The organism is Psychrobacter sp. ANT206, assembly GCF_056880555.1.
This window is the reverse complement of record NZ_CP096271.1, coordinates 2,191,517-2,306,859: the sequence shown is the minus strand read 5'-3', so window position 1 is coordinate 2,306,859 and position 115,343 is coordinate 2,191,517. Positions and strand designations below refer to the sequence as shown.

Genomic DNA, 115,343 nt, shown 5'->3' with positions numbered 1-115,343 from the left:
GCTCTTCTTCCGCTAGACCATAGTCATACTGATGGACACCTAGATAGTCATCGATGTTTTTGTCATCGACCACGACCAGCTGACGTTCTGCTTTTTTCGGAGCGCGGGCGCCATGCGTTTCAACCGAACCGCGAACCACTTTACGGCAGATTTTATTCACTTCACGCTCAAGGTTACGTACACCGGCTTCACGTGTATAGCTACGCACGATGCTATGCAATGCCGCTTCTACAATCTCAATCTCGCCTTCTTTGAGACCATTATTTTTAATGGCTTTTGGCACTAGATACTTCTGCGCGATATTCACTTTTTCTGCTTCGGTATAACCCGGTAGGCGAATAACCTCCATACGGTCAAGTAGCGCGGCTGGAATATCCATACTGTTAGCGGTACAGATAAACATCACTTGTGATAAATCTAAGTCCATATCTAAATAATGGTCATTGAAAGTATCATTCTGTGATGGGTCTAGCACTTCAAGTAATGCTGATGCTGGATCACCGCGGAAATCATGCGCCATCTTATCGATTTCATCCAATAAGAATAGCGGGTTTTTGACTTCTACCTTTGCCAGTGACTGCACGATTTTACCTGGCATTGCACCGATATAAGTACGGCGATGACCACGAATCTCCGCTTCATCACGTACGCCGCCAAGCGCCATACGCACAAACTTACGACCGGTTGCACGAGCAATTGATTCGCCCAATGAAGTTTTACCAACACCCGGAGGACCGACTAAGCAAAGAATCGGACCGCGCAGTTTTTTCACTCGAGACTGTACAGCGAGATACTCTAAGATGCGATCTTTGACATCTTGTAAGCCATAATGGTCTTCGTCTAGGACAGTTTTAGCTTTATCTAAATTGATAGAAACTTTAGTCGTCGCATTCCACGGCGTGTCCAAAATCCATTCAATATAGGTACGCACTACTGAAGATTCGCTCGAAGCCGGTGGCATCATTTTGAGCTTTTTCATCTCTTGCTCGGCTTTTTTGCGCACATCTTCTGGCAAGTCAGCTTCATCAAGACGTTGTTCAAGCTCAGCCACGTCATCTTCACCATCGAACGCACCGTCATTCATATCTGACAGCTCGTTTTTAATGGCTTTCATCTTCTCGTTTAAGAAGTATTCGCGCTGATTGTCTTCCATTTGCTGACGGACAGCTTCTTGGATATCTTGTTCGATATTTTGCTCAGCACTTTGCTTGACCAAATATTCAGTCAAAGTGTTGATATGGGTTTTGATATCATTTTGCTCTAAAAATGACTGTTTGATATCAAGATCCATCGACACACGAGTTGAGATAAAGTAGACCAACTCAAGCAAATCATCGATACGTTTTGCAACGCGCGTTAGCTCACGCGCATTACGTAGACGTGCATCGGCATAGCTTTCAAACAGCGAGGTTAAAGCTTGAATCGTGTTTTTCTGCTGGCTTTCATCCATGCTGACATCAAGGTCTGCACGCTCAAAGCTTGCCATCAATAAATCATCATGACTCTCTATCGAATCAACACGAGCGCGATATTGACCTTCGATCAATACTTTGATGCAATTCTCATCGCTATCATGTGGCATGGTGCTGACGATACGACATACTGTGCCGTATTGATATAAGTTATCGTGATCAATGTCTTCGGTGAGCGAGTCTTTTTGAGCAACGACCAAAACCTTATTGCCGTACTCAGCTTGCGCCAATTCAACTGCTTTGACTGAAGGCTCACGACCGACAAACAAGGCAATTTGCATATGCGGATAAACAACGACATCGCGCAGTGCCAATAATGGCAGATAATCTTCAACAGCATCTTCTTTACTGTCTTTCGCAGTGTCATCTTCTTGAGCAGCGTCAGACGCTGACTTGTTTTCTACTGCGTTATCAGAAGAGGTTTCTAGCTCGTTCTGTTGCTCGTTTTCTAGTTCACGTTGCTGCTTGTTGTCATCAGCAACGTTAGGTGATACGTCGACATCGATGTCGATATTGTCTTTATCAATTTTATGTTCACTCATATATTCTTCCTCGTTCACCAGACTTGTAAAGTCAAGTTAGTGGTTCATGTTTAGATAAATGGTGCTGCTATATAAAATTGCAAGGCTCTGTTATCAACAGTTGAGAGAATATTGTGCCTTTATCTACTTTTTCTCTTCAGGCTATTTGGTTTTGCGCGTGGGTTTTAGTCATAAAATCAGGTAAAATAGCGCGCGTCTTAATCGCTCCGTTCAAATAGCAACTGTGTGGATTAAAGTGCTAGGGTTAAATAAATAGGTCAGCAATGTTGTCAATGGCAGGCTAAAAAATATAGGGTAAAGGGCGAGAATATGACCATTAATGCGGTACTACTGGCAGTTGTCATCATGCTAGGATTGTCACTAGCGCGAGTGCACGTCGTGCTCAGTTTGTTAATCGGTGCGCTGGCAGGTGGACTCATCGCTGGTCTCGGTATGACTGATACCTTGAACGCCTTTCAAGAAGGGATTAAAAACGGCGCACAAATCGCGCTGTCTTATGCGCTGTTAGGTGCGTTTGCAGTAGCAATTGCGCATTCCGGCTTGCCACAATCTTTGGCAGGGGCAGTGATTAAGCGCATTGATGCAGGCGGCACCAGTGGCATGATTAAATACATGCTGTTTGCAGGCCTTGTCACTATGAGCTGCTTTAGTCAAAACTTAATCCCCATTCATATTGCCTTTATTCCCTTGCTTGTGCCGCCATTATTATTGGCATTTAACCGCATGCATATTGATAGACGCCTGATTGCTTGTTTGATTACCTTTGGACTTGTCACGACTTATATGTTTATTCCTTATGGCTTTGGTGATATTTATCTCAATCAAATCATGCTCAAAAACGTTGGTGAAGCCGGTATTGATATCAGTAATATCTCGGTGACCAAAGCCATGGCGATTCCTGCTTTGGGTATGTTCGTGGGCTTACTGATTGCTGTATTTATCAGCTATCGTAAACCGCGTCAGTATCAGCAGCTAGCAATTGATAAAGCTGCGCATGATGAAGTGTTAGAAAGCGACGAGTTAAGCAAAACTGCGGCTACTGCACAAACACAAAGTAAAATGAAGACGCTAGTGGCGATTGCAGCGATTGTCACTGCTTTTGTCGTGCAGCTATATACTGATTCGTTATTGCTAGGTTCGATGTTTGGTTTTGGCGTCTTTATGGCGACAGGCGTCGTCAAATGGCGTGATGCCGATACGGTCTTTAATGACGGTATCAAGCTGATGGCGATGATTGGCTTTATTATGATTACGGCGCAAGGGTTTGCGGAAGTCATGAAAGCGACTGAGCAGATACAGCCATTAGTTGATGGAGCGGCATCGTTGTTTGCTGGTAACAAAGCGATGGCCGCATTTATTATGTTACTCATTGGTTTGATTGTGACCATGGGTATTGGCTCATCCTTTTCGACCATTCCAATTTTGGCAGCGATTTATGTCCCACTTTGTATTTCGCTTGGGTTTTCGCCATTGGCAACAGTAGCTATTATTGGAACGGCTGGTGCGCTTGGTGATGCCGGTTCTCCAGCGTCAGATTCAACATTGGGTCCCACCTCTGGTCTAAATGTTGATGGACAGCATGACCATATCAAAGACAGCGTGGTGCCAACCTTTATCCATTACAATATTCCGTTATTGATCTTTGGTTGGATTGCAGCGATGGTGTTGTAGGTGATTTGGTCAGCCCTTTAACTCAATCCAAGTACCCAACAAAAAAGACGCTTATCGGTAAGCGTCTTTTTTTTGCATTAGTTATAGGACTGTTAGAATAATTAAATTAGACGGTTATCTTAAGTACCGATATCTTGCTTTATACTTTCTATATTTTTGCGCAACAGGTACACGAAAAACAGCGTAATGAAGGGGTCATAAACACGATCTAGTCTCAAATCGCCATTGATGTATTCAACAATAGCCAACGCAAACAAAGACAGCAGAATAAAAGAAAAGCATTGAGATATAGGAACCAAAAAACGCAGAAAAGATGTGCTGCTAGAGGGCTTTATATGACGTATTTCAATATGGGTGCTAAGCGCGAAGGTATAAAATGCTGCAAGCGCTAGCAAAAAGGTTCTTAGTTCAGCAAAATCAAAGCCGTTGTAATCATAAATATAAGCCGCAGGCGTGGCCAAGAGTAATAGCACGAACAGATAAAAACAAACTTGTAGCGAAGCGGGCGACATAAACTCTTTTTTTACTTTGTCCACGATCAACGACCTATACTGTAATGATAATTATTTGCGATAAGTATAGTTTATAGGCCATGTAGAAACAATAGTTTGGCAATAAAAAGCAAGCGTCGATCAAATCAAACCACTCTATAACCGCGTTTCTTCAAATTGTGCTCTATCAGTTATATATGTGTTATTCATCGAAATCTTTTATCTCACCATTCAAGCTACTCAAAAACGCATCGCTTTGCGCGAGCAACTCATTTAAGCGTTCTTCATTGACCAGCCGTGTCATCTCATCAGAGCTAAACGGTTGCTCTTGACTGTAGTAGCGTTGCTCTCTAGTGTCCTCATTGCCTAATGTTTGCAAATACTCATCCACATGTTCAGCGCTAGAGTCTTTTTCAAACTGTTTATCGTCTTTCATTAAAACCACCTTATGCCGTTTGGCGTAATCAAGCCATCTAATGGCACATCCCACGGTTGACGGGCTAATTGTTCAACCACTTGAAAGTCATAACACCAGCCAATTTTTAATGGCTTTTTAGCGCCCGACCGATAGCTTTTGCCAAGCGTCGTATCATAGAACCCACCACCCATGCCCATACGGTTGCCGTTTAGGTCGACCGCCACCAGTGGGCAGATAATGACATCCAATTCGCGCGCCCAAAGTAGTCGACGATGATGGTTTTGCCTCATGCCCAAACGATGAATGCGAGTCGGTACGTTGACGAATTTAGAATGGTAAATTGGTACAAAACGTAATCGTTTGTCATTAGTGCCATCGCTAGTACGACCGAGCGAGCCGACGACTGGTAAATAAGGTAAATAGCCTAAGCGTTGACACCAATCAAGTAGTAGCTGGGTAGGTAGCTCGCCAAAGCCATCGTAATATAAGCCAATACGTGCGTTTTTTGGTAAGCGCTGTTGTAGTTTGCTCAAATGCAAGCTCGCTGCTTGCCCCATATTCCTACGCGCACTGCCAGTTAGTTGGCGTCGCTGGCGAGTAAAGTGTCGTCTGGGCGGGTTGCTAACGGCTGATTCCTCTGACGCTGCGTTTTTTGGTTCAGGATGCATATCTATACTATCCGCTAGTTTGTGAGTTTGATGATGACAGCTGCTTTTAGACGTTAGCAATGGCTATTTGTCAATATTCAACGGGTCGTAGTCATGCTATCATAACGCCACTTTACATCGTATTCTCCTTTATGTGCAGCAGCTGTTGCACTTTTTATCGTTCAGTTATTTAACAACAAACCAGTAAAGAGGGTAGTTATGTCGACACAGAATCAGGCAACTCGTACCGAAAAAGACACTATGGGCAATGTAGAAGTCCCAGCTGACGCTTATTGGGGTGCACAAACCCAACGTAGCCGCGAAAACTTTAAAATCGGTGGCGAGACCTTGCCGCGTCCGATGATTGAAGCGATGGCACTGGTCAAAAAAGCCGCTGCGATTACCAATGCGAGCCTTGAGCGTATCGAAGATGATAAGCGCGATTTAATCGTACAAGCTGCTGATGAAGTCATCAATGGTGGTCTAACCGACCAGTTTCCGCTAGTCGTTTGGCAGACCGGTTCTGGTACGCAGTCAAACATGAATATGAATGAAGTGCTTGCCAATCGCGCCAACGAAATCGCAGGGAACGCACGCGGCAGCTATACGCCGATTCACCCAAATGACCATGTAAATCATGCTCAATCTACCAACGACAGCTTCCCAACGGCGATTCGTGTTGCCGCTGCTCGTGAAATCAACGGTTTATTGATTCCAGCAGTAAAAGCCCTGCGTGATACGCTAGATGCTAAAGCAAAAGAATTCGATAGCATCGTGAAAATCGGTCGTACGCATTTACAAGACGCCACGCCTTTGACATTAGGTCAAGAGTTTAGCGGCTATGTTAGCCAACTTGATCATTCATTGGTACGTATTGATAATGCGCTACAAGGCTTGTATGAATTGCCATTAGGTGGTACGGCGGTTGGTACTGGTCTAAACGCCCATCCTGATTATGCGGTAAAATCAGCTGAGCAATTGGCGACATTGTCTGGTCTTCCATTTGTGACGTCACCGAATAAATTTGAAGCACTAGCTGCTCGTGATGCTGAAGTATTTGCTTCTGGCGCACTAAAAACGCTAGCAGGTAGCTTGAATAAAATCGCTAACGACGTACGTTGGTTGGCATCAGGTCCTCGTTGTGGTCTTGGCGAGTTGACGATTCCTGAAAATGAGCCAGGATCTTCTATCATGCCGGGCAAAGTCAACCCAACCCAGTCAGAAGCGATGACCATGGTAGTTGCGCAAGTCATGGGTAACGATGTCACTATCAGCATGGCAGGCGCGTCAGGTAACTTTGAGCTAAACGTTTATAAGCCAGTTATCGCGTTTAACTTATTGCAATCTATCAAACTGCTTGGCGATGCGTGCAACAGTTTCAACGAAAACTGTGCTGTTGGTATCCAGCCAGTAAAAGACAAAATCGATGACTTCTTGCATAACTCATTGATGCTAGTCACTGCATTGAACCGTCATGTTGGTTATGAGAATGCCGCGAAAATCGCTAAGACAGCTTATAAAGAAAATAAAACTTTGAAGCAAGTTGCGGTTGAGCTAGAACTGCTAACTGAAGCGCAGTTTGATGAGTGGGTTATTCCTGCTGATATGGTAAATCCTAAGTAAGCAGTAGACCAAATAATGACCTGCTACGGTGTCACACTTGCTTAATGTACGATAGGTACCATTTGTACTGCTAGTAGCATCATATTTGTTCCACTGAAAATTTAGAATAAAAGAAGACCTTATCACTTCTTATAGGAGAATGTGGCAAGGTCTTTTTTTGGTTTATATTTTTAAAGCTAGATCTACATCTTATATAGTGAATGTGATCTCAAAGATTGCTTATAGACTACTATAACTATTATCATATACATGCAGAATTTTGGAAAAAAAGACAATAACCTAAATCGGAGTAAACAATGATTACCCATGTACCTGATATGACTTTTAAAACTCGTGTTCGTGATGACTCTATTGGAGGAGACAACCCGTTCACATGGTATGATCTAACCACAGATGAGTTATTTGCCAATAAAAAAGTGGTTGTGTTTTCTCTACCAGGTGCGTTTACGCCAACTTGTTCGACCAGCCATCTCCCTCGTTATGAAGCGCTTTATAATGAGTTTAAGGCATTAGGCATAGATGAAATAGTTTGCATTTCTGTCAATGATGCGTTCGTCATGTACCAATGGGGTCTGAATCAAAACCGTGAAAACGTTTTCTTACTTCCTGATGGTAATGGTGAGTTCACTCGTAAAATGGGGATGCTTGTTGATAAGAGTAATGTTGGCTTTGGTATGCGCTCATGGCGTTATTCGATGGTTGTCGACAATAAAGAAGTTAAAAAAGTGTTTAAAGAAGCTGATTTTGGCGACAACTGTCCAATAGACCCATTTGAAGTATCAGATGCAGACACTATGTTAGCGTATTTAAAAAGTAATGCTTAGATTCTATTGAGAAGTTAGAAATAAAAAAGACCTTGTCACGTTATGTGGCAAGGTCTTTTTTTTACTATTTTAAAATTGCCTTAGAGATGATAAAAACCTAATTTTATATTTTCTAGTATTTTTATGAGTGAGAAAAATATGTTGGAATACTTATAAGAGAGTTTCCGCTTGCATCTGTTGCAGTATATTAAAGTTTTTAAATTATGAGGGTGGTAATATTATTGTATTAGAGTTTACTTTTACAAGTTATGAGGAAGATTGAATGGAAAGTGCATGGCTTGGTTTAGCGGGGGTACTAATTGGCGTTTTACTTGGAGAGTATTTCCACAGGAATAAACGGATTGAAATTTACTCTCAAAAAGTGTTCGATAAACGATTATCCGTGCATGAAGAGCTATATACAAGATTTGTTGAAGGTGGTGAAATAGTTTCAGAAGTAATGACAAACACAGCTTTGAACGAATTAGAAAGGAAATCTTTAGTTAGCTCAGTAATACATTCTCTTTGCACATTTATGGATGCAAATAGTTTCTATCTGAATGAGGTTATTATAGTTCAGGTCGCAACTGCGTATATGGGAGCTGAAAATGTGTTGAACTACGATGATGAGCTAAGTATCGCAACAGCAAAAGAAAATATTTATAAATCTTCCAAAGCCACAAAGGAAATAATACTTCAAGAGTCGGGAGTTACTGAAGTATTTAAACATTTCTCGACAGTGTCAAAATCTAAGCCTGATTCTGCTGTAATTAGATATTTCAGAAGCATCAAAAAATTAAGAGGATGATAGTTTAATGTTGGGTATGTTCAAGATTTTTTTATTTAATATGAAAAAGTAATATACCTCATATACTAAGGTGCCTCTCATGTGTTGATTTAAAGAGATACTCGTTTTATCGGTGCCCTAAGCACATCCTACATTTAAAGCTATTAAATAAAAAAGACCTTGTCACATAATGCGACAAGGTCTTTTTTAATAATAATCTAAGCTCAACTAGAACTTATATAGCAAACCAAGCGTCGTCGTAGCATCAGTACGCGAATCAACCATTGGACTGTCATATTGCTCATTTGGCAGATAACTTAAGCTTTGATTGGCAAAGCCCGCCCAGCGTTTACTGAAATCATAGTTGGCACTAACATTAATATAAGGATTCAAGCTTGAGTTGGCGGTATAAGCAGCGACGCCTGTTCTAGTTGACTCTGTATCACTTACCCCATAATAGTATTCATTGTAGTCGGCATCATTGTACTCAAATCCAACGCTTGGATAGACCGTTAGCTTGTTTTTGCTAATTTTACCAATATAGCTTAAGCGGGCAGTATTACCGCCGCTACGATCTAAGATATCTGTTGCGTATTGGGCACGAAAGCCACCAACCGGCGTCAGACGCGTATAGCTTAAGCCTGCAGCAGCAGAGGCTTTACGCTCATCAAGTCCTTTTAGTGCGCCAGTAGCATCATCAGGATCAAATGAATTGCCAGCAAGCTGAGCATAAGCAGCTAGCTGATTGCTGCCGTCATTGATAAGGTATACACCCGCTTGAGCACCGCGTGCGTAGATTTTATTATTGTCATAGAATGCGCCTGGCAATACTTTTATCTCGGTGCTTTCTTCCAAATCATAAGCAGATTTGACTGCCATGACGTTGACGCCGACGCTTAACTCAGCATCAGGATCTTTCGGTAGGTTTTTATTGAAGAGTGCTGCATTAGATAGGCTAGCTGCGCCAAGCATGGCAGTAGCTGTCAACGTGCTAAGCAAAGCACGCTTAAAAGTAGGGGATAGCGATGATGATGTAGACATGATTTGCTCTCATAAGTGGGTGAAACAAAGGGATAAAAATAGTAAAACTCGTAAGGATTTTTTACGTTATAGTCGATTCATCTTAAAAACGATACAGTGCTATTGGCTATAAATTTTTTGCAGCCTCTGTCACGCCTGCGAACAGCAAGCAAGAAAAAATTATAGCCAATAGCACTTTATTACAATCGTATCGCTTTTATTTTGAACTGACTATAGAATCCGTTAAATATAAAAGAGATATAGTCTAAACAGTACTTTGCTCAATGGCATTGAGCACTTCTATTAATTGCTGATGGATATCTTGCCACCACCACATAAAGCCAATGCTAATAAATAACATCACAATCCACGGCAGCAATTGCCAAATAAGCGCAGGTTTAATGGCTGCGCTTTTTTCATTCAGGGTTTCGTTAAGAGTAGGGCGAATAGGATTGGTAGGGTTAACAGTTACGTTTGAGTTTACACCACTATTATTATCTACATGACTCTCATTATGCAAACTGGCGTTATTTAAATGAGTGTTATTTAAGTGTGTATCATTATCAAAGTCAGTGTCGCTATTCACTGGCGTATTAATATAAGTGGTGTGATATTCGTTTTGTTGCTCACTTTGATAATGGGGTAAATAATCATTCTCGTAAGTGGCAATATTCTGTATGACAGCTACCATACGTTGACGATAGGCAATCGCAAAAGGCAGTGCAATGATAAGACCGGTAATCGCACCGCCAATGTGACCAGCATTGTCGATACCCGGCACCGCAAAACCATAGACTAAGTTGATGCCCATAATAAATATCAGGCTTTTAAGATTCAGCACCATACCGTTGACTGATATCTTAAACAGCGCGGCGATTAATAACGCTGCGCCAATACCCATGATACCGCCCGATGCGCCTGCAGATAATCCGGCTTGTCCTGTCCCATCCACAATACCTTGCCATGTGACGTAATTATTTAATAAGTTGCCACCGATTGCTGCCAGTAAAAATAGCGCCAAAAACTTCGCGGAGCCAAACATCGGCTCGGCAATTTGCCCAAAAAAGTACATGGCAAAACCATTAAACAATAAATGCATCAGCCCAATATGCAAAAACGCACTGCTCACCAAGCGCCATGGCTCATTATCCATGGTAAAAGGTAGGGCGTTGGCACCCCATTTTATCAGCGCTTCAGTTGAGGGATTATTGGCATCGACACCCGTTAATACCTGCATGATAAATAGCCCGATAAAGCTGACTAATAACAGGGTAGTGACGGGTGCTGTCTTTAATAATTGTTGAATGGTCATAACATTTAATTATCAATAAAAAATTATAAGTAGAGTATAAAGGGTATGGATAGTATAAAGAAAGCGACCAATAAGTCTAAGTAGCTATATCGTCTACGCTTACCAGCGCATCGGTGCTACGTATGGCAAGGCAGTTTTGAGATGCTCGTAGGTACCTTTGACTAAGATATCATCGCGCACTTCATTGATATCGGTATGACCGCAAAACGCCATGCTGATATCACATTCGTTATAAATCAGCTCAAGCGCTCGGCGGACACCATCTTCGCCATAAGCGCCAAGACCATAAAGAAAAGCGCGACCAATCATCGTGCCATTGGCTCCTAATGCCATCGCTTTGAGTACATCTTGCCCAGAACGAATACCGCTATCGAGCCAAACTTCAATCTGACTGTCTTCGGCACGCACGGCTTGTACAATATCGGCTAGAGATGAAATGGAAGAGGGCGCACCATCTAACTGTCGTCCACCATGATTGGAGACCACTAGCGCATCGGCACCGCTACGAGCTGCCAGTACAGCGTCTTCTGGCTCCATGATGCCTTTGATAATCAGCTTGCCACCCCACATATCTTTAATACGAGCGACATCATCCCAGCTCAGTGCCGGATCGAACTGCTCAGCTGTCCATGCGGATAGCGATGAGATATCCTCGACGTTTTTAGCGTGACCAACGATATTGCCAAAGGTGCGACGCTTGGTACCCAGCATATTCATACACCATTCTGGCTTGGTCATCAGATTTAAGATATTGGCAAGCGTCGGCTTTGGCGGCGCAGATAGACCATTTTTGATGTCTTTATGACGTTGACCGAGTACTTGTAAGTCGGCGGTCAGGATGAGCGCTGAGCAATTGGCCTCTTTTGCACGGCGAATCAAATTGGCGATAAAGTCCATATCACGCATCATATATAGCTGAAACCAAAATGGCTGGCTGGTATGGGTGGCGACATCTTCGATAGAGCAAATACTCATGGTCGATAGGGAAAACGGTACGCCAAACTTTTCTGCTGCCTGTGCCGCGAGGATTTCTCCGTCTGCCCACATCATGCCAGTAAAGCCTGTTGGCGCAATCGCAACCGGCATTTTTACTGACGTGCCCAGCATTTCGGTGGCAAGCGAGCGTCCTTCCATATTAACCAATACCCGCTGACGCAGTTTGATACGATCAAAGTCAGTTTCATTATTGCGATAGGTGGTCTCGGTCCATGAGCCTGAGTCGACATAATCATAAAACATGCGAGGTACTTTGCGCTCAGCAACCCGTCGTAGGTCTTCAATTTCAGTAATTTTGCTCAAATTTTTCATAAGGTCTTCCTTGTTGCTTATTTGGTAACCGTTTATTAATTATGATGCTGCGGTCATTCATTTTTTGTCGTTAATTATTAGATAATATTATCTTAACCATGACATAAAACTGACGCTATCATAGTTAGTATAATAGCGTCAGTTCAAGTGCTGATTGTGGATTCACATATTTGCTAGTACAGCTAACTCATGTTAAGCAACGGTTTTTTTACTCGTCATTGCCATGATGCCAAAAAATGCGATTGGCCAAATGACAGCCAATATCCACCACCACATTTGACCGAAAATAATACCCATACCGATCAATCCTGCCTGAATCACATAGTATGTCATTGCGACTAAGGTTTTGCGAATAACATAGCCTTCTTTATCCATCAGACCAACCACCGCGCAAGCAGCAACGACGTTATGTACCGCAATCATATTACCCGCTGCGCCACCGACCGCTTGCAGTGCTACTACTTGTGCAGCAAGATTGACATCTAAGCCAATTTGACTAGCGGTTGACCACTGAAAGTAAGCGAACATCATATTACTGACGGTATTTGAGCCTGCAATGAACGCACCCAGCGCGCCAATCCACGGAGACACGAGTGGCCATGCATTTTGAAAGGCACCAGCGGCACTCTCAGCCAGTAAGATGGGCATAGCGGGTAGCGAATTTGCGACTTCAGCAGCTGACCCGGAGTTGATGAATACTTGTACCATCGGTACCGAAAACAGCAAGGCTGGTGCGGCGGCTACCATGGTTTTTGCAGAACTACTCCAACTACGTTTGACGGCTTGTCCGTTCATTTTGAACAACAAGATAGAGATTAAGGCAACAATAATTAGAATGATACCTGGAGAATAGGCAAGTTGGATTTTACTAGAAATAGTTGTACCAAAAAGATTGGTAAATTGTATAGTGGTCAAATCTCCAGTCAAAAACGCCTTCAGCGGTGCAATGACTCGAGTGATGATTAGTAGACCAATAACGATGAGATAAGGAGAAAATGCCCGAACCAAAGAAAATCTTGGTGCAATAGAATCATCAAACTTTTCTTCAGGTAACGAGCCGAGCCAGTCTTTATCCCATTTAGCGCGGGGCGCAAAATCAAAAATCTCTTTAGGCATCAAGAAGCCGCGCTTTGCTGCAGGAAGCACAATCATAAGACCGATAAAACCGCCGACCAATGATGGGAACTCAGGACCTAGGTATCTAGCCACTAAATAATAAGGAACGGTAAAGCAGAGACCAGCAAAAATTGCAAAAGGCCATACTTTGAGCCCTTCAACGAAGGAGCGATTTTTACCAAAGAACCGAGTCAAAAATCCACTCAAAAGCAACGGAATTAGAAAACCCACCAGCGCATGTATCAGACCGATGTTACCCGCAATTTGTAATAGATAGTTTTCAGTTGAGAGTGGCGCAATCGCTTGCGTTATATCTGGCTTATCATTGATACCAGTCCAAACGCCAAGTAATACTGGCGTACCAACGGCACCAAATGATACGGGCGTCGACTGAATAATTAACATAGCCATAACTGATGCCATCGCTGGGAAACCTAAAGCGAGCAACAACGGTGCACCGATAGCAGATGGCGTACCAAATCCTGATGAGCCTTCTATCAGCGAGCCGAATAACCACGCCACAATGATAACTTGAACGCGTCTATCGGGCGAGATATCCATAAAGCCTTTACGAATAGCGACAATAGCGCCCCCTTCCTTCAAAGTATTCAGCAATAAAATAGCCGCAAATACAATAAATAAAAGCGTGAGTGCGACGATGATGCCGTTTACAGTCGCGGCTGCGACTTGGGCGCCACTGGCTTGCCAAACGAACAACGCTAATAGCGCGGTTACTAAATAGGCAACGCCCATAGAAATCTTGGCAGGAAGCCGCAACATTACAAGCAAAACGAGTACTACCAGAATAGGCGCTAAGGCCAAAAAAGTGTACATAATAAACCGTCCTTGGTATATGTAGTTGAAGTCATCTTTGAAATATCATTGAAGGATATTTCTTTTTTGTTTATCAGTATTAAGCCAAAAGAAGCCCGTAGTTTTTTGGTGCTGCGGGCGTCATTCAAATGGCAGTAGAGAACTTATTTCAAAAATTAGCTGAGACCTTGTATTCTTTATTAATGTAGTTAAGAGCTGATTATGATTGTCCTTTACAATCCGCTTAACTCATTATAGTTGGTTTTATTGTGGGTCTAACAATTCGATCCAATGCTTGACTGGGACGGACGCATGGCTGCCTAAATGCAATTGGCATCCGATATTGGCTGTCACAATCTGATCTGGGTTATCGATGGTAAGATCATTGATTTTATTGGTGAGTAGTTGCTGGCTAAGCTTAGGCTGAAGGAGCGAGTAAGTACCAGCAGAGCCGCAGCATAAATGTCCGTTTTGGGTTTTAGAGAGCTCAATCCCAGCGCGTTGCAATATCTGCTCAACATGACCGCCTAACTGCTGAGCGTGCTGTAGCGAGCATGGGCAGTGGACAGCGGTCTTACGATTCGTCTGTTTTACTACCAACTTCTCTAAGTCCTCTTTGATCAAAATTTCACTCAGGTCTCGGGTCAGTGCACTGATACGCTTGGCTTTAGCTGCATAAGCGTCGTCATGTTTGAGTTTTTCGCCGTACTCCTTGACCATCGAGCCGCAGCCTGAAGCGCTGATAACAATGGCTTCAGCCCCAGCCTCAATATATGGCCACCACGCATCGATATTGCGCCGCATAAACGCAAGCCCTTCTTCATGAGCAGGTATGTGATAGCTCACAGCGCCGCAACATCCGGCATCTGGCGCAGCAATCAAGCTGATGCCTAGTTTATCAAGTACTCGGGCGGCGGCATTGTTGGTATTGGGGGTGGCAGAAGGTTGGGCGCAGCCCTCTAGCACCAGCATTTGACGCGAGTGTTGCTGTGAGGGTCGCGGGCGGGTGATTTGCTTAACAGGGACTTGGGCTTTTAAGTCGCGAGGCAAAAAGGAGCGAAACAGTTGTCCGAGTCTTAAGAGAAACCCAAATCGGTGCGGATAGGGCAACACCTTTCTGATAAGCCAGCGTTTAAGACTTTGATCGGCAGGTCGCGACAGCTGTTCTTCCATAATATCGCGGCCGATTTCAGCCAAGCGGCCATATTTTACCCCAGAGGGGCAAGTGGTTTCGCAGCTACGACAAGTCAAACAGCGGTCTAAATGAAGTTGGGATTTTTCGCTAACCTCACCAGTTTCAAGCATTTGTTTTAGTAAATAAATACGACCGCGAGGACCGTCACGCTCATCGCCAAGCTCTTGATACGTGGGACACGTGGCATTACAAAATCCACAGTGAACGCAAGTGCGCAAAATATCGTCGGCTTCTTGAATATCTGGGTGATCCAGATATTTTATATTGATTTGAGTTCGCATTACGACTTCCTTGTCATCGAGCTAATTTACATCCAGCTGTATAAACGATTGGGATTGAAAACACCATTCGGATCAAAGGCGTGTTTGAGGCGTTGGTGGAGCTTTTGGAGCGCCTCAGACTGAGTATGAAAGACCTCCTGACTCCTGTCACCACCGCGATAAAGGCTGACCTGACCACCTGCAGCCTCAGCGAGCGCTTCTAATTTGTCCACGGTAAAGTCGCCACGAAGCCAGCGCTGTGATCCTCCCCAATCAATCAGCCAATCTTCCTCTGGTAGCATATGCGCCGCGCTACTTTTTACAGAAAACCGCCACAATGAGGACGCGTCTAAGAAATAATCCAATTGCTGCTCACGAAGCATTGACCAAAACGCATCTGTATCCTCTAATATTGCGCCTTGCCACTGGTTGACAGTGCTGTCTACCGCACTTCGCGCGCCGGCCAAGCGCAAATACAAATGATTGTCAAACCAACAAGCCCCTGTCAAGGGTTTGGATTTTCCTGAGAGACGGTTCATGGTCTCAATAGCCTTTGCAGCGTCCATTTCCTGCTTAATAGTCACAGTGGCAGCAGGCTTAGGCATGACTTTTAGACTGACTTCAGTGATGATACCCAGAGTGCCCATCGCGCCTGCTTGCATCCGTGAGACATCATAACCGGCGACGTTTTTCATTACCTGACCGCCGAAGCGCAGTTCTTCTGCATGCCCATTAATCAGGCGAATGCCTAAGACATGGTCTCTTATTGAGCCGCTCCAAGGTCTTGCTGGGCCTGATAAGTGGCAAGCCAATGTACCGCCCAAGGTTGCTTGTCCGTCAAATGTCGGTGGCTCAAATGCTAAGCACTGATTGTGTTCTGCTAAGGCGCTATTAATCTCAGTAATTGAGGTTCCAGCACGAGCAGTCAGCACCAATTCGATCGGCTCATAACTGAGAATACCTTTGTGCTCGCTAAGGCTGATGGGGTCGCCTATTGGCTCACGTCCCATAAACTGCTTACTGCCCCCGCCCATGATTTGTAGGGCTGTGCCGTCATGGCTGGCTTGCATTACTCGCGCAATCAGCTCTTGACTGATGTCTGTCATGCCAGATCTCCTTGCTGTGGTTGAGAGTCATGGTTGTGTTGCGTTCTGTCAAGGGTACGGTACTCTTGACAGCGCTTGAGCACTGGAATGCCCTTACCTGGATTTAGCGTACCGATTGGGTCAAAGGCGTGCTTGATTGCATGAAATTGTGTCAGCTCTTGATCGTTAAACTGAATCGTCATTTGGCGGATTTTTTCGACGCCAACCCCATGCTCACCAGTTATGCAGCCGCCTACCTTGACGCAAAGCTCTAAAATACGGCTGCCGAACTCTTCAGTGCGCTCAAGCTCTCCTGGGACATTGGCATCAAATAAGATAAGCGGGTGCAAATTGCCGTCCCCAGCATGAAACACGTTGGCGACGCGCAGACCGTATTCATCTGAGAGTTTTTGCATTTCGGTTAGAACATGGGCAAGTTGGCTACGCGGAATAGTGCCATCCATGCAGTAGTAGTCAGGGGATATTCGTCCGACAGCGGGGAATGCAGATTTTCGACCTTTCCACAATAAGGCACGCTCCGCCTCACTTTGTGAGACACGTGTTGTGGTTGCGCCAAGATCGATAAACAGCTGCTCAACCTCTGCAATCTGTTCTTGAACTTCCGCCTCGCTGCCATCTAACTCACACAGCAGCAAAGCTTGGGCGTCAATTGGATAGCCTGCATGAGCAAACGCTTCGGCGGCTATGATGGCAGGGCTATCCATCATCTCAAGTCCGGCTGGAATAATACCTTTGGCAATCACGCCGCCGACCGCATCCCCTGCGGTCTGAACATTATCAAAAGCGGCCATAATGACCTGAGCCTTTTCAGGGCTAGGTAGCAGCTTGACCGTCACTTCAGTAATCACCCCAAGTAGACCCTCAGAGCCAGTAATCAAAGCCATCAAATCAAAGCCGTTGCTATCAAGACCTTCACTACCAATGGTAATGAGATCCCCCTCGACTGTGACCATCTCAACTTTTAATAAGTTATGAGTGGTCAGACCATATTTGAGACAATGGACGCCGCCTGAGTTTTCGGCGACGTTGCCACCGATGGAGCAGGCAATCTGTGAGGAGGGGTCTGGGCCATAATACAAGCCATATTGTCTAGCCGCCTCACTAATAGCAAGGTTACGGACACCTGGCTGCAAACGTGCGCTACGGGCAAGTGGATCAATATCAAGGATATGTTTAAATCGTGACAACACCAATAAGACGCCATCAGGGTTGGGCATTGCGCCTGCACACAAACCCGTACCGGCACCGCGCGCAACCACAGGGATTTGATAGCGATAACAGATTCGCATGACCTCACAAACTTGCTCAACGGTTTGTGGGAGCACCGTAATGAGTGGCATATCGCAATATACCGATAAGCCATCACACTCAAAAGGCTTTTGAGTCTCCTCATCATTGATCACGTACTGAGGCTCAATAAAATCGCGAAATAGCTCTACTAAAGCAGCTTTATCAGGTCTTTGGCTCTGATTCATGGTGGCATTCCTTTGCTCACTAAATTGTCGACACTCACTGCATTATTATACAGATGACCTTAAGCTTATAATAAAAAGGGAAAGATTAGCTATCAATATATTGGTTAAAACTGAATAAAATGATATGTAATGTTTTGAATTAGTAAGAATTAAGCTTGTTTGCGGCTGTATTGAATAAGCGAGCAGGGGCTGTCAGGGTTACAATAAACGCTGTAAATCCAGTACTGAAAATGGATAATCTAAGCGTTTTGTCGGTGTCAAGATGACGGGAATAGTCGTCGCAAAGGCCATCATAAGCGGCTCAGAGAAATCGGCAATATCGACAGGCTCGTAAGTAACGCGTTGCACCACTTGTAGCTGTGTTATCAGCTGTGCAGCAATATCACATAAATGACAACCTGAGGTGCCGAGTAGCCACCATTTGGTTATATTTTCAGGAGAACCAAGCTCAGGTTTTTCTTCAATCATATGAGCACGCAATGTGCTTATATTATTATTCTCGTACATAGCTACTCTCTTATATTAATCCTAAAGGCAAAGCTTACAAATCCAACGTTCATTTTTGCTGATTTTTCACGTGTACTCATATGACATGATAAAGAAGTGGGGTAAATAATGACAGCGATTGTGAGATTAGGTAAGATGAGCTGCTATTTATAATTGCTGACCTATATTGCTAGGCTAAGCGCTCCTTACTTCCTCTAACTATCTTATCAATCACTTGGACAACACGCATGACAAGTTTTGGCAAATTTATCAAACGACTCTTATTGGCATTGATGGTGTTGGTCGTCGCATTCCATGTGTTGGTTGCAGGGCTGCTGTTAATTTGGAAAACGCAGCCGATTAATAACAGCATGTTTATGCTCACCCATCGCATTACGGGCGGTGATGTTAGCCAAACTTGGGTTGAATATGACGCGATTGCCAAATCTGCGAAGCAAGCTGCGATTGTCAGTGAGGATTCAACGTTTAGCCAGCATAACGGCTTTGATATGAAAGGCATTAAGGCGGCACAGAAAAAGAATGAAGCGACTGGCAAGATGTCGGCAGGCGGCTCAACCATCACTCAGCAATTGGCTAAAAATCTGTTTTTGACTTCGCATCGCTCTTATACGCGTAAAGCTGAAGAGGCTGTTCTCACCATAATGATTGAGACATTGTGGGATAAGCAGCGGATTTTGACCGCGTATTTGAATGTAGCAGAGTTTGGCAATGGTATTTATGGTGTTGAAGCGGCAGCGCAGTATTATTTTGATAAATCAGCTGCTAATCTCAATCGTGATCAGTCAGCCTTATTGATTGCCATGCTGACCAATCCAAAATACTATGAAAGTCATCAAAGCGACAAACGCCTGCGTAATAAACAACGTATCATCAAAAAACGTATGAAAAATGCTGTATTGCCACAGTCTGCTTAAATGTAGCTAGAATTAACGGTAACAATAGAATAATAATTAAAAAGTATAGTATAAAAGTGCTGATAGGATAAGATTGATATAAAAATGATAGCAGTTTGATAACAGTCATAGGAGTGGAGCGTGGTAGAGATGGATAATAAGCACAGTAATAGTGATAAGACCGCTGATGTTATTGAGACATATATTGATGCGAATAATGATGTCAATATAGAGAGTGACACAGATAAAGTAGACGGTGCCATTAATACCAGCAATCCTCCTACCGATGAAAGCCTTATTAATCCGTATGGTAACCAGGCTTTAACCGAGATTGATTGGCAACGCTCGGAAGATGGCAATTATTCACCCAGCAGCTATATCAATCGTGACTTGTCTTTATTGCAGTTTCATCTGCGGGTCTTAGCACAAGCGGCAGATCCCCACCATCCTTTGCTTGAGCGTTTATTCTTTTTAATGATTTTTTCATCCAATATCGATGAGTTTTTTGAGATTCGCGTTGCTGGTATCATGCAAAAGCTCAATCTGGGAGATGTGTCGACCAGTGTACATGGTATGCGTCCTAGTGAAATTCTTAATGAAATATCAGCGGTGACTCATGATGCCATCGCTGAGCAATACCGTATTTTAAATGAAGATATCTTGCCAGCACTGGCGCTTGAGGATATTCGTTATTTAAAGCGTGATGAGTTGAATTCCGAGCAATCCGCATGGATGAAGCGCTATTTTACTGAGCAAGTATCGCCGGTATTAACACCTATTAGCATTGATCCTGCGCATCCATTCCCGCGCTTGGTGAATAAAAGCTTGAACTTTATTGCGACTTTAGAGGGCAAAGACGCCTTTGGTCGCGATATCAATTTGGCTATCGTACCTGCGCCGCGTAGCTTGCCGCGCGTGATTCGTCTGCCTGATGAATTGACTGGTGGCAAAGAGCATCATGTGATGCTATCAGCGATTATCCATGAGCATATCGGTGAGCTATTCCCTGGTATGAATGTCACCGGCTGTCATCAGTTTAGACTGACGCGTAATGCGGATTTGGACTTGGCAGATGATGTTGATGACATTGCCAAAGCCTTAGAAGGTGAGCTTGAAAACCGCCGCTTTGGTGATAAAGTGCGGCTTGAAGTCACTACTGAATGCCCAACGCCAATTAGTGATTATTTGCTTAATGAGTTTGAGCTGCATGACAACCAATTATACCGCGTCAATGGACCTGTCAACTTAACGCGGCTGCTTTTCGACTTCAATATTCCAGCCTTGCGTTATCAGCCCTTTACGCATGTGATACCAAAACCGTTTCGCCGCGAAGTCGACAAGCTTGATAAAGCAACCAGTATGTTTGCTGCCATGCGTAAAGGCGATGTATTGGCGCATCATCCGTTCCATGCGTTTTCGCCGATTATTAATTTACTTTGGCAAGCTGCCAGTGATCCAAAAGTATTAGCGATTAAGCAAACGCTTTATCGTTCAGGTACCAATTCAGAAATTGTCAAAGCGCTAGCCGCAGCAGCACGTAATGGTAAAGAAGTGACAGCAGTCATTGAGTTACGCGCGCGTTTTGATGAAGCGTCTAATATTGCTGTTGCCAACTATTTACAAGAGGCAGGGGCAGTAGTGGTCTACGGTATTGTTGGCTACAAAACCCACGCTAAACTTATGCTCATCGTGCGCCGCGAAGAGGGGAAAATGCGCCGTTATGTGCATTTAGGCACGGGTAATTATCACGCAGCAAATGCTAAAGTCTATACCGATTATGGATTATTCAGCGCGGATCCTGATATCTCAGAAGACGTCCACAAGATATTCCAAGAGCTGACCGGCATGGGTAAACCTGCTAATCTCAAAAAGCTATTGCATGCACCATTTACCTTGCATGATAAATTGATGAGTTTTATCGATGATGAGATTACTCATGCCAAGGCGGGCAAGCGCGCTCATATTATTGTTAAAGTAAACGCCTTAACCGAACGTCGTTTGATTGATAAACTATATGATGCGTCACAAGCAGGGGTCAAAATTGAACTGATTTTGCGCTCCATATGCTGTCTGCGTCCGCAAGTGAAGGGTCTGTCTGAGAATATCACCGTACGTTCTGTTATCGGTCGTTTTTTGGAGCATACTCGCATCTATTACTTCTATAATGATAGTAATGAGCGCTTGTACTGTGGCAGCGCCGATTGGATGGATCGTAATTTGTTCCACCGTGTAGAGGTAGCGTTTCCGATTGAAGATAAAAAATTGTCTAAACAAATTTATCAAGATGGACTATTGAGTTACCTCCAAGACAATAAGCAAGCGTGGATACTCAGCGGTGACGGTAACTGGCAACGAACCAAGCCAGCGGCGGATGAAGCGCCTCACATTGCTCAAGAGCATTTATTAAAGGTGATTAATCGTGTTGGCGAGCCGGTATAACTGTCTTGTTTATTAGCGGTTATTAAGTTGGTTAATCTCATTTAGTATTTTTAATGTTATCCAATTTTTTCAACAAATATAACAGCCAAGCATAGGGATTACTCTGTGCTTGGTTTTTTTTGCCTACCAATCCTGCTTTCTGGTTACAAACTGTCTGGTAAGCTCACACTTATTCACATATTTATACGGCAGTACACTGGTGAGCGTATCAAATTTATTCTTATAATTAGATAGATAGATATAAAAATTCACCCTTATGACGTATCTCAATAAGAAAACAGGATTTCACCATGAGTCACACCAACAATAATAGCTCAGATATCAAAAAAGCCGCTGAGGAATCAGACAGCCAGCAGATTGAGAAAAATTTAGAAAATGGCAAGCCAGTTGATGCACCAGAATTATTAACAGAAGAAGAGCAAACTTCTTTTATCAACGATGATTTACGTACAGACAAATAGTTAGCAAAAAATTATTGAACTCCATACTACTAAAGCGAGGGAAATGCCATGTCACATGATAGTCAGTCAGACAATATTCAAACTAACAACATGCACCCAAATAATGAAAAGCCCGTATCCGTCAACGATCCAGCGAAGCTGCATCCAGATAATCCATCGGACAGTTATGAAGGTCGTAAGCACGAACCCGAAATTGATGGACCTCAGCAGGAGTCGCAGGAGACGGATGAGATATACGCTGACCCACGCAAAGAAGAAAATCTGCCTCCAGGTGGAAAAAATGTTGGCGATCTAAACGCCTATGATTTATCGCAAAAAGGCAATGAATAGTTTTTCATCGTCATGACTATCTAAACTCACATACAAATGATTATTGTCAGATGTCAGATGATAAAGAAATAACAAGAAAGATAAATTAAAAATAAGGATATTACGATGGAAACGAAAGATCCGGCATTAACCAAAACGCTTCTCAACAGTAATGATGGTCATATCGAAAATACGCCTGCGCGCACGGTCGACACCAGCGCAGCTCATGATAATACGGAAAAAAGCACCGAGACATTTCAAGAAACAGTCATTGGCACTAGATATGCGAGCGATGATATCCAGCATGGTGACCATACACATGAAGACATTCATCATCATAGTCATAACGTGATGTCTACCGATGATAGTATTGAAAATCATACCACTATCAATAAAGGAACAGATACGTTCCAAGAGAGTGTGGTAGGCTCAGAACATGTTAATGATGGCGATAATGCTGCCCGTCAGCCAGACCGCCGCGATCAAGAGGGCAATGCTTTTGATGATGGTATCAATGAACATACCACTATTGATCAAGGGGCTAAGAGCGAAGGCATAAACGATTTAAATCGCTATGCAAATATTGATAATGCTCAAACCCGTGTGTTAAATCCAGATGAAAAAGATATTTAAAACATTCAGTCAATTCAGATAACTTGAAAAAGGTGCTGCAAGTAATCACGTATGATATGTCGCTTGTAGCACCTTCTTTTGTTTTATTGATAACATAGTCGATTCAGTTTAAAAAGAACACCGTACTGCTGGGATAAATTTTACGAAGCCTCTGGAGTGCGAAGCGCACAGCAAGCGAGAGACATTTATCCCAGCATAATGCTATTCTGAGCGTAATTCTTTTATATTGAACTCACTATAGATTTAATAAATTAGAGAGCAATAGGATCGCCGCTATGAAAGCGCAGCTCAGTATCTGGAGTTGATATCAGCTCTGCTTCTACTTCTTTAAAGAATGCCACACGCTCATCGATACTGTCATCAGACAATGACTGCGCCAGTGCCAAATAATCCTCAAAATGACGGCTTTCTGATTTTAATAAATAACGATAGTATTTTGCCAAACGCTCATCATTGATAACCTCAGAAAGTGCCGCAAAACGCTCACAAGAACGTGCTTCGATAAATGCACCAATAATCAGCACATCTACCATTGCAGCGGGTTCATAAGTGCGCTTGTGTTTTAGCATCCCTTTGGCATAGTGTCCAGCACTTAGATATTTCCATGCTTGCCCGCGCTCATTCATAATGCCGAGCACTTGCTCATAGTGCAGCATTTCCTCACGTATCAATTGTGCCAATTTACGCTGTAAATCATAAGAGAACCCATAGCGAAAGATGAGATTCATCGCGGTACCGGCGGCCTTTTTTTCACAATTGGCATGGTCTTGAATAATCAGCGGTAAGTTATTAACAGCGGCGTTGACCCAAGCTTGTGAGGTTCGTGCGCCCAAGAAATCAAAAATAGGCGATAAATCTACCTTTAGTGGCGTGCTGAGTTGGGTGATAGAAATGATATCAACGCTATCATTACTACTGCTATTTTCAGAATCTATTACAGATTGACTCCCTACTGTAGTTGAAGGCTCAGATTGCAAATTAGAAGTAGTTTTAGGTATGGATGTATTTTCTTGGTTTATGGTCATGGTTTGCTTAGACTTTATCGATGAGTGGATGAATAAAATAATGAAAAAAAGTAGATATATACGCGCTATATGTATTTAAATTCTTCAGACTACTTTGATATGATAGATAACCATTATGCATAAATTAATATCGTAATGATTACTTACAGTTTATACTTGTGAGTAACTCAGGAGGATAGGATAGCAAGATAATCGCTGCTAACGTATATGGTATATAAACTATCATTTATCTACAGCATAAGCATTTATTTACTAAATGGGGTTTCCTTGTTTATTGCCTTATTTGGTAGTAGGATAATATTTTGCTTTTAACGTATTTTGTCTTACTATTGCTTGTCAGCTGATAGCAGGTAGCCAATAGTATATCAACTATCAATCGCGTCTCAAAATCTAAGGTTTATAGCCTATCTTTATGTAAAACCTATCTAGATAATACAATGTTAAATACCGCTCAAATAATGACAGCCGATGTAACGCAGCAGTAAATTTACTTGGCTTGTCGCTTATTTATTACTTTGCAACCCTGCTTTATGCGCCCTTTTGCATGGCTGTGTACATGGACGAGGTATGTTTTAGCAGCCCAGTATCAACAAATCTAACAAACAGATAAGGATAACAGTATGAGCCAGTCTTCTAATGCCAATCGTGTTCAAAAAGGCATTCTTGCCATTGATCAGCAGCTGTTCGATTTTATCGAAAATGAAGTGCTGCCGAAAGTCGGTATTGATTCAGATGGTTACTGGTCAGGTTTCGAAAAGGTCATCAAAGAGTTTACGCCACGTAATAAAGCACTGCTTGCAACGCGTGCTAAGATTCAAGGACAGATTGACCAATGGCACCTGCAACATCCTACCAAAAATGGCAATATTGATTATCCAGCGTACAAAGCATTTTTACAAGAAATTGGCTACCTATTACCAGAAGGCGAAGCGTTCAGTGTCAGCACAGAAAACGTCGATGATGAGATTGCCCGCATTGCAGGACCTCAGCTGGTAGTACCAGTACGTAATGCTCGCTATGCGTTGAACGCCAATAATGCGCGTTGGGGCAGCTTATATGATGCTTTATATGGCACCAATGTTATCAGTGATGAAAATGGTCAAGAAGCAAAAGGTGGCTACAATCCAACACGTGGCGCAGCCGTCGTCGCTTATGCCAAAAAATTCCTAGATGAAAACTTTGCCTTAGCATCAGGCTCCTATAGCGATGTAACAGGTTTTAGAGTCGTTGATGGTAAGCTTGAAATTGCGCAAGGCGATAGCAGCGCGCAACTAAAAGATGCCGGACAGTTTGCAGGTTTTGTAGGCGACGCTGATAGTCCTAGCGCTGTATTATTAAAGAACAATAACTTGCATGCTGAGATTCAAATTGATGGCAATCATCCCATTGGCAAAGATGATCCTGCACATATTAAAGACGTGTTATTAGAGTCGGCGCTGACTGCGATTCAAGATTGTGAAGACTCCATCGCTGCTGTTGATGCAGAAGAGAAGGTTGAAGCGTATCGCAATTGGTTTGGCTTGATGAATGGCGATTTGCAAGAAACCTTTGAGAAAGGCGGCAAGACCCGTACGCGTAAACAGAATCCTGATCGCGAATATACTACGCCAGAGGGTGATACGCTGACCTTGCCAGGTCGCTCGCTTTTATTGCTACGTAACGTCGGACATCTCATGCAAAATCCATCGATTTTGGTAGATTTAGGCAATGGTCAAGAAGAAGTTTTCGAAGGTTTAATGGATGGTCTGATTACGCCTTTATTATCATTGAATGATTTAAAAGGTAAAACCGAGCTATCAAACTCACGTAAAGGTTCAATGTATATTGTGAAACCAAAAATGCATGGTCCTGATGAGGTGAAGATGGCAAATGACTTGTTTAACGCCTCAGAAGACCTACTGGGCTTAGAGCGTTATACGATAAAGATCGGCATTATGGATGAAGAACGCCGTATGACGGTCAACTTAAAAGAAGCCATTCGCCAAGCAAAAGAGCGTGTTATTTTCATCAATACTGGCTTCTTAGATCGCACAGGTGATGAGATGCATACCAGTATGAATGCAGGTCCATTTGTCCGCAAAGGCGATATGAAGTCGCAAACGTGGCTGCCTGCTTATGAGCAATGGAACGTCGATATCGGTCTTGAAGTAGGCTTACAAGGTCACGCGCAGATTGGTAAAGGCATGTGGGCAAAACCTGATGAAATGCAAGAGATGATGGACACCAAAATTGCCCATCCACAGGCAGGTGCTAATACGGCGTGGGTGCCATCTCCAACGGGTGCTACCTTACACAGCATGCACTATCATAAAGTCAATGTTGCTGAGGTTCAAGACAGCCTGAAATCACGTGCGCGCGCTAGCGTAGATGATATCTTAACCATTCCATTGGCAAAAAACACCAATTGGACTGAAGAAGAAAAACAGCAAGAGATTGATAATAATGCTCAAGGTATCCTAGGCTATGTCGTACGTTGGGTAAACCAAGGCGTTGGTTGCTCTAAAGTACCTGACATCAATGACGTCGGCTTGATGGAAGATCGTGCGACATTGCGTATCTCAAGTCAGCATATTGCCAATTGGTTACACCATAATGTTGTCAGCGAGCAGCAAGTGATGGACGCTATGAAACGTATGGCTAAAATCGTCGATGAGCAAAACGCTGGTGATGCTGATTATCAACCAATGGCGACTGACTTGGACAACTCCTATGCTTTCAAAGCCGCTTGTGATTTGGTGTTTAAAGGTCGCGAGCAGCCAAGTGGTTATACTGAGCCATTATTGCATCAAGCACGTCTAGATCTAAAAGCCAGTGTTGGCTGCTAAAAGTTAAAACAAGACTGAATTTAGCAATAAGTACCCTTTAAGCGAGGTCAGTGACTGCCAATAAAAGAGGTAAGTACCTGTCAAGTTTTCACACTGCTAATTGCCAAAATTTTTAGCGTTTCTGATTTCCTTTGTAATTCTCACCCTTATTCGTTTTAAACGAGTAGGGGTGTTTTTTGTCAAAATTTTCTTTAAGGTAAAACCTTATACAGAGGGTGGGTTTGAAAGTTTTTCCCAACTAAAGCTTCAAAAAAATGTTGCAAATTATGTCAAAGTTGTTATGCTTGTAGCTGAAGTATGAGTTTGGTAACGGATGTTACGCAACAGAGCGATAAAGACCAAAGTTTACATGGCAGTTACTTTTTTAATCCCAGTTATGTAAGTCATGGTTTTTTTCATCTTACGGTAATAGAACTTCGCCACACTTGTTTCTGACTAATCTCGGTAGCCAGTTACACATTATATCTTTGAGGATTTGTGACGATACCATTTGGGCAACGGCTAATAATAGCTCGCTCATTACTAAAATTGTAAAGTGGAGATACCCCCATGAAAAAACTACTTTTAGCTACAGCAATCGCTGCCCTATCTGTATCTGCAGCCAATGCAGCACCAACTGTTTATGGTAAAGCTTTCGTTGCTATGGACTATGTTAATGCTGAATTTGATGGCCCTGCTGGCAACATGTATGATGAAGATACAGTAGAGATCAACTCTCATGCTTCACGTTTAGGCTTTAAAGGTTCTGAAGCTATGACTGCTAACACTGATGTTATCTATCAGTTAGAGTATGGCACAAAGATTGATGGTGATAAAAATGGTTTTACTAACCGTGATACATTCCTTGGTGTAAACAACAAACAATTCGGTGAGTTCCGTGTTGGTAAAAACCAATCAACGCTTGCTCGTATTGATAACGTCGTTGTTAACCAAGGTTACTTTGATAACTTAGGTACTACTCAAAATGAGAATGAAGTTATTGATGCATTAAACATGGCTGATAGTAACCGTATCGCAAGTTCAATCATCTGGACTGCACCTAAGTATAACGGTCTACCATTACAGTTATCTGCTATGTATAGCTCTGATGACGTAAATGGTAACAACAATGCTGGCTTTGGCGTAGCAATGTTGTTTGATCAAGGTACTGGCTTCACTGCTGGTGTTGCTTATGACAAAGATCAAAACATCGCAGGTGATATCATCCGTGGTACTGCTACTGTAGATCTAGGTAAATATATCGCAGCTCCAGTAACTTTGGGTGCACTATATCAAGTAGCTGATTACGACTATGGTAATTCTAAAGAGAAAGGTTTGGTTGTAAGTGGTGAGATGGCTCTAGCTAACTTTGCTCGTCCAGCGTCTATCTATACTCAGTACAATAAAACTGACAATCTAGATGGTTGGAATAATTCTGATTCTGATCAGATCGTTGTTGGTGGCAAATACATGTATAAAGACAACATCATTGCTCATGCCTATGCTGGTATGAACAAAGCTGATAATGTTCGAGCTTATGATTTATCTGGTCCTAACACTACGGACATCGGCGATGCAGAAGTATTTGTTATCGGTACTGGTCTAGAATACAAATTCTAATCTAACCATTAGAATCTGAATAAAAAACTCATCCTTCGGGGTGAGTTTTTTTGTTATGAATTTTTTAACGCTGTAGTGAGTTATAATAGACATGTGCTAAAAATGAAGAGTTTCAAATAGTTTGTGCTTTTGCCCTATATTTTATGGCGTATTTTTAGTAAAATCCTTCTTTACCAATTACCGACAGAGTACTATGACCAAGTTTATATTTGTGACCGGTGGGGTAGTGTCCTCACTAGGAAAAGGTATTACCGCAGCTTCCCTTGCTGCTGTCTTAGAAGCACGTGGCGTAAACGTGACCATGACCAAAATGGATCCGTATATCAACGTTGATCCAGGCACGATGAGCCCGTTTCAGCATGGTGAGGTATTCGTGACCGAAGATGGTGCCGAGACAGATTTGGACTTGGGCTATTATGAGCGTTTTTTACGCCATTCAAAGATGAGCAAAAGTAACAACTTCACCAGTGGTCGCATCTATCAAAATGTCTTAAATAAAGAGCGCCGTGGAGAATATTTAGGCGGTACGGTGCAGGTGATTCCGCATATTACGGATGAGATTAAGAGTAAAATTCTTGCCAGTGGCGAAGGCTATGATGTCGCTATCATCGAGATTGGCGGTACCGTAGGTGACATCGAGTCGTTACCTTTTATGGAAGCAGTACGTCAAATGCAAGTCGAGCTTGGTCGCAATCGTGCCATGCTGATGCATCTCACACTGGTGCCTTATATCGCCAGTGCAGGTGAAACTAAGACTAAACCAACTCAGCATTCAGTCAAAGAGCTGCGTTCTATCGGTTTGCAGCCTGATATCTTGATTTGCCGCTCTGATCATCATATCTCACAAGACAATCGTCGCAAGATTGCACTATTTACCAACGTTGAAGAGCGTGCGGTCATTATGTGTGAAGATGCGCAAAGTATTTATCAGATTCCACGTACCTTACATGAACAAGATCTCGATGATTTAATCTGTGAGCGTTTTGGTCTTGATTTACCAGAAGCAGATTTGAGCGATTGGGATAAGGTTGTCGAAGCGCAGCTGAATCCTGAGTCGACGGTAACAGTAGCCATGGTTGGTAAATATGTTGAATTACCAGATGCCTATAAATCAATCAATGAAGCATTGTTACATGCCGGTATTACTCATAAAGCCGACGTCAAGATTGATTATATCGATGCTGAGCGTTTAGAAGACAATGACAGCTTACTAGCGCAACTGCATAATGCTGATGCCATCTTGGTGCCAGGCGGCTTTGGTGAGCGCGGTACTATGGGTAAGATCAAAGCCATTACCTATGCTCGCGAAAACAACGTACCTTATTTAGGTATCTGTTTAGGTATGCAGCTGGCAGTGATTGAATATGCGCGTAACGTGCTACATATCGATGCCAACTCTTCTGAATTTGATCGTAAAACAGCTGAGCCTATTATTGGCTTGATTACAGAGTGGTTAGATGAGCGCGGCGAATTGCAGATTCGTAGTGATGATTCAGACCTTGGTGGTACGATGCGTTTAGGCGCGCAGCAAGCTGAGCTGGTCGCTGGTAGTAAGCTTGCACAAATCTACGGTGCTAACAATATAACTGAGCGTCATCGCCATCGCTATGAGATGAATAACCGCTATATCGAGCCATTAGAGCAAGCAGGAATGACGGTATCAGGTTATTCTGCTAAGCAGCACCTAGTTGAGTCAGTTGAACTTGCTGATCATCCATGGTTTGTTGCGGTACAGTTCCATCCAGAATTTACCAGCTCGCCACGCGGTGGTCATCCATTGTTCAATAGCTTTGTAAAAGCGGCGAAGAATTATAGTGAAGCGAAATAATCGTTAAGTTATAAGTGCTTTTGATATAAAAAGACTGATCTTCGGATTGGTCTTTTTTTTGGCTGATTTTTTGGCAGTGGTTTGCATGCTAATTTTTCTAATGGTTTGCCGCTAATTACGCTTATAGCCTTTTTTTAATTGACCTATCGGTTACAATAAGAGATAACAATAAAGAGGATACCTACTCGATGGAAAACCTACTAACCGCGCAGTCGCATATTCAGCTTAATACACCTGATAATAAAAACATCAGTATCGGTAATGATCAGCCATTTGTCTTATTCGGTGGCATGAATGTTTTAGAGTCTAAAGAGATGGCATTTGAGATCGCTGAACAGTATGTCGATATTTGCCAGCGTTTGGATATCGGCTATGTGTTTAAAGCCAGCTTTGATAAGGCCAATCGCTCAAGTCTGACCTCGTATCGTGGTCCGGGGCTAGAGAAAGGTATCGATTGGCTTGGGCAAATCAAAGAAAAATTTCAAGTACCGATTATTACGGATGTCCACGAACCTTATCAAGCGGCACCAGTTGCTGAAGTAGCTGATATTATCCAGTTGCCTGCGTTTTTATCCCGTCAAACAGATTTGGTGCATGCGATGGCGAAGACGGATGCGATTATTAATATCAAAAAAGCGCAGTTTTTAGCCCCGCATGAGATGCGTCATATCGTCAATAAATGTCTCGAAGGCGGTAACGATAAGCTTATCCTGTGTGAGCGCGGTAGTGCCTTTGGTTATAATAACCTAGTGGTTGATATGTTGGGTTTTGATACCATGAAGCAGATGGAGATACCAGTGTTCTTTGATGTGACGCATAGTTTGCAGCAGCCAGGCGGCCGTAGTGATAGTGCAGGTGGTCGCCGTGAGCAGATCACCACGCTGGCACGTGCTGGCATGGCAACAGGGATTGCAGGATTGTTTTTAGAGGCGCATCCAAATCCAGAAGTGGCAAAATGTGATGGTCCTTGTGCGCTACGTATGAGCCAATTAGAGCCGTTCTTACGCCAGCTTAAACAGCTTGATGACTTGGTCAAAGGCTTTGAGACCTTGGATACTCATTAATATCATAAGTAATGTGAGGATAAGACAGTGGCAATTAAAGTGGCACAAGTAAGCATTGAAAACATCAATGATTCAGAAGGTTTAGATAGCATCATGACCGCTTTGAAGAATATAACGGGCGTCACCGCTATTGAGTTAGATGCTAACAGTCATATGGCATTGGTGCATTATGAGGATACCAAAACCAGTATCCATGCCTTTACCGCTGCGATTAGTATGGTCGATTATGTCACTCAGCCATTTCCTATCGATGCCCCGCAAAATCCACGTTATCATGATTAGATTTATAAAAGTATAACCAAACTGACTTGTGGTCAACGCCAATAGCTCTTATGCTGGTCTTGGCTATTTTAATAAAGTCTTATACCATTAAAGTATACAAACCATTTATTCACAGATAAAAATAAGGAGCCTCTCATGGCAAACCAAACCCGTATCATTAAAATTGACGGCATGACTTGTGGTGGCTGTGTGGCAAGTGTCCATAACGCCACTGCTGATATCGATGGTTTAGATGACATCAGTATCGAGCTTGCAGACAATCAAGCGACAGTCACCTTTGATGATAGCAAAACCAGTGCAGAGACGATTGCTGCTGCTATTGATGACGCAGGCTTTGATGCCACTGTTACCAACGCTTAATTTTATGCTTTGTTATAAACAAACCAGCTATTGTGGCTGGTTTTTTAATGGTTAAAAACTATGGCTATCAGAGTAGTGTTCTCAGCTCTCTTATTTCTGCAACATGTCCTTTTAATCTGAAATAATTGGTCGGCTGAAATAGTTGAATTGGCGCTAATCATGACCATTTAATATATAGGTTGATACACTAAGATGACTACTATTTAGATGCTCTGAAAAACAATATGATATTAATATTTAGAATGTACTGCTTGTTTGATTTGGATTTTTATTCCTCCACTGATAGATTTTTATAGCTCATACAAATTTATAAACGCCATAACGAGTTTTATTTATGAATGATTCTACCCGTACCAATACCCATAATTCTTATGATGTGGAGACTGATATTCAGTCTAATACCTCGCTTACGCCGCAGCGTGCGCACTTGCAGCTGGCGATAGAGGGTATGACGTGTCAGGCCTGTGCATCACGGATTGAAAAGGTTTTGAATAAAAAGCCATCAGTCTATGAGGTCAGCGTGAACTTCGCAGGCGAGACCGCCAATGTGGATTATGATCCGACACAGACGACGGCAGAGCAGGTGACGGAATGGGTCAACAAAACGGGGTTTGTCGCCAATTTACAGGCGGCTGATAGCTTGTTTGCTCAAAAAGATGAGGATGCGAGCACTCAGTATCCATGGCGTTTGATTGGACTATGGGTCTGTTTGGTACCGTTTTTAGTTGGTATGGCTGGCATGCTTTTTGGTCAGAGTATGGCGTGGATGCCGCCAGTTTGGATGCAATTTATATTAGCGACGATTGTACAGTTTGGATTTGCTTTACCATTTTATAAAAGTGCTTGGGCGTCTATTAGAGGCGGTCTTGCCAATATGGACGTATTGGTCGTTATCGGTACGGTAACCATTTGGGCGTATTCAACGTATCTGTGGCTGACCCATGGTGATGGTAGCTTAAATAGTCTGTTGCAAAGTGGGCATACTGGTGGTCATGGTGCGAGTGGCAGTCCTGCGGTGTATTTTGAAGCAGGCGTGATGGTCATTGCTTTTGTGCGCACGGGTAAATACCTTGAAGAGCGCACGAAAAAGCATAGTCTGAATAGTATTGATTTACTATTATCGCTGACACCAGACGAAGTTGAGCAACAGCAGCTAAACGGTGAGTTTAAAAATATCGCTCTCAAAGAGGTACAAGTAGGTGACATTCTACGTGCCAAACAAGGTAGCCGCGTTGCAACCGATGGTACGGTCATCGATGGTGCTGGCTGGTGTGTCGAAAGTCATTTAACCGGTGAGTCAGTACCGCTTAAGAAAGAAGTAGGCGATGGATTATTAGCGGGTGCCTTGGTCGAAAACGGTAGCTTGTTATACCGCGTCAATGCCAAGGGTAGTGATACAAAGCTTGGTGATATGGTACAAGCATTAAGCGATGCCCAAGGCTCAAAAGCCAATTTGGCACGCCTTGCTGATAGAGTCACTGCGGTCTTTGTGCCCGTTGTGGTAGTGATTGCACTGGTTACCTTTGGTGTGACGTGGTGGCTGACCGGTATGCTCGATACTGCTTTGATGCATGCGGTATCAGTTTTGGTCATTGCTTGTCCCTGTGCGCTTGGTTTGGCGACACCAGCCGCAATCATGGCAGGTATGGGCGTGGCTGCGCGTCACGGTGTTTGGTTTAAAGATGCGCAAAGCCTAGAAGCGGCAGGCAATATCGACACGGTGGTACTTGATAAGACGGGTACTTTGACCATTGGCAAACCGACCATCGTCGATGAAGTTATGGTCGATAAATCAATAGCGGTTGATGATGTACTACAGATTGCCGCAAGTATTGAAGTACATGCCAGTCATCCGCTTGCAACTGCTTTGGTCAATGCAGCGACAGCACGTGGTTTATCCTTATTCGATGTGTCTGATATCAGCGTTATCAAAGGCGCAGGTATACAGGCAAATATTGAAGGTTTAGGTGTGGTAAAGGTTGGCACAGCAGAGTTTGCCAATCTTGTATTGCCTAAATTGATGCCAAAGGTATGGCAAATTGCTAGTACTGTTGCGATTAGTATTAACGATGAAGCACTAGGCGCATTTGCATTAGCGGATGACTTAAAATCAGATACACCGCAGGCGATTACTGCGCTACAAGATGCGGGTATTAATGTCATTTTGATGAGCGGTGATAAACAATCTGTCGTCGATCACGTTGCCGGACAGCTTGGTATCGAAAAAGCGTATGGCAAGATGAGTCCACGTGACAAGGCCAGCCAAATTGCTCTATTGCAAACAGAGGGTCATAAAGTCGCTATGGCAGGAGATGGGGTCAATGATGCACCAGCGATGGCAACGGCCGATGCCAGCTTTGCCATGTTTGAAGGCACAGATGTCGCCCAACATAGTGCCTCTGCGCGCTTGATGGGTGAGTCACTGATGCATATCGACGCAGCGCAAAAAATTGCGAATGCCACGCTGCGTAATATCAAACAAAATCTGTTTTTTGCCTTTATCTATAATTGTCTTGGTATTCCGCTCGCTGCTTTTGGCTTTTTGAATCCTATGATTGCCGCTGCCGCTATGGCACTTAGCTCAATTTCTGTATTAATGAATGCGCTGCGTTTAACGCGCTTTAAGACAAAGGTTGAGCTGAATAATACTGTATCAGACTCCCACACTAAAGCAGATCGTCTAACAAAAGCGTAAGAGTTATATGACGTTTGATATCATAGGTACTGAGATAAATTGATAGTGACTCATTTGACTATTGATTGGCGATTTTATGACCGTCCGTTGCTTTAAGATAAGGGAAGTTTGGCAAAATTTATGCTATGATACCAAGCACTATAGCTAATGGTTAAGGGATGAAATAAATCTTTGATTACGTTTAAAATGAGCCGATTGTATTAGTCACTAAAGCTTTTTTTGCGCATTACTATACGATATTCTGCTTTATCTTTTTTGTATTCTAGTTGCCGTTATTTATCTCATAAACTTGGCATGACCAAAGGAATTAACAGACATTATGTACGCTGAAGAAACCAACAACGTCACCGCAATTAAAGACATTCGCGCTCGTGAGATTTTAGACTCGCGTGGTAACCCAACGATTGAAGCTGATGTGATTTTAGCTGATGGTACTATTGGCCGTGCTGCTGCTCCAAGCGGCGCATCGACTGGCTCACGTGAGGCGCTTGAGCTACGTGATGGCGATCAAAGCCGCTATATGGGTAAAGGTGTCAAAAAGGCGGTAGCTAACGTTAATAGCCAAATCCGCAGTGCTTTGATGGACAAAGATGTTACTGCTCAGCAAGCCATTGATGATGCAATGATTGCGCTAGACGGTACAGAAAATAAAGACAATCTTGGTGCCAATGCCATACTTGCGGTTTCACTTGCGGTTGCTAAAGCGGCTGCTAAGTCACAGAGTCTGCCATTACATCAGTATATCGCTGATCTGCGCAACCAGACGTCGCTTACGATGCCTGTACCGATGATGAATATCATTAATGGTGGCGAGCACGCGGACAATACCGTCGATATTCAAGAGTTTATGATTGAGCCGGTTGGTTTTAGCAGCTTCTCAGAAGCATTACGTGCTGGTACCGAAATTTTTCATAGCTTAAAGTCTGTTTTAAAGTCGCAAGGCTTGAATACTGCTGTTGGTGATGAAGGCGGCTTTGCGCCAAATCTTCGCAGCAACGAAGAAGCTATTACAGTTATCATGCAAGCGATTGAGCAAGTAGGCTACACAGCTGGTAAAGATATTCACTTAGCTTTAGATTGTGCTGCTACTGAGTTCTATAAAGATGGCAAATACGTCTTGGCAGGCGAGGGCAACAAATCCTTTGATAGCCAAGGCTTCTCAGATTATTTAGTGGGTCTTGCGCGTCAATATCCTATTATCTCTATCGAAGATGGTCTTGATGAGTCAGATTGGGATGGCTGGAAATACCTAACTGAGCAAATCGGTGATAAGGTACAGTTGGTCGGTGATGATTTGTTTGTCACCAACCCTGCTATCTTGCAAGAAGGGATTGATAAGAAAATTGCCAATGCGATTTTGATTAAGTTTAATCAAATCGGCACCTTATCAGAAACGCTAGATGCGATTTATCTGGCGAAGAAAAACGGTTATGCGACGGTTATTTCGCATCGTTCAGGCGAAACGGAAGACAGCACCATTGCTGATTTAGCGGTAGGTACTGCGGCTGGTCAAATAAAAACTGGCTCATTATGCCGCTCAGATCGCGTTGCAAAATACAATCAACTACTACGTATTGAGCAGCAAGTACGTGCAAGCTATCGTGGTCGCGAAGAGTTTATCGGATTACGTGGTTAATAAGCCAAAATTGTCGCTTACGCTGGGCGATATATAAATATATCGCTCAGCAATTTTATATTCTCTTTATATCGTTTGGCGTTATTATATTATGAAATACTTTAGCCAATTTATACTACTTGCGTTAGCCGTTGCCGTGCTGTCAGGACTGCAATATCAGTATTGGCTGGGTGAAAATGGTCGCGTCGAGCACAATAAGCTTCTGACTGAAGTGGATGAGCAGCAGCGCTTAAATGACAACCAAGTCTCAGCAAATAACTTACTGCGTACCGATGTCAATGATCTAAAGACTGGTCTCGAAGCGGTAGAGGAGCATGCTCGTTTGGATTTGGGTTTGATTAAGCCAAATGAGACTTTTGTACAAGTATCAACCGCGCCTACTACTCATAGTCGTTATTGATTCATAGTCGTTATTGATTTTGACGTACAGTCGGTATTGATTCTAAAGTCGTTGCAATGAGCTATTATTGATAATAATAGTTTTTTTTCATTTTTATACCTCTTAATTCCCATTTTTCTCTTATCCTATTTTCATGGAATCAACCCATGAGTACTGCCTTATGAATACCACTCCTAATATCCATGCCATGATCGTTGCTGCTGGACGCGGTAGTCGCTTTGGCGCGTCTATTGCTAAACAATATACCTTACTGCAAGGTCAAACCTTATTACAGCACAGTGTGGCACGTCTGGCTGAGAGTAATTATATTGATCAATGTCTATTGGTTGTGGCTCAAGATGATAGCACTGCCCAGACACTGAGCTTTGCGCTTCCTATCTATTATGCTATTGGCGGTACTGAACGTTGGCAATCGGTGCAGGCAGGAGTCGAGGCAATGATTAATGCGGGCGCAGATGAGTCGGATTTGGTTGTGATCCATGATGCAGCTCGTCCTGCCGTACCAAGTCATGATATTGATGCCGTCATTCAAGCAGCGATGCTAGAGCCTTATGGTGCTATTTTAGCGACACCGGTTGCTGATACCCTAAAACAGTCTTACATAGCATCTAACACACTATCAACGCCAGCATATGAAGCTCCACTATCTCTTCAGCAACTGAATACTCAGCCGGAGCTTGCTAATAGTCAGAGTGGTTATGACACGCTTCATACTTATGCTCAAAAAACCATTGATCGCAGCCATATGTGGCAGGCACAAACACCGCAAGTATTTAGGCTTGGACAATTGCAACAAGTCTTGAACTATGTCACTGAGCATAATCTGGCTATTACCGACGAAGCCAGTGCTTTTGAGCATTTAGAACTGCCAATTCGATTGGTAACAGGCAGTCGTCAAAACATCAAACTGACTTATCCTGATGATATTATTTTACTGACAGCCATTCTCAAGGCTCAATTCACCTCTAGCTCATAAAATTCTTATCACACTCTGATTTCTGTATTTTTTAACTTTATAAATTTTATATAGCTTTTTTATTCTGTCATAAAAATATCGAATATTCATTGTATCTATCTCTGTAAGGCTTATCTTGCAAGCTCTATAGCTAGTATTAAATTTGAGACATGAAATTATATTCATAGATTTTTATTATTTATATTTACTAAATAGCCGTTTATTTTTCCTATAATATTTTTTATAGCTGTAGATATTTTTTATATGAATATTACCTAAATATTGTTCAATATTAACAACTTGTTATTTGCCATAAACATATATTGCTTTGATCACTAAAACAGCCTATGATGTAACCAACTTAATACAATTAATATAAATATTTATAAAATCAATAATATACCAAGCCGATTTGTGTTTAGAAACGTCTTGCTTCTATGTTTTTTTCTAAAAATGAGTATGGTTGTCTTAGCTACATTTACCTAATTATAGGGAGAAGCTGATTGTCACCAACGATTGATTCTACAAACCCAGTAATGCCAGATCTATGCCAGCTTGTATATCTGAGCCACATTACGTCTACTGGTCTATCCAACTCTAGTACGCTTAACGATATCGCAGAAGTCGCAAATAAGCTGAATAAAATTGATGATATTACGGGTATTCTTTGCTACGGCAATGGTTACTTTTTTCAATATGTCGAAGGTACTGAGCAAGCACTGACCAACCTTAAAAATCGCTTGTTAATAGATGATCGCCACAAAGATTTAAAAATATTAGATTTTTCAGCGATTGATGAACGCCGCTTTGAAGGATGGTCATTACGCTCTATTACGCTTGAGCGCTGGATGGTTAATGAGCCTAAGCTAAAAGCCTTTATGCCTTTTAGACCTGATAGCTGGAAGTCAAACGAATGGCAGCAGTTTTTAGATATTCTGCAAGGCTATTATGAAGCGCAGGAAGTGACTGGTGATACTGATTCTCAGCCGATAAAATACAGCACGCTAGGGTTAACATTAGGCAAAGTAGTAGGGCAACACCAAGCATTTTTCTTGATCCAAACCATATTGGGTGGATTGATTGTGTTAGCGCTATTGTGGCTGATTTTATCCGATAAGATTTTCTAAATATCTATATATGTATTCATGAAGTCAGCATAAATTGCTGGCTTTTTTTGTTTTTACAATCAGGTATTAAGTGGTTGTTAGGCTGCACGAACAAGGCGTAATAGATATATTTTATGCTGAAAAGCAGAAACTAATCCACATAAAAAAACCCTATCACAGTATGTTGTGATAGGGTTTTAGTGGTACGCTTATTAGTCTTATCTAACGCTTAACAAGCGTATTTGCTAATAAGTGACGCCAAATAGTGGCGTCCCCAGGGGGATTCGAACCCCCGTTACCGCCGTGAAAGGGCGGTGTCCTAGGCCTCTAGACGATGGGGACTAGTACAACGCTTCAGCTGCTTTCACCTTTATGCTGAAGTGGTGCGTATTTTAATGGGGTCTGCGTTTGCTGTCAAGCCTTTTTCTACGTCTTTTTAAAATTAAATATCTTTTTTTAAGCGCGCGACGTGGATGCAGGTCATTACGCTTCAAATGATATCGAATCCATAACGAAGTACAAGTACTGATCGTTAGTGCAAGCAGCATATAACCGATGATCGTCGCCCATAATTTAAACTGTGGTTCCATCATAAAGTCCCTCATAATAAGCTTTAATCGTCTATAACAGACGCTAAAAGCACAATAGGCAACTTAAACCATCTATAGATCTAATCATCACTTGAGCAAGATGTACGCAAATGATTAAATCGTCCTATTAAATTGTAAGGTTAAAGTTAGCAGACCTTACAAATAGCACTATTATGGGTAGCGAGCAACACGTACTCTGTAATAACTGATTTATTTGCTATTATCAGTCGCAGTTTCTGTGATTTCAGGCTCGCTGTGCATGGCATTAGCGAGCATAGGATAATTATTTAAGATATAACAAAACAGCTCAGCGGTTTTTTGCGTGTCATAGAGTGCAGAATGAGCGTCGTTACCATCAAAATCAAGTCCTGCGGCTTTACAGGCGCGTGCTAGCACCGTTTGACCAAAGGCAAGTGCTGATAAAGTCACCGTATCAAAGACTGAGAAGTTATGGAAAGGATTGTGGCTCTTATTATTGGTACGCAATACCGCGGCATTTAAAAATGCCAAATCAAAATGTGCATTATGCCCGATTAACACACATTGACGACAGTCTTCAGTACGGCGTACTTCTTTTAAACCTTTAAAAATACGACGTAGCGCCGTTTTTTCGTCTTCAGCAATGGCTTTACGTAGTGGATTGTTGGGGTCAATGCCGGTAAAGGCGAGGGCACTTGGCTCAAGATTTGCCCCTTCAAAAGGTTCGATATGAGCATTAAATGCCTCACCAGGATAAAAAACACCCTGCTCATTCAGTAGGACAGGAATACAGGCAATCTCTAACAAGGCATCAGTTTGCGCGTTAAATCCTGCCGTTTCAACATCCACTACTACTGGTAGGAATTTCCGAAAACGTTCTTTTAGTTTCATAGGTGCTAGCGTTTCTGTGGTCGAATCTATAGGAATGGCTACATCTATCTTGGGTAAAGCGGTATCTTTTTTAATGGTCATATCAGGTTAAATCGCTTTTATCAGTCGGGCTATTGTGTTTAATAAAAAAATAAACTTCCTATGACACTCATACTATTTTTCAATGGACAGATAGCATTGATATCATAGGATAAAATACAGATAATTTTACTTTATAAAAAAGGGTTTTAATTAAAAAGTATCAAAATTATCCTTTGATCGACCAAGGTAATGTCTCGCCTGCCATCAGTGGAGTCAATGAGCTACCATCAAAGTAAGGATAATTTGCTGGTATTTGCATCGGCGTATTGATAATTGTAATAGTGCTCTCGTTAACGGGTAAACCGTAAAATTGTGCACCAAAACGACTGGTGAACCCTTCTAATCTGTCAATTTTACCAACACTATCAAACGCTGTGGCATATAAAGGTAGTGCAGTCGCCGCGCTATAGCAGCCAGCACAGCCACAAGCCGCTTCTTTTTTATCGGTTGCATGAGGCGCAGAATCAGTACCTAAAAAGAATTTTGGGTTGCCGCTGGTAGCGACATCAAGCAATACTTTCTGATGGCTTTCACGCTTTAAGATAGGCAAGCAATAGAAATGCGGCTTAATACCGCCAAGCAATAGGTGATTGCGGTTAAACATTAAATGCTGCGGCGTAATAGTGGCAGCAATTTGATTGCCTTGTGACAAGACAAAATCAGCCGCATCACTGGTGGTGATATGCTCCATCACAATTTTCATGGTTGGGAACTTTGCGATGATTTGTACCATCACTTCATCCAAAAAGCGCTTTTCACGATCAAAAATATCGACGTGGTCGTGAGTGACTTCGCCATGTAGCAGTAGGGGTAGATTATATTTTTCAAGCGCTTCAAATACATCAACACAGGCATTGATATTGGTAACGCCATCAGCAGAGTTGGTGGTAGCACCAGCAGGATAGAGCTTGACCGCTTGTACGATGCCAGACTTTGCCGCCAGCTCAATATCTTGTGCGGTGGTATGATCGGTGAGATACAAGGTCATGCGCGGGTCAAATGATGCTTTACGCTCAGCGCTCAGATTGCTGGTTTCTAGATGTTGCATAATACGCGCGCGATATGCTTGCGCGTCGTCGACGTTTTTGACTGGTGGTACAAGGTTTGGCATACAGATAACGCGATTAAAGCTCTCTGCCGCATGAGGGACTGTGGTTGCTAGCGCCTTATCGTCACGCAAATGAATGTGCCAATCATCGGGTTGTAGGATGGTCAATTCTCTAATTGAATCAGTCATAGTATCGTCGCGCTCTATATCGTCATATCTGGGAGTAAAAGGGAGTCTTGCTGTGCGGCTATCATAACAGATTTGCTTACCTGACTAAATATGTGGCTGAATATCTATACATAATATCTCTACAGAAATGGTAGGTAATTTATTCATCTGTAGAAGTAAGATGCCATGTTCACTCTATTATTGGCGAGAAAATTATTGCTTTAGTGGCAACTAAACTTGGGCAAAAACCTCATGCCTAACGGCAGTGCCACTTTTGCCAATGGTAAATATGATGTACACTGAGCGAGCAATCTATCTTCCTCGTGATATAGTCGATTTACCTATCATTAAATTCCTCATACTAGGAGTGTTTCATGGCTCAGCTTGATCCAAAAACTATTAATAAAATCGTATTGGCATATTCAGGGGGTCTTGACACCTCAATCATCGCTCGATGGCTACAAGAAACCTATGATGCAGAAGTGATTACTTTCACTGCGGATATTGGTCAAGGTGAAGAAGTTGAGCCTGCGCGTGCCAAAGCTGAAGCCATGGGTATCAAACATATCCATATTGAAGACTTGCGCGAAGAATTTGCTCGTGATTACGTGTTCCCAATGTTCCGTGCCAATGCCATCTACGAAGGGGAGTATCTGCTTGGTACTTCTATCGCGCGTCCACTCATCGCTAAGCGTTTGGTTGAAATCGCTAAAGAGCATAACGCTGATGCGATCAGCCATGGTGCAACCGGTAAAGGTAATGACCAAGTACGCTTTGAGCTTGGTGCCGTCGCTTTATCTCCAGATGTCGTGACTATTGCGCCTTGGCGTGAGTGGGATTTATCGAGCCGTGAAAGCTTGATGGAATATGCTAAAGAGCATAATATTGCCATCGACTATGCGGGCAATAAGAAAAAATCCCCATACTCAATGGACGCCAACTTATTACATATCTCTTATGAAGGCGGCATTTTAGAAGATCCGTATGCTGAAGCAGAAGATGACATGTGGCGCTGGTCAGTAAGCCCAGAAGAAGCACCAGATGAAGCCCAATATCTGGAATTAGAGTATGAAAAAGGCGACATCGTTGCCATCGATGGTGAAGTGCTTAAGCCATATGAAGTAATGATTAAGCTTAATGAGATTGGCGGTAAGCACGGTATCGGACGTTTGGATATCGTTGAAAATCGTTACGTCGGTATGAAGTCGCGCGGCTGCTACGAGACGCCAGCGGGTACCATTATGTTAAAAGCGCATCGCGGTATTGAGTCATTGACACTTGACCGTGAAGCGGCCCATCTAAAAGATGAGCTGATGCCACGTTATGCTAAGACTATCTACAATGGCTATTGGTTCAGCCCTGAGCGTATGATGCTACAGGCGCTGATTGATAAGTCACAAGAATATGTGAATGGTACGGTACGTGTCAAATTATACAAAGGTGCTGTGAGCGTGGTTGGTCGTAAATCAGATGATTCGTTATTTGATGAAAAAATTGCGACTTTTGAAGATGATGCGGGCGCCTATGATCAAAAAGATGCAGAAGGTTTTATTCGTCTGAATGGTCTACGTTTGGCAATTGAAGCCAGCCGTGGTCGTGATTTGTCAAAATAAGTATTTTTGACTAAAGGCTTTTTTTAAATCATTTTGTTAAATGACCGATCAAAAAAGAGGTGCTATATAAATAGCGCCTCTTTTTTATTATCAATATTTTTTATTGGCGATATTTCTTATCAAACTATTTTTAAATGTATTTGGATTTTACTTTGCTTTTGATTTCGTATTCTCATTAGATATATCGTCATCAGCGATATCATCGTCTACCATAACGATAGCCACATCTTGCTGTTTCCGCTCTTCCGTTTCAGAGTCTTGCGCTAACACTTCATTGGTAGCAAGTACGACGCCGTTGGCTTTTTGCGTTTGATACTTGATGGTTGCCAATATTCCAAGCCCACCAATCACGAGAATAATCAGCAGAATGACGGGATTCTTCCATAGGGGGACTGATGCCTCGTATTCAATCGGCTTTTCGCTAAGTGTGCTTGGTGTATTATCATTGTTGCTATTACTGCTCAGCAATCCTGAGCTAACCAACGGCGGCTTTGGTGGGTTGATAGGTTCAGAAGTAATGCGTAATCGATTACGCTGCAAATATATCTCTGATATTTTAGCCAGTTGTACTAGCCAGCGTTGATGTGGCAAGCCAATAGCCGTCATCGGTGCAAACATCAATAAGTCATTGTATTTACCTTGTTGAATGTTTTCAGCTGAGCGTCCAATGGCTTTTAAGTAGTTGCCAGTTGCCAGTTGCATGTCTTTTACTGGCTCAAATTGTTCGGGTATGAATGCTGTCAGCTCATACCAGTAAGGATCAAAAGCTGGCGGGTTATCTGTCAATTGCTCAGTGATTAATAAGTAACGCTCGTCGCTAGCTACTGACTCTATTTTTACCGCTTCTACTGCTGACAATATAGTTTGCACCTCATCGCTATCATCAGCTGATTCGTTAACAGCTAAATTTGAGACAGGGGTAGCAAAACGCGCTTTGGACAAAAATTGTGGCTGTAAGGCGAACCATTTATTCACCTCATCATGATCAAGTTGGCTATACTCAACCAAAATAGCAATCTCACGTAGCACAATGACGCATAGGGTAGTAAGCAAGATTTGTACTTGTGGCGCCTTCGCGTCAATCTGTGCTGCAATATACTCACTGGCTTTGCTCACCCGTGCATTATCATGGAATATCGCATCGGCGGCATCATGGCGATGGTATAACGTTGTATTTAGAGTGGCAAAATTCATAGAATTGTACTGGCGCATTTCTTTGACGGCACTGCGACCAAATAGCTTTTTGCTTAGAGCTTGTCCTTGATGGCGCTGCTGATAAGCGAGAAGGGCGCTGATAATCGCCTGCAAGCTGGCATCCATTGCCAAACGCGCTTGCGGCAATGACAGCGCTGCTGCATCTGCTAATAATGACACCAATGGCTTGGTATCTTGATATAGAAAATCATACATCGACACCCGTGTCGGTGAAATAGTCGTCATAATCTGCTAGCATCAAAAAGTGTGCCCCTATATTACGGTGTCAAATGTCTTGATACAATCCCTTGACAATAGAAAGACTCACTCATTTTTATGCTGCTATGGTGAGTTCAATATAAAAAAGTTACGTTCAGAATAGCATTATGCTGGGATAAATTTCTCTCGCTTGCTGTGCGCTTCGCACTCCAGAGGCTTCGCAAAATTTATTCAAACAGTACTATATTCTTTTTAAATTGAATCGACTATAACAGCCATCATCGAAATAACTGCCGGGAAATTGCTATGACAGATAACGAAAATCTTACGACCCAGATAGTGATTAGCATTGCTCAGCAAACTTTGACCGTTTATAGGCGGCAAAAAGTTATTGCTGAATATCCTATATCAACAGCCAAAAATGGGATAGGCAGTCAACAAGACAGTGGTTGTACACCACTTGGTCAGCATATCATTGCAGAAAAAATAGGCGGCAATGCGCCAAGTCATACGGTATTTATTGGACGTATAGCGACGGGAGAAATATATAATGCTGAGCTTGGGGCATTGAACCCTAAACGTGATTGGATACTAAGCCGCATTCTTTGGCTAAGTGGTGTTGAGGAAGGCTTTAATAAAGGCAGTAATAGTCAAGGTGGCTGCGATACTTATCAGCGTTATATCTATATTCATGGAACACCTGACAGTGAGCCGATGAGCGTACCACTCTCACATGGCTGTATACGTATGCGCAATCAAGATATTATCGAATTGTTTGAGCAGGTTGAGGAAAGGACACCAGTGACTATTATTGCCCAATAAAAGTAGTATTAAGTAGCTGTAGTAGTAATGTATGGATTATAAATTGAGTCGACGATATAAAAAAGACAACCCTTATTCAGTGAGCTGTCTTTTTCTCTAATATTGATAAACATAAAATGACAATATACTCAATTACCAAAATACAGAGCAATCATAAAATTTATCCAAATGTTTTTCTGTGGCTTTTTCTATTGGTATCGAAGCAGCATTCAACCAGCCTGCCGCATATAAAGCAGCAGAGTCAGATCTGGCTTTACTTTGATAGTACTGCTGATAGTCAATCATATCGAGCTGTTGACCCAGTGCTTTCTGTGCTTTTACGGCACGTTTTAGCCAACGCTTGGTTTTCTTTTTGCTATACAAAGGTGCTACTAATTCGCTGATAGAACATAGGTTTTTTAGATGAGCATGTAGGTTATACAATGCTTTTATGATGGATTCTTTCTCTAACTCACTATCTGAATCATCATAGCTGTCCTCTAAATATTGCTCAGCTTCAAGTAATTTTTCATAGTATTTAATAAGTACTTTTTCAAGCTTATTGATAGCCAGCTTATCTGCTTGAGGCTCAAGGCTAGGGTCGCTCATAGTAAAGGCGATGAGCTCAAGCAACATGATCTGGAAGTCGTTAGCACTGATTGCAGTCATTGGTGTAATTTTGATAGCATCAATATCCGCTGTCCAATCAACGATAGGTGCACCGTGCTGTTGTAACATTGGTTCAATATGAGTACTAAGATGAGCAAGCTTACGATAATCAGCGAGTAAAGTAGCAGTTTGCTGCAATATGGCTGACCAATCCGGATTGATCTCATCTGAGAAGCTATCAAATGCTTGTAGTACAGTGTGCAAGCGCTCTATACCGATAGATAGCTGTAAAATGTGATCATTGTCTTTACTGCCTGCCACGATGGCGCTGCTATTTGGGAGTATGTGCAATAAGCAGTTATGCACGACAGCGCGTAAAAAAGCAGGCATAGTGATTTTTTTATTGATACTAAGGGTGCTCAAGTCAGCAGCAGTGGCTGAGCTATAATTTTGTCCCTTAATAAGCAAGCCGCCACGCTCTGCTTTGGTCACGGTAGAGAGACACAGTTTATGACGTTGACACCATGTTTTAGCTGTCGTAAATAAAAAATCTAACTCACCGGATATGAGCTCAAATTCAACTTCTTGAATGGCGTCTCTTTGAGTATCATCAGTACCATGGATAATTTCTCCATAGTCGTAAGCCATCTCAATACTGTTAACGACTTCATCGCTCGTATCTTCTATCAATAAGCGGGTAGTACGCTCTACATCAGTCACATATAAACGGGTCAGTTTTTTAGCCAGTTTTTTGAGCTTAAAATCTGTCAATGCTGGGGCAATAAGGCTATCTTTATAAATCGTTAAATCAGGCATCAGCGCGTTATTTTCGAGCATGGCTTGTACCTGCTCATTATCTAAGGTGGCATTGTGCTCTAAACGCGCTGCGATACCATCGCCACCCGCTTTGATAGTCTGCACCCAAGCATTACCCTCCTGACGAATACGCAGGCCAATACCAGCCTGTGCAAGCTGCTGGTCAGGGGTGTCATAATAATTCGCAGCCAGTTGTGTTACTTGTGATGATTTGACTTTCGCTTGGCGCATAAGCCCTTTTAATCGCGACTCTGGTACCAAGAATTTCAGCTCTATTTCTTGCATGATGGCTCCTGATTGTTTTAATAAATTTATATTATTACCATCGTATGAAAGCTATCAGTGAATAACAAGTAAAACTTTCGTTCTGGTTGGCTAAATCGAGCCAAATAATTATTGAGTAAATGAACATCAGTTAATTAAAACAGTGACTGAATAGCTCTGTTATTTGAGTAGATATCATTATTTATAGCCCACAAAAAAACCGCCCTACCATGTAGGACGGCTTTTCTCAAAACTTTTACTTATAAAATGTACTTATAAGTGGTTAGACATTAGAACTGGTTCATCGTGTTCTTGCCGCCGCCAGCTTTAAGGGCGTTTTCACCAGAGAAGATCTCTTTATGATCATCACCAAGGTCAGAACCCGCCATTGCTTGGTGTTTAACACAAGCGATGCCTTCACGAATTTCTTTACGTTGTACGCCAGCTGCATAAGCAAGCATACCATCTTCACCGAAGTAGCCTTTAGCAAGTTCATGTACGCTAAGAGCTGTGGTGTGATAAGTAGGTAGCGTGATTAAGTGATGGAATACACCTGCTTCACGTGCTGCATCGCGTTGGAAGTTTCTAGCCGCTTCGTCAGCTGCTGTATCAAGCTCAGTACCATCGTAATCAGCACTCATCAAGTCAGCTTTATTATAGGCAGATAGGTCTTTACCTTCTTCTTCCCACTGAGCGATGATTTGTTTACGGAAGTTCAGCGTCCAGTTGAATGATGGGCTGTTGTTGTATACAAGCTTGGCTTTTGGCTGTTGCTCTTTAATACGGTCAACCATCATTTTGATGTGTGCGACGTCTGGAGTCGGTGTTTCGATCCATAGTAGATCAGCGCCGTTTTCTAGAGCAGTTACACAGTCAAGGACCACGCGATCGATGTTCGTGTCTTCACGGAACTGATAGAGACCGTTAGGCAAACGAACTGGACGTACTAATTTGCCGTTATGCTTAAGTAAGCTGTCATTCTCTTTGGCGTTTTCTAGCGTGACTTCTTCCATCTCGATAAAATCGATGTACTGAGAAGCAAGATCACCTGGCTCATTTGATACTGGGATTTTTTGCGTTAGTGACGCGCCTTCAGAGTCAGTACGAGCAACGATAACACCGTCTTCAACACCAAGCTCTAAGAATGCATAACGAATAGCATTGATTTTTGAAATGAAGTCTTCATGCGGTACAGTTACTTTACCAGCCTGATGACCACATTGCTTAGCATCAGATACTTGGTTTTCAACCTGAATGGCACAAGCACCCGCTTCAATCATTTGCTTAGTTAGCAAGTAAGTCGCTTCTTCGTTACCGAAACCTGCATCGATATCAGCAATGATTGGCACAACATGCGAATCAAAGTTTTCGATTTTTTCTAGAATGGCTGAGGTATCTTGACCAGCTTCTTCAGCAGCGTTTAGCTCACGGAAATAATCGTTCAATACTTTTGCATCTGCTTGACGCAAGAAAGTGTAGATCTCTGCAATCAGCTTAGGTACAGACGTTTTTTCGTGCATAGATTGGTCAGGCAAAGGACCAAACTCAGAACGTAGAGCTGCTACCATCCAACCAGATAGGTAGATGTAAGTTTTAGATGTTGTGCCAAAATATTTTTTCTTCGCATACATGGTTTGCTGTGCAACAAAACCATGCCATGCACCTAGAGACTGGGTGTATTGAGACGTGTCATTGTCATACTCTTCCATGTCTTGACGCATAATTTTTGCGGTGTACTTAGCAATATCTAAACCTGTTTTGAAGCGGTTTTGTGCCATCATACGTGCCGCATCAGTTTCGCTGATGTTCTGCCAGTTACCGTGTTTCTGTTTTAGTTCACGTACTAAATCGATCGCTGATTTATATGCAGTTGACATCTATAGTCTCCTTGGTGGTGAATAAATAAGTAAATTAAAATAATTTTGGTCTATATAGAAAGATGCTGGCAGAAGTAAAAATTTGAAATATAAGCTTCTTCCGTGAGCAGTCTCTACTAAACTATAAGAAAATGGTGATAAAAGCAATTAAAACCTGTCTCTTTGGTCAGCTTTTATTTTTAAGTCTCTTTTATGAACAATTATTTCAGAGTTAATTGGTTGTTTTATAAGTATGTTTTGCTACTGAAGTAACTATTGCCTTAAAGCGTATAAGATATTTGTCCAAGCCTGAAAAATAAGCACAAAAAACTAAGTTTCTATAAGATGCTGTTATAAATTTTATGTCCGTATTTCAGCATGAAAATACGATAAAATGCACTTAGTTACTCATTCATTGAAATATGTATTAACAGTCTAATGTTGAATAGTCCCTAATGAGCGCTTGCTAGCCACTATAGCTAGGTTACCTTGATTTATCTAGTTTATGATTATTATCTTGGGTATTTCGTTTAATTATAGTATATATAAAACAATGGCTTGTGGTGGGTAGATTCAGTTATAATAAGCATATTCCAAAATAATTAACATAAAAATATCCTTATATCATGCTGTTAGGGATGAATTGTAATAAATGATAGGATAGAAAATATCACGTTTATGATGATATTTATTCTAAGATAAAGAGACACATATATGAATTTGCAGCGGGTTGATTTAAATTTATTGGTACATTTGGATGTGTTGTTGCGAGAAAAAAACGTAACGCGCGCCGCTGAGCAGCTAGGCATTACTCAACCGGCGATGAGTAATATTTTGCGCCGCTTGCGTAAGTTATTTAACGACCCTTTATTGGTGCGTTCATCAGAAGGGATGACACCGACCGAGCGCGCCCTTGAATTACAGCCTCGTATCCGTGAGATACTTGCCGATTTGACACAAGTGTTAGAGCCACGTACCGAGTTTCGTCCTTATAGCACCTCACGCGTTTTTCGGATTATGACATCAGATTATGCTGAGGCGACCTTGGTACCAAAATTGGTGAAAGCGCTACGCTCAGAGGCACCAAATGTCATTTTAGATTTCTTAACGCCATCGGATGTGTCTTATCGTGATATGGAGCAGGGGCGTGTAGATTTGGCAATCAACCGCTTTAACGAGATCCCGCAAAGCTTCCATCAAGTGTTGGTATGGCGTGATACCTTTAGCTGCCTATTATCTTCTGAAAGTCCTTATGCTCATCGCTTTAATCTTAAGAATTATCTTAAAGCGCAGCACGTTTGGGTCTCTAAAACGGGTATGGGAGTGGGCTTCGGTGTCAATCCAGAAAAATCAGGTGGCTTAGGTTCTATCGATCAAGCTTTACAACGTTTAGGTCAAAAGCGCCAAATCAGCGTTTTTACCCGTCACTATCAAATGCCTGCTATGCTGGCAGCAAACAAAGATTTGATTGCAACCTTGCCGACTCGTGTCGCAAAAATGCAGGCCAATAACGACAGCATTATTATGGAAGAGCCGCCTTTTTTTATACCAGAATTTGAGCTAACGATGGCGTGGTCGCCGTTATTGCAGCATCATCCGGCGCATCGCTGGTTACGTCAGCTGATTATGCACGTAGCACGTCAAATCGTTAATGATGAAGAAAATCCACCACAAGAAATCCCTGTGATCAATCACTTGTTTTAGGTTGTTTATTGTACAACTGTATATGGTCTTATAAAGCTCAATTATGTATCAAACCAGCCATCGTGCTGGTTTTTTATTTGTCTAAAGGTGTCAAAACTCTCTGCATGAGAGGCCCTATACAGGATTTAGGTTTGCTTAATAACACCGTCACATTCTTAACATCTTACGCACAATTCTTTATAACTTGTAAACCTACTCACCAAGCACTTTGTTATGATAGTCAAACATTAAGAAAAATGATGAATAAAATCTCTATTGTTAAGTTGTTCTATAAAGTTTAGCTGTTAGCAATAGGTTGTTTTATAGACTAAAGACATTCTAATAAATAAGGATAATAATCATGGCAGATATTACTACTGTAAACCCAGCAACAGGCGAAGACATTAAAGAATATAATTATATGAGTAATGATGAGGTCAACAACATTGTTGAAGCCTCGCACCAAGCGTTTCTAGAATGGCGTAAAACTAGCCATGAAGAGCGTGCGAAGGTTATTAACTCTATTGGCGAGACCTTGATGAGGTACAAAGAGGAGCTGTCCCGTCTTATGACTGAGGAGCGCGGTAAACTATATAGTCAGAGTCTACAAGAAATTGATCTGTGTAAAGCGATTTGTGATTATACGGCAGAGAAAGGTGTGGCAGCACTTGCTGATGATGAACGTGATATCGAAGGTCTCAAAAAAGGTATTGTCACTTATCAACCCATTGGCGTTATCTACGGTATGCAGCCTTGGAACTTTCCAGCTTATCAAGTGTTCCGTTATACCATCGCCAATTTGATGGCAGGTAACAGTATTTTGCTTAAGCACGCAGCAAATGTGACTGGTTCTGGCTTATTAATTGAAAAAATCTTCCATGAGTCTGACTTACCGAACGATTTGTTCCGTACGATTCTCATTGATCATGATCAGTCAGAAAAGTTAATTGGTAATGATAAAGTACGCGGCGTGACGCTTACTGGTAGTGATGGTGCAGGTAGCATCGTCGGTCAGCAAGCAGCAAAAGCAATCAAAAAAGCAGTCTTAGAGTTGGGTTCAAATGATGCATTTATCGTTTTAGAAGATGCTGACTTAGAGCTTGCCGTACAAACCTGTACGCTAGCGCGTCTTATAAATAATGGCGAAACTTGTGTTGCTGCAAAACGCTTTATCGTTGTTGATAGCTTGTATGACGAGTTCCGTAAGCGCATCGTTGAAGAGTTTGCAAGCAAAAAAGCTGGCGATCCTATGGATGACAGCTCTGATCTTGGTCCATTAGCGCGTAAAGATCTGCAAGAAAAATTGCATGCGCAAGTAGAGGAAAGCGTAAGCAAAGGCGCTACTATCTCTGTTGGTGGTAAATTGCCAGAGGGTAAAGGGAGCTTTTATCCAGCGACTATCTTGGAAAATGTCGAAAAAGGTCAACCAGCTTATGATGATGAGCTGTTTGGTCCAGTAGCATCACTAATACGTGCTAAAGATCAAGACGATGCGTTACGTATTGCTAACGACAGCCGTTATGGCTTAGGTGGCGCTATCTTCTCTAAAGATGAAGACAAAGCTATTCGTCTAGCCAATGAGCAGTTTGATACAGGTATGGTCTATATCAATGGTTATGGCCTTGCAAATCCGGCATTACCCTTTGGTGGCGTGAAAAACTCGGGTCATGGTCGCGAGCATGGTGGTTTCGGTATCAAAGAGTTCGTGAATATCAAAGGTGTACATGTTCATAACAGCTAAGACTGTATACAGCTTTTAAAGCTATAACGCTTTAAGTATTAAGTAGCGAAAAGCCCAGTCATTCATAAATTGAGTGACTGGGCTTTTTTTGGTCGATAGTTTGAAATGAGTGCTATCTTTCTGTGCTTGTTGCTATTGCTTTAACTGTTTAAATATAGCTTCAAAGGTAGCGTCGGCATACAGGTGTGTTTCTGATTTAATAATCGCTCGTTGTTCAACGACAATACACCTTTGGCTAATAACAAAATTGTCCAAGGTAACAGCTGATGCTCAAGCTTTTGCACGCGCGTTTGCAAACTGTCAGCAGTATCTTTTTGATGCACTTCTAGCCAGGCTTGGGTCAAAACAGCACCTGCATCGAGCTCAGCGGTAACGACATGAATGCTACAGCCGTGCTGACGCTCACCTGATTGAATGACACGCTGATGAGTATCCAAACCTTTATAAGCAGGCAAGAGTGCAGGATGCAGATTAATCATTGGTGCTGGCGTGTTATCAATAAATCCAGCACTTAAAACACGCATAAAACCAGCTAACAAAATCAGGTCAGGTTGCCATGTGGTTAGTTGGGCGCTGGCATGACTCTCAAAAGTTTTGATTCCCATGCGTTTGCCACTAGCAACGTGAGATAAGACTGCCACTGGAATGTCAGCATCTTTTGCCCGTGTGATGGCATAAGCGTCTTCACGGTTACTAATAACACCGACAATCTCAATTGGTAGCGCACCAGCTTGCATGGCATCAATCAATACTTGTAAGTTGCTACCGCTACCAGATACCAGAATAGCAATGCGTAATGGCTTGTTGGCATGACTGGTATTATTGGCTAGCATTAACGGTACACCACTGCATCCGCTTCACGCTTGACCATTTCACCTAATTTCCATGCTTTTTCGCCAGCATCATTCAAGGTTTGGATAGCAGCATCTGCTTTATCTTTGGGTACGACGATGACAAACCCAACGCCGCAGTTAAAGGTACGATACATCTCGCTTTGCTCGATATTACCTTGGGTTTGTAACCAAGTGAACAGCTCTGAGAACTGCCAGCTATTCGTATCGATGCTAGCGGCTAGCGTTTCAGGTAATACACGTGGCAGGTTATCGGTTAAGCCGCCGCCAGTGATATGTGACATCGCATGTAGGGATGAGCTACCAAGTGTATCTTGCAATGCTTTGATCGCTTTAACATAAATACGTGTCGGTGCCATTAAGGCATCTTGGATAGACTGACCATCTAGCTGCTCATTGCTACTAGTCACATCCACACCGCTGACTTCAATGACTTTACGTACCAATGAGTAGCCATTAGAATGCGCGCCACTTGAAGCAAGAGCAATTAATACATCGCCTTCTGCAACGTTTTCGCCAGTGATGACTTCCGCTTCTTCAACCACACCGACGCAGAATCCCGCTAGGTCATAATCGTCGTCCTGATACATGCCTGGCATCTCAGCCGTTTCGCCGCCGATAAGCGCGCAATTTGATAATTTACAACCTTCACCTATACCCGTAACAACAGTAGCTGCAACATCGACGTCAAGCTTACCAGTTGCATAATAGTCTAAGAAAAACAAAGGCTCAGCACCGCAAACCAATAAGTCGTTGACACACATAGCGACCAAGTCGATACCGATGGTGTCATGGCGGTTTAGTTGTAATGCCAGTTTAAGCTTGGTGCCGACACCGTCAGTACCCGAAACTAATAACGGTGAGGTGTAACCAGTCGGAATGCGACAAAGCGCCCCAAAGCCGCCAAGTCCGCCCACCACTTCAGGACGTGAGGTGGCTTTTGCCACGGATTTAATACGTTGCACCAACGCATCGCCAGCATCAATATCAACGCCAGCATCTTTGTAGCTTAAAGAAGGCTTGTTACTCATGGTCATCTCACAAATTTTATAGGGAATGAAGGTCAGTCAGTAAAAACGCGTGTCGGTCATATGAATTTTGCAGATTGTGCGCGCATTATACCCAAAAATCACCCTTACTCGCAAAACAACTTGCTTTTATTTGACCTAAATTTGCTTGATATCTATCTAATATTTCAGAAAAACGGCAATAAAGATGACATGAAAATTAAGAAACAAAAAATGACGGCTTTTTTATAGGACTCTGCGATAATAGAAGGCTAAAATTATGGTCAATAACTGTTTGCTATTGGAATGTTGTCGTTCAATAAGATCTATCATCAACTTTAAATCAAATCACTCTTTTAAATAAGCCCATTCGTAGGACTAGCCTTCATGACAAACCAATCAATAGACCCCTTTTTTCGACGCCTATTTATCGTCGTTGCTATTGTTGTGGCTATGGTTTTATTGTATTTAATGATGCCGGTCATTGTGCCGTTTGTATTTGCTTTTGTATTGGCTTATTTGTTTAATCCATTGGTTAAACGCTTATCAAAATATATCAAACGTTGGATTGCCATTATTATTGTGTATTCGACGATTACGTTGAGTATGGTGCTACTACTCTGGTGGTTGATACCGACATTGTGGCATCAGCTGCAAGCAGCATGGGATTATCTGCCACAGCTTTTAACTTGGTATAATGAAGTCGTCCGTGAATGGTTTGCTAGTAATAGCCGTATTCGTCTACCAGAGCTTGAGTCTAAGGGCTTCTCTGAGACCTTGGTTGAATACATGCAAACCAATTATAAATTTGAAGATGCCGGTACCATGATGAGTCAAATACTGGCGTCTAGCATGAACTTTATCAATAATGCTGGGCTGATTGTACTGGTGCCGATTTTGACCTTTTATTTCTTATTTAATTGGGATCAACGCTTACATACATGGAAAATGGCGATACCTGCGCCATACTGTAAAAAAGTGATTCAAATTGCGCAAGAGTGTGACCGTGCGTTGATGGCTTTTATTAAAGGTCAGCTATTGGTGATGGTATTACTAGGTGCTATTTATGCCGTGCAATTGCAGCTTATCGGGCTTGAGCTTGGGCTGATTATTGGTATGGTTGCAGGTATTGCTAGCTTTGTACCTTATTTGGGCTTTGGGATTGGCTTCGTTGCCGCGATTATCGCCTGTCTGTTCCAGTTTGGCCTAGATTGGACGTATTTATCCTTGATTGCTGGCGCATTCTTGATTGGACAAGCTGCCGAAGGCTATATCTTGCAACCGCTACTATTGGGCGACAAAATTGGTCTATCGCCATTATGGGTAATATTTTCGGTACTGGCAGGTGCAAGTTTGCTCGGTTTCGTTGGTATGCTGATTGCGCTGCCAGTGTCTGCTGTCTTGAACGTGTTATTCCGTCACTTTTATACTCATTATCAAACGACTGACTTTTATAAAGGTCGTAAGCAGTTGGCATTGTTTGAAAAAAAATAATGTTGTTGTATGTATAGCTGCCATGAAGTTCTCGATGTAACAGGGCATATCATAGTCGTTTGCCTGCGTGATAAAACAGGATTGATTGGGTGTTATGGGTAAAAGACTTGTCAGTCATTTTGCAAATATGTTATATATAGGCGCAGTAGTAACGGTATTGACCTTTACTAGGTTGGCTTTGGTTAAAATGAATTTTACCAAAGTCAGTTTATAAGTATATTAGTCGTTTAGCCTTTTTATTGATTGTGCTACGCAAACCGAGTTGATGATTCATGGCAGAAGCACAGCTAAGTCTCAATCTGGACATAAAGCATGATGCAAGTCTCAGCGACTTCGCCGGTCCGGGTTGGATGTCTATTATCGATGCAGTACGGCAGCTCCATGTCGGCCTGATAGGTCAGCTGTACCTATTTGGCAGTCCTGCTACTGGCAAATCGCACTTATTATCCGCTATTTGTGAGTCGTTTATTGAGATGGACAAGTCAGCGATTTGTCTGTCGTTAAACGAGTTGATTCATACCGATGTCAATGTATTATCATCGCTAGAAAATTTCTCTTTGATTGCGATCGATGATTTGGAAGTCATTGAACAAAACAGTCAATGGCAAGAAGCTTTATTTCATCTGATCAATCGTAGCCGCGAAGGGCAGCGCCAACTTTTATTTGCCGCTAATAAGCCTGCATCCGAGCTGCCGTTTCAATTGAGAGATTTGCTCACCCGTTTGGCACAAGCGCCCTCATTCAAAGTACCGACAGGACATGATTTTGCAGACCGCGAAGCATTATTACAGTCGATATTGCGCAGACGTGGTTGGCAGTTTGATGAACGTATTACCAATTATCTGCTCACTGAAGGACCGCATCGTATTGGTGCAATGATGGAGGTGCTCAATTACATTCAACCCATGTTCTCCAACTTGGGTCGTAGTAATATATCAAAAGCGGTCATTGCTGACGCGCTGCGTACGATTGATGAGCAGACGCTTGCTGCTGAACTTGCTGATATCGCACAGGAGTCGCAAGTAGACAATGATGCCGCTGATCAAGACCATCATACTCAGCATACGATGCCACTTGATTTTTAGCAGTCAGAACACAAATTTTCTATCCGAAATGCTCTTTACTACTATTGGAAAACTTATGAAATCAAATGCGTCTTTGCTAAAAAAACTGTCTATCAGCGCTGTGTTTATTAGCGCAGCTTCTGTGTCTATGCTGTCTCAAGCGGCAGTTACTTTAGTGGTCGATGATCATATCAAAGTGACGGCAATTAATGGTCAAGAGCTGACACAGAGTCTTCTTCAGCCATTGACCAAGTCATTTACCTTGCAGCCAGGTAAGCATGTGATTACCGCTAAATATGATCGTCTTTATGATCTGCGCCGTGATGAGCATGATTATTTGCGTTCAGGTAACGTCAGTGTGGCCGCTGAATTGGCAGACAATCAGACCTACCGCTTAACCATGCCAAATCAGCCAGAAGACTATGCAGCTGCCAAGAAGTATGCTGAGCGTCCAACGCTTGCGATACAAAGTAATAACATCATCATTGCCAGTCAAGAAAGTGTCGGTGGCAATAGCAATAGCTTATTCTCAGGTCTTGGTAAAGCATTAGGTGGCGTATTCGGTGGTAGCGGTGATGCTGAGCTACAAAACCAACGTGCGATAGCTGCACTCGATCAGCCATCCGTGAGTACTAACAAGTCAGTAACTACAGGTGCTACTGTGACGCAAACGACAAGTGTCAACGCATCTACCAGTTCACTTGATCAGTTTATGCAAATTTGGCTACAAGCCACACCTGCTGAGCGTGAAAAAATGCGTCAATGGATGCAAAAGTAAGCTTTGAGATAAAAAAGTAAAAAGATTGCACATAAAAAAAGCACCTATATTAGGTGCTTTTTTTATATCTTAGATTTTGTGACTATTCAGCTTTTAGCCCAAAAAAGCATTATACATCCATATTAATTTTTCTTGCTCTTGTACATAAGCATCAACAAGATCGGCTGAACCCTGATCTTCTGCTTCTGCTGCTAGAGTCGATACTTGACGTTGTTCTTCAATGAGCTCTTGTAAACCTGTCACAACGCCTTTAACACAAGTAGTGCCGTCTTTAACGTTCTTATCTTCTTGAATGCTGGTATGCTCAGCAAAATCGCTATAAGCATGTAACGGTGTGCCGCCTAGGGTCAAAATACGTTCAGCGATTTCATCGATTTGGATTTGCAGCGCGGTATATAGCTCTTCAAACTTTGGATGTAAAGTGAAGAAATGCTCACCTTTGACGTTCCAATGATAACCACGAACATTGATATAAAACATATGATAGCTAGATAGCAGACCATTTAACTTGCTGATGACTTCGCTCATATCTGCTTTTTCTAGACCGATCTGGTTAGTGTCGTTATTATTGTTACTCATTATATTATCCTTTTCATTGAGTGTAGGGTTCAAACATCAAGTTATTAAACCTTTAAACTTAAGCAATTTATAGCGAGCGATTATTAAACTAAAGCCTAAATAACCGCTTACTACGCGTTACTCAACCTTTGATGCTTGCTATTGTAGCAAGCATGCAAAAATAAGTTAAATTAATCAAATTAAAATTTGTAATATATTTTATAAAACAACTAAATCCTTGGTCTAACAGAAAGCAATAAGCCTATTTAGCAGGTATCTGTAAGCTTTCAGAGTTCAGACCTTTTACTGCGACTACTTCTAATAAATGCTGGCGTACTGTATCGATAGGGAATTTTTGAGCTTGCAAGCGTTTAGGAATAATCTGACTGCCTTGCTGACCTTTCATCTCAAACATCATAAAGATATAGTCGTCGGTCTCATCCCAGCTCTTCACAGCGCTCCAAGGAATCACCGCTTGTTGGGTGCTGCCTGCACGCATCTGCATACCGCGCATCTGATTGCTACTAAACATATCTGACTGATTGACCGGCACTGCCATTACCAGACCATGCTTCTGTACACCTAGTTTCATTTGGCGCATCTCATCAGGCATTTCTTGCTCAGCGACTTGCTTTTCAAACTCTCTTTTCACATACCATTTAAAACCAAGCGTACGAACCAGTAGGTAAATAACAACGGCTGCTAGCATCAGCCAAAAAATAATGGTCGAATAACCGGTCAAAAAAACCAGCCCAGCAACGGCTAAAACTACAGCGACTGCCATGATAATCCATTCTTTAAGCTTGATACTCAACAGACCAAATGACGGGCTGGCACTAGAAAATAGCTCATACTGTGCTTGGTGGAATTCTGCCTCGGTTAGGTTTAAGGCAACAGGTTGCAGCGTGTAGGGGTACAGAGCCATAAAGGTTTCTCAAAGACTTATAGTGAAAACGTTAAATTAAAAGCGCCAAACGTCGACAACAAGGTAATATTTGGCTGGAAATAGAATAAAGATATACGCTTATCTTACCGAAAATCGCCCTTAAATGAAACATATAAGCCACTCTGTTCGCTAATAGACACCATATTTAAGCCATTAGTAAAGGTAAGTCACATTTATAGAGAGCTTGCGACCTTAAGTTATATTATTAGCACGTTAATACGAATAACTATTTCCTATGTAAAGATTAAGAGAATAGAAGTTCAAAACTCAGTCAAGAGATGAGCAAAAAACTGCCAAAACATGGTCAAAACAGCCGCAGCTTGGTATTATAGCGGCTACCACCTAATTTTAAGCAAAATCAGGCTATAGAGCTCAGATTTTCATTATTTTCACACCTTTTATCCACTTTTAGCGCGACAGGCACCTACTATGATAGACCCAAAACTCTTACGCGGCGATTTGACAGATTTACAGCAGCAATTGGCCACCCGTGGTTATACGCTTGATATAGCGTTCTGGCAAAATATTGAGAACGAACGTAAATCGCTACAAGTAAAGACCGAAGAGTTGCAGTCGCGCCGTAATACAGGCGCAAAACAAGTTGGAGCGCTCAAAAAATCTGGCGAAGATGCTAGTGAGTTGCTTGCTGAGATGCAAAGTGTCAGTGGTGAGATTAAGACAGCTGAAGACGAGCTACGTACCTTACAAGAGCGCATTAGCCAAGCGGCAATGCAAATTCCAAATATCCCAGCAGCAGATGTGCCAGTTGGTACATCAGAAGACGATAACGTCGAAGTACGCAAATGGGGCACACCGCGTGAGTTTGATTTTGAGATTAAAGATCATACGCATATTGGTGAGACACTTGGTATGCTCGATTTTGAAGCAGCAACCAAGCTTACAGGAAGTCGCTTTAATGTCTTAAAAGGACAATTAGCGCAGATGCATCGTGCGTTGATTCAATTCATGCTCAATACCCATACGATGAAGTATGGCTATACTGAAACCTATGTACCGTATATTGTTAATTCTGAAAGCTTAAAGGGCACGGGTCAGCTGCCAAAGTTTGAAGATGATTTGTTTAAGCTAGGCAATCATACGAATAATGATGACATGGATTTTTATCTGATTCCAACTGCAGAAGTACCGATGACCAACTTGGTACGTGGTGAGCGCTTGGACATCAAAGAGCTGCCATTAAAGTTCACCGCTCATACGCCGTGTTTCCGTAGTGAAGCCGGCTCGCATGGTCGCGATACCCGTGGTCTGATCCGTCAGCATCAGTTTGAAAAAGTCGAGATGGTTAATATCGCCACAGCTGAGCAGTCAGATGAGTTGCTTGAAGCGATGACTGGACAAGCAGAATTTATTTTACAGCAGCTTAATTTGCCATATCGTACTGTCAAATTGTGCACTGGTGATATGGGTTTTGCCGCGCAAAAAACTTATGATATCGAAGTCTGGTTACCAAGCCAAGATACCTATCGTGAAATCTCAAGCTGCTCAAACTGCGGCGATTTCCAAGCACGCCGTATGGGTACACGTGTTAAGGATGGCAAACAAACCAGTCTTGCACATACTTTAAACGGTTCGGGTTTGGCAGTCGGTCGTACATTATTGGCAGTGATGGAAAATTATCAAAATGCTGATGGTAGTATTACGATTCCAGAAGTATTGCGTCCGTTTATGGGCGGTGCTGACACCATTTTATTATAGTTTTTTGATATGTGGGTTTTTGACATATAGTTATTTGATGAGTGATGCAATTAGTGAGTTGGTATTCAGGCTCGCCGATTGTGTTTTATTGCAGTAAGTATCGGTCAAATTGATAAAACTGATACAAATTATTATTAAATACGAACGGTTCTGTCAGCGCATTTTTGCGCTAGATAGAGTGCAAATATGTTAATATTACCCCTGTATTTACAGATTATTCGTTAAGGGCGCCCATTGCGTCCTTATTTTATGACCCTCTGAGTAAACTCTCCTCTTATCCTCCATACTTCTACCCGAATATTAGGACACTCTATGCCAGCTCCAATTAGCGAACGTAAATTAGCCAATGCCATCCGCGTACTGTCATTCGACGCGGTTCAAAAAGCCAATTCTGGGCACCCGGGTGCACCAATGGGCATGGCTGATATTGCCGAAGTTTTGTGGCGCAAGTTTTTAAAGCATAATCCTGCTGACCCAAGCTGGCACAACCGTGATCGTTTTGTCTTATCAAACGGTCATGGCTCGATGCTGATCTATTCGTTGCTACATTTATCAGGCTATGACGTTAGCGTTGATGACCTAAAAGGTTTCCGTCAATTACATTCGAAAACGCCGGGTCATCCAGAGCTTGGCTATACGCCAGGTGTTGAAACCACCACTGGTCCATTAGGGCAAGGTATTGCCAATGCGGTTGGTTTTGCAATTGCAGAAAAAACGTTGGCAGCGCAATTTAATCGTGATGGTCATAATATTGTCGATCATCATACTTATGCCTTCTTAGGCGATGGTTGTTTGATGGAAGGCATCAGTCATGAAGTCTGCTCATTGGCTGGCACGTTAGAGCTTGGCAAATTGGTATTTTTCTATGATGACAATGGCATCTCAATTGATGGTGATGTCGACGGCTGGTTCACTGATGATACGCAAGCGCGCTTTGAATCTTATGGCTGGCAAGTTATCAAGGTCGATGGTCATGATACCGATGAGATTACGCAAGCGACTGAGCAAGCGATTAAAGAGACGACTAAGCCAAGCTTAATCATTTGCAAAACGACTATTGGCGCTGGTAGCCCAAACAAACAAGGCTTAGCAGCCAGTCATGGTGCGCCACTTGGCGATGATGAAATCGTTTTAACCCGTGATGCATTATCTTGGACGCATGCGCCGTTTGAGCTAGATGATGAAATCTATCAAGCGTGGGATGGTAAAGCGAAAGGCGACGTCTTACAGAAAAACTGGAACGCGAACTTTGACGCTTATAAGAAGGCTTATCCAGAGTTAGCAACTGAGTTACTTCGTCGTTTAGAGGGTGAATTACCAGCTGATTTTGAGCAAAAAGCGCAAGAGTATATCCAGCAAACTCAAGAGCAGGGCGGTGATGTTGCCAGTCGTAAAGCCAGCCAAAATGCCATAAATACCTTACAGCCATTATTACCAGAATTGCTTGGCGGTTCAGCAGATCTTGCAGGCTCAAACCTCACGCTATTTAAAGACGCCAAAGGTATCCAAGACGACGACGCTGGCAACTATATCTATTATGGCGTGCGCGAATTTGGTATGACGGCGATTGCTAACGGCATCGCGTTACATGGTGGCTTTGTTCCTTATGTTGCCACCTTCCTGATGTTCATGGAATACGCACGTAATGCGGTACGTATGGGCGCGCTCATGAAGCAGCGTGTGATCCATGTCTATACCCATGACTCAATCGGTCTGGGTGAAGATGGTCCAACGCATCAGCCAGTTGAGCAATTAACCAGCTTGCGTACCACGCCAAATCTACGTACATGGCGTCCTTGTGATGCGACCGAATCAGCAAGCGCTTGGGTTGAGGCAATTAAATCAGAAAATAATCCATCTGCCTTGATTTTCAGCCGTCAAAGCTTGCCACATCAAGCACGTGATGCTGAGCAAGTTGCTAATATCACCAAAGGTGGTTATGTACTTGCAAAAGAGCAAGGCGAGCTACAAGCGATTATCATCGCAACTGGCTCAGAAGTCGGTCTTGCTATGCAAGCTTACGCGACCTTGAGCGAAAATGGCGTCGGTGTACGTGTGGTCTCTATGCCATGTGCAGAAATCTTCGTCGAGCAAGATACTAGCTATCGTGAAGCGGTATTGCCAGCCAATATCCGTGCCCGCGTCGCTGTAGAAGCGGCACATGTCGATTACTGGTATAAGTTCGTTGGTTTAGACGGTAAAGTGATTGGCATGACGACTTATGGTGAATCAGCGCCTGCTGATGAGCTATACAAAGAGTTTGGTATTACTACTGAAGCCGTGGTTGATGCGGTGAATAGCTTGGTGTAAGTATTTAAAACTGCTCAAACAAAAAAGAGTTGCTAGGATTTCTAGCAACTCTTTTTTTTATGTTCTTTTAAGTCTTTCAGAGCTTAATTAGCAGCAATCAGTTTCCCTGATATCTCAAGTGGGATGATATTGCTAATCACTTTTGGAAAAGCAGTAACCCCGTAGTTGTAACGATCTACCAAGCCCGTCGCGCGAAATTTTAAGGTAGGTCTAGAGGTGATAGGATCATTCTCTACATCTGATAACGTTACTCTCACCGTCAAAGGTTTGGTTTGACCCAACACTGTAAAGTCGCCGGTCACATTGGCTTCCTTAGCATTTATCATGCTGACTTTTTTAGAAACAAAAGTCATCGTCGGATATTGTTTCGTATTCAGCAATTCTTTTCGGCGCAAAAATGAATCTCTCAAGCTACGATCAGTATCGATACTATTGGTAAAAACGGTAAAATTAATGGTCGTGCTTGCAGGTTTATTGACGTCATAATTGATGGCTCCATTGACCTTATTGAACCTGCCGTCAGTCGTGGCTTTACCCAAATACTTGACCTCGAACTCGACATTGGTCTTTGGGACGTCTAGTTTCCATTTTTGCGGAACGGTCGCCGCCAATCCCATGACTGGTAATGATAATAGTAGGCAGCTGCTGAGTGTGATTTTCAGCAAAGAGGTGACAGGTGTGGTCATATGTCTGATCCAAAGAGAAATAGGAGGTATATCAGTAGTTAAAATAATTTAATTTAAGTGGTTCTATAGTAATTAATCCGTGCTCTATTCTTTTTAAAATCAATCGACTATAGTAAGGCGATATCCTACTACAATTAAGCGATTTCAATGTACTATTAAAGTTATAAGCGCTTGAGGCGTGTTAGGTAAATGGTTTAAGACAGACAGCATACTATTTTAATTATAAGTATTTTTATCTTTTTTATTGGAAGACGATTATGTCCCTCATGTCCAGCTTCAAAGGTGTCTTAGGCGAAACAGTCATTAATGTTGCCATGTGGTTAAAGCTAGAAAAAGACCTTTATCACCGTTTAAATAATATCACTTTGCCATTAGCCAATGGTGGTAGTACCCAAATTGACCATGTCATTGTCTCTAAATACGGCATCTTTGTCATCGAAACCAAAAACTATAAAGGCTGGATATTTGGTAATGAGGCGCAAAGACAGTGGACGCAAGTCATTATGGGTCGCAAGTATAAATTCCAAAACCCATTACGTCAGAATTATTTGCATATTAAAACGCTCGCGGATTTATTAGCATTAGATATGAGCTACTTTCATTCGATGATTGCGTTCATCGGTGAATGTGAGCTAAAAACTCGCGATGAGTTACCGGAGCACGTATTGACGAGTGGGATGGTGTCTTATATTAAAAGAAAGCAGGATGAGATACTTACTGAAGACGAGGTCACATCCATCGTTGCTCAGATTGAAAGCAATAGATTTAGTAAGTCGTGGCGCACCAATCAAGCCCATAAAGCGTACTTAAAGGATAGGCATAGCAATCCAAGCAAGTCGTCTAGCAATAACTCGAATGGTAAGTCAGTTGCTACAACTATTGATAAGTCTACATCTGAACCGATAGTAAAAGAAACGGCTAAACGAGCCAGGCTGAAAAGCAGAGAAGTGCATCGATGGTCTGGTCAAACTGAGATTGAATCTAGCGATTTACCAATTGATAGTTTGAGTACTCAGCAGATAAGTTCGCCGCATGATATTACTGATAAGGTTTTTCTCACACCCTTTGAGGTTATAGAGACTGAGCCACAAGTGCATTACCCTGCGACACTTGTGGCGATAGACAATATAGCTAATTTCATCCAAGCACCAACTTGCCCGAGATGTAATAGTGAGATGGTCAAACGCGTTGCAAAAAAAGGCGCACATCTTGGGCAGACCTTTTTTGGTTGTAGCCAATTTCCAAAATGTCGCGGAGTAGTCAATACAAATTGAGCCCAAATGAAACTTGATTTTGGGCTCAATTAATCATCTTAAACTCTGTTAAGCAGGGACTGACTCAGCATGCACGTGATTCGCCTTGATAAGGTCTGCTATTTTTTCAGCAATCATAATCGTCGGTGCATTGGTATTGGCACTGATTAAGGTTGGCATCACTGAAGCATCGATGACCCTTAATCCATTTACGCCACGTACTTTTAATTCTAAATCAACGACTGAATCGCTGTCTGAGCCCATACGGCAAGTGCCCACAGGGTGGTAGATAGTATCTGATTTATTACGGATATAGCCAAGCATACCGTCTTTTTCGATATAGGGGGCAGGGTAGTCCTCAGTGATGTATTCAGCCATTGGCGACTCTTGCATAATGGCGCGCGTACGCTCTGCACCAGCAACCATATACTCTACATCTTTCGGATGCGAGAGATAGTTTGGATCAATTAATACGGCGTCAGAGGGATTGGCAGAATCGAGTCTGACCGTACCACGGCTTTCAGGGCGTAAATAGCAGGTATGACAAGAAACGGCAAAACCCCGTCTAAGATCACGTCCGTGTTCAATCACGCGAGATATCACAAAATGCAGCTGGGTATTTGGCCATTCTTGTGGGTCGTCACCGACACTAAAGAACGCGCCTGCTTCTGCATAATTGGTAGATAACAGACCTGTGCCATCTTTTCGCCATTGCCGAATACTTTTGGTCAAGGTTGAAATAGTTGCTATACCAAGACCGATGACATCGGTAGTATTGACCTCGTAATCAAAGACGACATCTAAATGATCTTGTAAGTTACCGCCAACGTCGGGTGCATCTACCAATACATCGATGCCATGAGACTGCAAATGTTCAGCAGGACCAATGCCTGATAGCATCAGAACTTTGGGTGAGCCAAAAGCACCACCTGATAAGATGACTTCGTGACGTGCCATCACGGTATGGTCGACACCATCCTTTTCATAGACCACACCAGTCGCTTGCTTGCCATCAAAGATGACGCGATTGGCTTGTGCGTGGGTGATAACGGTTAAATTAGGTCGGCTTTGTACTGGATGCAGATAAGCCGCTGCCGCAGAGCAGCGTTGACCTTGTTTTTCCCCATGAAAATGCGTGACTTGATATAATCCTGCACCGTCTTGTTTTTTGCCGTTAAAGTCATCATTTTGATCTAAACCATTGGCAATAGCAGCTTCTACAAAGGCTTTTGAGATATCTCGTGGACTTAGTAAATCACTGACATGCAGTGGTCCACTATCACCATGCAGCTCGTCCGCGCCGTGGATATTGTTTTCTGATTTGATAAAGTAAGGCAGTACATCATCAAAACCCCAGCCTGTGCAACCTTGCTCAACCCAGCGTTCATAATCAAGCGCACTGCCACGCGTATAAATCATGGCATTGATAGCGGAGGAGCCACCCAAACATTGACCGCGCGGTTGAAAGCCGCGTCGGTTATTGAGATGTGTTTGCGGAGTAGTGTGAAAGCACCAATTGTTTAATTTTAGTGGCTTGCCCGGCACCATCAAAATCAGTCCAGCAGGTACGCGAACTGCCAAGTCTTTGCCCTCACCACCATATTCTAACAAGCAGACACTGATGTCTGGGTTTTCTGTTAATCGGCTGGCAAGCACACAGCCAGCTGAACCGCCACCAACGATGACGTAATCAAAGTTTCCATCAAGTTCCATTTTATATTCCCTGTAGCATCCATGCTCATTAAAACGTATTTATTGAAATAGCTTACGCTTTAGAGTATCTATTATTTTGCTGCAATAATGAAGTAAAAATGACTACAAGGTATAAGGTTGTTATAAATTTTCATATATATCAATTATTTAGGTAATAAAAAGGGTAGCGTAGTAAGTCTGATATCTTATTGTCTGTTATTAAATGTTAGACCGCACAGACTTCTGAACGCACAATGAATCGCTTGCCTTCGGGTATCTCAAGTGAAAAACTGGCACCACGTCCATTGACAACATCGATGGTCAGATCGGTATGCTGCCACAATTTGTATTGAGGTTTGCCCATGTAAAACAGACAGCCGCTGAGCTCACCGACCAGCACATCTTGTCCGCCTACTTTAAATTCGCCCAATGGATAACACATAGGTGAGCTGCCATCGCAGCAGCCTCCTGATAGATGAAACATCAATTCGCCATGCTTGGATTTTAATAGTTCGATTAGCTCTTTACACGATTCTGTCGCCGTGACGTTCATAATAATTTCCTTATCATTTATGGATAGCTCATGCTTTACTAAAGCGAAAATGCAATCTACCTTACGATAGATTGCATTTATTTATCTAAAATCAGTACATGTTTTTAGATTAAAAGAAGCCCATCGCTTTAGGACTGTATGATACCAGCATATTTTTGGTCTGCTGATAATGATCGAGCATCATTAAATGGTTTTCGCGGCCGATACCAGATTGTTTGTAACCGCCAAACGCTGAATGCGCAGGATAGAGATGATAGCAATTCGTCCAAACGCGACCGGCTTTAATACCACGACCGAAACGATAAGCGCGAGTACCATTACGTGTCCAGACGCCAGCACCAAGACCATATAAAGTATCATTGGCGAGCGCCATCGCTTCTTCGTCGTCTTTAAAGGTGGTAACAGCTAGCACAGGACCAAAGATTTCTTCTTGGAATACACGCATATCATTGGTGCCTTCAAAGATGGTTGGCTGCACATAATAACCGTTTGCCATGTCACCATCATGTTTAGCAAGCTCACCACCGACAAGGACTTTTGCCCCTTCTTTTTTACCGATATCAAGATAAGATAGGATTTTCTCTAACTGATCTGAGCTGGCTTGTGCGCCAATCATGGTGTCGGTATCGAGCGGGTTGCCCATTTTGATAGCTTTTACGCGGGCGATACAGCGTTTCATAAATTCATCATAGATGCTTTCGTGTACGAGCGCGCGTGATGGGCAAGTACAAACTTCGCCTTGGTTTAGCGCAAACATTACCAAACCTTCGACGGCTTTGTCTAAGAAATCATCGTCTTCATCCATGATATCGGCAAAGAAGATATTCGGACTTTTTCCACCCAGCTCTAGAGTCACCGGAATGATATTTTCACTGGCATATTGCATAATTAAGCGACCAGTGGTGGTCTCACCGGTAAAGGACACTTTATCGATACGGGGATTAGAAGCAATTGGTTTACCAGCTTCAACACCGAAGCCGTTAATGACGTTAAGAACACCTTTAGGAAGAATGTCCGCTGCGCCTATTAAATCAAGCATATACAAAACAGAAGCAGGAGTTTGCTCGGCAGGCTTAAGAACGACACAGTTACCCGCTGCAAGAGCAGGAGCAATTTTCCAGATCGCCATTAGAATAGGGAAGTTCCAAGGAATGATTTGACCGACGACGCCAAGTGGCTCATGAAAATGATAGGCGACCGTATCTTCATCAATTTGGCTAATGCCGCCTTCTTGCGCGCGAATCACACCAGCGAAGTAACGCAAATGGTCAATGGCGATTGGAATATCTGCGGCTAGAGTTTCACGTACTGGTTTACCGTTTTCATAGCTTTCGGCGATAGCGATAGCCTCTAAATTGGCTTCGATACCGTCGGCAAGTTTAAGTAACATATTAGAGCGTTCAGTGACACTGGTTTTGCCCCAAGCATCTTTGGCAGCATGAGCCGCATCTAGCGCTGCTTCGACATCTGCTTCTTTTGAGCGTGCGATCTGGCAGAAGATTTTACCGTCGATTGGACTTGAGTTGTCAAAGTACTCGCCATCGATTGGCGCGACCCACTCACCATTGATAAAGTTATCATATTTTTCGCGGAATTGGACGAGACTGTTTTCAGTATTGGGATAAGCGTATAACATGAACGATTCCTTGTTGTGTATTATGGTTGTTTTAACATAAATACTTGGTCATCCCGACCAAGCTATGACTCTATCGTACTGAGCTTTGGCTCCAAGCGATAATGACTTTTTATAATGATATGCTTTGTATCACATAACTTAAAGTTATGCGAGGTAGGACGGTTAAAGTGGTTCGCAAAATGGATGTAGCTGTTATAATTAAGGTCAAATACTTTTAGCTCGTCATGGTTATGAATTTAATCCTGTCAGCTTTCTTTCTTATACTCTTGGTTGGTTTGGATATATGCGTCAATCTTCTGCTCTTGATATTTTAAAAACAGGTCAAAACGTCTTTTTGACGGGCTCAGCAGGTTCAGGTAAGACTTATACACTTAACCAATATATCGATTATCTACGCGCGCGCCGTGTACCTGTTGCTGTGACTGCGAGTACAGGCATTGCCGCCACTCATATGAATGGCACGACCATTCATAGTTGGTCGGGCATTGGTATTAAGGATGAACTGTCTGACCGCGACTTGACCAATTTATCACGTAAGCAGTTTTTGGCAGATAGATTAAAAGACACCGCGGTACTTATCATCGATGAGATATCCATGCTGCATGCCAAGCAGATTAATTTGGTCAGCCAAGTGCTTAAGCATGTACGCAAAAATGACAAAGCTTTCGGTGGTATCCAAGTCGTTGTTGCAGGCGACTTTTTTCAGTTACCACCGATTGGTAGCAAGGGCGAGAGCAATCGTGAGAAGTTTGCTTTTATGTCGGAAGCTTGGCTCGATGCCAAGTTTCACATCTGCTACCTATCTGAGCAACATCGACAGGTCAGTGAAGCGGCGAATGGTGGGCTTGATTTGGACGATATTCTCAATCAAATCCGTCGTCAAGAAGTGACTTTTGAGGCGATTGCTGCCTTAGAAGCTACCTTTGATCAAAACGTCGATATTAAGCGTACGCGTCTTTATACGCACAATCTCAACGTCAATAAAATCAATGACAAAGAGTTGGCTGATTTATCTGGCGAGATGATGCGCTTTGAAGCCACGTCTGTTGGCGATAGTAAACTGGTTGAGACGCTAAAGAAGACGGTTCGTACTCAAGATGACTTGGTATTAAAAGTTGGCTCAAAAGTGATGTTTATCAAAAACAATACCGAGCTTGGCGTGTCTAACGGTACGATGGGTGAGCTGATTGGCTTTGCTGCTGTCAAAATTGATGATAGCAAGGACGATAGTGACGATTTAATCGAAGACGATGATATTGGTAGCGATAAAGACAGTGATATTGGTAACGATAAGCAGGCTGCCAAAAGCGCAAAAGAAAAAGCCAAAAAAGACAAAGCAAAAATTAAAAAGCCGACGACACAAAAAATGCCAGTGGTTAGGTTAAATACTGGGCGTGAGGTTATCGCTGAACCGGAAGAATGGATTATCGAGGACGAGACGGGCGATGTGCTCGCAAGCTATGAGCAAGTGCCATTATGTCTAGCTTGGGCGATTACCATTCATAAGTCGCAAGGTATGACGCTTGAAGCTGCTGAGATTGACTTGTCACGTACCTTTGAGCTTGGGCAAGGATATGTGGCGTTATCACGGTTAAAATCGCTGGCAGGTCTGCAGTTGCTCGGTATGAATGAAATGAGCTTGCAGCTTGACCCACTGGCACGCGGTGCAGATAAGCGCTTTTTAGTGCTGTCTGATGAAGCGGATGCCAATTATGCAATGCTTGATGAAGAGAGCATGACACAGGCACATGAGAAGTTTATTTTAAAATCGGGCGGTACATTAAGCAAGTCAGTGATTGACGCCTACGCAAACCTACAGACAAAGCGCCGTGAACAAAATCAAGCACAAATAGACAAAAAGCAGAAACTTGGCAATCAAGTGTCTGATAAGTCAGACAGTACCTTACTTGCCACACGAATACTTCTTGAAGAAAGTTTATCTATCGCGGAAATATCGCAAGCACGGCAGCTGTCACAGTCTACCATTATGCGCCATATTGCTGAGCTGAAATCTCAAGACCCTAGCCTCGCTTGTGATCATTTGCGTCCAGAAGATGAGGTTATGACGGCAGTGGGTAATGCCTATGTGGCGATTAAAGTTGCTAATAACCCAAATGATTTTAATGATGATGGTAGTATTAAGCTGCGTCCGATATTTGAGCATTTAAAACAAAGCGCTGATTACAATACCATTCGTTTGGCATTGATATTTATTACTCCGTAGTCATTCTGAAGTCATAAATAACTTTTTAAAAGATGACTCTTTTATCTGCAACTGTTTTATTCGCGACTGCCTATATAGTTAATTCAATTTTAAAAGGGTGCAGAGCTACTGAGGTTAATTATTCGCAGCCTCTGTCTGCGTAGGCACAGCAAGCAAGAAAAATTAACCCCAGTAGTACCTTATAACATTTGTATTTATTTTATTCGCAAACGACTATATTTTGCGTGGCGCTTTTTTGATCAGCCGATGGCATTCAATTTAAGCCTTCATTTTTTATTTCTATTACAGCGATAACTTGTTATGCCTGATTTTTCTAGTGCTACCTACCGTTTGACGTCTAATCCTGCTACAGCAGGGTTTCATAAGACCAGTGACCAGACTCAGCCTTTGAGAGTGGCTGTCAATGGTTTTGGTCGTATTGGTCGCAATGTATTGCGTGCGTTATTAGAGCGCTTTGAGGTGCTAGGACGTGCTATTCATGTGGTCGCGATTAATGATTTAGCGCCTGCCGAAACCTTATTACATTTACTTAGATTCGATAGCACACATGGGCGTTTGAGCCAGCTTGGCGTGACAGCGGATATCGTACAAGATGGCTACACCGATCATCAGCAAAAGCCCTGTGCGACAGCAAAAAATGATATTCAGCTGTGCTTGACCAAAAATAATCTTACTTACTGCATTCGTTTATTATCAAGAGAAAACCCAGAGACACTGCCATGGAAAGAGTTGCAGGTCGATGTGGTACTTGAGTGCACCGGACACTATCGCTCATATGAGCAGGCAAGCTTGCATATAGAGGCGGGCGCCAAACAAGTGATTATCGGTGCCGCACCCTTTGACCATGTCGATGCTTGTATCGTGATGGGCGTCAATAGCGATGCTTTGACGCGTGACCTGCCTATTATCTCTAGCGTCTCTTGTACCACTCAGGCGCTCGTACCGCTTATTGATACCCTTGATAAGGCGTTTGGCGTTGAGTCGGCGATGATGACTGAGATTCATGCAGTGACGGCTGATCAAACTGTACTTGACCAAGCGCACCGTGACCTAAGGCGTGCGCGCGCCTCTGGTTATAATATCATTCCAACGACTTCAAGCAGTATCGCTGCGACAGAGCGCGTGTTACCAAATATGGTGGGTAAGATAAATGGTCATTCAATAAGAGTGCCAACTATTGATGTTGCTGCGATTGATGTGACATTTGTATTTGAGGCGCCAAATGTCAGTATTGAAGCGATACGTGACGTTTTAAAATCAGCGAGTCAGGCGCATTTATCGACGATCATGGACTATACGGAGGAGCCACTGGTCTCAAGTGACTTTATCCATCAGACTGAATCATTGATTATCGATGGGCAACAACTGATGCAAGTCGGTAATCAATACAAGGTTTTTGCTTGGTACGACAATGAATGGGGCTATGCCAATCGCATGCTAGATATGTGCTTGCATCTTGCTTCAAACAAGCTTTAGATTTATGATTATAAGCCGTTTCAAAAATAATTTAATTTTTTTGACATAACTGCTTGCATTCTCATTTCAGATCGCTATAATGATGCACAAATGGAGACGTGGCAGAGCGGTTGAATGCACCGGTCTTGAAAACCGACAAGGGTTAATAGCCCTTCGAGAGTTCGAATCTCTCCGTCTCCGCCAAATTCTAAAATCCCCAATCAGTAATGATTGGGGATTTTTTATATTGCTGTTTTATATTGCTATCGAGTTTAAAACCTTTGTTTTATTTGGCTAGTAACTCGTCAAATTCGATTTCCTGCCCATCCGCTAATATCATTTTACCTTCAGTGATTTCAATGCTCACGCCTGTGTTATTTTTAATAGCACGCATAACATTGATGTCTTCGATACTGCTCTCAATGATTATCTTGCCAGATTGTTCTGGAGCGATAGGCGGCTCAAACTGGGTTAATGGCACATTGAAGCGTTTATTCTTGGTCAAACGTTTCTCTTTCATCGTGAGAGTACCTTGAAAACTTTCGATAGCTACTTTGCCATGATTTGACAGCATAAACTGTAGCTTGACTTGGTTTAAGCTATCACTATCGCTGGTTTTGACTGGTAATAGGGCAACAGGATAATTGAGGTGATTGGCAGTTTCGAGCTTTTGACTGGTTACAATGGGACTTTTCTTACCCGTTGGGTTGTTTGGATGTAGGCGCTCATATTCGCGCTGTTGCATCAAAGCTTGTTTAATAGTAATACGCGGCATCGCGCCTGATTCATAGGCGCTACTAAGCTTCATACGCAGCATATAACGACTTAGCAGCTTTCTATCTGCTTCAGGTAGACGCTCGAAGGTATCGCCCAGTGTCTTTTGCCACTGATCAGAGTTGGTCGGTATGGTTTGCTGGCTAGGATCCACTTGCGGCTGCGAGCAACCGTACAGGGCAGGAAACAGCCCCAAGCTCACAGTCAATAACACAATTTTGTTTAAACGTTTGTATAAACCCATTATTTGATACCTCCATATGAGCCGTGATAGTTGTTATCTTAATGTATTGTATCTCACAGTTGTGTATGTTTATTTATCGCTAAATAAAGGTGAGTATAGTATTATCAATCGCAAAAAAAGACCAAGCACCGTTAGGGTAACTTAGTCTTTATTAAGGCTTCGAGTATTAGCTACTCAAGCGGTTAAACACTCAAATGCTACTGCTATTTATTTTCTTGCAGATCAGACAATGAATGGGTGATATTGTTATTGTGAGTCACCACAATCGCCTCATCAATAATACGCTGGCTCACGCCTTTTTTGCGTAATGTCTCAATAAAAACTTCATCATGGGCAAGCGTATAGTCTTGATGGTCACGATCAAGACCTTGACGAATATATAGGCGAATCAAGCCTTGAATACGCTTAAATCCAAGCTCTGATGCGGTCGCCGTTAAAAGCTCAATCATCTCTTCAGAGAGGCGAATACTGATAGGACGCATGATTTTTTGCGGATGATCAGAAAACTTATTTTTTATACGTGCAGGTATCATAATAAACCATTACTATTAGTGAGTAGGAATAAAGCACTCAAGCAAAACTGACTTAGTCATATCTACCCTTACCATACAACAAAAGTCGCCAAAAGAACACCGAAGCTGCATTAATAGCCATATTAATAAAGGACTAATAAATACAAGCCAAAAAAAACCTCCATCAAATAAGTGATGAAGGTTTTTTCGTATATGGCTCTCCAACCTGGGCTCGAACCAGGGACACACGGATTAACAGTCCGTTGCTCTACCAACTGAGCTATTGGAGAATAATTGGTAATAACATCAAGTTTTACAAAGGCTTTAATATGCCCAATTGCTTGTCTTGTTTGCGTTATGTGGGGCACATTTTAGCCAAGTAGTCATGAGCTGTCAACCTTATTATGAGATTAATTATAAATCTAATCATAATTGTCTAAATATCGACCATAACACCATTATTTTATCTACTTTAATAACATGTTGATGACTCAATAATAGAACAACCACTATCTATTTGAGCAAACTATTAAAGCAAAAAAATATCCTTACCGTATAATTGATATAGATAAATATCGCGCATAAAGATAAAGGACAAAAGCAGTGACCACCTTAAAATATATTGCTCATTATTCTGAGAATATCCAAAATCAAGCTGCCATGTTGATTAGTAGTGGCAAACTGGGCGATTATTTGGATAAAAACTATCCCGAGAGACACCAAATCCAAAACGACAAAGCGTTATATCATTATATTAATGACATAAAAAATCAGTATATGCGTAAAAGCAATCCATTGTCTCAAGTGACTTATAACAGTAAGCTCACCGTGCTCAAACATGCGCTGGGTATTCATACTTATCAGTCTCGCGTGCAAGGCAGCAAGCTTAAGGCGCATAATAGCATTACGGTCGCAAGCTTATTCAAAGAGGCGCCGCCTGAGTTTTTGCGGATGATTGTTGTTCATGAGTTGGCGCACTTTAAGGAGCAGGAGCATAACAAAGCGTTCTATCAGCTTTGCTGTCATATGGAGCCTGATTATCATCAGTTGGAGCTGGATACGCGTTTGTGGTTGCAATGGCGCGAATGCTAATCTATCGTGGTTGGCATAATAAGGTGGATGAATAGGATAAGCTATGGTGTCGTCAGCGCAACAAGGGACTTTAGGCCATAAGCAAACATGGCTCCTTCCTATGCTTTGTCTGCTCGCTGGCGGCGCTTTAATCGGCATTTCTACCAATTTGGCAAAATATGCAGGCGAGATTGGTCTGACGCCACTGGCATTTCTGTTTTGGTCTATTACAGGTGCCGCAGTTATTTTATTTATTTATGCACTGTGGCGTCGTGAGCTACCGCCTTTAAATAAACCTATCCTCAGCTATTATTTTGTTGCAGCATTGGTCAGTGTTGCAGGTTCCAATTTAATATTTTTCTCAGCGATTCCACACGTTGGCGCAAGTTTTGTCGCCTTGATTATCTCCTTGCCACCGCTGCTTACTTATCTTGCCGCCATCGTGTTGCGTATTGAGCCGTTTACTAGGCTTCGCGCACTTGGCGTGATCGCAGCACTTGCGGGAGCGGGCATATTGGCAGCACGTAAGTTTTCTGCGCCAGATGCCAGTGTGTTTTGGATCGTCTTGACGCTTTGTGGTCCTGTTTTGCTTGCCATTGGTAATATTTATCGGACGCTATATTGGCCAGCCAATCTCTCTGCTAGTGCGCTTGCGCCTGGTATGCTGATTGCTGCATCAGGATTGCTAGCTCTGGTCAGTATCGTTCCTCATTACTCTTTAGCGGTTCCGATGACAGCGCTTTTACCGCTTGGTGTAATTGTGCTACAAGCATTTGTATTCGCTGCACAGTTTTTACTGTTGTTTTTACTGCAAAAAACGGGCGGTCCTGTGCTGCTGAGCTTATTAGGGGCAGTAGGGGCGGTAGTCGGTGTGCCAATTGCTATTTTTTTACAAAATGAAAGCCCACCAGAAGGGCTAATCCTAGGCGCTTCATTAATCGCGCTGGGGGTAATATTGGTCACTTATGGTGGTGTAAAGATGATGAGAGCAAAGAAAGGGTCAGTAAGTGAATGACATGCCAACCTGCCAGCATTGTTATCTGAATGTCATGTTTTGTTAAAGTCACTGTGTTAAACGCCTAACTGTCTTGATTGAGTATAAGTGTTATTTGGTATAATGCAAAAAATACATGAGATCGCATTATGAACGCCTTTACATCCGATTCTAGCCCTACCTTCAAACGTCATTCTTATAAACTCTTGCAAAGTACCGTGTGGTTAGTTGCTGCATCCGCCTTATTCGCCTGTAGCCAACCTGACAGTAGCGCGTCCAATGCAAGCTCCTTACAAAATGACAATGGCGTAGCAGTCACCGCAAATGTTGCTGAATCAAACGCTCAAACGGAATCGGCAATAACAACGCCAGCCAGCAATCCAGATTTATTAAAAAACGTCTCAGCAACGGTCTACAAAGATGCCAATTGCGGCTGCTGTAAAGACTGGATAAGCCATGCAGAAGATAATGGTCTGAGCGCCACTGCGCACGATGTTACGGATTTGGCAGTATTTAAAGAGCGCTACGGTGTGCCAACTGAGATGCGCTCTTGCCATACTGCTGTCACAACCGACGGTTACGTCTTTGAAGGTCATGTACCAGCCAAATATGTGGCGCAGTTTTTAGAAAACCCACCAGTACAAGCCCTAGGTCTTGCGGTACCTGGTATGCCAGTTGGTAGCCCAGGTATGGAGTATCAAAATAAATTTGCGCCTTATCGGATTATGCAGCTTAATAAAGACGGCACTACTGAGGTCTATGCTGGTATTGTCTCAACCGAGCAACAGCTATAAGCTAGCGCTTTTTTGCTTTGTAATACCTAAATTAAATCGTTATTAGCCAAGGCGGTACCATGAATAATAAATTAAGCACCTTTGCTCTCGCTACTAGTGTCCTATTGGCACTAAGCGCCTGTCAACCAGCCAATGATAAGGTTGACGTGACTGCCCCAGAAGATGCTGCATCGCAAAAGGCTGTACAAGAAAATACTACAGCAGACCCGCATGCGGGTCATGATATGAGTGCAGGCACTATGGTCGCTGACGGCACACCAATGGCAGCTATGCTGAAAGATTACACTGACTCAATGACCAAGATGCATGAAGAGATGATGATTGGCATGGATTATAACGATCCAGATGCAGCATTTGCTCAAGGCATGTTTGCTCATCATGTTGGCGCGGTAGACATGGCAGAGATTGAATTAAAATACGGCACCGATACAGAGATGCGTAAACTGGCGCAAGAAATAATCGACGCCCAGCAGCCTGAGATCGAGCAGATGAAAACATGGCTTGCCAACAATCCTGATGGCAAAATACCAACAGCGGATACTAAAGCCATGCAGCAAGCTTATGCTAAGGGTATGGATGCGATGCATGGTGACATGATGAAAGGTATTGCTGACCCAGTACCAGACATGGCATTTGCTCGTGGCATGTTACTTCATCATGTTGGGGCAGTCGATATGGCAGCAACACAGCTTAAATATGGTAAAAATCCTGAGATGCGTACACTGGCGCAAGAAATTATCGATGCACAACAGCCAGAGATTGAGCAGATGCAAAGCTGGATTGCAGCAAATAAAAGTTAAATTTAACACCTAAACTTTAATACTTAAACCTTAATATAATGAAATGTAGACCCTTTATTTACTAAGTATTTTGCAATTCGAAGTATAAAAAAGCAGCCTCTAGAGGCTGCTTTTTCGATGTCAGTAGCTCAAAAGGCTATGGTAAGAATAACTACTTTTCACCACACTCACAGCATTTCGAACAGCGATCACATTTATCACAAGTTGATGCCGCGCTACAGCCGCACTTTGGGCAGGTACAGCCAGTATTATAGTGGATGGTCGGTATCAATGAGTGTACGTTATCTTTAGAAGTCATTTTCATAACAAATCCTCTTCCTTGATCGTTTATTCAGTCTGGCAATAATCGCTACCGCAATCAGTGGTTTTATTGTTAATACATTATAATAAATAGTGCCTGTTAACATAGGTGCTCTGCTGATAAAACGGTAGAGATGATTTTATTAAAGTAACCGCTAGATAAGTAACTATGACGAATATTGTAGTGGCTGATGTTAGAGCACATAACTGGTTACGATTATCTAAAACCACGCTTAGTATATGACAGAAAAAAGGAGTATAAGTATTCTGGTTATTCCTTTTCTGGACCTAAGCTATGTATGTGGGCATACCGTATCGGTTATTAAATAAATTTATCGTTGTAATAAGCCTTATTGGTGTCGGTGTTGCCTTAATTGACAGTGGTTTTACATTGTCCGCATGGTTACAACAAGTGTTTCACCTGTTTTATATGAGTATCATTTTACTCAGTTTTGTCACTACGCTAAGACGTTATATACGTCCAAAAACACGCCTGACGGTCAATAAAGTAGCTGTCTTTGATTTGCTGACCAGCATTGCCATTTTAATCTTGCTCGTCCTACATTTTACTGAATTGTTTCAATCTGGATTGTCTACGCCCGCTGATGGTTTTATTGCCATCAAGATTGCCGTACTAGTCACTTTCATTCGTGAAATATCAGATAATAATTTTAGTCTTAACCGAGCCTTTTTAAACCCCGGTCAATTTTTCATCTTAAGTTTTTTATCAGTGATACTGGTCGGATCATTATTGCTGATGATGCCAAATGCTACAAATCAACCCATCTCCTTTATAGATGCCTTATTTACCGCGACCAGTGCCGTCTGTGTAACTGGATTGATTGTCGTCGATACCGCAACCCATTTCACTACCTTTGGACAAGTGATTATCCTAGGTCTTATACAAATTGGTGGTCTTGGCATTCTAACTTTTGTGACTTATTTTAGTTACTTCTTTAAGGGTGGTATCAGTTACGAGACCCAGCTCAGTATCAGTGAGATGACATATTCGCCACGTATGGGCGATATGGTGACAACCTTAAAGTCTATTTTATATGTCACCTTTGGTATTGAGGCACTGGCAGCAATACTGATTTATATAAGTGTTTATGATTTGGCAGGCATGAGCATATTTGAGCGTTTATTCTTCTCTGTATTTCATGCCGTTTCGGCATTCTGCAATGCTGGATTCTCTACTTTTAGTGCAGGGTTATACGATGAATCACTGCGCTTTAATTATCCTTTACAGCTGATTATCAGTATTACCTTTTTATTTGGCGGTATGGGCTTTTTAATTGTCGTTAACTTGCTCCGCTATCTGCGTCACCGTATGCAAAGAGCGCTGTGTCGTGATGGACAGCGCTATGCCTACCAGCCGTGGCTGTTGAGTATCAATAGTCGGATCACTTTAATCACCTCTGGCGCTTTACTGTTAGTAGGGCTGATTGGGGTGATGATGTTTGAATATCATGGTGTGTTGGCTGAGCACAGCAGCTGGTATGGCAAGCTGGTAGCGGGGCTTTTTACTGCTGCGACACCGCGAACCGCAGGCTTTAACAATATCGATATGAATGCCTTGGCTTTTCCAACCATCATGCTGACCATTTTTTTGATGTGGATTGGGGCATCTCCAAACTCTACTGGTGGTGGTATTAAAACCAGCACCTTTGCCATTGCTTTCCTAAATACGTTGAGTTTGGCGCGTGGACAGACCAAAGTTGAAGTGTTCAAACGCGAAATTGCAGATAACTCAATTCGCCGTGCGTTTTCAGTTATGTGGTTGTCCTTATTGGTCATTGGGCTGGGCGTGACTTTGATCAGTTATGATCAGCCTGAGCTTGATTTGATTAAAGTGATATTTGAGTGTTTTTCAGCCTATAGCACGGTGGGATTAAGCTTAAATCTGACGACGGAGCTGTCTACTTTTAGCAAGCTTGTGGTGTCATTCATTATGTTTGTTGGGCGTGTCAGTATGCTGACGATTTTTATTGCCTTACTCAAAAATAGACATGAGCGTAACTACCGTTATCCAACGGAAGAGATTACTATTAACTAACCCGTCCCATCACTACCACTATACTATAGAGGTGAGTGAAAAGGAGTATTATGAAATTCATTATCGCAGGTTTGGGCAGTTTTGGCTCTTCGCTTGGTATGGCGCTGACCAGTCAAGGTCATGAGGTCATTGCTATCGATAGCAGTATGCAAAAGGTTGAAACCTATAAAGAAGTGATTACTCATACCATCTGTATGGATGCGACCGATGAATATACGGTCAATGGTTTACCGATTAAAGATACTGATATTGTCGTGGTAGCTATTGGTGAAGACCAAGGTGCCAATGTCATGGCGACCGCGCTATTTAAAACGTTAAAAGCACGGCGTTTGATCAGTCGTAGTATCAATCCACTACACGAAAAAGTCCTACAAGCGATTGGGGTTGATGATATTTTTCATCCTGAGAAAGAGGCGGCAATGCGCTGGGCAAAACGGCTGTCCTTGCGTTATTTTGTAGACTCGTTCGAGTTAAGTGACAACTTTAGTATTGTCGAGATTAGTATTCCTACTGATTTGATTGGTAGAACCATCGGCGAGCTACAGCTTGAACACCGATTTAGTATCAAATTGCTCAGCACCATGCGTTATGAGCACTATGAAGACAGCTTCGGTCGTATGCAAACCAAACCAAATATACAAGGCTTGGCAGCACCTGAACAAGTACTACAAGATAATGATGTGCTGGTCATTTATGGTGCTAATGAACATATTAATAAGTTTTTACGTAGTGTTGGGGTTAAAGCCCGTTAAATAAGGAAAGAGGCCATGAGAAAATATCGAGTATCTATGCTATGTCTGACTGCCCTGATATTGTTTTCAGGCTGTGATCGGTCTATACAAGATCCAAATGTGATGTTTTCAGAGAAGCATAAGGACCCAATTCAAGAGCTGGAAAAAACGTCAAAAGAAACGGATCACAGCCAGTTTGGCTACAAACAAACGTTTTATGTGCCCATATATTCGGACATTTATACCGATCGAGACAATCGCAAAGTATTGCTTTCTGCGACACTCAGCGTACGTAATACTACGTTAAAAAAATCATTATATATCAATAAAATTGATTATTATGATACTGATGGTGCCTTAGTAAAGTCCTACTTAAGAGCTCCTATTGAGCTGCCAGCGATGGCAACTCTCAATTATATTGTCGAAAAAGAAGAGGATAAAGGGGGTTCTGGTGCCAACTTTATCATTGAAGTAGAAGGGGTGGACGACACCGTTACGCCTGTCATTGAGGCAGTCATGATTGGTAATTTTAGCAATAAAGGCTTTGCTTTTAGCACGGAGGGTACGCCTGTTGTGCATTGATAAATGTATGCCTCAGTGTGAATAATCATCAAGAGTTTCATATCTATTAAGATTTGAGTGTCGAGAATCTACTGATGAACGTATTAGATCTAAGCAAAGGTAGATCGGTTTTGTGAAAAGACTTATCTTCACTCTTGCTGTTTTCTTTTATAAGGTTATTAATAATACACGGTCACAGTTACTGTATCAGAATATTTGTCAGGCTTAACATCAGTGCTCGGTACGGTAACGTATACCGTATGGGCTTGCATTGCGCCATTTCCTTCGCCGATAACACCATTCTTTAAATCTACATAAGTGGTACCGTTGTTACCCCAAACTTTGCCGCTTGCATCAGATTGCAATTGATAAGGTAAGGCAGGCTCGCCATTGCTGCCTTTCATAACGCCCTGACCATTTTTATCCTGATTCGAAGGTTCTAAGCCAATCTTATAAGAAGTAGCATTGGTGCAGGTGACAGCGATGTTATTGTTACCAGTAATATTAGTTGCGCCTGCTGAATGTATGCCTAAATTAATATCGGATATCGCATTGATAAAACAGCTGGAAAGGACCGTTGCTTGGACAGTGAAAGTGAATTGAGTGCTACCCTGATCTACTGTTGCACAATCGGGCACCTGTAAGTCTGTTCCTATATCTACCGTCAGAGTTGTATGAATACCATCAAAATTATTAGCATGAACACCTTGTAGCGCGTTGACATTACCTTTTCCTGAAAGCAGAGAGGTATTAATAACTTCGCTACCTTGAATCTTGGAGTTTCCAGCGATAGTAAGGACGCTTGATTTATATTCTTTACCGAAGTTCCGATCGCCCCAAATTTCGCCATCTGACAATGTCATATTGAATGCTAATCTGGAGCTATTGGGTCCAGTCATATACCGCGCAGGAACAATTTGGCTCTCATTACTTCCGCTACCTGCAGCAAGACAAACTGATACTTTTGCGACCGTGTCGCTTGTATTCTCACATTCGTAGCTCAAGATAGCAGTAATGTTGGCAGTGTCAGCGTTAACAGGCGTGATAGAGCCGAGGTTAATAGAGCCACTATTCACGTTTGCTGTGCAGGTGACATTGAGAGATGTCTGAGCGTTATTAGGCGTCGACCAAACTGCAACGCAGAGAATAAAGAGTAAAGATAATAGGCGATAGCCGTAGTGAAGTATAGTAAATAGCTTTATCATTTCTGTGCCTTTTTACAGATAAAAGGACCGAGGAGCGGAATCTCATCACCTTGCTTGGTGTATTTAAAGCCCACGGTACAAATGCCATCAGCAGGGGTAGTGACCTCAAGTGTGTTGTGGGCATCCAATGTATCCAAATATACCTCACCATCAAAACCCACTACAGTGGTTGGTGTATCTTCGTTGGAGATCAAGGTGACTTGACTGCCAAGGGCAATCGGTTGCTCATCGCTATCGATTAATACAATGGTTGCTGAGCGCACGGGAGTGATATCAAAAGCGACCATAACTCCGGCACGGTCAGTTGGAGTCGCGTCCAGACTGACTTTATTAATGCGTAAGTCAGCAGGCAACTGCATGGGGTCGATAGCAATCTTATTCTCTTGATAGGCATTGAGCGGTGTCACCAAAAGTAGTCCGCGGCGGTTGGTCGTGCCAATAAGATTGTTTTGCAATAGGACGGGCACATCAGCGATACCGCCAGTCGATACCACCGCAAATCCGCTATTAATTTGGCGTGCAGGAAACACATCGCCGCCCATCATCACTAACGACCCTGTGCCACTGGCGTAAGTGGCATAGCTGTCATCATTACTACTGATGCCAGCCTGAACCCGCCCGTAGCGCCCAAGATAGCTCAGCTCAGCCAAAGCGCCTGTACTGTCTTTAGCATTACTATTTAAGCTGTCGTCTGATTGGCTAGCCGCGCTGTGGCGTACCTGCGCGCGCCAATCAATGCCACCTGCGCTTGGCGCTGATTTTGAGATATCTGCTGTGATGATGTTTTGCGCTGCGGTGTGTTGCAAGCTACTTCGCATTGACATATTGCGATCTAGTGATAGCGATGCGCCTATCGACAGGCTACTTTTTGCTGATTGGTCAAAGTCATGGTTATAATTGAGGTTCATACTTACTCGTCTGCCAAAGGATTTGGACCAAGAGACACGGGCAAATTGCGTGTCCTCTTTTTCAGCTTGGGCAACCTGATGGTAACTTAGCCCAAAATTACCGAGCGTCGGTATGCTATAACTAGTAGATATTTGCTCACTTCGATGTACAGGGGCATTGCCATATTGGGAGCCTACATCGCGATATACACCAGAAGTTCCCAGCGCATTAAAACCAATGTTAAAGCGACGATTATTCCATGAATAATTGGTGCTGTACTGCATGCCGCTTTGTCCCTGACTATGGCTTGCGGCTAGCGAGGCAAACAAAATACCACCAGCGCGCCCCAATAGCCAAGTCCCACCGACACCTGCATTGGAGAGACCGTGCGTCACTTCGGCATGGGTTTCAGCGGTAAAACGGTTGGACACCCCATGGCGCCAAGTTCCACTGGCGACAAGCGCATCCCCATAATCAAAAGATTCCGTCCCATAATTTTCACGCACTGCGCCCATCTCAACTGACCAATCAGACAGTCCGGGCTGGAGCAGTAGATGGGTGTCATATAAGGAAAAGTTTAGCGTCTTGCTTTGACCCAAGGCATCGGTGACCACCAGTTGCGCCGTTCCTGCGCCACTGATACTAGGCGCGGTGTCCAGCTCAAAGGGACCGGCGGGCACCTCACCGCTATAGTGTTTAAGACCATCAATAAACAGCTCTACCTTTGAGGGTAGAGTTGCTGAGCCAAAAAACGATGGCAACGGTGTGGTCGAGCGATAAGGCTGCAGATTAAAGTTGGTGCCGATTTGTAGACCGCCCAAACGTGTCGACCGCGTCCACGATAATGCACCGGTCAGAATATCGCCTGCCCGAACCGTCAGCAGCTTATCAGGGAAGGATTGACTCCAGCTAGTATCAAGGCGCACGGTTTGACCCTTCCACTGACTGTGACGACTGTCATTAGCAGCCGTATTTGCAGTCGTTAAGGCGGTAGAGCTGACCACGCCAAGCGCATTAAAGGCGCGCAGCTCCGTATAGGCGCTCAGACTTTTAGTGCTATTCTGAGTTTGACTGCCATACAGGTTATAGTTTAATAACAGACCGGGCGAGGCGCTCGCTTTTGGGCGCTTATTGGTGCGCGTACTATGGGTAGTCATATCTAGCTTGAGCATATCGAGTGGAGCAATAAGGGTGAGTGTTTGCTGGCGTGCATCGTAGTCAATATTCAGCTTAGGTAGGCTGTCAAGGGCGATAGGGTCACGGCTTGCCTGTAGCGATGGAGGCAACACAAAGCTCAGCTGTTGCAAGATAGCTGCTGTTGCCCAAAGGCGCTCATCACGGTAGTCGAAGTGTACTAGACCCTTACTGGCACCATTCAGCGTGACGTCCAGATATAAATCCAGCCCTGCATCGTCATCATCACTATAACGGTCCAAATCAAGCTGAGCCAAATCCGCATCTATATTAGCCTGAGCAATGGTATCCGTTTGAGCCTGAATTGTAGGCTCCATAGCTTTCGCAACACGCAAAAAAGCAGCGTTGGTATCAACGCTGCTCGTAGAGATGTCTTCACTCAGTGCCGTGGCGTGGCTAATAGAGACTGCCACACCTTGCAAAAAAACGACCTTAGCGAGTGTTTGTGTCCAGCGTGACGTCTGGTGTCGTCTGAGTGCCATTCATCATAACCTTGAATTTACCGCCTGCCGTCAGTGCAGAGGGCGGCATTTTCAGCGTCCAGTTCATCGTGGCACCAGGTAACACATACCCTAGTAGCCCCGGATTCATCACCGTACTATTACCCGCCGTATCTAAAAAGCTCAGCCCAGCCAATTGGGCATGACCATTGCCACTATTGCTGACGCGGAGTTTTACCTCTTTGCCATCCGGTTGCAAGTGCATACTCCACTGCAATTTTGGACTGGTCTTAGTCACCCCAACCGGCTGGACAAAGACGGGTAAAGAGTAGGTGAGTACAAATTGTATGCCACTCTCTTGAATGGCAGACTCAATCGGCAGCTCGTTAACCAAAATACGATAAGTGCCTTCCACTGCGCCAGCGCCTTGCGGTGGTGCCTTGGCGCGGATGATGCGGATGAGTTGGTTTTCACCCGGTTTTAGCTCAATCATGGGCGGACTGGCCAGCAGTCCCCGGGAGGGGATGAGCTTATCGCCAGTGTCATCCTGTGACCACTGATACACACGCACTTGCGCATGTACCACATCATTACTCGAGTTGCTGAGGGTCAGACCACTGGCCGTCTCTCGAGCTTGTAGGCTCAAGGAGATCGGAGAGACCTGTAAGCCGCCTGCCACTGCCAAACCAGACGACAGCAGCAAAGCGGAGATAGCCACAGGTCTCACGATACGGCGTAACCAGAGACTTAACATGGCGATTAGTAGTTTACACCGATCGTAACAGTATCTTTATAAATGCCTGGTATAAGGGCGTTCATGTTGGTGCCTGTCACTTTTGCATATACTGTAAAGTCTTTGTTTCCCGCTGTAGCTGTACCTGTACCTGTACCACCTGTTGTTGCGTTATTTTTAAGTCCAGCCGCCCAAGCAGTAGTACCCTCTGCATCGGTAGTCAGCTGATAAGCTAATGTAGCTGTATTACTAGTAGTATCAGATTTCAATAGGCCCTGACTTTCACCTACTCCAGGATTAGCTGATGTCATTGAAACACTGTAAGGGGTAGTGTTAGAACAGGCTACCTGGAAAGTACTGCCTATAGCTGCGGGGGCACCCGCGTCAGACTTACCGGCTAGGGCAATAGCGGTGCCTGCTGTTACGACACAGCTTGCTTGAACGTCCATTGAGACGGCCATAGTGCCACTATCGGTAGCATTTGCACTAGAGATAGCGGCGAATCCACTAGCAGTAACTAGGGTAGCGGCAAGCAGTTTTTTGTTAAATAACATGGTAAATCTCCAAAGGATTAGGTTTTTTAGCGTTTTCAAAAATATAAAATTTAGGATTCAACTGAATACTAAAATTTACCGTAGTAAGATCTAAAATCAGATCTTTTAATAATTTGGAACCTATCCACACAGTACAATTACCTGATAATGACAATATATATACATTTATTATATAAACTAAATATATATTCAAGTATTTGTATATATATTGTAACATATATGTGTGCAACTGTACACTCGAATAGTACTTAAAACTCACATTTAGTGTGTGATGGTTAGTTGGTTAAACTTGGGTCATAGAAGGCAGTCATAAAGCTTGATATTTTTTTAATATCCAGCTCTAAGTCGCTGATGTATAGCGGAAATTGGATGCTCGGGGCGTTAGAAAGGTAATATCTTGCTTGCAGTGAAGATGAGTGAAATATGTCCGTTGTTTTTGACAAGGTTTATGCTTGGCGATAGCTATTCTTTAGCGAATAGAATGCAGTGATATCTAGAAATTAAAGTTTAGATTTTATAATGATTGAGAGGGCGATAAAAAGGTCGGCTAGCCTTAATTAGCCGATCTTTTTGATAGCGCTAGACAGATTAACGACCGCTTTGAGATACCGCTAAATCACTAGCGTAAGCAAATAAAGCGGGCGCGCCGCCAGTATGCCAAAACAGCACACGGTCCGTTTTTTTGATTTTACCGGTACGAATCATATCGAGTAGTCCGCCCATCGCACGACCTGTATAAACAGGATCTAATAATATCCCTTCCAGTTGCGCGGTCATAGTAATGGCTTCATTTTCTAGTGCACCAATCACTCCATAACCGTCTCCCACATAATCAGAATTAAGCACTAAATCTGCCTCTGGAAAGGTGTAGTCTGCCTTAATCAATGCCGCCGTGCTATTGGCAAGGGAGATGATATACTGATCAAACGGCACTTTATCGGTTTCACCTTTATCAATATTGATACCCACTACCTGATAGGGTGAATCAAAGATTTTATTACCCAGCATCAAGCCCGCTTGTGTCCCGCCGGAGCTGGAGGCAAAAACGATATGCGTGAATGAGATATCCCTCTCTTGACGTTGTAATTCAAGCTCTTTAAACGCTTCAACAAAGGCGAAAGCACCGAGCTCGCTTGAGCCGCCATAAGGGACAATATAGGGTCTCTTACCTTCTTTTTTGAGTTGTTCTACGATATCAGGAATGTCTTCCCCTTTACGGTTGCTGCCTGCCCAGTGGATATGGCAGCCAAAAATCTTATCTAACAATAGATTGCCTTGCAACTGTTCTGGTTCTTGTCCACCCAAAACCAGATGGCATTCAAGTCCCAAACTGGCTGCGGCAGCTGCGGTCTGGCGACAATGGTTTGACTGCGCGGCACCTGCTGTCACGATTGTATCCGCACCTTTAGCAAGGGCGTCCCCAATGATAAATTCAAGCTTTCTGGTTTTATTACCGCCTAATGCCAGTCCCGTATTGTCATCGCGTTTCATATAAATTTTAGGACCATCGAGTGCTTTGCTTAATCTGGTCAGCTCAATCAACGGCGTTGGGAAAAACCCTAAAGGTTGCCGATTCATACTCGGCAGGCTTGGTATAGATTTATTTTGCATCATTCATCCTCTCTGAGATAAGGTAAGTTACAGATACCCTTAAATAATATCCGACCATAATAACAATTTGAGTCATACGGACTTCCTATAATTATAAGCTATAAATTCGAATGACTCAGTCTTGGCGAGCTACTGCTATTTACTTTTATATTGGTATAAAACCTACTTTGGAAAAAGTTGAGGTATTTCAGTGATACGACCTAAAAAAATGGTGGTCATACATAGAGTATAACCACCACCGGAGAAGTATTTTGAGAATAGAGTAACTAAAACTTAAATAGCAGGCTTAAATTTTCTACGGTAGATACTACGTATTACAGGCATGAATATCATCAAAATAGCCAACAACCATAGCACTACTGTGATAGGGCTGCTCCATAAGATACTAAGCTCGCCTTGAGAGATAGACAGGGCACGTCTTAAGTTAGACTCCATGAGCTCACCCAATACATAGCCCAAAATAAGCGCTGATAAGGGGAAGTTTAGTTTACGTAAGAAGTAACCAAATACCCCAAGTGCCACCATAAATACCAAGTCAAAGGTCGTGCTATGGATGGAATATACGCCAACGAAACTGACCGCAGCAATGGCTGGTATCAAGATATAGTTCGGCACGTCAAGCAGTTTGGCGAACAAACCCACCAAAGGGATGTTCATGATCAATAAAATCACGTTACAGATAAATAGTGAGGCAATCAGACCCCATACGATATCTGGCTGCTCAGTAAATAACTGCGGACCCGGTGTGATGTTATATAACGTCAATGCGCCCATCATGACTGCTGTCGTACCAGAACCTGGCACACCTAGCGTCAACATTGGCACAAATGAGCCACAAGCTGAGGCATTATTTGCCGCTTCTGGCGAAGCAACACCGCGAAGATCACCATCACCAAAAGTACCGGTATCACCAGCAATTTTGCGTTCACTGGCATAAGTCATGGCACTGGCAATCGTTGCGCCTGCACCTGGTAAGATACCAACGACAAAGCCCATGAGACCACTGCGTAGCATGGCTCCAAAAGCAAAAGTAAACTCTTTAAAGTTTAAGAGACTGCGTTTACCTTGTTCAATAACCTTGTGTCCAGTCGTGGTTTTTTCGAGCAAGATTAGAATTTCACTCACACTAAAGAAACCAATAACAATGGTAGTAAATTGAATACCATCAGATAGGTTGACGGAATCAAAGGTAAAGCGATAAATACCCGTAACGGCATCAACCCCAACCGTTGCTAGACCAAGACCAATTAATGCGGCAATACCCGTCTTAACTGGTTGATCACCTACCAAACCACTTAAACACGTGATAGCAAATACCATCAGTACAAAGTATTCAGCAGGTCCAAATGAGATTGCCCATTTGGCTAATAACGGCGCAAATAGCACCACGCCGATTGTCGCGATAGTGGCACCAACGAAGGAGCTGACAGCAGATAAAGACAGTGCAATACCAGCCTTGCCTTGTTTTGCCAATGGATAGCCATCCAAAGTCGTCATAATGGCGCCGGCATCACCGGGTACGTTAATGAGAATGGCAGAAATACGACCACCATATTCACAGCCAAGATACACGGCTGCAAGCAGAATGAGCGCACTCTCAGGCGGTAAACCAAGGGCAAAAGCAAATGGCAGTAATATCGCCACACCGTTAATCGGGCCAAGACCCGGCAACATACCCACAATCGTACCTAAAAAAGCTCCGATTAGTGCAAGAAGTAAGTTTTTTGGGGTAGATGCAACAGCAAAGCCATGCATCAAAAAATCAAAAGTATCCATATTGGCTATCCTATTATCTCTGACAACAATCCGAGTGGTAATTTGACATCTAAAAATAGGTCAAATAAGACATATAAGCCAATACTGATTAACACTGAAAAGATAAAACTCTTTAGAGGATTACCTGCAAACAGTAAACCTACGGCGAAAGACATCAGAATAGTGGCAAGAATAAAGCCCAATACTTCAAAAATGAGACCATAGACCAATAAGGCAAGCGCACATAAAATAAGATTACGGATGATCGTTTTGTTTAAACCCAATTCAATCGCTTTAGTAAAACTGGCGGGACGAAAAGCAACGACTAAGCAGCCAAAGGCAAGCAGTGAAAAGATTAAAATAGGGTAAGGACGAGGACCAATTGGGTCATAAGCAATAGGGGCAACATAACCAATGGCTAAGTATATTAAGAATATACTGACCAGTGCCATCAGCCCGGAAAACAAACGTTCCATTGTCATAAGGAGCATTCCTTGAATTTTGGGGGCAAAAGGCTGACAAATAGACATTCTGCCAGCCCTTTGAGAAATACCAAAACATTTGATATTCAATTACTAAAAGTTATTAAATCTTAACGTAACTATTTGGTTGGTGCCGCTTCAACAAGACCATATTCAGCAGATAACTCGCGTAGTTCGCCCGTACGCTTATAAACGTAGGCTTGTAGCTCATCGCCAGTCATAGAGAAAGGTAGCAATTCTTGTTGCTCACGTATTTCAGCGAATTTCGGATCAACAAGCATCTTATCGAAAGCCTCTTTCCACCAGTTATAAGCACTAGGGCTTACGTCTGGACCCATGTAGTAACCACGAACGACTGGCCACGTCACATCATAACCTTGCTCTTTCGCAGTAGGAATATCGGTCATCGTCCCGCCCAATCTTTCATCTGCAAATACCGCTAATACACGTAATTTACCTGCATTGGCTTGTGGCATAATCTCAGCAATACCGGCACTAACAACAGTAATATGATTGCCCATCACCGCTGTGATCGCCTCGCCGCCGCCTTCCATCGCAACATAAGTCATGTCACTAGGCTTAACACCAACTGCTTTGGCTAAAATAGCGGTTTGCATCCAATCTTGACCACCAACACTACCGCCAGCACCAAAGCTGATCGCTTTTGGATCTTTTTTGAGTTCCGCAACTAAGCCAGCCAAATCTTTGATAGGAGAGTCTGCATTGACTGCAATAGCGCCATAATCAGTACCAACACCGGCTAGCCATTTCACGTCTTTTTCAGTGAATTTACCAAATTTGCCTTGTGATAAATTAAGAATAGAGCCGGTAGAGAAGGCAATAATGGCATCGCCATTGTCCCGATCATTAGCAACGATTTTGTTATAAGCAACAGCACCGACGCCGCCTGGCATATAGGTGACGCGCATAGGATCTTTTAAGATACCAGTATCTCTTAAGCCAGCTTGAGCAAGCTTACAAGTCAAGTCAAAACCGCCACCTGGTTTGGCAGGCGCAATACATTCTGGACGTGAAGGGGCAGTGAGCTCAGTTGAGCCATCTGCGGTAGTCGCATCTGTACTTGCAGTTTCGTTTGCATTGTTACAAGCGGTCAAAGATAGGATAGACAGGCCAAGAGCCAGATAGGATAGTTTTTTCACACGACACTCCTTGTGTGTATTTTTACAATAAAAATTCAATAGAATTTTGGCCAAAATATAAAGTTATTACAGGTGAAGTGAAGACTCGATTAACGAGATGACTAAACTTCGTAACAGTAGAGATTTATCACTTGCCAAAAGTAACAGAATATTTTAAAAATAACAAGAAACATATGTATGTATATATGAATTTTATAGTAATATATTAAATTGAAGGCGGCATAATATCTCCTGTTATAGCAATATGCAGGATGAATACATGATATGAATACCTTCAAAAGAAAACATTTAATTTAACTAAAACAGATAGATAGGATGATTTAGTGATGGCGGAGATGATTTAGATGTATCAAAAATCACGTTGATATCAATACCATTACGAAGCTATGACAACGATTTGAGAAGTTATGAATTTAGTGAGAAAAATAGATATATGGGGATCAAAATATAGCAGACAGGTGTAAAAATTTTAAAAAACCACGGTATATTTTGCCTATGAGAAGTTAAAATATCAGCTGGATAAGTAAAATTGCGAGTATTCCAATACCAATATCTAAGGGCACTGCCTTGAATAATAGCGCATTAAAAAGCTTGTCTTTGTTTATAACGACTTGAGAAGCGCCTAACATCAGACTACCTCCTGATGAGAAAGGCGAGAGTGATGAGCTTTGCGCCCCCACAACAATACAGGTAAATAGTAATAAAGGGCTTAGTCCAGAGGCAACGGCTAGGGGCAGGACCATAGGGAATAAAGTAGGGGCGACTACCCCGAGCGTACTAGCAAATATCGACATAATGGCGCTAATCACAAAGACTAAAATCGGTATCATCCAGATAGGTACATTGGTACTTAGCCATTCTGTCAGCTCGTAAATAACGCCTATTTCTACTCCGAGGCTGATTAACATACCAACACCACAAATCATAATGAGGGTATTCCAAGGTATTAAAGCAATCACTGCTTTTTCATCGCCTAATTTTAAAAATAAGCTCACTAAAGCAAAAAATATGGCGATAAAACCAATGTCAATCCGAGCGTTCAAAAACTGAATCGCTGATACTTGTGGCATGAGTAAATTTAAAATGGGCACGATAAGTACAATAGCCATCATAATAAAAATCAGTATAAGAGACTGTTTTTGCTTACTGTCAAAGGGTTCTGGTATGGTCGTCTGAATCGCGATTTTGCTGTTTTTGGCATTGATAAAGCTATAAGCACCCAATACAATCATAGGCATTATAAAAGTGACAGCGAATATCCCTAACACATAAGTAAAGGTATTATCATTTGCGACGCCTGCGCCGCGCATCAGCTCTCTAAAAATAACACCGCTTTGTGAGGTGATAAAGTTAGCACCCGCTAAGGCACCATAGTTCACTGATAAAGTAGCAATGACAAGATTTAAGTTAGTGCGTTTAGACAACAGCAGGATCATAGGTGCCATCGTTGCTAAGACCGTATAATAACCAGCGCCTAAGCCCGCAATAATCGTGGCCACAAGGAAAATAACCAAAGGTAAGAATGCGGGAAAGTGACGGCACTTATAGATTAAATGATTAGATAGCTTTTCTAAAGCACCGTTAGCTAGGGGAAAGTTGTAGAAAAGAGTCACCGCAAAAATAACAAAGAAAATTTTGAGAGGCCATAGCTCAACAATTTCATGTGCCTTCATCCCCATACCGAAACAACCGATTAGATATGAAAATGCAATAGCAAATAGGCCAATATTAATCTTAGTGGTATAGCCCAAAATGATACATATCACGATGGCGGCTAGAATATAAAGAGTCACGACTACTCCTTGACCTTAACTGTATGAATTCTATAAAAAACCATAGCAGTTTTTACAGAGTAAAGAGTATTACGCTAATATTGACACAGGGTTTTCTGGACTAGAAGAGCTTATAAATCTTCAAAGTGCATTTGTTTGAATAGAATGATAGCAAAAAAGTTGGCGTTAATTAGGAAAGATTAATCATAAAAATATAATAATGCTTTAATATTAATGTGATACCTAGCAAATGCGCTGAAAGTTTAAGAGAAGTTGATCAGAGATAACGTAGTTTTACAGCAATAGCAGTGCTTGACGAGATTGAAACAGTTAATAAAAACCTTTCCACTGTGGTGAAAAAAATGCTAAATAATTTCAAAGAATTTAAAATGCCACGTTATGAGCAAGTGCGATGGCATATACAGACCTTACTGACAGAGAGTAAATGGGATGAAAACACACCCTTACCTACGGAACAGGAGTTTGCAGATAAGTATGAAGTATCTGTAGGAACCGTCCGAAAAGCGGTCGAAAAATTGGTAGAAGATGGGGTGTTAATAAAGCAGCAAGGCAAAGGCACCTTCTTAAAACGTCCAGATTTTGCAAGCTCACTATTAAGGTTTTTTAAGTTTCGTGATAAAGATGCTCGCTATGTCACACCGACAGGCATAATTAAAAAAATCATGGTTATAGACGGTATTGATGACATTAATAAAAAACTAAATATAGGTAAAAACAAAGCGCTCATTTATATAGAACGTACGCGTATGGTTGAAGATAGAGTCTTGTTAAGTGAAAAGATTTGGTTACCTAAGAGTCGCTTCCAAGCTTTTGCAACCTTAAATCCTGAAGATTTCGAGAATCTTCTCTATCCGTTTTACTATACCAAGTGTGGTCAATTTGTGTCATCTGCTGTAGAGACGCTGTATTTTATAACCGATCACAGCGACGATTATTTGGGCAATACTAAGCAAGAAAACTTAGTTAAGGTATGCCGCATTGCGAAGAATCTAGAAGGCGATCCTATCGAATATAGAGAATCCTATGGGCTGGCAGAGAAGTTCAGCTATGAAATCAATATTATTTAGGCGTTTATTGAACCTATATTAATAATTAAGTGACCGTTTGAGATAAACAGATTAAAAGACAGTACCTTTAGGAAATACTAAAAGTACTGTCTTTTTTGCATATATTTTTCTGTTTTATCAATTACCCTGTATTGCGTAGACCCGCTGCCAAAGCATTAATACTACGGATTAATGGATCTTCAACGTCGAGGTCACCATGATTGGTATCGCTTGTAGCGTCTTTTTGTCTGGCACGCTTTAATAGCTCAATTTGGATATAGTTGGTTGGATCTAAATACGCATTCCGCCATTCAAGAGAAGCGGCAAGATTCTGCTGATGTTCTAATAACGACTCTTGGTTAAGCAAGGAGTTTAAACCTGAATAGGTCAGCTCGTGCTCATCCGTCACCGCTGTCATAATCTGTTCACGTAACCTCTCATCGTCACATAATTGGCTATAAGCATGAGCAATACTCATATCAGACTTGGTAAACGCCATTTCAATATTGCTAATAAACACGTTAAAAAATGGCCAGCAGTCAATCATTTCTTTCATCAGTGCTTCATCATCGATGACGCTATGCAACGCACTGCCGACACCATACCAAGCGGGCAGTGTAAAGCGTGCCAGAGACCAACCAAATACCCAAGGAATTGCGCGCAAAGTCGTCTTACTTGGTAGACCTTTATTACGATGGGCAGGGCGTGAGCCAATATTTAATAAGGAGATTTCTGCCACTGGCGTCGCTTGGGAGTAGAACTGATAAAACCCTTCAGTATGATCCGTTAGCTTGCGATAACGCTGCTCACCTGCATCTGCTAAACGCGCAAAGAGCGCTTCATAATGTGGCAGTTCAGGCGGTTGCACCACGAATCTTGAGGAGCAAGCTTTAAGCGTGCCAGTGATGCCCATGGTTAGCTCAAATACAGCGGTATCAGTGTTGGCATATTTGGCATAAAGGACTTCGCCTTGTTCGGTCACTTTGATTTGCCCATGCAGTGTACCAGCGGGTTGCGCGGCAATCGCTTTATGCGTTGAGCCGCCACCACGACTGACTGAGCCACCGCGACCATGAAATAGGCGGGTTTTGATGCCATATTCTTCTGCGATACGGTTAATGGTCTGCTGCGCGCTATAAAGCTGCCATGCAGAAGTAATGATGCCTCCGTCTTTTGAAGAGTCCGAATAACCCAGCATGATTTCTTGGGTATTATCTGAATGCTGCAACAACCCTCGATACAGCGGATTATCTAAAACTGCAGGTAAGATCTGATCGATGTTTTTAAGATCTTCTATCGTCTCAAATAACGGTGCTACTGGCAAGTCGGCAGACAGTCGCCCTTCGTCATCCACTCTACATAAGCCTGCAAAGCGCATGAGTAGCAATACTTCTAATAATTGACTGGCGTTATTGGTCATCGAAATCACATAACTGCCAAAAGTATCTTGCCCAACCAGTTTGCGTAAAGTCGCTACTGAGTGCATCAAGGCCAATTGTTCGCGTGTTTTATCCGTTAAATTATCGGTATAAATGAGCGGTGTGCCTGGTTTCTCAAGCAGGCGCGTCAACCATTCTTGGCGCTCGGTTTCATTGAGGCTTTGATAGTCAGGCAAGTTAGAAGCATTGGCAAAAATATCGGCAATCACTTCGCTATGATAAGACGACTCTTGGCGAATATCGAGCGCTGCCAAATGGAAGCCACAGGTCTTTACCAAACGTATTATATCGAGTAATAAGCCTTCGCCATGTGCAGTATCATGAGTATTCACACTTTGACGGATGATGCGTAAGTCTTCTAATAGTTCTTGTGGATTGGCGTAGGCATCTTTTTTAGCCTCAGTATCATTCCCTTTGCTTTGGATTAAAAGATTGGTGGCTTTGACTTTATTCAGGATTAAGGAGAGGAATCTGCGATAAGGTTCATTGCCGTAATCATCAAGATTGTAATCGAAGACTCGTCTGTCGAGCTCACTATAACTTTCAATCTTGGCATACACATCAGGTTCGATAGTAACAATCGTATCACTATGAATAAGCTGACGACGTAGTTTCTTGAGCAGCACTTGATAGTGACGCAATACAGTATCTGCATGCATCAATACGGCCATTTCTGTAGTGTCATGAGTGACAAAGGGATTGCCATCTCTATCGCCACCAATCCAAGAGCCAAAGCTTATGAAAGCAGGTAATGGGTAGTCTGTTAGCTCAGGATAGATATCAATAATGGCGTTTTTAATATTACGATAAACCTTAGGAATGGCGTTGAATAAACTGGCATTGAAATAATGCAGACCATTATTTATCTCGTCATAGACCAAAGGCTTACGCGTCCGCACTTCATCAGACGACCATAGCAGATCAATCGTTTGCGCCGTTTTTTCTCTGGCTTGCTCGTAGGCAAAACTGTTTTGTGCAACGTTATTTAAGGCATCGCTATGCGTAAATAAACCTTGTAATAAGTTCATCGTTGTACGTCGACGCGCTTCAGTAGGATGCGCGGTAAATACAGGGATGAATTTTAGTTGCTCAATGAGCTCTTGCATCTGTGCTGGCTCAATATTGCGCTCACGACACTCTAGTAAAGTACGGCGAAACGATCCTTCCCAGCTTTGCTCTGATTGCATACGTAATGCATGGCGCTTTTCACGTAGATAATTTTCTTCACTTAGATTGGCTAAGAAAAAATAGATAGAGAAGCTGCGGATGACATTTTTTAAGGCTTGATTGTCCAAAGAGGCAATAAAATCGATGAGCTTCTGCTTATGAGCTTCATTAGGCTCACGGCGCTGTTGAATAAAACCTTTGCGCAGCGTTTCAATCGTATGCAGCGTTTGTTCACCAGTCTGGCGAGAAATCGCATCCCCTAGGAAGGAACCTAATAAGCTGATGCGTTCACGTAATATGTCATTATCTATTATCATCCTTGACCTTCTCCTTAAATTAATTAAAAAATAGTGAAGCAGCAAATCTGTAATTTTGTATAAAGAAAAATACTGCTTAATATAATGTTTAGTAATGAGCAGTGAATAGGACTAATATTCGCTTTTATCAGAGACTTAGTGTCTTTTATAAAAGCGAATCAGCACAGTGATGAGGCGATAAAGGCTGGCAAGCTATCTTCTAAAGTGTAGCATGGGTGACTTCGCATATTAAAGAAGTTAGCGGATTAAGTTAGCGGCAATACCGAGGCGGTTAAGAGCGCGTGAGATTGAAAATTATAGGATAGGGCAAAATTATTGGAATACCTTTTATACGTGAATTGGTAGCGTTTGCTAAAAAAGATATATAATTATGATATCTAAAATATAGGCACTGAAAACATGAATATCGAAAGCGACACCGCCAATCAAATCGCTAATCAAATAGAAATCATCTATGAAGATGAATTTCTGGTGGCGATTAATAAAGAGGCTGGGCTTTTGGTGCATCGCAGTTGGCTGGATAAAGGTGAGACACGCTTTGCCATGCAGCTCACCCGTGATGCGGTAGGTTGCCATGTATTTCCGGTGCATAGGTTAGACAAGCCTACGTCAGGCGTGTTGTTGTTTGCCAAGAGCTCAGCCGTGGCGCGCAGCCTTACGGAGGCTTTTACTGAACACAAAGTGACCAAGCAATATTTAGCTGTGGTGCGTGGCTATATGTCAGAACAAGGCACCGTTGATTATGCGTTGAGCTTTCAGCCCGATGCTATTGCCGATAAGTTTGCTAATTTAGATAAACCTGCTCAAGAGGCGGTAACCCATTGGCAAAGTTTGGCACAAATTGAGTTGCCATTTGCGGTGTCAAAAAAGCATGACACGAGCCGCTATAGTCTAATGCGCTTAACCCCCGAGACCGGACGTAAGCATCAACTGCGTCGGCATATGAGACATTTATTCCATCATATCGTGGGTGATACCAGCCACGGCGACGGACGGCACAATCGATTTTTTCGTACTCAATATGGTTGCGCACGCATGCTACTGCATGCTCAGACTTTAGCGCTCAGCCATCCGGTCACTGGTGAGCCATTGTTACTAAAAGCAGGATTAGACGATCAATGGATGCGCATTATGGAAGAGTTTGCTTGGATAGAGAGTGCCAAAGATTAACCAGCTTAAAGTTTAAGGTTTATCTTCAAAAGTCATATCAAAGAAGTCGATATACAGGTCTTAGTGTAGTTAGCGGGTTTTAAAATAATAAAGACCGAAAATACGGGTGCTGCAACCGAAGGTTCAGGTTTAGGTTCATAGTGAGGACTTGAACTGACATTTGCTGTCAAATTCGTAGGCAGTAACCTGGAAGATTACCATTTCAAAAATGCTCATTTGCAGTAATAACTTCACCAGTTTTTTCAACCTCTTAACTCAAATCGCTATTTGGACTGTTTCCAAATAATCGTTTATATTCTCGGCTAAATTGGCTGGGGCTTTCATAGCCTACTTGCATGGCAATCTGTGATATTTGAAAGTCATTGGTTAGGATCAGACGCCTCGCTTCCATTAATCGTAATTTTTTTTGATACTGTAGCGGACTCAACTGTGTAATCTCTTTAAAGTGTTGGTGAAAACCTGAGATACTCATACCACATCTGCTCGCCAAGTCTCCAATCACTACAGGTTCGTCTAAATGCGCTTTTAGCCAATCGGTTGCTTGTGCAATACGGTGAGTATGACTGCCATTGATGACCAGTTGTCGCAACTTATTCCCTTGTTGTGCCGAGAGCATGCGATAATAAATTTCTTGCTGTATTAAAGAAGATAAAAAATCAGTATCATTTGGATAATCAAGTAAGTTTACCAATCGCTCAAATGCTTGCATTATAGCGTCATCTAATTGCCATTTTATTCCCAAATTACCTTCTTTTACTTGTTGTTGAGGCGGTATTCTAGCGAGCACTTCTTGAATCATCACAAGATTTAATTTCATTGATAAAACGATGACAGGATGGTCTGACGAAGCATGCTTAATATGCATACTTAAAGGAATATCGACAGGGCAAAACATCAGGCTGCTATTGTCAAATTTTTGGCAATCTTTTCCTAAGTAAATCTCGCGCTCGCCTTGTAGGACGATACAGATGCTAGGCTCTTGAATATAGCTGACGGTTTTACTTGGTCTGTCAGCGCAATAGAAAAATAAGCTTGGAATAGTAGATTCGATCGTTTTATTTTTGGGTAATAGTCTAAGTAATTGTTCAATGGTTTTTGTCTGCATGATGTTTTTCTTATTTTTAGGTTTGCTTGATAATATAAATTTTTGGATAATTAGGCAAGAGTTTCGTAGGACTGTTCTAACGAATTGTTGGTTGCGCATCTATAATAATCCTATCACGACGCATCAAGTCTGATTTCAATCATATTCAATAAATCTAAATAAGGAACGCATAATGAAAATATTTTATAAAACTCGTGCTACAGCAACTGGTGGTCGTTCTGGACATACAGGTCTTGATGATGGTTCGCTCGGTTTTGATTTGGTATCATTTCAGGAAAAAGATAAAGAGGGGGTGAATCCAGAGCAGCTGTTTGCGATGGGTTACGCTGCGTGTTTTGATAGTGCGCTAAATATGACTGCACAACAAATGAAACTACCGGTAACCGCTTCGAAAACATCTGCTCAAGTTGGTATTGGTATGAAAGCTGATCATAGCTATAACTTAGATATAGAGCTGTCTGTCGAAGTATCTGGTATTGATGAATCGCAAGCACAAACTCTAATCGAGACCGCTCATCAAGTTTGCCCATACTCTAATGCCACTCGTGGCAATGTTGATGTGCGCTTGCATGTTACGGTTGTTTAGATAGCGTTTGTTATTAAAAGCCAATAACTATAAAAAATCATACAACAATAATAAAATTTAAAATTGCTTGGCTACCTAGAGTAGCCAAGCAATTTTTTATGGTACTAAGCAATATAAATACTAAAATTCTTACACAAGCTCCAGTTTATTGTCTTCCACTGACTAAGTTACAATGGCTAGCAGCGATTAATAAATCGACTGTATAAGCACTGGGTACATAAGCTGCCAATTACTTTTAGCTCAGATTAAACTGTTTATGGGCGTCTGCTAGATATATGGTACTGACACTCAAAAGGCAGATAATGACTTTTGATGAAGTAGCGCAGACCAGTAAAGTTAGCAACTAAGGTAAGTAATGATATAATGCTCCGATAATCGATATTTTATAAAGGGTTTACCTTATGGCTCGTACAGCTAGCGCATTACACATTTTAGTAAAAGACAAAGAACAAGCTGAAGATATCCTTGCCAAGCTTAAAAAAGGCAACATGTTTGATGTGTTGGCTAAGAAATACTCAACTTGCCCCTCAGCTAAAAAAGGCGGCAGCTTAGGTGAGTTTAAACAAGGCGATATGGTACCGCCATTTGATAAAATTTGCTTCAGCGGCGAACTCCTCACTCCACACTTAGTGAAAACCAAATTTGGCTGGCATGTGGTTAAAGTGCTTTACAGAACGTAAGAGTTAGAGTCGAAGCTTTGATTGATATCAATCTAGTATTTTCCGGTACATCCCATATTGCCCTAATAAAAAAAGCCTCAGTCTTTAGACTGGGGCTTTCTTAATGTTTGATAGGCATAAGCAGACTCGAACTGCTGATAATACCCTATATCGTTCAAGGTAGATTAACCAAATATCATAATACGACAATATCTTATATGTATTGATTTTATTAGCCTACAGAATCGATTCTATAGGCTGTTTTTTATGTGTCATCGATATTGTACATGGCTATGCATTATAAGGTTTAAAAGTGATAACGCTATTTACTTTTTACCATATTCATAGTATTTCGATCACCTATCACATTTATCACAAGTTGACACTGCGCTACAGCCACACTTCGGGCTAGTTACAACTAGCGCTATAACGTATCGCTGGTATCAATGAGTTCACTCTATCTTTAGACGTTACTTTCATGATAAGTCTTCGTCTGTGATGACTCATTCAGTCTGTCACTACTCCCTAATTAAGACAATAATACCGCAATCAGTGATTTTATTGTTGGATGCATCACAATAGATAGTGCTCTTGGACATAGGTCACACATAGCTCATAAAACGCTTGAGCGGGCGGGGAAATAGATTTGTCAGCCAGTTTAAAGATGCCGATTTGTCTGTTTAAAGAAGGGTCAAGTAAGTTTATCCAAACCAGCTTGGGTTCATTGGAAGGAAAGGCGAGTTTTGGTAGGGTGGTGATACCAAGATCGTTTCTTAACAATGAGAACAGTGAGGTGATATTTTCTACTGTGTAGCGAGCTTTGCGGTTGAGCACTTCTGCGGGTGTGTTCTCGAGTAATCGACAGGTGCCATTATAAATAAAAGGCTCTGCCATGAGTTGTTGCCATTTTAGCCCTTGAGAGTGACGTGATTCATGATTCAGCGCATTACTTTTAAGACAAACCACACCGATAGGGTCTGATATAAGTGGGGTAAAATCAATATCTGTTTGATTGATACTCGTACAGTTACCTAACGCCAAATCTACTTCGCCCGTGAGCAGCCGGTTTGCAACGCCAACCGCGTTATCATCTATCAAAACAATTTCAATATCAGGATATTTCTTTGAATAGGCGACCAATACACTAGGCAGTAGCTTAGTCACCAGTGATGGTACGCTAGCAATTCTTATCTTCCCTTTATCGCCTGCTGCGGTCGCTCTTAAGTCCTCTTCAAACGCTTGATAAACACTGATGAACTGCTGAATCTTTGGCAAACAACTTTCTCCAAACGGTGTCAGTGTTGCTTTATTGCCACTTTCGAATAAACGCTGCTCCAGTGTTTTTTCCAGCTCTTTTATAGAGGCGGATAATGCGGCCTGTGTTCTATTGGCGCGGTTAGCTGCCACACGAAAACCCCCTTCTTCTACCACAAACAAAAAATGTCGTAACTGTTGTAGTTTCATAATCGTTAGTGCCTTTGTGCTTGCTGCTGTTGATCAGGTACTATTTATTATAGCGATAGATTAAATCTATCATATTTAATATTTAATTAGTTAGATTTGTCATTATTTATTGCGTAGGATAATCAATAACACAGAAATTGCTAAACCATTCATTCAAAGGATATGACGATATGACGACTCCCTCAACCAAACAAGCGGTTCAGACTTCACTTTATGCCTCAAAAGCACCTCTTGAATGGGCAGTCACGAGTAATGGCACATTATACACCGCGCAGATTCCTATTGATGAAAACGGTGATGTGGTCGCAGGTGGTATCGAAGCCCAAACTCGGCAAACCCTTGATAATTTAAAGCATACTTTAGAATGTGCCAATGTAGGCATGGACTCAGTGTTACAGGTACTCATTTATGTTACTGATCGTGAATATCTAAAAACGGTCAATCAAGTCTATGCAGAATATTTTACAGCACCCTATCCAAATCGCGCGGCTTTAGTGATAGCAGGACTTGCTCGTGAAGAGATGTTGGTTGAGCTAGTCGTATACGCGAACGTACCATAGTTTTTCACTATATTTATACAGCTCTTTAAATCATTTTATCACTTGAATTTTAATAAACTGAGGACGCCACTATGTCAGCTCAAAACACACAAAAAGTATTACAGCAAGACCCACAGCAATCACTTTATATCAATGGTGAATGGCAAGCGGGTAGCGATACCATTGCTAATATTAACCCATCTGATATCACCGAAACTATCGGCGAGTTCGCCCAAGCCAGTAGCGATCAAGTCAAGGACGCTATTGCTGCTGCCCGCCAAGCGCAGCCAAAGTGGGAGGCAACGCCGTTAGAGAAGAAGCAATCTATTCTGCAGGCAATTGGCGATGAGATGATTGCCCGTTGCGATGAATTAGGTACTTTGTTGTCACGTGAAGAAGGCAAGCCATTTGCGGAAGGTCGCGGTGAGATTTATCGTGCAGGTCAGTTCTTCCATTATTATGCCGCTGAGGTGTTGCGTCAAATGGGCGATACTGCGGATTCAGTACGTCCAGGGGTTAAAGTAGAAGTCACTCGTGAAGCAGTCGGTGTCGTCGCTATTATCTCTCCTTGGAACTTCCCAACCGCAACTGCTGTGTGGAAAATAGCCCCAGCTTTAGCATTTGGCAATAGTGTCATTTGGAAGCCTGCCAATTTAACACCAGCCAGTGCGGTCGCCTTAGCTGAAATCATTCATCGTCAAGGGTTGCCTGAAGGCACATTCAACTTGGTATTGGGTGGCGGCTCATCAGTTGGCGATGCACTCATTAATTCAAAAGATATTGATGCAGTTAGCTTCACAGGTTCTGTGCCAACCGGTCGTAAAGTTGCTGCGGCAACCGCGCCAAACTTTGTCCGTTGCCAGCTTGAGATGGGTAGTAAGAATGCCTTGGTTATCGCTGATGATGCCGATTTACAAGTCGCGATTGATGCGGCGGTTGCTGGTGCGTTTGGGGGTTCAGGACAAAAATGTACGGCATCTTCACGCTTGATCGTCATGGATGGCATTCATGATGCTTTCGTCGATGGTGTCATTGCAAAAATGAAAACCCTAAAAGTTGGTCATGCGCTTGATGACGGTATCTTTATGGGTCCTGTGGTTGATGATAAGCAACTTGCATCCAACCTAGACTGGATTGAAAAGGCCAAGCAAGCCGGTGCCAATTTAGCCTTTGGTGGTGAGCGCCTATCAATGCCGCATGATGGCTATTATATGTCGCCTACCTTGTTTACTGAGACTGATAACAGCTGGGATATCAATCAAGAAGAGGTGTTTGCGCCCCTAGCTTGTGTCATGCGCGTCAAAAATTTGGAAGAAGCGATTGCGATGACTAATGATACTCGCTTTGGTCTAACCGGCGGTATCATTACCCAAAGCTTGCGTAATAGTGCGATGTTCAAAGAGCAAGTACAAGCAGGTTGCGTCATGGTCAATCTAGCCACTGCTGGTACGGACTATCATGTACCGTTTGGTGGTCGTAAAGAGTCTAGCTTTGGCCCGCGTGAACAAGGTCAGTACGCTAAAGAGTTTTATACTATTGTTAAAACGGCTTATCAAAAGGCTTATTAAGAGTCAGTTAATGACAGGTGCTAATAGTGATGTGTGGCTGGTAAAGATTCTCCTGCCACAATGCATTCGTAAAAGTATAAAAGGAATTAACCATGTATCAAGACCATATCGTCATTGACGGCTTACAGTATAGCCATTGGGATCGTGACTATTTCAAAATGCTGCAAGCCAGCGGTATCAATGCGGTACATGCCACCTTGGTTTATCACGAGGATTCGCGGCAGACAATGACACGCTTTGCAGAATGGCATGCACGCTTTGAGCAAAACTCAGATCTTATCTTGCCGGTGTATTCAGTCACTGATATTGCGATGGCAAAGCAGCAAGGTAAAGTCGGTATCCTTTTTGGCGCGCAAAATTGTTCACCGATTGATGATGAAATTGGTCTTATCAGCGTGATGCGCCGCTTAGGACTACTGATCATGCAGCTGACGTATAATAACCAAAGCCTACTAGCAACCGGTTGTTATGAGAAGAATGATAGTGGCATTACGCGCTTTGGCCAGCAGGCGATAGCAGAGATGAATCGAGTTGGGATGATTATTGATATGTCGCATAGCGCAGAGCGTTCAACGCTTGAAGCGATCGAGCATTCTACGCGCCCGATATGTATCAGTCATGCCAATCCAACGGCTGCACACGATGCGTTGCGTAATAAATCTGATACCGTTATTAGTGCCTTAACCAAAGCAGGCGGGCTGTTAGGTTTTAGCCTATATCCGTTTCATTTGCCGAATGGCAGTGATTGTACGCTCAATGATTTTTGCAGCATGGTTGCTGATTGTGCTGATAAATATGGGGTTGATCATTTAGCGATAGGCAGTGATTTGTGCCTAAATCAACCGCAAGCGGTACTTGAATGGATGCGCAATGGACGCTGGTCAAAGGCAATGGATTATGGCGAAGGCAATGCCAACAATTCAGGTTGGCCGGATACTTTGCCATGGTTTGCAGGCAAGGATGGGATGGAGAATATTTATAACGGTCTGCTCAAACATGGCTTTAATGATGCTGATGCTGGAAAAATCATTGGACAAAACTGGTTTAATTTTCTTGAAAGTGGCATTAAGCCTTTAGTATAAATGCTAGGCACAGATGTAGCTTTCTAAAATGCTGGCTAAAACTCAAATTCACGAGCATGAAAGTCACAAGCATTAAAGTATAGATGGGTAAGACGGTTTAGATAAAACGCCAATTTAAATGACGCAACATTATCATATGGAATTACATCATGGCTGATTTAAAAGGATTTAACAGTAAGCGACATGAGCAAGGACGCTCTCACGAAACCGATAAGATAGCGGATAATGTAATGCATGTAGAGACTCCATCAGATACTTTAGGGCTAAAAAACCCAGCATTTTGGTACAGTGGCGGCTTTATTATTGCCTTTGTTCTCATGGCCATCTTTGCCGAAGAGCGCTTGGCAAAATTAATCAATATCGGATTTTCTTGGTCGGCAACGGTCTTTGGTCCTTTTTGGCAAATATTATTGTTAGCGACCTTTGTGATTGCACTAGCAGTCGGCGCAGGTCGCACGGGACGCGTCATTTTAGGTAATCTAGCGAAGCCTGAGATGGACGGTTTTAAATGGATGGCGATTTTATTCTGTACGCTGCTCGCTGGCGGCGGCGTCTTTTGGGCAGCCGCTGAACCTATCGCTCATTTCGTTAGCGCACCGCCACTTTATGGCGAATCTGCTGATATCCAACAACGCGCTTTCAATGCGCTATCTCAGTCCTTTATGCATTGGGGATTTCTAGCTTGGTCAATTGTCGGTAGCTTGACGGCTATTGTGGTGATGCATCTACATTATGATAAAGGCTTGCCGCTGAAACCGCGTACGCTTTTATACCCTATGTTTGGTGAGCGCGTGCTTACAGGTCATACGGGCGCAATTATCGACGCTTGCTGTATTGTCGCGGTTGCTGCCGGTACGATCGGTCCTATTGGATTTTTGGGATTACAAACCAGCTATGCGTTGAATACGCTGTTTGGTATTCCTGATACCTTTACTACCCAACTTATCATTATCATCTTTGCTATTGCACTTTATACGCTCTCAGCCATTAGTGGTCTTGCTCGAGGTATGCAGCTGCTCAGTCGCTTTAATGTCATATTGGCCTTTGGTCTGATGGTCTTTATTTTGATGTTTGGTCCTACCAAATTTATTGTTAATGGGTATATTCAAGGTGTTGGCACCATGGTGCAAAACTTTATCCCGATGGCAACCTATCGCGGTGATGAAGCTTGGCTTGGTGGTTGGACGGTTTTCTTTTGGGGCTGGTTTTTGGGTTATGGCCCGATGATGGCAATATTTATCGCTCGTATCTCACGCGGTCGCACGATTCGTGAATTGATTACGACCGTGTGCATTTTGGCGCCATTGGTTACCTGCTTTTGGTTCACGGTCATCGGCGGTTCGGGTCTTGCGTTTGAGATTGCCAATCCTGGTAGTGTGAGTACAGCATTTGAAGGCTTTAATCTTCCTGGAGCACTGCTTGCCATCACTCAGCAGCTGCCATTTCCTTTGATTACTTCCTTATTGTTTATCATTCTAACCATGGTTTTCATTGTTACTACTGGTGATTCGATGACCTATACCATCAGTGTCGTGATCAGTGGTGAGAGAGAGCCAAATGCTATCATTCGCACCTTTTGGGGCGTGATGATGGGGGTGACGGCGATTGTTCTTATCTCGCTTGGTGCAGGCGGCGTGACAGCGTTGCAATCCTTTATTGTCATTACGGCGGTGCCTGTCTCCTTTGTTTTGCTGCCATCATTATGGAATGGACCAAAAATTGCGCAGCAGATGGCAAGGGATCAAGATCTTTATCGCCCTAATAGCGTGGAAACTGCTCATCAACTCATCGAAGAGCAGCTTGTCGAAAAAAGTATTGGTAAAGAAGTTGATTAGATAGCGCTTTGTTATCGCTGATAGTTTATTTGCTCATAAAAACTGCAAATCTACAGTATTAAAAGGTGGTTGGTTCAACACATTATTGAAGGTGATAGTTATATGGAACATACTTTGCCAAACAACGATAGGCTAGATGCAGTCAGCTTCCGTACACCCGATGTGGTGATGCATTCTGAACGACTCGGCGCTATGCACCAAACGCGTATTAGCTTCGTCCGTACGTTATTGCGCAAAATCGACAAAGAGCATTGGACATTAAGCAAGCATCTGTGGGATTTAGATAATGACGGCTATGGACAGGTCATTTATCGTTTACAAACCCCTGAGCACGTTTATCATCTGGTGGTGTTTTGCAATCAGATTGCTGATGAAGAACGTAATGATCGTGTCATTGCGCAAAAATGGGATGTCACCTTTGCCCTCGTTTATGGAGAGATAGGAGACGAGCTACTTGCAAACCTAAAAGCCAATGTGCCATTACAAGAAGCGGGTCGTAACTCCAACATGGTGATGGTGCTGGCACGTGCCAATAAAAGCGTTCGGGTTTTTGATCATATTGTCAGCTCACTTGCTGAAGGTCAGCAGCCTGATTTGGACGTACTTGCGCAAGTGGGTTATATACTGCGTACCACGGCAGTTTATGGCAATGGCAAATTTGGTATTTATGACTTTAAACCGCTAGATCACAGCGAGGATTTTAATCAATCTTTTCGTGCCCAGATGTGTGCGGTGTATCTCATTCGAGAATTTAGCCTTGACTGGGTCGATTACTTGGCTCAGAAAAAGGGCGGTGATAAAGCGGTCAGCTTGCATCCTGAGATTAAGCAGTATCTGGGCATAGGTAATGCGACTGGTCTTGGCATGGCGCCTTATCTCATTAATCATCCTTGTGTCGTTGATCAATGGCTGAGTGCGCGTGAAGGCGCGCTACAAGCGGTGTTGGTCTGTGATATTGAAGATGATCGTAATAATAAAATCCAGCAGCTTTCACATTTAATGAAGCGCGCTATCCAGCATTTCTCTGAAGTGGTCACTATCAATGAGCCGCAAATTCTACTGAATAGTACCGTCGTTGATGAGCTGAATAAGCTACAAAACAACTTTACGAGCGAGATTGAAGGATGTGTTACGTGGGCTGATTTTTTACAGCGTCAGGCGTACCTTAGTTTTGAGAGCCAAGAGGTCATTACCTCTTGTCTGATGGAGCTGTATCCTGAGCTTGTTGATGCGTTTGCAGGGCAAGCCAATGCTGATGAAACCATGTCGCTGCCCGGTGGCAAAGTCGTACAAGATTTGATTGACGTATTAGAAGCGCGTTATCAATGGGCGATAAGTATTGATTTTGAGGCAGAAGATAATGTCTATTGGTTCTGGTATCGCTCAGAAGATAAAGAAGAGCCAAGAATGGGTGTGCGTGGACAAGAGCGTGGCGATGATAAGGAATTCCTGTTAGATATTGGTAGGCAGGCGAACACTTTATATCTGGCATTACAACAAGCGGATCCACAGCAACTGTTATCAGAATTTATCTTAAAGCAACCAAAGTATCGTTCTATTGCTCGGCGCGTCTGGACAATGGGACATAAAAAGATGGGCGATATTCAGATTAATGTGCTGCAAAAAACGGCATTACCAATGCATTTGTTACGCTGTAAATTGTCTATGTTTGGCGCGACTAAGTTCGATCCAAGATCAGATCGCTGGGTGCGTGTCACGCTATTCCAAGGTGCGCCTTTGTTTGCTGAAGTACACAGCGATGAGTGGCTGTTTCCTTTGTTACCAAATTTATCTGTACCGAAAAGAGGGTTAACCCATGATCGTATCGCATAACGAAATAGTGACCATGGTGAATAAAGCTTTTCTGGGTATGCAACGTGAAGTAGGCGAAGCTGACCTTATTGCTTCCATGGTAGCTGAGCTGCAAATGGCAGGTCTAAACGGTATTTTGCATTTTAATAATGCCAGTCCTTTTATTTTGTCTGAACGTGATGTTGCGATTGATATCATCTATCAAGGCGAGGGTGAAGTCAGATTAGATTTGCATGGGAGCAGTTTGGTCTGTCATTTACCGGCAGTAATGGATTATGTGATTGAAAAGATGGGCAGTCGAAATCATTTTAAAGTATATTTACAGAATTGTCATAACCGCTGGCTGGCTTATAGTGAGCTTGCAAAATTGGCGGCAAAAGGCATTGCTTGTTTGGCGAAGTGGGACAATGGTAGCGCACCCAAGCATACGATATTTACTTTAGATAAAAGATTTGTCTATCCTGATCTGTATTTTTTTAATGAAGCGCAGGCAAATTATAATACCAATGACATGGTCATTGAGCTATCAACGGCCAACTTTGATATTGAACAGGATATTAAGTGTTTTGATCGTAAACTATCAACAGATGAGTTGTATAAAACCCATCAAAGGGCATGGAAAGAAGGTATTTATGTTGATGATGGGCAGTGGGCAACTCTGAAAAAAAGCGCTGCAGCAATATTGGTCGAAAACAGTGAGGCTTCAAGTAAGGGGGCAGGAGGTATATAGGCTATAGAGCAAGCATTCATTGCTGCTCAAACGACCATAGATGAAATTATAATCTGTAACACAATGAAAAATAGCTCCTAACTAGGAGCTATTTTTCATCAGATAATACCATTAAATGTATGCTAATTAACGACGGTTTTGAACATATACGACTTTAGGTGCAGGTTTATGGTGTTGAGCCACAACTCTCTTATGTGCAACCTTCTTATTTGCAACTTTTTTAACTATTACTTTCTGAGGAGCTTTATGTTGCTTTGGATGGGTAACATGATGTTTTGCAACATGCGGCGCGGGTGCAGCACTTGCTTGACCAATCATAGCAAAACAAACGGTAGCAGCTACAATAACGCTTATCATTGTATTTTTCATTATCATTTCCTTCCAAATTCGTATTCAAACATGAATTATTGATTGAGAAGCAAGATTTACCATCAAACAAAATGTCTTGATGAAGCCTTACTCTGTCGACAAAGGAAATGATAAAGGATTATGACGTTGCGTAGCTTTATGAAACTTGACGAAAGGTTACGACTGTTACTAACTGCTCCAATTTTCTTTAGAGATACGACATTCTTGTATTTTGACTGGTACTGATAGAGCTAACTAGGTGATTGTAAGGTTCTTGTTGACACTGGCAATATCGTTATTATGGTTGAGCAAGATATGCAGGTTGCCATAAGTAGCGAGTGGATTATTGATATCGGTCAGGGCGCTGGTGATGAAGGTGGGAAAATTGTAGCACAAGGATCACCTGAACAAGTAGCGCAGTCGGAAATTAGTCGAACTGCGCCCATTATGGGTTCGTAGTTCAAATTACCAAAATCTCATGGTTCCGAAAAATACAACAGCAATAACTGAATGTAGTTAACAGTTAACATTTAATCTATAGACTAGTTACAAGACCTAATCTAATATTTTATTATCTTTTGCCAGCGAGAAGCCAGCATGTCTAATTTAATGTTAAAGATTAATCAGCAGGATTATGAGTTTGATAATCTTGACCCGCGAACGACATTGCTGGATGTATGTCGTCACCATCTACATATCACAGGACCAAAAAAAGGCTGCGATCATGGGCAATGCGGCGCTTGTACTATGATTATTAATGGTCGACGAATCAATTCTTGTTTGACATTAGCGGTCATGCACGATGGTGATGAGATTACCACCATTGAAGGTATCGGACTACCTGAATCGCTATCAGAATTGCAACAGGCTTTTAAAGACCATGATGCGTTTCAATGTGGCTATTGCACACCGGGACAAATTTGTTCTGCAACGGCATTGATAGAGGAAATAAAACAACAGTGGCCAAGTCATGTGACTACTGACTTGCAAAATCCTAATGGACTGTTAGTACAAGAAATTGCTGAGCGCATGAGTGGTAATATTTGTCGCTGTTCAGCCTATCCTAATATTATCAAAGCCATCTCACAGGTACTCGAAAACCAACTATCAGATTCTTCTTCAGTGATTAACGATACATGCAATGATGAGGCAGCTGCTCTAACTATTAGCGGTATTTGGTCGCCGCCGCCTAGCGAGGCACAAATTGGCGGTCATTCAATGGTAAAGCAAACTGCCAATGTTGCTAATGTTGCTAATGTTCCCAATGCTGCCAGTGCTAAGGGAGAACGTTCATGAAACGCTTTGAATATATTCGTGTCCTCGAACCGCAACAAGCCGTGATGTTTGCCACGCCTGAGGATACATCTTTTATTGCCGGCGGCACCAATTTACTAGATTTAATGAAGATTGAGATTGAGACTCCTCAAAAATTGGTTGATATTACGCGCTTAGAGCTGCAACAAATAGAGGCTACTGCTGATGGTGGGTTACGCATCGGTACGCTGGTGACAAATAGTGATTTGGCCGCGCACCCAGCGGTTACGGCAGGCTACCCTGTATTAGCTCGGGCGATGCTAGCAGGGGCTTCAGGACAATTGCGTAATAAAGCGACCACAGGCGGCAATCTATTACAACGCACCCGTTGTTACTACTTTTATCAGCCCGATAGTCCTTGTAATAAACGCAATCCTGGTTCTGGTTGTCCCGCTATTAAAGGTGAAAATCGTCCGCTTGCTGTCTTAGGAACGAGTGATGATTGTATTGCTCAGCACCCATCAGATATGGCGGTAGCGATGCGCTTACTCGATGCCACTATTGAGACGCTCAAAGCAGACGGCACCTCGCGCCAGATTCCGATTAAAGACTTCTATTGCTTGCCAAAAGACACGCCAAATATCGAAACTGTCTTAGAGACAGGGGAGCTGATTACTCATATTGTTCTCCCAGCTCCAGTGAAAGGCATGCACACTTATGACAAAGTTCGTGATCGCGCCTCTTACGCCTTTGCTTTAGTGTCATGCGCGGCAGTAATAAACGTCAATAATCAAGGAAAATTAGAAACGGTACGTTTGGCATTTGGTGGTATTGGCACTAAGCCTTGGCGTAATGAAGCGGTTGAAGCATTACTTATAGGTACAGACGGTAACGTCGACATTATTTCGCAAGCGGCAGATTTGCTATTAAAAGATGCCAAGGGTAGTGGTCAGAACGACTTTAAGATACCGCTGACGCGTCGCTTGTTAAAGCAAGTTATTGAGCGCGCACTAACGGGTAAGGGAGCATAATCATGTCACTATTGGACGCAGTACTGCCATCAGAACCCACAAAAAAACTGACCATGGATAACCCAGTTGATACTCTTTTTGATAAAACTGCCAGTCAATTGGTTGGTAAACCTATCAACCGTGTAGACGGTTCCTTGAAAGTCAGTGGACAAGCGACTTATAGCGCAGAATTTTATATTGAAGGACAGGTTTACGGCGTCTTAGTGGGTGCGACCATTGCTAAAGGCAAGGTAAAGTACATCGATAGCCATGCAGTAGAGGCGATTCCAGGTATTATTAAAGTGGTTACTGATCCCGAGCATTTTTTGCGTAACGCCCAGCAAGGCGGAGAGAAAAAAGCACCCACTCAAGGAGTCGCTGAGATTTTTTACCATGGTCAGCCCATAGCTGCCGTAATCGCTGAAACCTTTGAAGCGGCTACTGAAGGCGCAAAAGCCCTCAAGGTGACTTATGAAGATGAAACAGCAAATGCTGTGATAGATTTCAGCTCAGCATTGGGAAATGCGCATTCGGTTGATGAAAAAAAAGGCTCAGACAAGAATTATAAGCAGGGCTACCCAGAGCAAGGACTTAAAGAGTCTGAGGTTTCGTTTGATCAGATTTATCATACGCCAAGCCAGAGTAGTTCGCCCATGGAGCCACATGCTACATTGGCTTATTGGGAGGATGAAAAGTTAGTCTTGTATACGGCCAATCAGATGTTGTCATCTTGCAAACAACAAGTGGCGGATGCCTTAAATTTGGATCCAGATAATGTACAACTGATTGCTCATTACGTTGGTGGCGGTTTTGGCAGTAAACTTGGTATTGCACCTGAATCGATTGCCGCGGCCATTTCTGCAAAAGAGCTAAAGCGTCCGGTATTGATTGTGATGACTCGCCCGCAAGTCATGGAAACCACCATAAGGCGCTCAGATACGCGCCAACGGATTGGCATCGGCTGTAATAAAAACGGTATTATTAATACTTTTATCCATAATACTATTACTAGTAACTTACCCGGCGAGAGCTTCTTTGAGCCTGCAGCGCTGTCTACTCACTATCTATACCGCGGTGAAAATCGTCAGGTCGACTATCAGATGGTTGATGTCAATAAAGTGCTATCAGGTTCTATGCGTGCCCCTGGGGAAGCGGTGGGGTTAATTGCTGTTGAATGTGCAATGGACGAGTTGGCCATTCAATTAGATATGGATCCTATAGAGCTACGCCGTCGTAATGAGCCTCATCAGGATCCTAGTAAAGAAATACCTTTTTCAACTCGGCAGCTGATCGCCTGTATGGAAAAAGGGGCTGAGCAGTTTGGTTGGGAGAAGCGCAATAAGATGCCCGCCAAGAGCTTAGAAGGAGACTGGTGGTTGGGTATCGGTATGGCTGCCGCTGCCCGTGGTAATCAGTTAAAGCTTTCTGAAGCAAGAGCAACCCTACAACTCGATGACTCAAAAACGCTTGGGATCAAAGCCATTATTGAAACGGATATGACCGATATTGGTACGGGCTCTTATACCGTATTTACCCAAATTGCTGCTGACCTACTTGGTCTACCGGTTGACCATATTGAGATGAAACTTGGCGATACCAGTATGCCGCCAGCCGTTGGTTCAGGCGGTAGCATGGGTGCGGCAAGCTCAGGTAGCAGTATTTATCTGGCGTGTCAGCAATTGCGTGAAATGCTGGCAGACAAAGTTGGACTATATTCCGACACCATCCAGCTAAATGACGGTCAGATCAGCGAAATAGGAGAGCATGAAGTTACAGTAACAGAGACTATCATTGAATCTGGTAAGGATGTCACCACTGAACTTGTAGAGAAGTTAGCAGAAAAAACGAGCGTGCCTCTCCCTGAATCTGTATTGGAACGCTTGCCGGAGAAGCAGGAGGCTAAACAAAGCAAATATGATTTTAGTGGCCATAATAGTTATTCCCTAGCCGATATTATCGCGCAATATGACGACCAAAAGTTAAGTGCTAAAGGCAAGATTAAACCGGGTAAAAATGAAAAAACCCATCGCCAATCTTCATTTGGTGCCAATTTTGCCGAAGTCGCTGTGCACCGAGTGACGGGCGAGATTCGAGTCAAGCGTATGACGGGCGTATTTGCCGCAGGGCGTATCCTCAATCACAAAACTGCTACTTCACAGTGCTATGGTGGTATGGTTTTTGGCATAGGTTCAGCTTTGATGGAAGAGGTTATCCATGATAAGCATGACGGTCGCTTATGTAATCATGACCTCTCTGAATACCATATTCCTGTCAATGCTGACGTACCGCAATTGGATGTTATTTTGCTAGAAGAAGATGATCGTTATACCAATCCGATGCATATCAAAGGGATTGGCGAAACGGCAATTTCAGGCGCTGCAGCAGCGATTGCAAATGCTATCTATAATGCGGTCGGTATCCGGGTTCGAGACTTCCCTATTACTCTAGATAAGCTTATTGACCAACTGCCAGATTGATTCTTATCAAATACTGTTTTGCTTAAAAAAACCCGATTAAACAGCGGGTTTTTTTAGCTTATTCTCTAAGCTTATTGATAAGTCTATAAGGAACGTTATGAATCAAGCTGCTGATATCCTTGACCTTGCTGAGCAAGCGATACAACAAAACATCGATGCCGTATTAGCTACCGTAGTTCGTACAGAAGGCTCGGCGTATCGGCAACCAGGGGCGATGATGCTTATCTGCGC

96 protein-coding genes and 3 tRNA genes (2 of these 99 running past the window's edge) are annotated in these 115,343 nt (G+C 42.7%); 55 read left to right on the top strand and 44 right to left on the bottom strand.

The window, feature by feature from the left end; genetic code table 11:
- On the bottom strand, nucleotides 1-2,014 hold the 5' portion of the coding sequence (gene lon / locus M0221_RS09555) for an endopeptidase La (protein ID WP_483283682.1). The gene continues 611 nt to the left of window position 1, outside the view; 2,014 of the gene's 2,625 nt are visible here — the first part of the coding sequence; it begins with the start codon at nucleotides 2,012-2,014; its stop codon lies off the left edge, out of view.
- A 309-nt stretch (nucleotides 2,015-2,323) separates the two neighbouring features.
- Here lon and M0221_RS09550 point away from each other — a divergent pair, with 309 nt between their 5' ends.
- Nucleotides 2,324-3,685 (top strand): Na+/H+ antiporter family protein, encoded by a 1,362-nt coding sequence (locus M0221_RS09550; RefSeq protein ID WP_483283681.1) that lies wholly within the window; start codon nucleotides 2,324-2,326, stop codon nucleotides 3,683-3,685.
- Nucleotides 3,686-3,804: 119 nt separating this feature from the next.
- Here the strand turns inward: M0221_RS09550 and M0221_RS09545 are convergent, their stop codons facing one another.
- The 3 genes from M0221_RS09545 to M0221_RS09535 form a co-directional block, all read right to left on the bottom strand.
- Entirely contained in the window at nucleotides 3,805-4,221 is a 417-nt protein-coding gene (locus M0221_RS09545) for a hypothetical protein (RefSeq protein ID WP_194619170.1), read from the bottom strand.
- Between the two features lie 157 nt (nucleotides 4,222-4,378).
- Nucleotides 4,379-4,612: a hypothetical protein gene (locus M0221_RS09540; protein WP_483283680.1), complete on the bottom strand. Its 234-nt coding sequence runs from the start codon at nucleotides 4,610-4,612 to the stop codon at nucleotides 4,379-4,381.
- The gene (locus M0221_RS09535) at nucleotides 4,612-5,262 is read right to left on the bottom strand and encodes a 5-formyltetrahydrofolate cyclo-ligase (RefSeq protein WP_483283679.1); all 651 of its coding nucleotides are present in this window, start codon (nucleotides 5,260-5,262) and stop codon (nucleotides 4,612-4,614) included. Before M0221_RS09535 ends, M0221_RS09540 begins: the two co-directional genes overlap by 1 nt.
- Before the next feature lie 198 nt (nucleotides 5,263-5,460).
- Between M0221_RS09535 and fumC the strand changes: the two genes are divergently transcribed.
- The 3 genes from fumC (at nucleotide 5,461) to M0221_RS09520 (ending at nucleotide 8,475) form a co-directional block, all read left to right on the top strand.
- Nucleotides 5,461-6,864: a class II fumarate hydratase gene (gene fumC / locus M0221_RS09530; protein WP_483283678.1), complete on the top strand. Its 1,404-nt coding sequence runs from the start codon at nucleotides 5,461-5,463 to the stop codon at nucleotides 6,862-6,864.
- Nucleotides 6,865-7,160: 296 nt separating this feature from the next.
- Nucleotides 7,161-7,688, top strand: coding sequence for a redoxin family protein (locus M0221_RS09525; protein ID WP_483283677.1), 528 nt, complete (start codon nucleotides 7,161-7,163; stop codon nucleotides 7,686-7,688).
- A 262-nt stretch (nucleotides 7,689-7,950) separates the two neighbouring features.
- Nucleotides 7,951-8,475, top strand: a complete 525-nt coding sequence (locus M0221_RS09520) for a hypothetical protein (RefSeq protein ID WP_483283676.1) — start codon at nucleotides 7,951-7,953, stop codon at nucleotides 8,473-8,475.
- A 207-nt stretch (nucleotides 8,476-8,682) separates the two neighbouring features.
- Here the strand turns inward: M0221_RS09520 and M0221_RS09515 are convergent, their stop codons facing one another.
- From M0221_RS09515 to M0221_RS09480, 8 genes are all read right to left on the bottom strand, one after another.
- Nucleotides 8,683-9,495: a MipA/OmpV family protein gene (locus M0221_RS09515; protein ID WP_201530942.1), complete on the bottom strand. Its 813-nt coding sequence runs from the start codon at nucleotides 9,493-9,495 to the stop codon at nucleotides 8,683-8,685.
- A 244-nt stretch (nucleotides 9,496-9,739) separates the two neighbouring features.
- Complete coding sequence (locus M0221_RS09510; protein WP_483283675.1) at nucleotides 9,740-10,786, bottom strand: rhomboid family intramembrane serine protease; 1,047 nt, start codon at nucleotides 10,784-10,786, stop codon at nucleotides 9,740-9,742.
- A gap of 99 nt (nucleotides 10,787-10,885) precedes the next feature.
- Nucleotides 10,886-12,094 (bottom strand): alpha-hydroxy acid oxidase, encoded by a 1,209-nt coding sequence (locus tag M0221_RS09505; RefSeq protein WP_483283674.1) that lies wholly within the window; start codon nucleotides 12,092-12,094, stop codon nucleotides 10,886-10,888.
- Nucleotides 12,095-12,286: 192 nt separating this feature from the next.
- Nucleotides 12,287-14,044: an L-lactate permease gene (locus M0221_RS09500; protein ID WP_011514208.1), complete on the bottom strand. Its 1,758-nt coding sequence runs from the start codon at nucleotides 14,042-14,044 to the stop codon at nucleotides 12,287-12,289.
- A 243-nt stretch (nucleotides 14,045-14,287) separates the two neighbouring features.
- Nucleotides 14,288-15,499, bottom strand: coding sequence for a glycolate oxidase subunit GlcF (glcF, locus tag M0221_RS09495; RefSeq protein ID WP_483283673.1), 1,212 nt, complete (start codon nucleotides 15,497-15,499; stop codon nucleotides 14,288-14,290).
- 26 nt (nucleotides 15,500-15,525) lie between these two features.
- Complete coding sequence (gene glcE, locus M0221_RS09490) at nucleotides 15,526-16,584, bottom strand: glycolate oxidase subunit GlcE (protein ID WP_483283672.1); 1,059 nt, start codon at nucleotides 16,582-16,584, stop codon at nucleotides 15,526-15,528.
- Entirely contained in the window at nucleotides 16,581-18,059 is a 1,479-nt protein-coding gene (locus tag M0221_RS09485) for an FAD-linked oxidase C-terminal domain-containing protein (protein ID WP_483283671.1), read from the bottom strand. Before M0221_RS09485 ends, glcE begins: the two co-directional genes overlap by 4 nt.
- Before the next feature lie 198 nt (nucleotides 18,060-18,257).
- Nucleotides 18,258-18,566, bottom strand: coding sequence for a glutaredoxin family protein (locus M0221_RS09480; protein ID WP_483283670.1), 309 nt, complete (start codon nucleotides 18,564-18,566; stop codon nucleotides 18,258-18,260).
- Nucleotides 18,567-18,793: 227 nt separating this feature from the next.
- On the opposite strand from M0221_RS09480, the gene mtgA reads away from it, so the two are divergent.
- The 5 genes from mtgA (at nucleotide 18,794) to M0221_RS09455 (ending at nucleotide 23,301) form a co-directional block, all read left to right on the top strand.
- The gene (gene mtgA / locus M0221_RS09475) at nucleotides 18,794-19,480 is read left to right on the top strand and encodes a monofunctional biosynthetic peptidoglycan transglycosylase (RefSeq protein WP_201530930.1); all 687 of its coding nucleotides are present in this window, start codon (nucleotides 18,794-18,796) and stop codon (nucleotides 19,478-19,480) included.
- 129 nt (nucleotides 19,481-19,609) lie between these two features.
- A complete protein-coding gene (ppk1, locus tag M0221_RS09470) occupies nucleotides 19,610-21,898 on the top strand; it encodes a polyphosphate kinase 1 (RefSeq protein WP_483284777.1) in 2,289 nt (762 codons plus the stop codon).
- Nucleotides 21,899-22,188: 290 nt separating this feature from the next.
- Nucleotides 22,189-22,359, top strand: a complete 171-nt coding sequence (locus tag M0221_RS09465) for a hypothetical protein (RefSeq protein ID WP_181209802.1) — start codon at nucleotides 22,189-22,191, stop codon at nucleotides 22,357-22,359.
- A gap of 48 nt (nucleotides 22,360-22,407) precedes the next feature.
- On the top strand, nucleotides 22,408-22,689 hold the full coding sequence (locus tag M0221_RS09460; RefSeq protein WP_011514201.1) for a hypothetical protein: 282 nt from the start codon (nucleotides 22,408-22,410) through the stop codon (nucleotides 22,687-22,689).
- Nucleotides 22,690-22,794: 105 nt separating this feature from the next.
- Entirely contained in the window at nucleotides 22,795-23,301 is a 507-nt protein-coding gene (locus M0221_RS09455; RefSeq protein WP_483283669.1) for a hypothetical protein, read from the top strand.
- Nucleotides 23,302-23,552: 251 nt separating this feature from the next.
- On the opposite strand, the gene M0221_RS09450 is transcribed toward M0221_RS09455, so the two are convergent.
- Nucleotides 23,553-24,326, bottom strand: coding sequence for a MiaE family protein (locus M0221_RS09450; protein ID WP_483283668.1), 774 nt, complete (start codon nucleotides 24,324-24,326; stop codon nucleotides 23,553-23,555).
- A gap of 620 nt (nucleotides 24,327-24,946) precedes the next feature.
- Between M0221_RS09450 and M0221_RS09445 the strand changes: the two genes are divergently transcribed.
- The 11 genes from M0221_RS09445 (at nucleotide 24,947) to M0221_RS09395 (ending at nucleotide 39,097) form a co-directional block, all read left to right on the top strand.
- Complete coding sequence (locus tag M0221_RS09445) at nucleotides 24,947-27,151, top strand: malate synthase G (RefSeq protein WP_483283667.1); 2,205 nt, start codon at nucleotides 24,947-24,949, stop codon at nucleotides 27,149-27,151.
- A gap of 549 nt (nucleotides 27,152-27,700) precedes the next feature.
- Complete coding sequence (locus M0221_RS09440) at nucleotides 27,701-28,750, top strand: porin (RefSeq protein ID WP_483283666.1); 1,050 nt, start codon at nucleotides 27,701-27,703, stop codon at nucleotides 28,748-28,750.
- A gap of 193 nt (nucleotides 28,751-28,943) precedes the next feature.
- Nucleotides 28,944-30,578 carry a CTP synthase gene (locus M0221_RS09435; protein ID WP_483283665.1) on the top strand — a complete coding sequence of 545 codons (1,635 nt, stop codon included), beginning with the start codon at nucleotides 28,944-28,946 and terminating at the stop codon, nucleotides 30,576-30,578.
- Nucleotides 30,579-30,766: 188 nt separating this feature from the next.
- Nucleotides 30,767-31,642, top strand: coding sequence for a 3-deoxy-8-phosphooctulonate synthase (kdsA, locus tag M0221_RS09430; RefSeq protein ID WP_483283664.1), 876 nt, complete (start codon nucleotides 30,767-30,769; stop codon nucleotides 31,640-31,642).
- Between the two features lie 27 nt (nucleotides 31,643-31,669).
- On the top strand, nucleotides 31,670-31,924 hold the full coding sequence (locus M0221_RS09425) for a hypothetical protein (RefSeq protein WP_483283663.1): 255 nt from the start codon (nucleotides 31,670-31,672) through the stop codon (nucleotides 31,922-31,924).
- 135 nt (nucleotides 31,925-32,059) lie between these two features.
- Nucleotides 32,060-32,284, top strand: a complete 225-nt coding sequence (locus tag M0221_RS09420; protein WP_020444055.1) for a heavy-metal-associated domain-containing protein — start codon at nucleotides 32,060-32,062, stop codon at nucleotides 32,282-32,284.
- A gap of 334 nt (nucleotides 32,285-32,618) precedes the next feature.
- On the top strand, nucleotides 32,619-34,979 hold the full coding sequence (locus M0221_RS09415) for a heavy metal translocating P-type ATPase (protein ID WP_483283662.1): 2,361 nt from the start codon (nucleotides 32,619-32,621) through the stop codon (nucleotides 34,977-34,979).
- Nucleotides 34,980-35,298: 319 nt separating this feature from the next.
- Nucleotides 35,299-36,615, top strand: a complete 1,317-nt coding sequence (eno, locus tag M0221_RS09410) for a phosphopyruvate hydratase (protein WP_011514190.1) — start codon at nucleotides 35,299-35,301, stop codon at nucleotides 36,613-36,615.
- A 91-nt stretch (nucleotides 36,616-36,706) separates the two neighbouring features.
- Nucleotides 36,707-37,015, top strand: a complete 309-nt coding sequence (locus M0221_RS09405) for an FtsB family cell division protein (protein WP_020444053.1) — start codon at nucleotides 36,707-36,709, stop codon at nucleotides 37,013-37,015.
- Nucleotides 37,016-37,148: 133 nt separating this feature from the next.
- Entirely contained in the window at nucleotides 37,149-37,991 is an 843-nt protein-coding gene (locus M0221_RS09400; protein WP_483283661.1) for an IspD/TarI family cytidylyltransferase, read from the top strand.
- A gap of 482 nt (nucleotides 37,992-38,473) precedes the next feature.
- Nucleotides 38,474-39,097, top strand: coding sequence for a BLUF domain-containing protein (locus tag M0221_RS09395; RefSeq protein ID WP_041753194.1), 624 nt, complete (start codon nucleotides 38,474-38,476; stop codon nucleotides 39,095-39,097).
- A gap of 245 nt (nucleotides 39,098-39,342) precedes the next feature.
- Here the strand turns inward: M0221_RS09395 and M0221_RS09390 are convergent.
- The 3 genes from M0221_RS09390 to pyrC form a co-directional block, all read right to left on the bottom strand.
- A tRNA-Glu gene (locus M0221_RS09390) sits at nucleotides 39,343-39,418 on the bottom strand.
- 458 nt (nucleotides 39,419-39,876) lie between these two features.
- Complete coding sequence (gene rnt / locus M0221_RS09385; RefSeq protein ID WP_483283660.1) at nucleotides 39,877-40,617, bottom strand: ribonuclease T; 741 nt, start codon at nucleotides 40,615-40,617, stop codon at nucleotides 39,877-39,879.
- A gap of 166 nt (nucleotides 40,618-40,783) precedes the next feature.
- Complete coding sequence (pyrC, locus tag M0221_RS09380; protein ID WP_483283659.1) at nucleotides 40,784-41,854, bottom strand: dihydroorotase; 1,071 nt, start codon at nucleotides 41,852-41,854, stop codon at nucleotides 40,784-40,786.
- A 353-nt stretch (nucleotides 41,855-42,207) separates the two neighbouring features.
- On the opposite strand from pyrC, the gene M0221_RS09375 reads away from it, so the two are divergent.
- Entirely contained in the window at nucleotides 42,208-43,446 is a 1,239-nt protein-coding gene (locus tag M0221_RS09375; protein WP_133105055.1) for an argininosuccinate synthase, read from the top strand.
- 147 nt (nucleotides 43,447-43,593) lie between these two features.
- On the opposite strand, the gene M0221_RS09370 is transcribed toward M0221_RS09375, so the two are convergent.
- Nucleotides 43,594-44,886: a hypothetical protein gene (locus M0221_RS09370; protein WP_483283658.1), complete on the bottom strand. Its 1,293-nt coding sequence runs from the start codon at nucleotides 44,884-44,886 to the stop codon at nucleotides 43,594-43,596.
- 279 nt (nucleotides 44,887-45,165) lie between these two features.
- Here M0221_RS09370 and M0221_RS09365 point away from each other — a divergent pair, with 279 nt between their 5' ends.
- Nucleotides 45,166-45,681 carry a L,D-transpeptidase family protein gene (locus M0221_RS09365; protein WP_483283657.1) on the top strand — a complete coding sequence of 172 codons (516 nt, stop codon included), beginning with the start codon at nucleotides 45,166-45,168 and terminating at the stop codon, nucleotides 45,679-45,681.
- Between the two features lie 132 nt (nucleotides 45,682-45,813).
- Here the strand turns inward: M0221_RS09365 and M0221_RS09360 are convergent, their stop codons facing one another.
- Together M0221_RS09360 and M0221_RS09355 are read right to left on the bottom strand one after the other, a co-directional pair.
- Nucleotides 45,814-47,370 carry a CYTH and CHAD domain-containing protein gene (locus M0221_RS09360; protein WP_483283656.1) on the bottom strand — a complete coding sequence of 519 codons (1,557 nt, stop codon included), beginning with the start codon at nucleotides 47,368-47,370 and terminating at the stop codon, nucleotides 45,814-45,816.
- Between the two features lie 269 nt (nucleotides 47,371-47,639).
- A complete protein-coding gene (locus M0221_RS09355) occupies nucleotides 47,640-49,226 on the bottom strand; it encodes an isocitrate lyase (protein WP_011514180.1) in 1,587 nt (528 codons plus the stop codon).
- A gap of 693 nt (nucleotides 49,227-49,919) precedes the next feature.
- Between M0221_RS09355 and M0221_RS09350 the strand changes: the two genes are divergently transcribed.
- Both M0221_RS09350 and M0221_RS09345 read left to right on the top strand, forming a co-directional pair.
- Entirely contained in the window at nucleotides 49,920-50,909 is a 990-nt protein-coding gene (locus tag M0221_RS09350; RefSeq protein WP_011514179.1) for a LysR family transcriptional regulator, read from the top strand.
- Nucleotides 50,910-51,249: 340 nt separating this feature from the next.
- Complete coding sequence (locus tag M0221_RS09345; protein ID WP_483283655.1) at nucleotides 51,250-52,629, top strand: NAD-dependent succinate-semialdehyde dehydrogenase; 1,380 nt, start codon at nucleotides 51,250-51,252, stop codon at nucleotides 52,627-52,629.
- A 140-nt stretch (nucleotides 52,630-52,769) separates the two neighbouring features.
- On the opposite strand, the gene purN is transcribed toward M0221_RS09345, so the two are convergent.
- A complete protein-coding gene (purN, locus tag M0221_RS09340) occupies nucleotides 52,770-53,462 on the bottom strand; it encodes a phosphoribosylglycinamide formyltransferase (protein ID WP_483283654.1) in 693 nt (230 codons plus the stop codon).
- Nucleotides 53,462-54,511, bottom strand: a complete 1,050-nt coding sequence (gene purM, locus M0221_RS09335) for a phosphoribosylformylglycinamidine cyclo-ligase (protein WP_181209818.1) — start codon at nucleotides 54,509-54,511, stop codon at nucleotides 53,462-53,464. Before purM ends, purN begins: the two co-directional genes overlap by 1 nt.
- Nucleotides 54,512-54,874: 363 nt before the next feature.
- Between purM and M0221_RS09330 the strand changes: the two genes are divergently transcribed.
- The 3 genes from M0221_RS09330 (at nucleotide 54,875) to M0221_RS09320 (ending at nucleotide 57,823) form a co-directional block, all read left to right on the top strand.
- Nucleotides 54,875-55,981, top strand: coding sequence for an AI-2E family transporter (locus tag M0221_RS09330; protein ID WP_020444042.1), 1,107 nt, complete (start codon nucleotides 54,875-54,877; stop codon nucleotides 55,979-55,981).
- Between the two features lie 272 nt (nucleotides 55,982-56,253).
- Entirely contained in the window at nucleotides 56,254-57,066 is an 813-nt protein-coding gene (hda, locus tag M0221_RS09325; RefSeq protein WP_011514174.1) for a DnaA regulatory inactivator Hda, read from the top strand.
- Nucleotides 57,067-57,121: 55 nt separating this feature from the next.
- The gene (locus tag M0221_RS09320) at nucleotides 57,122-57,823 is read left to right on the top strand and encodes a DUF2057 family protein (RefSeq protein ID WP_483283653.1); all 702 of its coding nucleotides are present in this window, start codon (nucleotides 57,122-57,124) and stop codon (nucleotides 57,821-57,823) included.
- 93 nt (nucleotides 57,824-57,916) lie between these two features.
- Here M0221_RS09320 and M0221_RS09315 read toward each other — a convergent pair whose 3' ends face one another.
- Together M0221_RS09315 and M0221_RS09310 are read right to left on the bottom strand one after the other, a co-directional pair.
- The gene (locus M0221_RS09315) at nucleotides 57,917-58,402 is read right to left on the bottom strand and encodes a Dps family protein (protein ID WP_020444039.1); all 486 of its coding nucleotides are present in this window, start codon (nucleotides 58,400-58,402) and stop codon (nucleotides 57,917-57,919) included.
- A gap of 241 nt (nucleotides 58,403-58,643) precedes the next feature.
- Entirely contained in the window at nucleotides 58,644-59,306 is a 663-nt protein-coding gene (locus tag M0221_RS09310) for a YcxB family protein (RefSeq protein WP_483283652.1), read from the bottom strand.
- A gap of 450 nt (nucleotides 59,307-59,756) precedes the next feature.
- Here M0221_RS09310 and serS point away from each other — a divergent pair, with 450 nt between their 5' ends.
- Nucleotides 59,757-61,043, top strand: coding sequence for a serine--tRNA ligase (gene serS / locus M0221_RS09305; protein WP_483283651.1), 1,287 nt, complete (start codon nucleotides 59,757-59,759; stop codon nucleotides 61,041-61,043).
- A gap of 312 nt (nucleotides 61,044-61,355) precedes the next feature.
- On the top strand, nucleotides 61,356-63,353 hold the full coding sequence (tkt, locus tag M0221_RS09300; RefSeq protein WP_483283650.1) for a transketolase: 1,998 nt from the start codon (nucleotides 61,356-61,358) through the stop codon (nucleotides 63,351-63,353).
- Nucleotides 63,354-63,436: 83 nt separating this feature from the next.
- Here the strand turns inward: tkt and M0221_RS09295 are convergent, their stop codons facing one another.
- Complete coding sequence (locus tag M0221_RS09295; RefSeq protein ID WP_263241736.1) at nucleotides 63,437-64,039, bottom strand: YceI family protein; 603 nt, start codon at nucleotides 64,037-64,039, stop codon at nucleotides 63,437-63,439.
- 257 nt (nucleotides 64,040-64,296) lie between these two features.
- On the opposite strand from M0221_RS09295, the gene M0221_RS09290 reads away from it, so the two are divergent.
- Complete coding sequence (locus M0221_RS09290) at nucleotides 64,297-65,313, top strand: NERD domain-containing protein (protein ID WP_483283649.1); 1,017 nt, start codon at nucleotides 64,297-64,299, stop codon at nucleotides 65,311-65,313.
- A gap of 48 nt (nucleotides 65,314-65,361) precedes the next feature.
- On the opposite strand, the gene M0221_RS09285 is transcribed toward M0221_RS09290, so the two are convergent.
- The 3 genes from M0221_RS09285 to exaC form a co-directional block, all read right to left on the bottom strand.
- Nucleotides 65,362-67,005, bottom strand: coding sequence for a GMC family oxidoreductase (locus M0221_RS09285; protein ID WP_483283648.1), 1,644 nt, complete (start codon nucleotides 67,003-67,005; stop codon nucleotides 65,362-65,364).
- A gap of 205 nt (nucleotides 67,006-67,210) precedes the next feature.
- Entirely contained in the window at nucleotides 67,211-67,537 is a 327-nt protein-coding gene (locus M0221_RS09280) for a DUF779 domain-containing protein (protein ID WP_483283647.1), read from the bottom strand.
- Nucleotides 67,538-67,646: 109 nt separating this feature from the next.
- Nucleotides 67,647-69,173 (bottom strand): acetaldehyde dehydrogenase ExaC, encoded by a 1,527-nt coding sequence (gene exaC, locus M0221_RS09275; protein ID WP_483283646.1) that lies wholly within the window; start codon nucleotides 69,171-69,173, stop codon nucleotides 67,647-67,649.
- Between the two features lie 283 nt (nucleotides 69,174-69,456).
- Here exaC and M0221_RS09270 point away from each other — a divergent pair, with 283 nt between their 5' ends.
- From M0221_RS09270 to M0221_RS09260, 3 genes are all read left to right on the top strand, one after another.
- The gene (locus M0221_RS09270; protein ID WP_483283645.1) at nucleotides 69,457-71,397 is read left to right on the top strand and encodes an AAA family ATPase; all 1,941 of its coding nucleotides are present in this window, start codon (nucleotides 69,457-69,459) and stop codon (nucleotides 71,395-71,397) included.
- A 300-nt stretch (nucleotides 71,398-71,697) separates the two neighbouring features.
- Nucleotides 71,698-72,873 carry a type I glyceraldehyde-3-phosphate dehydrogenase gene (locus M0221_RS09265; protein WP_483283644.1) on the top strand — a complete coding sequence of 392 codons (1,176 nt, stop codon included), beginning with the start codon at nucleotides 71,698-71,700 and terminating at the stop codon, nucleotides 72,871-72,873.
- Nucleotides 72,874-72,965: 92 nt separating this feature from the next.
- A tRNA-Ser gene (locus tag M0221_RS09260) sits at nucleotides 72,966-73,056 on the top strand.
- Nucleotides 73,057-73,138: 82 nt separating this feature from the next.
- Here the strand turns inward: M0221_RS09260 and M0221_RS09255 are convergent.
- From M0221_RS09255 to M0221_RS09245, 3 genes are all read right to left on the bottom strand, one after another.
- On the bottom strand, nucleotides 73,139-73,870 hold the full coding sequence (locus M0221_RS09255) for a hypothetical protein (protein ID WP_483283643.1): 732 nt from the start codon (nucleotides 73,868-73,870) through the stop codon (nucleotides 73,139-73,141).
- A 203-nt stretch (nucleotides 73,871-74,073) separates the two neighbouring features.
- Nucleotides 74,074-74,403 (bottom strand): hypothetical protein, encoded by a 330-nt coding sequence (locus M0221_RS09250; protein ID WP_011514160.1) that lies wholly within the window; start codon nucleotides 74,401-74,403, stop codon nucleotides 74,074-74,076.
- A gap of 193 nt (nucleotides 74,404-74,596) precedes the next feature.
- Nucleotides 74,597-74,672: transfer RNA gene (locus M0221_RS09245), tRNA-Asn, on the bottom strand.
- A 313-nt stretch (nucleotides 74,673-74,985) separates the two neighbouring features.
- Here M0221_RS09245 and M0221_RS09240 point away from each other — a divergent pair.
- The 4 genes from M0221_RS09240 (at nucleotide 74,986) to copM (ending at nucleotide 78,041) form a co-directional block, all read left to right on the top strand.
- The gene (locus M0221_RS09240) at nucleotides 74,986-75,474 is read left to right on the top strand and encodes a M48 metallopeptidase family protein (protein WP_201532215.1); all 489 of its coding nucleotides are present in this window, start codon (nucleotides 74,986-74,988) and stop codon (nucleotides 75,472-75,474) included.
- A 43-nt stretch (nucleotides 75,475-75,517) separates the two neighbouring features.
- Nucleotides 75,518-76,468 (top strand): DMT family transporter, encoded by a 951-nt coding sequence (locus M0221_RS09235; protein ID WP_483283642.1) that lies wholly within the window; start codon nucleotides 75,518-75,520, stop codon nucleotides 76,466-76,468.
- A 128-nt stretch (nucleotides 76,469-76,596) separates the two neighbouring features.
- Nucleotides 76,597-77,241 carry a DUF411 domain-containing protein gene (locus tag M0221_RS09230; protein ID WP_483283641.1) on the top strand — a complete coding sequence of 215 codons (645 nt, stop codon included), beginning with the start codon at nucleotides 76,597-76,599 and terminating at the stop codon, nucleotides 77,239-77,241.
- 59 nt (nucleotides 77,242-77,300) lie between these two features.
- A complete protein-coding gene (copM, locus tag M0221_RS09225) occupies nucleotides 77,301-78,041 on the top strand; it encodes a CopM family metallochaperone (protein ID WP_483283640.1) in 741 nt (246 codons plus the stop codon).
- A gap of 151 nt (nucleotides 78,042-78,192) precedes the next feature.
- On the opposite strand, the gene M0221_RS09220 is transcribed toward copM, so the two are convergent.
- Nucleotides 78,193-78,345 carry a hypothetical protein gene (locus M0221_RS09220; RefSeq protein ID WP_483283639.1) on the bottom strand — a complete coding sequence of 51 codons (153 nt, stop codon included), beginning with the start codon at nucleotides 78,343-78,345 and terminating at the stop codon, nucleotides 78,193-78,195.
- 291 nt (nucleotides 78,346-78,636) lie between these two features.
- On the opposite strand from M0221_RS09220, the gene M0221_RS09215 reads away from it, so the two are divergent.
- Genes M0221_RS09215 through M0221_RS09205 form a run of 3 tightly spaced genes read left to right on the top strand, consistent with a single transcriptional unit; the run spans nucleotide 78,637 to nucleotide 81,710 of the window.
- On the top strand, nucleotides 78,637-80,397 hold the full coding sequence (locus tag M0221_RS09215) for a TrkH family potassium uptake protein (RefSeq protein WP_201550869.1): 1,761 nt from the start codon (nucleotides 78,637-78,639) through the stop codon (nucleotides 80,395-80,397).
- Nucleotides 80,398-80,447: 50 nt separating this feature from the next.
- Entirely contained in the window at nucleotides 80,448-81,149 is a 702-nt protein-coding gene (locus tag M0221_RS09210; protein ID WP_011514154.1) for a potassium channel family protein, read from the top strand.
- Nucleotides 81,150-81,164: 15 nt separating this feature from the next.
- Nucleotides 81,165-81,710 carry a DUF3124 domain-containing protein gene (locus tag M0221_RS09205; protein WP_149409190.1) on the top strand — a complete coding sequence of 182 codons (546 nt, stop codon included), beginning with the start codon at nucleotides 81,165-81,167 and terminating at the stop codon, nucleotides 81,708-81,710.
- 158 nt (nucleotides 81,711-81,868) lie between these two features.
- Here the strand turns inward: M0221_RS09205 and M0221_RS09200 are convergent, their stop codons facing one another.
- The 9 genes from M0221_RS09200 to M0221_RS09160 form a co-directional block, all read right to left on the bottom strand.
- Nucleotides 81,869-82,765, bottom strand: coding sequence for a Csu type fimbrial protein (locus M0221_RS09200; protein ID WP_483283638.1), 897 nt, complete (start codon nucleotides 82,763-82,765; stop codon nucleotides 81,869-81,871).
- Between the two features lie 125 nt (nucleotides 82,766-82,890).
- Nucleotides 82,891-85,458 (bottom strand): fimbria/pilus outer membrane usher protein, encoded by a 2,568-nt coding sequence (locus M0221_RS09195; protein ID WP_483283637.1) that lies wholly within the window; start codon nucleotides 85,456-85,458, stop codon nucleotides 82,891-82,893.
- Nucleotides 85,409-86,170: a fimbrial biogenesis chaperone gene (locus tag M0221_RS09190; RefSeq protein ID WP_483283636.1), complete on the bottom strand. Its 762-nt coding sequence runs from the start codon at nucleotides 86,168-86,170 to the stop codon at nucleotides 85,409-85,411. Before M0221_RS09190 ends, M0221_RS09195 begins: the two co-directional genes overlap by 50 nt.
- A 5-nt stretch (nucleotides 86,171-86,175) precedes the next feature.
- Complete coding sequence (locus M0221_RS09185) at nucleotides 86,176-86,703, bottom strand: spore coat protein U domain-containing protein (RefSeq protein ID WP_483283635.1); 528 nt, start codon at nucleotides 86,701-86,703, stop codon at nucleotides 86,176-86,178.
- 588 nt (nucleotides 86,704-87,291) lie between these two features.
- Complete coding sequence (locus tag M0221_RS09180; RefSeq protein WP_483283634.1) at nucleotides 87,292-88,314, bottom strand: D-cysteine desulfhydrase family protein; 1,023 nt, start codon at nucleotides 88,312-88,314, stop codon at nucleotides 87,292-87,294.
- A 273-nt stretch (nucleotides 88,315-88,587) separates the two neighbouring features.
- A complete protein-coding gene (locus tag M0221_RS09175) occupies nucleotides 88,588-90,090 on the bottom strand; it encodes a tripartite tricarboxylate transporter permease (protein ID WP_011514147.1) in 1,503 nt (500 codons plus the stop codon).
- Nucleotides 90,091-90,095: 5 nt separating this feature from the next.
- On the bottom strand, nucleotides 90,096-90,551 hold the full coding sequence (locus M0221_RS09170) for a tripartite tricarboxylate transporter TctB family protein (RefSeq protein WP_483283633.1): 456 nt from the start codon (nucleotides 90,549-90,551) through the stop codon (nucleotides 90,096-90,098).
- A gap of 119 nt (nucleotides 90,552-90,670) precedes the next feature.
- Entirely contained in the window at nucleotides 90,671-91,711 is a 1,041-nt protein-coding gene (locus M0221_RS09165; protein ID WP_483283632.1) for a Bug family tripartite tricarboxylate transporter substrate binding protein, read from the bottom strand.
- A 503-nt stretch (nucleotides 91,712-92,214) separates the two neighbouring features.
- The gene (locus M0221_RS09160; protein WP_011514144.1) at nucleotides 92,215-93,504 is read right to left on the bottom strand and encodes an SLC13 family permease; all 1,290 of its coding nucleotides are present in this window, start codon (nucleotides 93,502-93,504) and stop codon (nucleotides 92,215-92,217) included.
- Nucleotides 93,505-93,845: 341 nt separating this feature from the next.
- Here M0221_RS09160 and M0221_RS09155 point away from each other — a divergent pair, with 341 nt between their 5' ends.
- Entirely contained in the window at nucleotides 93,846-94,571 is a 726-nt protein-coding gene (locus tag M0221_RS09155; protein ID WP_133105025.1) for a GntR family transcriptional regulator, read from the top strand.
- A 121-nt stretch (nucleotides 94,572-94,692) separates the two neighbouring features.
- On the opposite strand, the gene ppc is transcribed toward M0221_RS09155, so the two are convergent.
- Nucleotides 94,693-97,473 (bottom strand): phosphoenolpyruvate carboxylase, encoded by a 2,781-nt coding sequence (ppc, locus tag M0221_RS09150; protein WP_483283631.1) that lies wholly within the window; start codon nucleotides 97,471-97,473, stop codon nucleotides 94,693-94,695.
- A gap of 399 nt (nucleotides 97,474-97,872) precedes the next feature.
- On the opposite strand from ppc, the gene truC reads away from it, so the two are divergent.
- Nucleotides 97,873-98,643: a tRNA pseudouridine(65) synthase TruC gene (gene truC / locus M0221_RS09145; RefSeq protein ID WP_483283630.1), complete on the top strand. Its 771-nt coding sequence runs from the start codon at nucleotides 97,873-97,875 to the stop codon at nucleotides 98,641-98,643.
- 250 nt (nucleotides 98,644-98,893) lie between these two features.
- Here the strand turns inward: truC and M0221_RS09140 are convergent, their stop codons facing one another.
- A complete protein-coding gene (locus M0221_RS09140; protein ID WP_483283629.1) occupies nucleotides 98,894-99,748 on the bottom strand; it encodes an AraC family transcriptional regulator in 855 nt (284 codons plus the stop codon).
- A gap of 172 nt (nucleotides 99,749-99,920) precedes the next feature.
- Between M0221_RS09140 and M0221_RS09135 the strand changes: the two genes are divergently transcribed.
- Nucleotides 99,921-100,334, top strand: coding sequence for an organic hydroperoxide resistance protein (locus M0221_RS09135; RefSeq protein WP_483283628.1), 414 nt, complete (start codon nucleotides 99,921-99,923; stop codon nucleotides 100,332-100,334).
- Between the two features lie 401 nt (nucleotides 100,335-100,735).
- Entirely contained in the window at nucleotides 100,736-101,014 is a 279-nt protein-coding gene (locus M0221_RS09130; RefSeq protein ID WP_011514138.1) for a peptidylprolyl isomerase, read from the top strand.
- A gap of 552 nt (nucleotides 101,015-101,566) precedes the next feature.
- Here M0221_RS09130 and M0221_RS09125 read toward each other — a convergent pair.
- The gene (locus tag M0221_RS09125) at nucleotides 101,567-102,457 is read right to left on the bottom strand and encodes a LysR family transcriptional regulator (RefSeq protein ID WP_483283627.1); all 891 of its coding nucleotides are present in this window, start codon (nucleotides 102,455-102,457) and stop codon (nucleotides 101,567-101,569) included.
- Nucleotides 102,458-102,627: 170 nt separating this feature from the next.
- On the opposite strand from M0221_RS09125, the gene M0221_RS09120 reads away from it, so the two are divergent.
- From M0221_RS09120 to M0221_RS09095, 6 genes are all read left to right on the top strand, one after another.
- On the top strand, nucleotides 102,628-103,017 hold the full coding sequence (locus M0221_RS09120; RefSeq protein WP_011514136.1) for a RidA family protein: 390 nt from the start codon (nucleotides 102,628-102,630) through the stop codon (nucleotides 103,015-103,017).
- A gap of 71 nt (nucleotides 103,018-103,088) precedes the next feature.
- Nucleotides 103,089-104,564 (top strand): aldehyde dehydrogenase family protein, encoded by a 1,476-nt coding sequence (locus tag M0221_RS09115; RefSeq protein ID WP_483283626.1) that lies wholly within the window; start codon nucleotides 103,089-103,091, stop codon nucleotides 104,562-104,564.
- A gap of 92 nt (nucleotides 104,565-104,656) precedes the next feature.
- Nucleotides 104,657-105,646 carry a membrane dipeptidase gene (locus tag M0221_RS09110; protein WP_263241763.1) on the top strand — a complete coding sequence of 330 codons (990 nt, stop codon included), beginning with the start codon at nucleotides 104,657-104,659 and terminating at the stop codon, nucleotides 105,644-105,646.
- A gap of 149 nt (nucleotides 105,647-105,795) precedes the next feature.
- Entirely contained in the window at nucleotides 105,796-107,481 is a 1,686-nt protein-coding gene (locus tag M0221_RS09105) for a BCCT family transporter (protein WP_483283625.1), read from the top strand.
- Between the two features lie 102 nt (nucleotides 107,482-107,583).
- Complete coding sequence (locus M0221_RS09100; RefSeq protein WP_011514132.1) at nucleotides 107,584-109,314, top strand: hypothetical protein; 1,731 nt, start codon at nucleotides 107,584-107,586, stop codon at nucleotides 109,312-109,314.
- On the top strand, nucleotides 109,298-110,023 hold the full coding sequence (locus tag M0221_RS09095) for a DUF3726 domain-containing protein (RefSeq protein WP_483283624.1): 726 nt from the start codon (nucleotides 109,298-109,300) through the stop codon (nucleotides 110,021-110,023). Before M0221_RS09100 ends, M0221_RS09095 begins: the two co-directional genes overlap by 17 nt.
- Nucleotides 110,024-110,149: 126 nt before the next feature.
- On the opposite strand, the gene M0221_RS09090 is transcribed toward M0221_RS09095, so the two are convergent.
- Nucleotides 110,150-110,392 (bottom strand): hypothetical protein, encoded by a 243-nt coding sequence (locus M0221_RS09090; protein ID WP_483283623.1) that lies wholly within the window; start codon nucleotides 110,390-110,392, stop codon nucleotides 110,150-110,152.
- 294 nt (nucleotides 110,393-110,686) lie between these two features.
- Between M0221_RS09090 and M0221_RS09085 the strand changes: the two genes are divergently transcribed.
- From M0221_RS09085 to M0221_RS09065, 5 genes are all read left to right on the top strand, one after another.
- On the top strand, nucleotides 110,687-110,830 hold the full coding sequence (locus M0221_RS09085) for a hypothetical protein (protein ID WP_262498151.1): 144 nt from the start codon (nucleotides 110,687-110,689) through the stop codon (nucleotides 110,828-110,830).
- Nucleotides 110,831-110,968: 138 nt separating this feature from the next.
- Nucleotides 110,969-111,667: a 2Fe-2S iron-sulfur cluster-binding protein gene (locus M0221_RS09080; RefSeq protein ID WP_483283622.1), complete on the top strand. Its 699-nt coding sequence runs from the start codon at nucleotides 110,969-110,971 to the stop codon at nucleotides 111,665-111,667.
- A complete protein-coding gene (locus M0221_RS09075) occupies nucleotides 111,664-112,656 on the top strand; it encodes an FAD binding domain-containing protein (protein ID WP_483283621.1) in 993 nt (330 codons plus the stop codon). The genes M0221_RS09080 and M0221_RS09075 overlap by 4 nt, the downstream gene beginning before the upstream one ends.
- Nucleotides 112,657-112,658: 2 nt before the next feature.
- Nucleotides 112,659-115,112: a molybdopterin cofactor-binding domain-containing protein gene (locus M0221_RS09070; protein WP_483283620.1), complete on the top strand. Its 2,454-nt coding sequence runs from the start codon at nucleotides 112,659-112,661 to the stop codon at nucleotides 115,110-115,112.
- Nucleotides 115,113-115,209: 97 nt separating this feature from the next.
- A protein-coding gene (locus M0221_RS09065; protein ID WP_483283619.1) for an XdhC family protein crosses the window boundary here: on the top strand, nucleotides 115,210-115,343 show its 5' portion. The gene runs 1,216 nt beyond the window's last position; the window shows 134 of its 1,350 coding nt (coding positions 1-134); its start codon is at nucleotides 115,210-115,212; its stop codon lies off the right edge, out of view.

What these genes read in the sequence shown, in the direction of transcription:
- exaC (WP_483283646.1), bottom strand. Translation starts at nt 69,173, where the DNA reads ATGTTATACGCTTATCCCAATACTGAAAACAGTCTCGTCCAATTCCGC.
- rnt (WP_483283660.1), bottom strand. Translation starts at nt 40,617, where the DNA reads ATGACCATTAAAAAAGATACCGCTTTACCCAAGATAGATGTAGCCATT.
- M0221_RS09440 (WP_483283666.1), top strand. Translation starts at nt 27,701, where the DNA reads ATGAAAAAACTACTTTTAGCTACAGCAATCGCTGCCCTATCTGTATCT.
- M0221_RS09450 (WP_483283668.1), bottom strand. Translation starts at nt 24,326, where the DNA reads ATGACCATAAACCAAGAAAATACATCCATACCTAAAACTACTTCTAAT.
- M0221_RS09465 (WP_181209802.1), top strand. Translation starts at nt 22,189, where the DNA reads ATGAGTCACACCAACAATAATAGCTCAGATATCAAAAAAGCCGCTGAG.
- purN (WP_483283654.1), bottom strand. Translation starts at nt 53,462, where the DNA reads ATGCTAGCCAATAATACCAGTCATGCCAACAAGCCATTACGCATTGCT.
- M0221_RS09070 (WP_483283620.1), top strand. Translation starts at nt 112,659, where the DNA reads ATGTCACTATTGGACGCAGTACTGCCATCAGAACCCACAAAAAAACTG.
- M0221_RS09505 (WP_483283674.1), bottom strand. Translation starts at nt 12,094, where the DNA reads ATGAAAAATTTGAGCAAAATTACTGAAATTGAAGACCTACGACGGGTT.
- serS (WP_483283651.1), top strand. Translation starts at nt 59,757, where the DNA reads ATGATAGACCCAAAACTCTTACGCGGCGATTTGACAGATTTACAGCAG.
- M0221_RS09510 (WP_483283675.1), bottom strand. Translation starts at nt 10,786, where the DNA reads ATGACCATTCAACAATTATTAAAGACAGCACCCGTCACTACCCTGTTA.
- pyrC (WP_483283659.1), bottom strand. Translation starts at nt 41,854, where the DNA reads ATGACTGATTCAATTAGAGAATTGACCATCCTACAACCCGATGATTGG.
- M0221_RS09355 (WP_011514180.1), bottom strand. Translation starts at nt 49,226, where the DNA reads ATGTCAACTGCATATAAATCAGCGATCGATTTAGTACGTGAACTAAAA.
- M0221_RS09115 (WP_483283626.1), top strand. Translation starts at nt 103,089, where the DNA reads ATGTCAGCTCAAAACACACAAAAAGTATTACAGCAAGACCCACAGCAA.
- M0221_RS09360 (WP_483283656.1), bottom strand. Translation starts at nt 47,370, where the DNA reads ATGCAAGAAATAGAGCTGAAATTCTTGGTACCAGAGTCGCGATTAAAA.
- hda (WP_011514174.1), top strand. Translation starts at nt 56,254, where the DNA reads ATGGCAGAAGCACAGCTAAGTCTCAATCTGGACATAAAGCATGATGCA.
- M0221_RS09095 (WP_483283624.1), top strand. Translation starts at nt 109,298, where the DNA reads ATGATCGTATCGCATAACGAAATAGTGACCATGGTGAATAAAGCTTTT.
- M0221_RS09120 (WP_011514136.1), top strand. Translation starts at nt 102,628, where the DNA reads ATGACGACTCCCTCAACCAAACAAGCGGTTCAGACTTCACTTTATGCC.
- M0221_RS09135 (WP_483283628.1), top strand. Translation starts at nt 99,921, where the DNA reads ATGAAAATATTTTATAAAACTCGTGCTACAGCAACTGGTGGTCGTTCT.
- M0221_RS09090 (WP_483283623.1), bottom strand. Translation starts at nt 110,392, where the DNA reads ATGAAAAATACAATGATAAGCGTTATTGTAGCTGCTACCGTTTGTTTT.
- M0221_RS09370 (WP_483283658.1), bottom strand. Translation starts at nt 44,886, where the DNA reads ATGACGACTATTTCACCGACACGGGTGTCGATGTATGATTTTCTATAT.
- M0221_RS09310 (WP_483283652.1), bottom strand. Translation starts at nt 59,306, where the DNA reads ATGGCTCTGTACCCCTACACGCTGCAACCTGTTGCCTTAAACCTAACC.
- M0221_RS09400 (WP_483283661.1), top strand. Translation starts at nt 37,149, where the DNA reads ATGGAATCAACCCATGAGTACTGCCTTATGAATACCACTCCTAATATC.
- M0221_RS09220 (WP_483283639.1), bottom strand. Translation starts at nt 78,345, where the DNA reads ATGAAAATGACTTCTAAAGATAACGTACACTCATTGATACCGACCATC.
- mtgA (WP_201530930.1), top strand. Translation starts at nt 18,794, where the DNA reads ATGACAAGTTTTGGCAAATTTATCAAACGACTCTTATTGGCATTGATG.
- M0221_RS09520 (WP_483283676.1), top strand. Translation starts at nt 7,951, where the DNA reads ATGGAAAGTGCATGGCTTGGTTTAGCGGGGGTACTAATTGGCGTTTTA.
- M0221_RS09185 (WP_483283635.1), bottom strand. Translation starts at nt 86,703, where the DNA reads ATGTTATTTAACAAAAAACTGCTTGCCGCTACCCTAGTTACTGCTAGT.
- M0221_RS09315 (WP_020444039.1), bottom strand. Translation starts at nt 58,402, where the DNA reads ATGAGTAACAATAATAACGACACTAACCAGATCGGTCTAGAAAAAGCA.
- tkt (WP_483283650.1), top strand. Translation starts at nt 61,356, where the DNA reads ATGCCAGCTCCAATTAGCGAACGTAAATTAGCCAATGCCATCCGCGTA.
- M0221_RS09345 (WP_483283655.1), top strand. Translation starts at nt 51,250, where the DNA reads ATGGCAGATATTACTACTGTAAACCCAGCAACAGGCGAAGACATTAAA.
- ppc (WP_483283631.1), bottom strand. Translation starts at nt 97,473, where the DNA reads ATGATAATAGATAATGACATATTACGTGAACGCATCAGCTTATTAGGT.
- ppk1 (WP_483284777.1), top strand. Translation starts at nt 19,610, where the DNA reads ATGGATAATAAGCACAGTAATAGTGATAAGACCGCTGATGTTATTGAG.
- M0221_RS09445 (WP_483283667.1), top strand. Translation starts at nt 24,947, where the DNA reads ATGAGCCAGTCTTCTAATGCCAATCGTGTTCAAAAAGGCATTCTTGCC.
- M0221_RS09480 (WP_483283670.1), bottom strand. Translation starts at nt 18,566, where the DNA reads ATGTACGAGAATAATAATATAAGCACATTGCGTGCTCATATGATTGAA.
- truC (WP_483283630.1), top strand. Translation starts at nt 97,873, where the DNA reads ATGAATATCGAAAGCGACACCGCCAATCAAATCGCTAATCAAATAGAA.
- M0221_RS09235 (WP_483283642.1), top strand. Translation starts at nt 75,518, where the DNA reads ATGGTGTCGTCAGCGCAACAAGGGACTTTAGGCCATAAGCAAACATGG.
- purM (WP_181209818.1), bottom strand. Translation starts at nt 54,511, where the DNA reads ATGAGTAACAAGCCTTCTTTAAGCTACAAAGATGCTGGCGTTGATATT.
- M0221_RS09280 (WP_483283647.1), bottom strand. Translation starts at nt 67,537, where the DNA reads ATGAACGTCACGGCGACAGAATCGTGTAAAGAGCTAATCGAACTATTA.
- M0221_RS09550 (WP_483283681.1), top strand. Translation starts at nt 2,324, where the DNA reads ATGACCATTAATGCGGTACTACTGGCAGTTGTCATCATGCTAGGATTG.
- M0221_RS09205 (WP_149409190.1), top strand. Translation starts at nt 81,165, where the DNA reads ATGAGAAAATATCGAGTATCTATGCTATGTCTGACTGCCCTGATATTG.
- M0221_RS09170 (WP_483283633.1), bottom strand. Translation starts at nt 90,551, where the DNA reads ATGACAATGGAACGTTTGTTTTCCGGGCTGATGGCACTGGTCAGTATA.
- M0221_RS09365 (WP_483283657.1), top strand. Translation starts at nt 45,166, where the DNA reads ATGACAGATAACGAAAATCTTACGACCCAGATAGTGATTAGCATTGCT.
- M0221_RS09080 (WP_483283622.1), top strand. Translation starts at nt 110,969, where the DNA reads ATGTCTAATTTAATGTTAAAGATTAATCAGCAGGATTATGAGTTTGAT.
- M0221_RS09285 (WP_483283648.1), bottom strand. Translation starts at nt 67,005, where the DNA reads ATGGAACTTGATGGAAACTTTGATTACGTCATCGTTGGTGGCGGTTCA.
- glcF (WP_483283673.1), bottom strand. Translation starts at nt 15,499, where the DNA reads ATGCGAACTCAAATCAATATAAAATATCTGGATCACCCAGATATTCAA.
- M0221_RS09540 (WP_483283680.1), bottom strand. Translation starts at nt 4,612, where the DNA reads ATGAAAGACGATAAACAGTTTGAAAAAGACTCTAGCGCTGAACATGTG.
- M0221_RS09485 (WP_483283671.1), bottom strand. Translation starts at nt 18,059, where the DNA reads ATGAATCAGAGCCAAAGACCTGATAAAGCTGCTTTAGTAGAGCTATTT.
- M0221_RS09435 (WP_483283665.1), top strand. Translation starts at nt 28,944, where the DNA reads ATGACCAAGTTTATATTTGTGACCGGTGGGGTAGTGTCCTCACTAGGA.
- M0221_RS09195 (WP_483283637.1), bottom strand. Translation starts at nt 85,458, where the DNA reads ATGGCACTCAGACGACACCAGACGTCACGCTGGACACAAACACTCGCT.
- M0221_RS09130 (WP_011514138.1), top strand. Translation starts at nt 100,736, where the DNA reads ATGGCTCGTACAGCTAGCGCATTACACATTTTAGTAAAAGACAAAGAA.
- M0221_RS09320 (WP_483283653.1), top strand. Translation starts at nt 57,122, where the DNA reads ATGAAATCAAATGCGTCTTTGCTAAAAAAACTGTCTATCAGCGCTGTG.
- M0221_RS09535 (WP_483283679.1), bottom strand. Translation starts at nt 5,262, where the DNA reads ATGCATCCTGAACCAAAAAACGCAGCGTCAGAGGAATCAGCCGTTAGC.
- M0221_RS09405 (WP_020444053.1), top strand. Translation starts at nt 36,707, where the DNA reads ATGAAATACTTTAGCCAATTTATACTACTTGCGTTAGCCGTTGCCGTG.
- M0221_RS09330 (WP_020444042.1), top strand. Translation starts at nt 54,875, where the DNA reads ATGACAAACCAATCAATAGACCCCTTTTTTCGACGCCTATTTATCGTC.
- M0221_RS09290 (WP_483283649.1), top strand. Translation starts at nt 64,297, where the DNA reads ATGTCCCTCATGTCCAGCTTCAAAGGTGTCTTAGGCGAAACAGTCATT.
- M0221_RS09085 (WP_262498151.1), top strand. Translation starts at nt 110,687, where the DNA reads ATGCAGGTTGCCATAAGTAGCGAGTGGATTATTGATATCGGTCAGGGC.
- M0221_RS09110 (WP_263241763.1), top strand. Translation starts at nt 104,657, where the DNA reads ATGTATCAAGACCATATCGTCATTGACGGCTTACAGTATAGCCATTGG.
- M0221_RS09210 (WP_011514154.1), top strand. Translation starts at nt 80,448, where the DNA reads ATGAAATTCATTATCGCAGGTTTGGGCAGTTTTGGCTCTTCGCTTGGT.
- M0221_RS09525 (WP_483283677.1), top strand. Translation starts at nt 7,161, where the DNA reads ATGATTACCCATGTACCTGATATGACTTTTAAAACTCGTGTTCGTGAT.
- M0221_RS09515 (WP_201530942.1), bottom strand. Translation starts at nt 9,495, where the DNA reads ATGTCTACATCATCATCGCTATCCCCTACTTTTAAGCGTGCTTTGCTT.
- M0221_RS09230 (WP_483283641.1), top strand. Translation starts at nt 76,597, where the DNA reads ATGAACGCCTTTACATCCGATTCTAGCCCTACCTTCAAACGTCATTCT.
- fumC (WP_483283678.1), top strand. Translation starts at nt 5,461, where the DNA reads ATGTCGACACAGAATCAGGCAACTCGTACCGAAAAAGACACTATGGGC.
- M0221_RS09140 (WP_483283629.1), bottom strand. Translation starts at nt 99,748, where the DNA reads ATGCAGACAAAAACCATTGAACAATTACTTAGACTATTACCCAAAAAT.
- M0221_RS09105 (WP_483283625.1), top strand. Translation starts at nt 105,796, where the DNA reads ATGGCTGATTTAAAAGGATTTAACAGTAAGCGACATGAGCAAGGACGC.
- copM (WP_483283640.1), top strand. Translation starts at nt 77,301, where the DNA reads ATGAATAATAAATTAAGCACCTTTGCTCTCGCTACTAGTGTCCTATTG.
- kdsA (WP_483283664.1), top strand. Translation starts at nt 30,767, where the DNA reads ATGGAAAACCTACTAACCGCGCAGTCGCATATTCAGCTTAATACACCT.
- M0221_RS09265 (WP_483283644.1), top strand. Translation starts at nt 71,698, where the DNA reads ATGCCTGATTTTTCTAGTGCTACCTACCGTTTGACGTCTAATCCTGCT.
- M0221_RS09420 (WP_020444055.1), top strand. Translation starts at nt 32,060, where the DNA reads ATGGCAAACCAAACCCGTATCATTAAAATTGACGGCATGACTTGTGGT.
- M0221_RS09455 (WP_483283669.1), top strand. Translation starts at nt 22,795, where the DNA reads ATGGAAACGAAAGATCCGGCATTAACCAAAACGCTTCTCAACAGTAAT.
- M0221_RS09460 (WP_011514201.1), top strand. Translation starts at nt 22,408, where the DNA reads ATGTCACATGATAGTCAGTCAGACAATATTCAAACTAACAACATGCAC.
- M0221_RS09100 (WP_011514132.1), top strand. Translation starts at nt 107,584, where the DNA reads ATGGAACATACTTTGCCAAACAACGATAGGCTAGATGCAGTCAGCTTC.
- eno (WP_011514190.1), top strand. Translation starts at nt 35,299, where the DNA reads ATGTACGCTGAAGAAACCAACAACGTCACCGCAATTAAAGACATTCGC.
- M0221_RS09155 (WP_133105025.1), top strand. Translation starts at nt 93,846, where the DNA reads ATGCTAAATAATTTCAAAGAATTTAAAATGCCACGTTATGAGCAAGTG.
- M0221_RS09500 (WP_011514208.1), bottom strand. Translation starts at nt 14,044, where the DNA reads ATGTACACTTTTTTGGCCTTAGCGCCTATTCTGGTAGTACTCGTTTTG.
- M0221_RS09350 (WP_011514179.1), top strand. Translation starts at nt 49,920, where the DNA reads ATGAATTTGCAGCGGGTTGATTTAAATTTATTGGTACATTTGGATGTG.
- M0221_RS09375 (WP_133105055.1), top strand. Translation starts at nt 42,208, where the DNA reads ATGGCTCAGCTTGATCCAAAAACTATTAATAAAATCGTATTGGCATAT.
- M0221_RS09255 (WP_483283643.1), bottom strand. Translation starts at nt 73,870, where the DNA reads ATGGGTTTATACAAACGTTTAAACAAAATTGTGTTATTGACTGTGAGC.
- M0221_RS09270 (WP_483283645.1), top strand. Translation starts at nt 69,457, where the DNA reads ATGCGTCAATCTTCTGCTCTTGATATTTTAAAAACAGGTCAAAACGTC.
- M0221_RS09215 (WP_201550869.1), top strand. Translation starts at nt 78,637, where the DNA reads ATGTATGTGGGCATACCGTATCGGTTATTAAATAAATTTATCGTTGTA.
- M0221_RS09175 (WP_011514147.1), bottom strand. Translation starts at nt 90,090, where the DNA reads ATGGATACTTTTGATTTTTTGATGCATGGCTTTGCTGTTGCATCTACC.
- M0221_RS09125 (WP_483283627.1), bottom strand. Translation starts at nt 102,457, where the DNA reads ATGAAACTACAACAGTTACGACATTTTTTGTTTGTGGTAGAAGAAGGG.
- M0221_RS09415 (WP_483283662.1), top strand. Translation starts at nt 32,619, where the DNA reads ATGAATGATTCTACCCGTACCAATACCCATAATTCTTATGATGTGGAG.
- M0221_RS09295 (WP_263241736.1), bottom strand. Translation starts at nt 64,039, where the DNA reads ATGACCACACCTGTCACCTCTTTGCTGAAAATCACACTCAGCAGCTGC.
- M0221_RS09250 (WP_011514160.1), bottom strand. Translation starts at nt 74,403, where the DNA reads ATGATACCTGCACGTATAAAAAATAAGTTTTCTGATCATCCGCAAAAA.
- M0221_RS09190 (WP_483283636.1), bottom strand. Translation starts at nt 86,170, where the DNA reads ATGTTAAGTCTCTGGTTACGCCGTATCGTGAGACCTGTGGCTATCTCC.
- glcE (WP_483283672.1), bottom strand. Translation starts at nt 16,584, where the DNA reads ATGACAGACATCAGTCAAGAGCTGATTGCGCGAGTAATGCAAGCCAGC.
- M0221_RS09180 (WP_483283634.1), bottom strand. Translation starts at nt 88,314, where the DNA reads ATGCAAAATAAATCTATACCAAGCCTGCCGAGTATGAATCGGCAACCT.
- M0221_RS09075 (WP_483283621.1), top strand. Translation starts at nt 111,664, where the DNA reads ATGAAACGCTTTGAATATATTCGTGTCCTCGAACCGCAACAAGCCGTG.